Source organism: Nocardioides pini, assembly GCF_026712185.1.
GTDB lineage: Bacteria > Actinomycetota > Actinomycetes > Propionibacteriales > Nocardioidaceae > Nocardioides > Nocardioides pini.
In genome coordinates, this window is sequence record NZ_JAPPUX010000001.1 from 222,639 (window position 1) to 337,981 (window position 115,343).

General features: G+C 71.1%; 100 protein-coding genes, 4 tRNA genes and 1 pseudogene (2 of these 105 cut by a window edge). 79 read left to right on the forward strand and 26 right to left on the reverse strand.

All coding sequences use genetic code 11. The features are described 5' to 3' along the window. Positions 1-94 carry the 3' portion of a 2-succinyl-5-enolpyruvyl-6-hydroxy-3-cyclohexene-1-carboxylic-acid synthase gene (menD, locus tag NYO98_RS01110; RefSeq protein ID WP_268109675.1) on the forward strand. It extends 1,508 nt beyond the left edge of the window, so 94 of the gene's 1,602 nt are visible here — the last part of the coding sequence; the start codon falls outside the window, past its left edge; its stop codon occupies positions 92-94. 64 nt (positions 95-158) lie between these two features. Here the strand turns inward: menD and NYO98_RS01115 are convergent, their stop codons facing one another. Then, positions 159-1,358, reverse strand: coding sequence for a glycoside hydrolase family 16 protein (locus tag NYO98_RS01115; RefSeq protein ID WP_268109676.1), 1,200 nt, complete (start codon positions 1,356-1,358; stop codon positions 159-161). 137 nt (positions 1,359-1,495) lie between these two features. Between NYO98_RS01115 and NYO98_RS01120 the strand changes: the two genes are divergently transcribed. Continuing rightward, complete coding sequence (locus NYO98_RS01120; RefSeq protein ID WP_268109677.1) at positions 1,496-2,131, forward strand: MBL fold metallo-hydrolase; 636 nt, start codon at positions 1,496-1,498, stop codon at positions 2,129-2,131. Positions 2,132-2,144: 13 nt separating this feature from the next. On the opposite strand, the gene NYO98_RS01125 is transcribed toward NYO98_RS01120, so the two are convergent. After that, positions 2,145-3,386, reverse strand: coding sequence for an isochorismate synthase (locus NYO98_RS01125; RefSeq protein ID WP_268109678.1), 1,242 nt, complete (start codon positions 3,384-3,386; stop codon positions 2,145-2,147). 120 nt (positions 3,387-3,506) lie between these two features. On the opposite strand from NYO98_RS01125, the gene NYO98_RS01130 reads away from it, so the two are divergent. Then, complete coding sequence (locus NYO98_RS01130) at positions 3,507-4,694, forward strand: AMP-binding protein (RefSeq protein WP_268109679.1); 1,188 nt, start codon at positions 3,507-3,509, stop codon at positions 4,692-4,694. Positions 4,695-4,704: 10 nt separating this feature from the next. On the opposite strand, the gene NYO98_RS01135 is transcribed toward NYO98_RS01130, so the two are convergent. After that, the gene (locus NYO98_RS01135) at positions 4,705-5,709 is read right to left on the reverse strand and encodes a L,D-transpeptidase family protein (protein WP_268109680.1); all 1,005 of its coding nucleotides are present in this window, start codon (positions 5,707-5,709) and stop codon (positions 4,705-4,707) included. A gap of 101 nt (positions 5,710-5,810) precedes the next feature. Here NYO98_RS01135 and NYO98_RS01140 point away from each other — a divergent pair, with 101 nt between their 5' ends. The 16 genes and pseudogenes from NYO98_RS01140 (at position 5,811) to NYO98_RS01215 (ending at position 23,584) form a co-directional block, all read left to right on the forward strand. Next, complete coding sequence (locus NYO98_RS01140; RefSeq protein ID WP_268109682.1) at positions 5,811-6,500, forward strand: demethylmenaquinone methyltransferase; 690 nt, start codon at positions 5,811-5,813, stop codon at positions 6,498-6,500. A gap of 200 nt (positions 6,501-6,700) precedes the next feature. Further along, positions 6,701-7,060, forward strand: coding sequence for an NADH-quinone oxidoreductase subunit A (locus NYO98_RS01145; protein ID WP_191194416.1), 360 nt, complete (start codon positions 6,701-6,703; stop codon positions 7,058-7,060). An 86-nt stretch (positions 7,061-7,146) separates the two neighbouring features. Then, positions 7,147-7,701 carry a NuoB/complex I 20 kDa subunit family protein gene (locus NYO98_RS01150; protein WP_268109684.1) on the forward strand — a complete coding sequence of 185 codons (555 nt, stop codon included), beginning with the start codon at positions 7,147-7,149 and terminating at the stop codon, positions 7,699-7,701. Then, positions 7,698-8,549: an NADH-quinone oxidoreductase subunit C gene (locus NYO98_RS01155; RefSeq protein ID WP_268109685.1), complete on the forward strand. Its 852-nt coding sequence runs from the start codon at positions 7,698-7,700 to the stop codon at positions 8,547-8,549. Before NYO98_RS01150 ends, NYO98_RS01155 begins: the two co-directional genes overlap by 4 nt. An 85-nt stretch (positions 8,550-8,634) precedes the next feature. Continuing rightward, positions 8,635-9,975 carry an NADH-quinone oxidoreductase subunit D gene (locus NYO98_RS01160; protein ID WP_268109686.1) on the forward strand — a complete coding sequence of 447 codons (1,341 nt, stop codon included), beginning with the start codon at positions 8,635-8,637 and terminating at the stop codon, positions 9,973-9,975. Continuing rightward, positions 9,972-10,679, forward strand: coding sequence for an NADH-quinone oxidoreductase subunit NuoE (nuoE, locus tag NYO98_RS01165; protein ID WP_268109687.1), 708 nt, complete (start codon positions 9,972-9,974; stop codon positions 10,677-10,679). The genes NYO98_RS01160 and nuoE overlap by 4 nt, the downstream gene beginning before the upstream one ends. Beyond that, entirely contained in the window at positions 10,676-11,986 is a 1,311-nt protein-coding gene (gene nuoF, locus NYO98_RS01170; protein ID WP_268109688.1) for an NADH-quinone oxidoreductase subunit NuoF, read from the forward strand. The genes nuoE and nuoF overlap by 4 nt, the downstream gene beginning before the upstream one ends. After that, positions 11,983-14,424 carry an NADH-quinone oxidoreductase subunit G gene (locus NYO98_RS01175; RefSeq protein WP_268109689.1) on the forward strand — a complete coding sequence of 814 codons (2,442 nt, stop codon included), beginning with the start codon at positions 11,983-11,985 and terminating at the stop codon, positions 14,422-14,424. The genes nuoF and NYO98_RS01175 overlap by 4 nt, the downstream gene beginning before the upstream one ends. Then, the gene (gene nuoH / locus NYO98_RS01180) at positions 14,424-15,773 is read left to right on the forward strand and encodes an NADH-quinone oxidoreductase subunit NuoH (protein WP_268109690.1); all 1,350 of its coding nucleotides are present in this window, start codon (positions 14,424-14,426) and stop codon (positions 15,771-15,773) included. The genes NYO98_RS01175 and nuoH overlap by 1 nt, the downstream gene beginning before the upstream one ends. After that, positions 15,766-16,323, forward strand: a complete 558-nt coding sequence (gene nuoI, locus NYO98_RS01185; protein ID WP_268109691.1) for an NADH-quinone oxidoreductase subunit NuoI — start codon at positions 15,766-15,768, stop codon at positions 16,321-16,323. The genes nuoH and nuoI overlap by 8 nt, the downstream gene beginning before the upstream one ends. 67 nt (positions 16,324-16,390) lie before the next feature. Next, positions 16,391-17,221: pseudogene (locus NYO98_RS01190) on the forward strand (NADH-quinone oxidoreductase subunit J); the annotation flags it as partial. Then, positions 17,218-17,511 (forward strand): NADH-quinone oxidoreductase subunit NuoK, encoded by a 294-nt coding sequence (gene nuoK / locus NYO98_RS01195; protein WP_191194425.1) that lies wholly within the window; start codon positions 17,218-17,220, stop codon positions 17,509-17,511. The pseudogene NYO98_RS01190 and the gene nuoK, both read left to right, overlap by 4 nt. Positions 17,512-17,605: 94 nt before the next feature. Then, entirely contained in the window at positions 17,606-19,516 is a 1,911-nt protein-coding gene (gene nuoL, locus NYO98_RS01200; RefSeq protein ID WP_268110676.1) for an NADH-quinone oxidoreductase subunit L, read from the forward strand. Then, positions 19,513-21,000, forward strand: a complete 1,488-nt coding sequence (locus tag NYO98_RS01205; protein WP_268109692.1) for an NADH-quinone oxidoreductase subunit M — start codon at positions 19,513-19,515, stop codon at positions 20,998-21,000. The genes nuoL and NYO98_RS01205 overlap by 4 nt, the downstream gene beginning before the upstream one ends. Beyond that, positions 20,997-22,589: an NADH-quinone oxidoreductase subunit NuoN gene (gene nuoN / locus NYO98_RS01210; protein ID WP_268109693.1), complete on the forward strand. Its 1,593-nt coding sequence runs from the start codon at positions 20,997-20,999 to the stop codon at positions 22,587-22,589. The genes NYO98_RS01205 and nuoN overlap by 4 nt, the downstream gene beginning before the upstream one ends. A 17-nt stretch (positions 22,590-22,606) precedes the next feature. After that, on the forward strand, positions 22,607-23,584 hold the full coding sequence (locus NYO98_RS01215) for a polyprenyl synthetase family protein (RefSeq protein WP_407673856.1): 978 nt from the start codon (positions 22,607-22,609) through the stop codon (positions 23,582-23,584). A gap of 75 nt (positions 23,585-23,659) precedes the next feature. On the opposite strand, the gene rarD is transcribed toward NYO98_RS01215, so the two are convergent. Continuing rightward, complete coding sequence (gene rarD / locus NYO98_RS01220; protein WP_268109695.1) at positions 23,660-24,568, reverse strand: EamA family transporter RarD; 909 nt, start codon at positions 24,566-24,568, stop codon at positions 23,660-23,662. 100 nt (positions 24,569-24,668) lie between these two features. On the opposite strand from rarD, the gene NYO98_RS01225 reads away from it, so the two are divergent. Next, positions 24,669-25,079, forward strand: a complete 411-nt coding sequence (locus NYO98_RS01225; RefSeq protein ID WP_268109696.1) for a hypothetical protein — start codon at positions 24,669-24,671, stop codon at positions 25,077-25,079. 24 nt (positions 25,080-25,103) lie between these two features. Here the strand turns inward: NYO98_RS01225 and NYO98_RS01230 are convergent, their stop codons facing one another. Both NYO98_RS01230 and NYO98_RS01235 read right to left on the reverse strand, forming a co-directional pair. After that, entirely contained in the window at positions 25,104-26,222 is a 1,119-nt protein-coding gene (locus NYO98_RS01230; protein WP_407673858.1) for a 2-oxoacid:ferredoxin oxidoreductase subunit beta, read from the reverse strand. A gap of 14 nt (positions 26,223-26,236) precedes the next feature. Further along, a complete protein-coding gene (locus tag NYO98_RS01235; protein WP_268109698.1) occupies positions 26,237-28,162 on the reverse strand; it encodes a 2-oxoacid:acceptor oxidoreductase subunit alpha in 1,926 nt (641 codons plus the stop codon). 231 nt (positions 28,163-28,393) lie between these two features. Here NYO98_RS01235 and NYO98_RS01240 point away from each other — a divergent pair, with 231 nt between their 5' ends. The 5 genes from NYO98_RS01240 (at position 28,394) to NYO98_RS01260 (ending at position 32,935) form a co-directional block, all read left to right on the forward strand. Then, the gene (locus NYO98_RS01240) at positions 28,394-29,431 is read left to right on the forward strand and encodes a sulfate ABC transporter substrate-binding protein (protein WP_268109699.1); all 1,038 of its coding nucleotides are present in this window, start codon (positions 28,394-28,396) and stop codon (positions 29,429-29,431) included. A 27-nt stretch (positions 29,432-29,458) separates the two neighbouring features. Next, positions 29,459-30,307 (forward strand): sulfate ABC transporter permease subunit CysT, encoded by an 849-nt coding sequence (gene cysT / locus NYO98_RS01245; protein WP_268109701.1) that lies wholly within the window; start codon positions 29,459-29,461, stop codon positions 30,305-30,307. Continuing rightward, positions 30,300-31,175: a sulfate ABC transporter permease gene (locus NYO98_RS01250; RefSeq protein ID WP_268109702.1), complete on the forward strand. Its 876-nt coding sequence runs from the start codon at positions 30,300-30,302 to the stop codon at positions 31,173-31,175. The genes cysT and NYO98_RS01250 overlap by 8 nt, the downstream gene beginning before the upstream one ends. A gap of 69 nt (positions 31,176-31,244) precedes the next feature. Next, complete coding sequence (locus tag NYO98_RS01255) at positions 31,245-32,222, forward strand: sulfate/molybdate ABC transporter ATP-binding protein (protein ID WP_268109703.1); 978 nt, start codon at positions 31,245-31,247, stop codon at positions 32,220-32,222. 59 nt (positions 32,223-32,281) lie between these two features. Further along, a complete protein-coding gene (locus NYO98_RS01260) occupies positions 32,282-32,935 on the forward strand; it encodes a cobalamin B12-binding domain-containing protein (RefSeq protein ID WP_268109704.1) in 654 nt (217 codons plus the stop codon). 284 nt (positions 32,936-33,219) lie between these two features. Here NYO98_RS01260 and NYO98_RS01265 read toward each other — a convergent pair whose 3' ends face one another. Beyond that, a complete protein-coding gene (locus NYO98_RS01265; protein WP_230441655.1) occupies positions 33,220-33,711 on the reverse strand; it encodes a YajQ family cyclic di-GMP-binding protein in 492 nt (163 codons plus the stop codon). 96 nt (positions 33,712-33,807) lie between these two features. Between NYO98_RS01265 and NYO98_RS01270 the strand changes: the two genes are divergently transcribed. The 4 genes from NYO98_RS01270 (at position 33,808) to NYO98_RS01285 (ending at position 37,516) form a co-directional block, all read left to right on the forward strand. Next, positions 33,808-33,889, forward strand: a tRNA-Tyr gene (locus tag NYO98_RS01270). 81 nt (positions 33,890-33,970) lie between these two features. Continuing rightward, positions 33,971-35,215, forward strand: a complete 1,245-nt coding sequence (locus NYO98_RS01275) for an AGE family epimerase/isomerase (protein ID WP_268109705.1) — start codon at positions 33,971-33,973, stop codon at positions 35,213-35,215. 7 nt (positions 35,216-35,222) lie between these two features. Further along, on the forward strand, positions 35,223-36,179 hold the full coding sequence (locus NYO98_RS01280; protein WP_268109706.1) for a carbohydrate kinase family protein: 957 nt from the start codon (positions 35,223-35,225) through the stop codon (positions 36,177-36,179). Continuing rightward, on the forward strand, positions 36,176-37,516 hold the full coding sequence (locus NYO98_RS01285; RefSeq protein WP_268109707.1) for an MFS transporter: 1,341 nt from the start codon (positions 36,176-36,178) through the stop codon (positions 37,514-37,516). The genes NYO98_RS01280 and NYO98_RS01285 overlap by 4 nt, the downstream gene beginning before the upstream one ends. Here NYO98_RS01285 and NYO98_RS01290 read toward each other — a convergent pair. The 5 genes from NYO98_RS01290 to NYO98_RS01310 all read right to left on the reverse strand — a co-directional run bounded on the left by NYO98_RS01290 (position 37,513) and on the right by NYO98_RS01310 (position 41,541). Continuing rightward, positions 37,513-37,776 (reverse strand): hypothetical protein, encoded by a 264-nt coding sequence (locus NYO98_RS01290; RefSeq protein WP_268109708.1) that lies wholly within the window; start codon positions 37,774-37,776, stop codon positions 37,513-37,515. The two genes, NYO98_RS01285 and NYO98_RS01290, sit on opposite strands and share 4 nt — an antisense overlap. 69 nt (positions 37,777-37,845) lie before the next feature. Continuing rightward, the gene (locus NYO98_RS01295) at positions 37,846-38,538 is read right to left on the reverse strand and encodes a histidine phosphatase family protein (RefSeq protein ID WP_268109709.1); all 693 of its coding nucleotides are present in this window, start codon (positions 38,536-38,538) and stop codon (positions 37,846-37,848) included. Between the two features lie 30 nt (positions 38,539-38,568). Further along, on the reverse strand, positions 38,569-39,477 hold the full coding sequence (locus NYO98_RS01300) for a phosphodiesterase (protein WP_268109710.1): 909 nt from the start codon (positions 39,475-39,477) through the stop codon (positions 38,569-38,571). A 25-nt stretch (positions 39,478-39,502) separates the two neighbouring features. Next, entirely contained in the window at positions 39,503-40,723 is a 1,221-nt protein-coding gene (gene fahA / locus NYO98_RS01305) for a fumarylacetoacetase (RefSeq protein ID WP_268109711.1), read from the reverse strand. Continuing rightward, positions 40,720-41,541, reverse strand: a complete 822-nt coding sequence (locus NYO98_RS01310) for a hypothetical protein (protein ID WP_268109712.1) — start codon at positions 41,539-41,541, stop codon at positions 40,720-40,722. Before NYO98_RS01310 ends, fahA begins: the two co-directional genes overlap by 4 nt. A 65-nt stretch (positions 41,542-41,606) precedes the next feature. Here NYO98_RS01310 and NYO98_RS01315 point away from each other — a divergent pair, with 65 nt between their 5' ends. From NYO98_RS01315 to NYO98_RS01325, 3 genes are read left to right on the forward strand one after another with little or no spacing between them, the layout of a single operon-like run. Further along, positions 41,607-42,827 carry a homogentisate 1,2-dioxygenase gene (locus tag NYO98_RS01315; RefSeq protein WP_268109713.1) on the forward strand — a complete coding sequence of 407 codons (1,221 nt, stop codon included), beginning with the start codon at positions 41,607-41,609 and terminating at the stop codon, positions 42,825-42,827. A 53-nt stretch (positions 42,828-42,880) separates the two neighbouring features. Then, positions 42,881-44,296 carry a glucose-6-phosphate dehydrogenase gene (gene zwf / locus NYO98_RS01320; RefSeq protein WP_268109714.1) on the forward strand — a complete coding sequence of 472 codons (1,416 nt, stop codon included), beginning with the start codon at positions 42,881-42,883 and terminating at the stop codon, positions 44,294-44,296. After that, positions 44,286-46,139, forward strand: coding sequence for a glycoside hydrolase family 15 protein (locus tag NYO98_RS01325; protein ID WP_268109715.1), 1,854 nt, complete (start codon positions 44,286-44,288; stop codon positions 46,137-46,139). Before zwf ends, NYO98_RS01325 begins: the two co-directional genes overlap by 11 nt. 121 nt (positions 46,140-46,260) lie before the next feature. Here the strand turns inward: NYO98_RS01325 and NYO98_RS01330 are convergent, their stop codons facing one another. Genes NYO98_RS01330 through nemA form a run of 3 tightly spaced genes read right to left on the reverse strand, consistent with a single transcriptional unit; the run spans position 46,261 to position 51,218 of the window. Beyond that, a complete protein-coding gene (locus NYO98_RS01330; protein ID WP_268109716.1) occupies positions 46,261-48,186 on the reverse strand; it encodes an ABC transporter ATP-binding protein in 1,926 nt (641 codons plus the stop codon). Further along, on the reverse strand, positions 48,183-50,066 hold the full coding sequence (locus tag NYO98_RS01335) for an ABC transporter ATP-binding protein (protein WP_268109717.1): 1,884 nt from the start codon (positions 50,064-50,066) through the stop codon (positions 48,183-48,185). The genes NYO98_RS01330 and NYO98_RS01335 overlap by 4 nt, the downstream gene beginning before the upstream one ends. A 57-nt stretch (positions 50,067-50,123) precedes the next feature. Further along, positions 50,124-51,218, reverse strand: coding sequence for an N-ethylmaleimide reductase (gene nemA / locus NYO98_RS01340; RefSeq protein ID WP_268109718.1), 1,095 nt, complete (start codon positions 51,216-51,218; stop codon positions 50,124-50,126). Positions 51,219-51,350: 132 nt separating this feature from the next. On the opposite strand from nemA, the gene NYO98_RS01345 reads away from it, so the two are divergent. From NYO98_RS01345 to NYO98_RS01360, 4 genes are all read left to right on the forward strand, one after another. Then, positions 51,351-52,292, forward strand: coding sequence for a pirin family protein (locus NYO98_RS01345; RefSeq protein WP_268109720.1), 942 nt, complete (start codon positions 51,351-51,353; stop codon positions 52,290-52,292). An 87-nt stretch (positions 52,293-52,379) separates the two neighbouring features. Further along, positions 52,380-54,047 (forward strand): MFS transporter, encoded by a 1,668-nt coding sequence (locus NYO98_RS01350; protein WP_268109721.1) that lies wholly within the window; start codon positions 52,380-52,382, stop codon positions 54,045-54,047. 7 nt (positions 54,048-54,054) lie between these two features. Then, positions 54,055-54,774 (forward strand): DUF2652 domain-containing protein, encoded by a 720-nt coding sequence (locus tag NYO98_RS01355; protein WP_268109722.1) that lies wholly within the window; start codon positions 54,055-54,057, stop codon positions 54,772-54,774. Between the two features lie 49 nt (positions 54,775-54,823). Further along, the gene (locus NYO98_RS01360; protein ID WP_268109723.1) at positions 54,824-55,447 is read left to right on the forward strand and encodes a DNA-3-methyladenine glycosylase I; all 624 of its coding nucleotides are present in this window, start codon (positions 54,824-54,826) and stop codon (positions 55,445-55,447) included. Between the two features lie 10 nt (positions 55,448-55,457). Here NYO98_RS01360 and NYO98_RS01365 read toward each other — a convergent pair whose 3' ends face one another. Next, on the reverse strand, positions 55,458-56,189 hold the full coding sequence (locus tag NYO98_RS01365) for a methyltransferase domain-containing protein (protein ID WP_268109724.1): 732 nt from the start codon (positions 56,187-56,189) through the stop codon (positions 55,458-55,460). Between the two features lie 86 nt (positions 56,190-56,275). Here NYO98_RS01365 and NYO98_RS01370 point away from each other — a divergent pair, with 86 nt between their 5' ends. From NYO98_RS01370 to NYO98_RS01400, 7 genes are all read left to right on the forward strand, one after another. Beyond that, positions 56,276-57,682, forward strand: coding sequence for an amidase (locus tag NYO98_RS01370; RefSeq protein ID WP_268109725.1), 1,407 nt, complete (start codon positions 56,276-56,278; stop codon positions 57,680-57,682). Between the two features lie 70 nt (positions 57,683-57,752). Then, positions 57,753-57,825, forward strand: a tRNA-Thr gene (locus NYO98_RS01375). Positions 57,826-57,861: 36 nt separating this feature from the next. Further along, positions 57,862-57,938 (forward strand) — tRNA-Met (locus NYO98_RS01380). Positions 57,939-57,986: 48 nt separating this feature from the next. Next, positions 57,987-58,157 (forward strand): 50S ribosomal protein L33, encoded by a 171-nt coding sequence (gene rpmG / locus NYO98_RS01385; protein ID WP_056907127.1) that lies wholly within the window; start codon positions 57,987-57,989, stop codon positions 58,155-58,157. A gap of 69 nt (positions 58,158-58,226) precedes the next feature. Next, positions 58,227-58,634: an FAS1-like dehydratase domain-containing protein gene (locus tag NYO98_RS01390; protein ID WP_268109726.1), complete on the forward strand. Its 408-nt coding sequence runs from the start codon at positions 58,227-58,229 to the stop codon at positions 58,632-58,634. Continuing rightward, entirely contained in the window at positions 58,631-59,035 is a 405-nt protein-coding gene (locus tag NYO98_RS01395; protein ID WP_268109727.1) for a MaoC/PaaZ C-terminal domain-containing protein, read from the forward strand. Before NYO98_RS01390 ends, NYO98_RS01395 begins: the two co-directional genes overlap by 4 nt. Next, positions 59,028-60,086, forward strand: a complete 1,059-nt coding sequence (locus tag NYO98_RS01400; protein ID WP_268109728.1) for a UDP-N-acetylmuramate dehydrogenase — start codon at positions 59,028-59,030, stop codon at positions 60,084-60,086. Before NYO98_RS01395 ends, NYO98_RS01400 begins: the two co-directional genes overlap by 8 nt. Before the next feature lie 12 nt (positions 60,087-60,098). Here the strand turns inward: NYO98_RS01400 and NYO98_RS01405 are convergent, their stop codons facing one another. After that, entirely contained in the window at positions 60,099-61,142 is a 1,044-nt protein-coding gene (locus NYO98_RS01405; RefSeq protein ID WP_268109729.1) for an adenosine deaminase, read from the reverse strand. 148 nt (positions 61,143-61,290) lie between these two features. On the opposite strand from NYO98_RS01405, the gene NYO98_RS01410 reads away from it, so the two are divergent. The 6 genes from NYO98_RS01410 to NYO98_RS01435 all read left to right on the forward strand — a co-directional run bounded on the left by NYO98_RS01410 (position 61,291) and on the right by NYO98_RS01435 (position 64,969). Further along, positions 61,291-61,363, forward strand: a tRNA-Trp gene (locus NYO98_RS01410). Between the two features lie 39 nt (positions 61,364-61,402). Next, positions 61,403-61,660: a preprotein translocase subunit SecE gene (gene secE, locus NYO98_RS01415; protein ID WP_268109730.1), complete on the forward strand. Its 258-nt coding sequence runs from the start codon at positions 61,403-61,405 to the stop codon at positions 61,658-61,660. A gap of 51 nt (positions 61,661-61,711) precedes the next feature. Continuing rightward, positions 61,712-62,566 (forward strand): transcription termination/antitermination protein NusG, encoded by an 855-nt coding sequence (gene nusG, locus NYO98_RS01420; RefSeq protein WP_268109731.1) that lies wholly within the window; start codon positions 61,712-61,714, stop codon positions 62,564-62,566. Positions 62,567-62,683: 117 nt separating this feature from the next. After that, positions 62,684-63,115 carry a 50S ribosomal protein L11 gene (gene rplK, locus NYO98_RS01425; protein ID WP_268109732.1) on the forward strand — a complete coding sequence of 144 codons (432 nt, stop codon included), beginning with the start codon at positions 62,684-62,686 and terminating at the stop codon, positions 63,113-63,115. A 95-nt stretch (positions 63,116-63,210) separates the two neighbouring features. After that, a complete protein-coding gene (rplA, locus tag NYO98_RS01430) occupies positions 63,211-63,933 on the forward strand; it encodes a 50S ribosomal protein L1 (protein WP_268109733.1) in 723 nt (240 codons plus the stop codon). Between the two features lie 178 nt (positions 63,934-64,111). Further along, positions 64,112-64,969, forward strand: coding sequence for a hypothetical protein (locus NYO98_RS01435; protein WP_268109734.1), 858 nt, complete (start codon positions 64,112-64,114; stop codon positions 64,967-64,969). Between the two features lie 32 nt (positions 64,970-65,001). On the opposite strand, the gene NYO98_RS01440 is transcribed toward NYO98_RS01435, so the two are convergent. Next, positions 65,002-65,991 carry a DnaB-like helicase C-terminal domain-containing protein gene (locus NYO98_RS01440; protein ID WP_268109735.1) on the reverse strand — a complete coding sequence of 330 codons (990 nt, stop codon included), beginning with the start codon at positions 65,989-65,991 and terminating at the stop codon, positions 65,002-65,004. A gap of 288 nt (positions 65,992-66,279) precedes the next feature. Here NYO98_RS01440 and rplJ point away from each other — a divergent pair, with 288 nt between their 5' ends. From rplJ to NYO98_RS01455, 3 genes are all read left to right on the forward strand, one after another. Beyond that, positions 66,280-66,945: a 50S ribosomal protein L10 gene (gene rplJ / locus NYO98_RS01445; RefSeq protein ID WP_268109736.1), complete on the forward strand. Its 666-nt coding sequence runs from the start codon at positions 66,280-66,282 to the stop codon at positions 66,943-66,945. A gap of 77 nt (positions 66,946-67,022) precedes the next feature. After that, entirely contained in the window at positions 67,023-67,418 is a 396-nt protein-coding gene (gene rplL, locus NYO98_RS01450; protein ID WP_268109737.1) for a 50S ribosomal protein L7/L12, read from the forward strand. 167 nt (positions 67,419-67,585) lie between these two features. After that, on the forward strand, positions 67,586-68,434 hold the full coding sequence (locus NYO98_RS01455) for a methylenetetrahydrofolate reductase (protein WP_268109738.1): 849 nt from the start codon (positions 67,586-67,588) through the stop codon (positions 68,432-68,434). A gap of 46 nt (positions 68,435-68,480) precedes the next feature. Here the strand turns inward: NYO98_RS01455 and NYO98_RS01460 are convergent, their stop codons facing one another. From NYO98_RS01460 to NYO98_RS01480, 5 genes are read right to left on the reverse strand one after another with little or no spacing between them, the layout of a single operon-like run. Continuing rightward, positions 68,481-69,065 carry a DUF1638 domain-containing protein gene (locus NYO98_RS01460; RefSeq protein WP_268109740.1) on the reverse strand — a complete coding sequence of 195 codons (585 nt, stop codon included), beginning with the start codon at positions 69,063-69,065 and terminating at the stop codon, positions 68,481-68,483. Positions 69,066-69,072: 7 nt separating this feature from the next. After that, positions 69,073-71,061, reverse strand: coding sequence for an ASKHA domain-containing protein (locus NYO98_RS01465; protein ID WP_268109741.1), 1,989 nt, complete (start codon positions 71,059-71,061; stop codon positions 69,073-69,075). Between the two features lie 37 nt (positions 71,062-71,098). Then, the gene (locus NYO98_RS01470; RefSeq protein ID WP_268109742.1) at positions 71,099-71,980 is read right to left on the reverse strand and encodes a dihydropteroate synthase; all 882 of its coding nucleotides are present in this window, start codon (positions 71,978-71,980) and stop codon (positions 71,099-71,101) included. Continuing rightward, positions 71,977-72,642 carry a corrinoid protein gene (locus NYO98_RS01475; protein ID WP_268109744.1) on the reverse strand — a complete coding sequence of 222 codons (666 nt, stop codon included), beginning with the start codon at positions 72,640-72,642 and terminating at the stop codon, positions 71,977-71,979. The genes NYO98_RS01470 and NYO98_RS01475 overlap by 4 nt, the downstream gene beginning before the upstream one ends. Further along, positions 72,639-73,436 (reverse strand): IclR family transcriptional regulator, encoded by a 798-nt coding sequence (locus tag NYO98_RS01480; protein ID WP_268109745.1) that lies wholly within the window; start codon positions 73,434-73,436, stop codon positions 72,639-72,641. The genes NYO98_RS01475 and NYO98_RS01480 overlap by 4 nt, the downstream gene beginning before the upstream one ends. A gap of 188 nt (positions 73,437-73,624) precedes the next feature. Between NYO98_RS01480 and NYO98_RS01485 the strand changes: the two genes are divergently transcribed. Further along, complete coding sequence (locus NYO98_RS01485) at positions 73,625-75,064, forward strand: trimethylamine methyltransferase family protein (RefSeq protein ID WP_268109746.1); 1,440 nt, start codon at positions 73,625-73,627, stop codon at positions 75,062-75,064. A 371-nt stretch (positions 75,065-75,435) separates the two neighbouring features. Here the strand turns inward: NYO98_RS01485 and NYO98_RS01490 are convergent, their stop codons facing one another. Together NYO98_RS01490 and purU are read right to left on the reverse strand one after the other, a co-directional pair. Beyond that, positions 75,436-77,115 carry a formate--tetrahydrofolate ligase gene (locus tag NYO98_RS01490; protein WP_268109747.1) on the reverse strand — a complete coding sequence of 560 codons (1,680 nt, stop codon included), beginning with the start codon at positions 77,113-77,115 and terminating at the stop codon, positions 75,436-75,438. 23 nt (positions 77,116-77,138) lie between these two features. After that, positions 77,139-77,987 carry a formyltetrahydrofolate deformylase gene (purU, locus tag NYO98_RS01495; protein ID WP_268109749.1) on the reverse strand — a complete coding sequence of 283 codons (849 nt, stop codon included), beginning with the start codon at positions 77,985-77,987 and terminating at the stop codon, positions 77,139-77,141. 113 nt (positions 77,988-78,100) lie between these two features. Between purU and NYO98_RS01500 the strand changes: the two genes are divergently transcribed. From NYO98_RS01500 to NYO98_RS01625, 26 genes are all read left to right on the forward strand, one after another. Beyond that, on the forward strand, positions 78,101-78,883 hold the full coding sequence (locus tag NYO98_RS01500; protein WP_268109750.1) for an IclR family transcriptional regulator: 783 nt from the start codon (positions 78,101-78,103) through the stop codon (positions 78,881-78,883). A gap of 120 nt (positions 78,884-79,003) precedes the next feature. Continuing rightward, positions 79,004-80,473, forward strand: a complete 1,470-nt coding sequence (locus tag NYO98_RS01505) for an aldehyde dehydrogenase family protein (RefSeq protein ID WP_268109751.1) — start codon at positions 79,004-79,006, stop codon at positions 80,471-80,473. Positions 80,474-80,482: 9 nt separating this feature from the next. Then, the gene (betA, locus tag NYO98_RS01510; protein ID WP_268109752.1) at positions 80,483-82,237 is read left to right on the forward strand and encodes a choline dehydrogenase; all 1,755 of its coding nucleotides are present in this window, start codon (positions 80,483-80,485) and stop codon (positions 82,235-82,237) included. Further along, positions 82,234-83,262 carry a quaternary amine ABC transporter ATP-binding protein gene (locus NYO98_RS01515; RefSeq protein ID WP_268109753.1) on the forward strand — a complete coding sequence of 343 codons (1,029 nt, stop codon included), beginning with the start codon at positions 82,234-82,236 and terminating at the stop codon, positions 83,260-83,262. The genes betA and NYO98_RS01515 overlap by 4 nt, the downstream gene beginning before the upstream one ends. Next, on the forward strand, positions 83,259-85,337 hold the full coding sequence (locus NYO98_RS01520) for an ABC transporter permease (RefSeq protein WP_268109754.1): 2,079 nt from the start codon (positions 83,259-83,261) through the stop codon (positions 85,335-85,337). Before NYO98_RS01515 ends, NYO98_RS01520 begins: the two co-directional genes overlap by 4 nt. Before the next feature lie 64 nt (positions 85,338-85,401). After that, positions 85,402-86,391 (forward strand): ABC transporter substrate-binding protein, encoded by a 990-nt coding sequence (locus NYO98_RS01525; RefSeq protein WP_268109755.1) that lies wholly within the window; start codon positions 85,402-85,404, stop codon positions 86,389-86,391. Positions 86,392-86,510: 119 nt separating this feature from the next. Beyond that, on the forward strand, positions 86,511-88,244 hold the full coding sequence (locus NYO98_RS01530) for a BCCT family transporter (RefSeq protein WP_268109756.1): 1,734 nt from the start codon (positions 86,511-86,513) through the stop codon (positions 88,242-88,244). Between the two features lie 153 nt (positions 88,245-88,397). After that, on the forward strand, positions 88,398-90,923 hold the full coding sequence (locus NYO98_RS01535) for a GcvT family protein (RefSeq protein ID WP_268109757.1): 2,526 nt from the start codon (positions 88,398-88,400) through the stop codon (positions 90,921-90,923). Then, positions 90,923-91,696 (forward strand): electron transfer flavoprotein subunit beta/FixA family protein, encoded by a 774-nt coding sequence (locus NYO98_RS01540; RefSeq protein ID WP_268109758.1) that lies wholly within the window; start codon positions 90,923-90,925, stop codon positions 91,694-91,696. Before NYO98_RS01535 ends, NYO98_RS01540 begins: the two co-directional genes overlap by 1 nt. Next, complete coding sequence (locus tag NYO98_RS01545) at positions 91,693-92,673, forward strand: electron transfer flavoprotein subunit alpha/FixB family protein (protein ID WP_268109759.1); 981 nt, start codon at positions 91,693-91,695, stop codon at positions 92,671-92,673. Before NYO98_RS01540 ends, NYO98_RS01545 begins: the two co-directional genes overlap by 4 nt. Positions 92,674-92,817: 144 nt before the next feature. Next, positions 92,818-93,213, forward strand: coding sequence for an SHOCT domain-containing protein (locus tag NYO98_RS01550; RefSeq protein ID WP_268109760.1), 396 nt, complete (start codon positions 92,818-92,820; stop codon positions 93,211-93,213). Positions 93,214-93,524: 311 nt separating this feature from the next. Then, entirely contained in the window at positions 93,525-94,481 is a 957-nt protein-coding gene (locus tag NYO98_RS01555) for an ABC transporter ATP-binding protein (protein ID WP_268109761.1), read from the forward strand. A 6-nt stretch (positions 94,482-94,487) separates the two neighbouring features. Then, positions 94,488-95,273, forward strand: coding sequence for an MlaE family ABC transporter permease (locus NYO98_RS01560; RefSeq protein WP_268109762.1), 786 nt, complete (start codon positions 94,488-94,490; stop codon positions 95,271-95,273). Positions 95,274-95,275: 2 nt separating this feature from the next. After that, positions 95,276-96,100: an MlaE family ABC transporter permease gene (locus NYO98_RS01565; RefSeq protein WP_268109763.1), complete on the forward strand. Its 825-nt coding sequence runs from the start codon at positions 95,276-95,278 to the stop codon at positions 96,098-96,100. An 8-nt stretch (positions 96,101-96,108) separates the two neighbouring features. After that, entirely contained in the window at positions 96,109-97,383 is a 1,275-nt protein-coding gene (locus NYO98_RS01570; RefSeq protein ID WP_268109764.1) for an MCE family protein, read from the forward strand. Then, a complete protein-coding gene (locus NYO98_RS01575; protein WP_268109766.1) occupies positions 97,380-98,417 on the forward strand; it encodes an MCE family protein in 1,038 nt (345 codons plus the stop codon). The genes NYO98_RS01570 and NYO98_RS01575 overlap by 4 nt, the downstream gene beginning before the upstream one ends. Next, positions 98,414-99,376, forward strand: a complete 963-nt coding sequence (locus NYO98_RS01580) for an MCE family protein (RefSeq protein ID WP_268109767.1) — start codon at positions 98,414-98,416, stop codon at positions 99,374-99,376. The genes NYO98_RS01575 and NYO98_RS01580 overlap by 4 nt, the downstream gene beginning before the upstream one ends. Positions 99,377-99,379: 3 nt before the next feature. Further along, positions 99,380-100,540, forward strand: coding sequence for an MCE family protein (locus NYO98_RS01585; RefSeq protein WP_268109768.1), 1,161 nt, complete (start codon positions 99,380-99,382; stop codon positions 100,538-100,540). Continuing rightward, positions 100,537-101,979, forward strand: coding sequence for an MCE family protein (locus NYO98_RS01590; RefSeq protein ID WP_268109769.1), 1,443 nt, complete (start codon positions 100,537-100,539; stop codon positions 101,977-101,979). The genes NYO98_RS01585 and NYO98_RS01590 overlap by 4 nt, the downstream gene beginning before the upstream one ends. Further along, positions 101,976-103,289 carry an MCE family protein gene (locus NYO98_RS01595; RefSeq protein WP_268109770.1) on the forward strand — a complete coding sequence of 438 codons (1,314 nt, stop codon included), beginning with the start codon at positions 101,976-101,978 and terminating at the stop codon, positions 103,287-103,289. The genes NYO98_RS01590 and NYO98_RS01595 overlap by 4 nt, the downstream gene beginning before the upstream one ends. 58 nt (positions 103,290-103,347) lie before the next feature. Beyond that, on the forward strand, positions 103,348-104,034 hold the full coding sequence (locus tag NYO98_RS01600) for a hypothetical protein (protein ID WP_268109772.1): 687 nt from the start codon (positions 103,348-103,350) through the stop codon (positions 104,032-104,034). After that, positions 104,031-104,813, forward strand: a complete 783-nt coding sequence (locus tag NYO98_RS01605; RefSeq protein WP_268109774.1) for a J domain-containing protein — start codon at positions 104,031-104,033, stop codon at positions 104,811-104,813. The genes NYO98_RS01600 and NYO98_RS01605 overlap by 4 nt, the downstream gene beginning before the upstream one ends. A 242-nt stretch (positions 104,814-105,055) precedes the next feature. Then, positions 105,056-108,637, forward strand: a complete 3,582-nt coding sequence (gene rpoB, locus NYO98_RS01610; protein WP_268109775.1) for a DNA-directed RNA polymerase subunit beta — start codon at positions 105,056-105,058, stop codon at positions 108,635-108,637. Between the two features lie 86 nt (positions 108,638-108,723). Further along, positions 108,724-112,569, forward strand: coding sequence for a DNA-directed RNA polymerase subunit beta' (locus NYO98_RS01615; protein WP_268109776.1), 3,846 nt, complete (start codon positions 108,724-108,726; stop codon positions 112,567-112,569). Between the two features lie 177 nt (positions 112,570-112,746). Then, entirely contained in the window at positions 112,747-113,991 is a 1,245-nt protein-coding gene (locus NYO98_RS01620) for a geranylgeranyl reductase family protein (RefSeq protein WP_326494409.1), read from the forward strand. Continuing rightward, a complete protein-coding gene (locus NYO98_RS01625) occupies positions 113,988-114,821 on the forward strand; it encodes a lysophospholipid acyltransferase family protein (RefSeq protein WP_268109777.1) in 834 nt (277 codons plus the stop codon). Before NYO98_RS01620 ends, NYO98_RS01625 begins: the two co-directional genes overlap by 4 nt. Here NYO98_RS01625 and NYO98_RS01630 read toward each other — a convergent pair. Next, a protein-coding gene (locus NYO98_RS01630) for an acyltransferase family protein (RefSeq protein WP_268109778.1) crosses the window boundary here: on the reverse strand, positions 114,751-115,343 show its 3' portion. It continues 436 nt past the right edge of the window; only the last 593 of its 1,029 coding nucleotides appear in the window; its start codon lies off the right edge, out of view; it ends in the stop codon at positions 114,751-114,753. The two genes, NYO98_RS01625 and NYO98_RS01630, sit on opposite strands and share 71 nt — an antisense overlap.

Genomic DNA, 115,343 nt, shown 5'->3' on the forward strand with positions numbered 1-115,343 from the left:
GCCGAACGGCGGCATCGAGGTCGTCGAGGCCCGCGTGCGCCGCGACAACCGCGCGGAGCTGGACGCAAAGATCCGCGCCCTGGTCCTCCCCTGAGACAGGGGGAGCGGACCAGGGCGCGGATCGTCGTGCCGGGTGAGTCAGCGACTCACGACGTGACTCAGGGCTGCGGGGTCTCCCACACGCGGACCCAGTCGACGTACATGTGCTGCGGGAGCTTCTTGTCGGACATCTCCAGCGCCTCGTAGTCGGAGGCGAGCAGGCTCAGGATGAGGTACTGGCGGGCCTTCGAGACGCGGGCCGACGTGCGCCAGGTCTCCTTGCCGTCGATGCGGAAGATGATCGTCTTGGGCGTCCACTGGACCGAGAAGACGTGGTAGTTCTTCGACCAGCCGTCCTTCTTGTTCGCCAGGAACGACTTCGAGTCCTTGATCCACGAGCCGGTCTTGATCAGGCGCTTGCCCTTGTACCAGTGGATGAAGCTGGTGAGGCCACCCTGCGGGTGCTTGTCGCCGAAGTACTCGATGATGTCGATCTCGTGGCCGTCGCTGCCCGGGCCGTTGCCGCCGTTGGGCTGCGACCAGAAGCTGGCGTGCTGACCCTGGAGCTTCTGCATCTTGATGCGGGCGGCGGCGACGCCGTAGCGGAAGTCGAAGGTGTTCTCGGTGCCCACGTGGCCGTTGAGGCGGTAGGAGATCTTCTTCTTGAGCTTGCGCGAGGTGGCCTTGCACTTGCCCTTGGCGGACTTGTCCTTGATGACGCTCAGGCGCAGTGTGCCGCCGCCGACCTTGACGGCCTTCGGGGAGCCCTTCGAGCACTTGCGCTTGCTCTGCGGCTCGTACTTCTGGCCGCGCATGCCCCACACCTGGCTCAGCGAGCTGCCGGAGAACTCGTCGCTGAAGGTCGGGGTCAGCCACTGCGTGGTGTCGGCGGAGGTGCTGGAGACCTCCTTGAGGCCCTTGAACTTCTGGGCGGTGACGCGGTAGGTCACGGCGGCGCCTCCGCTGGAGACCGCGGCCTTGAAGTTGGCGTCGCCGGACTTCTCCTGCTTGGCGGTGCCGACCTTCTTCCAGGATGTCCCGTCGAGGCGCTCGAGGACCACCTTGCGGCCGACCTTGACCGGCTTGATGGTCGCGGTGACGGCGGCCTTGGCGGAGTCGGCGCTGGCGGTGCGCTTGCCCTGCTGGACGATCTGCGGGAGCACCTCCACCGAGATCTTCTGGCCGGCCTTCTTGGTCACCGACGAGGTCGCGGGGCGGGCCGCGGTGTCGGTGGCCGAGCCGGTCTCGACCGTCAGGAGCAGGGACGCGGGCAGGAGCAGCGCGGCGGCGCTGCCTGCGAGCACGCGGCGTGCAGACATGTAGGACTCTCTTCGTCTCGGGTGCGATTTGGTGATTCCCCCAGGGCACTCCACCCGTCGGAGGCTGCCCCACCCTAACCTTCTGCCCCACCCGTACGACGATTCCCCACCCGTGGGGCGCGCCTAGCATGGGGTCCATGCGGATCACGAAGTTCGGCCACGCGTGCGTCCGGGTCCAGGGCGACGGCGGTGTCGTCGTCATCGACCCGGGCGTCTTCACCGACCCGGGCGCGCTCGACGGCGCGGACGCGGTCCTGATCACCCACGAGCACGCCGACCACGTGCATCCCGACCACCTGCGCGGCAGCGGCGTGCCGATCTGGACCATCGCCGCCGTCGAGCGGCTCCTGCGCGAGCAGGCACCCGAGGTGGCCGACCGGGTCACGGTCGTGCGGCCCGGCGACCGGCTCGAGGTCGCGGGCACGGCCGTCGAGGTCGTGGGCGAGAAGCACGCGGTGATCCACCCCGACTACGACCGCTTCGACAACTCGGGCTACGTCCTGGAGTCCGGGGGCGCGAGCGTCTACCACCCCGGCGACGCGCTGACCCCGCCCGGCCGCGCGGTCGACGTGCTCCTCGCCCCGGTGAGCGCGCCGTGGCTCAAGGTCAGCGAGGCCATCGACTTCGTGCGCGAGGTCGGGGCGCCCCGGTCGATGGGCATCCACGACCGCGTCTACAGCGACATCGGCCTCGACATGGTCGCCACCCACATGGGCAACCTGCTGCCGGAGGGCCAGGCGTTCGAGCGGCGCGAGCCGGGCCAGGACCTCTAGGCGGACCTCGGTCTCAGCCGGCGCCCAGCGCGTCGCGCACGGGCACGAACTTCGCCTGCGACTCCGCCAGCTCCGCCTCGGGGTCCGAGCTCGCCACGATGCCGCAGCCCGCGAAGAGCCGGACGCCGCCCTCGGTGATCATCGCGGAGCGCAGCGCGATGCCCCACTCGCCGTCGCCGGAGGCGTCCATCCAGCCGACCGGGCCGGCGTAGCGCTCGCGCGGCATCCCCTCGATCTCGGCGATCAGCCGGGTCGCGTCGACGGTAGGGGTGCCCCCGACCGCTGCCGACGGGTGGAGCGACTCGGCCAGCTGCAGCGACGTCGCGTTGTCGTGGACGACGCCGTTGACGTCGGTGGCCAGGTGCATGACGTTGGGCAGGTGGAGGACGAACGGCGCCTCCGGCACGTTCATCGACGAGCAGTGGGGCTCCAGCGCGTCGGCGACCGAGCGCACGGCGTACTCGTGCTCCTCGAGGTCCTTCGACGAGCGGGCCAGGGTGGCGGCGAGGGCGAGGTCGCGCTCGTCGTCGCCGGTACGACGGATGGTGCCGGCGAGCACCCGGGACGTCACCAGGCCGCGCTCGCGGCGCACCAGCATCTCCGGGGTGGCTCCGAACAGGCCGTCGACGTGGAAGGTCCAGCACATCTCGTACTGCGCGGCGAGCCGGTGCAGCGGCCACCGGACGTCGAGCGGCTCGTCGGTGGTCGCGACGAGGTCGCGGGCGAGCACGACCTTCTCGAGGTCGCCGTCGGAGATCCGGCGGACGGCCTCGGCCACGACCGACATCCACTCCTCGCCGTTGCGGGCGCCGTCGGAGAAGACGAGGCCGACGGGCGGCTCGGGGGCGGGGGCAGGCACGAGCGCGGGCGCCTCGACGGAGACGGTGGTCAGCCAGGTCCGGTCGCCGCGGCGACCCACGACGACCTGCGGGATGACGAGCACGGACTCGCCCGGCTCGTCGGCGAACGCGAAGGCCCCGAAGCAGACCAGGCCCGTGCCGGGCTCGACGACCTGGTCCTCGACCTGGGCGCGGGCGACGGTCTCGGACCACCACTTCACGGCGTCGCTGAACCGCGTGGGTCCCGACGTCTCGAGGCGGGCGGCGACCCCCCAGCCCACCAGCCCCTCGCCGCGGCGCAGCCAGCTGACCGGCTCGTGCTGCGGCAGCAGGTCGAGGAGGGGGAGATCCGCCAGGTCCACCGGGACGGTGCGCACGACGAGCGGCGGGGTGGGGGCGGACGCGGGGGTCGTCACGAGGGGGGAGCCTACGCCGCCGCGTGGCGGGGGAGGAGGGGAGATCGGCCAAACGGCGAACACGAGAGGCGTACGTCACCTAGGTTGCGTCGGTAACCGTCACCCCCTAGGAGCCCGCCCGTGCCTGCCCACGAATCTCCTCTCGTCCGGCTGGAGCGACACGCGCGCAACCGGGCGCTCGAGGTCGCCGTGACGGAGGTGCGCGACGGGACGTGGACCTCGCTGACGTGGAACGAGCTCTACCGGCGGGTGATCGACGGAGCCGCCGGCATGATCGAGGCGGGGGTCAACCCCGGCCAGGTCGTCGTCATCCGGGTCGCGACCGGCATCCGCCAGCTGGAGCTCGAGCTCGCCACCCGGGTCGCGGGGGCAGTGCCGCTGCTGCTCCCCGAGCACCTGGACCCGGCCGAGGTCGGCCGGCTCCTCGACGAGGTCGAGGTGCGTCTCGTCGTCGTCGACGCCGAGAGCCGGCTGACGCTGCTGCGGCGGGCCGCCCTGGCCGACGCCCAGCTGTTCGAGTGCGACGACCGCTCGTGGGAGCGCCTGCGGGGCATGGGGCTGGAGCGGCGCAAGCGCCAGCCCGACCTGCTGTCCTGGGTCGCCACCGCCCGCGCCGGGGCCTCGTCGGCGCCGGTGCTCGGCCTGCCGCGGGAGAAGGCCCAGGCGTGGCTCTTCCGCCCCGACTGCTCCGGCGCCCTCTCCGACCTGACCGGCGACGACGTCGTCCTGCTGACCGGCGAGGCGACCGACCGCTTCACGACCGTCGCCCGCGACGCGCACCTCACGTCGGGCTGCACCCTCGCGTGGGTCGAGGACCCCGACCAGCTCGAGGGTGCCCTCGCCCACGTCCGTCCCACGCACGTGCTGCTCGACCGCAGGGCGGCCAGGGTGCTGGAGGACCTGCTCGAGGCCGCCACGGTCGACGGCGTGCCGTGGCACGCGACGCCGCGCGACGTCCTCGAGGCGATGTCGGCACAGGTCGCCGAGGCGCGGCTGGGCTCCAAGGCGCGCAAGCTCGCCGCCGAGGTGTCCGCGCTGGCCCCGTGGTGGGGCGGCCGGCTGCAGGTGCTCGTGATGGACGCGCGGGTCAACCGGACCGTCAGCGGCCTGGCGACGACCCACGGCTTCCGCATCCGCCGCGTCGCGCACCACCCGGCCGTCCGGCTCGAGCTGGCGCGCGAGCACGCCGTGGTCGCCGTGCCGGCGGCACTGCAGGTGGAGGCGGCGTCGGTGTCGCTCCCGCGTCGCGGCCGGGCGGGTGACGGGCTGGACTCCGCCTTCTCGCTGGCCGGCACCCCCGGCTCCTGAGCCGGACGGGTCAGGAGCGGTAGACGATCACCTTGTCGCCGAGCCTGACCCGGTCGAACAGCCATTCCACGACCGCGCGGTCGCGGACGTTGACACACCCGTGGGACGCGCCGTTGTAGCCGTTGGCGGCGAAGTCGGGGGAGTAGTGCACGGCCTGGCCGCCGGAGAAGAACATCGCGAACGGCATCGGGGTGTCGTAGAGGCTCGACACGTGGTCGCGCGACTTGCGGAACACCGTGAACGCCCCCTCGCGGGTGGGCAGCTCGTCGGAGCCGAAGCGCACCTCGACGGTCTTCAGGACGGCGCCGTCGACGACCCAGCGCAGCGAGCGCGACGTCTTGTCGACGCACATCGCCCGGCCGGTGAGGCAGCGCGGGTCGAGGGCCGGGCCGGTGGGCACGATGTTGAAGAGCTCGGCCTTCGTGGGCTCGCGGGTCATCTCCTTGAGCCGCGTGAGGGTGCGCCGGTCGACGGCACCTGTCACCGGGATCCGGCGCTTGGCCTGGAACCCCTCCACCGCCGTGACGGTCGCCTGCGTGTAGCGGCCGGTCACGCGGGCGTCGTACCACCGGACCTGCTTGAGCCGGGCCTGCACCTGACGCACCCACATGCCGGTGTCCCCGCGCTGCAGCAGCGGCTTGCCGGGCGTGTAGACGTTGTGCAGCGCCTCGGTCGTGGGCGTGGTCGTGAGGCCGACGATCCTGGTCCACGTGCGCTCGTCCACGACGCCGTCGGCGGTCCAGCCGCGCCGGCGCTGGAAGGTCGCGACGCCGTCGCGCGTCTCGCGGTCGAAGGTGTTGGTGACGACCTCGGAGTGCAGGTCGAGCTGGTGCAGCCGGCTCTGCAGCACCCGCACCCGCCACCCGGTGTCGCCCAGCTGCATCGGGGCGAAGGCGGCGCGCGAGGCGGACGGGACGCCCGCAGCGGACGCGGCGCCTGTCGCGGCGACGCCGGTGAGACCGGTCAGGGCGCAGAGCAGTGCCAGGACGAGAGCGAGTGCGCGGTGGCGTGACATGTGGGTCCTCCCCGGGAAGCCGGCGACGGTGGTGATCATAGGGACGTACGACGACACCCCCGCGTTGCACCTCCCGGGGTTCGGACGCCTACGCTCGCGACGTGGCCCGCGCTGACCTGGACAAGCAACCGACCGACGTACGTCGCATGTTCGACACCGTGGCCAAGCGCTACGACCTCACCAACGACCTCATGACGGCGGGCATCCAGCGCACCTGGCGCCGGGCGATGGTCGACGCCGTCGCCCCGCAGCGCGGCGACCTGGTCCTCGACCTGGCGGCCGGCACCGGGTGCTCCAGCGAGCCCTTCGGCGCCCACGGGGCCACCGCCGTGCCGTGCGACTTCTCCGTGGGGATGCTGCAGCAGGGCAAGAAGGACCGGCCCGCGCTGCCGTTCGTCGCCGGCGACGGGACCCGTCTGCCGTTCCTCGACGACACCTTCGACGCGGTCACGATCTCCTACGGCCTGCGCAACTTCGTCGACCCCGTCGCGGGGCTGCGGGAGATGCTCCGCGTCACCCGCCCGGGTGGCCGCCTCGTGGTGTGCGAATTCAGCACCCCGACCAACGGTGCGCTCCGCACCCTCTACCTCGACGGCTTCATGCAGGCCCTGCCGCGGATCGCCTCGCTCACCGCGAGCGCGGCCGACGCGTACGTCTACCTCGCCGAGTCGATCCGCGCGTGGCCCGACCAGGAGGGGCTCGCCGCGATGGTCGCCGAGGCCGGTTGGCAGCGGCCCGAGTGGCGCAACCTCACGGGCGGCATCGTCGCCCTCCACCGCGCCACCGCCTGACCCATCCGCTCCCTATTTAGGGAACGCCCGCGTCACCTAAATCCGCAGGCAGGGCGCCGTTGCGCGCTGGCGACACGGTCCGCACCCCGACGTGACGCACGCCGCACCGGCGTCCTAGACTGTGGCGCGCGCCACTCGTGAAGCCGTTCACAAAGTCACATGCCCAGCTGGGCGCGGCGCAGGCCACCGGAAGGGAAGCGATGGAGCTCTACACGCCGATCCTGGCGCTGGCACTCATCGCGACGGGCTTCGCGGTCTTCTCCGTGATCATGAGCGCCGTCGTGGGTCCCAAGCGCTACAACCGGGCCAAGCTCGACTCCTACGAGTGCGGCATCGAGCCGACGCCGCAGCCCGTCGGGGGCGGCAGGATCCCGGTGAAGTACTTCATCACGGCGATGCTGTTCATCGTCTTCGACATCGAGATCATCTTCCTCTACCCGTGGGCCGTCCACTTCGACCAGATGGCCCTCTTCGGCCTCGTCGAGATGGTCCTCTTCATCGCGACTGTGTTCGTGGCGTACGCGTACGTGTGGCGCCGCGGCGGACTGGACTGGGACTGACCAGCCATGAGTGAGCGAAGCGAGCGATCAATCCAGCACAGCTGCCGTCGGGCCCCGCGGCAGCCCGGAGCGAAGCGAGGACTGTCGTGGGCATAGAAGAAAAGCTGCCGAGCGGCGTCCTGCTGACGACCGTCGAGGGCGTCGCCGGCTACATGCGCAAGGCGTCGTTCTGGCCCGCCACCTTCGGCCTGGCCTGCTGCGCCATCGAGATGATGACCACCGGCGGGCCCAAGTACGACCTCGCGCGCTTCGGCATGGAGGTCTTCCGCGCCAGCCCGCGCCAGGCCGACCTGATGATCGTCGCCGGTCGGGTCAGCCAGAAGATGGCCCCCGTCCTGCGCCAGATCTACGACCAGATGCCCGAGCCCAAGTGGGTCCTCGCGATGGGTGTGTGCGCCTCGTCGGGCGGCATGTTCAACAACTACGCGATCGTCCAGGGCGTCGACCACGTCGTCCCCGTCGACATGTACCTCCCCGGCTGCCCGCCGCGCCCGGAGATGCTCATCGACGCGATCCTCAAGCTGCACGACCAAGTCCAGCAGACCAAGCTCGGTGCCAACCGTCGTGACGAGGTCGCCGAGCTCGAGACCGCCGCCCTGCGCGCGCTGCCCACCTCGGAGATGAAGGGCCTGCTCCGGTGACCGACAAGCCAGACGAGAAGCACGCCGGCAGGGCCGAGGACGAGTCCGACGACAAGACCGACAAGAACGAGGCGGCGCGTCCGGCCGAGGAGCGCAACCTCGAGAAGGCCAAGTCCGAGACCGGCACCGGCAGCGGCGTCGAGCAGCGGGCGCCCGAGCAGTCGCCGGAGAACCTCCCCGGCCCGACCGGCGAGGTGCACGCGGTCGGCGAGCGTCGCGGCATGTTCGGCGTCACCGGCACCGGCGACACCTCCGGCTACGGCGGCCTGGTCGCGGCGAAGGTCTTCCCGGCGCCGACCCAGAAGCCCTACGGCGGCTGGTTCGACGAGGTCGCGGGCGCGCTCGAGGCGCGGCTCGAGGCCACCGAGCTCACCTCCGCCATCGAGAGCGTCGTGGTGCACCGCGGCGAGATCACCTTCCACGTCCGCCGCGAGGACCTGCCCTTCGTGGCGCAGATGCTGCGCGACGACGAGGCGCTGCGCTTCGAGTTCTGCTCCGGTGTCAGCGGTGTCCACTACCCAGACGACACCGGTCGCGAGCTGCACGCGGTCTACCACCTGACGTCGATGACCCACAACCGACGCATCCGCGTCGAGGTCACCGCGCCGGACAGCGACCCCCACGTGCCGAGCCTGGTGAGCATCTACCCGACGCTCGACTGGCACGAGCGCGAGACGTACGACATGTTCGGGCTGATCTTCGACGGTCACCCCGCTCTGACCCGGGTGCTCATGCCGGACGACTGGCCGGGCCACCCGCAGCGCAAGGACTACCCGCTCGGCGGCATCCCCGTCGAGTACAAGGGCGGGTCCATCCCTCCGCCGGACCAGCGCAGGAGCTACAACTAATGCCACCCCACGACGTTCTTCTCCTCCGCTTCGCTCCCCCGAACAACGCCGCGGGGACCCCGGCTGCTCACAGGAGTGTGACGGTATGAGTACGGATCAGGACATCTTCGCAGCGCCCGGCGAGACCAGCCAGGGCCGCGTCTTCACCGTCACCGGCCAGGACTGGGACTCGATCACCGACAGCATCGGCGAGTCCGCCGAGGAGCGGGTCGTGGTCAACATGGGCCCGCAGCACCCCTCGACCCACGGCGTGCTCCGGTTGATCCTCGAGCTCGAGGGCGAGACGGTCACCGAGGCCCGCTGCGGCATCGGCTACCTCCACACCGGCATCGAGAAGAACATGGAGTACCGCTCCTGGGTGCAGGGCACGACCTTCTGCACCCGCATGGACTACCTCTCCCCGTTCTACAACGAGGCGACCTACGTGCTCGGCGTCGAGCGGCTGCTCGACATCGAGGACGACGTCCCGGAGAAGGCGCAAGTCATGCGAGTGCTCCTCATGGAGCTCAACCGCATGTCCTCCCACCTGGTCGCCATCGCGACCGGCGGGATGGAGATCGGCGCCCTGACGGTGATGACGATCGGCTTCCGCGAGCGCGAGCTCGTCCTCGACCTCTTCGAGCTCATCACCGGCCTGCGGATGAACCACGCGTTCATCCGCCCCGGTGGCGTCGCGCAGGACCTGCCACCCGGCGCGCTCGACGAGATCCGCGACTTCGTCACCCTGATGAAGAAGCGCCTGCCGGAGTACGCCGCCCTCTGCAACGCCAACCCGATCTTCAAGGGTCGCCTCGAGGGCGTCGGCCACCTCGACCTGGCGGGCTGCATCGCGCTCGGCATCACGGGTCCGGTGCTCCGCTCCACCGGCTACGCCTGGGACCTGCGCAAGACCCAGCCCTACTGCGGCTACGAGGACTACGACTTCGAGGTCCAGACCTGGGACACCGCCGACTCCTACGGCCGCTTCCGGATCCGCCTCAACGAGATGTGGGAGTCGCTCAAGATCGTCGAGCAGTGCGCCGACCGCCTCGCCGGCCTCGAGGGCGCGCCCGTGATGGTGGGCGACAAGAAGATCGCGTGGCCCAGCCAGCTGGCCATCGGCAGCGACGGCATGGGCAACAGCCTCGACCACATCCGCCACATCATGGGCGAGTCGATGGAGGCGCTGATCCACCACTTCAAGCTGGTCACCGAGGGCTTCCGCGTCCCGGCCGGCCAGGCCTACGTCCCGATCGAGTCGCCTCGCGGCGAGCTGGGCGCCCACGTCGTCTCCGACGGCGGTACGCGTCCCTTCCGCGCCCACTTCCGCGACCCGTCGTTCACCAACCTGCAGGCGACGAGCGTGATGAGCGAGGGCGGCATGGTCGCCGACGTCATCGTCGCCATCGCCTCGATCGACCCGGTCATGGGAGGAGTCGACCGATGACCTCTGACATCAACGGGGCCGAGAGCCTCGAGCGCGCCGGCCTGGACGAGACCACGTGGGCCGAGCTGCGCGAGATCGCGGACCGCTACCCGGAGAAGCGCTCGGGCCTGCTGCCGATGCTGCACCTCGTGCAGTCGGTCGAGGGCCGGGTCACCCCCGAGGGCATCGAGGCCTGCGCCGAGATCCTCGGCATCAGCGCCGCCGAGGTCAACGGCGTCGCGACGTTCTACACGATGTACAAGCGCAAGCCGGTCGGCGACTACCACGTCGGCGTCTGCACCAACACGCTGTGCGCGGTCATGGGCGGCGACCTGATCTTCGAGCGGCTCAAGGACCACCTCGACGTCGGCAACGACGAGACCACCGAGGACGGCAAGATCACCCTCGAGCACGTCGAGTGCAACGCGGCCTGTGACTACGCCCCGGTGATGATGGTCAACTGGGAGTTCATGGACAACCAGACCCCCGAGTCGGCCGTCCAGGTCGTCGACGACCTGCGCGCCGGCCGGGAGGTCCACTCCACCCGCGGGCCGCGGCTGTGCACCTGGCGCGAGGCCGAGCGCGTGCTCGCCGGCTTCCCCGACGACCGCGCCGACGAGGGCCCGGCCGCCGGTCCCGCCTCGCTGGCCGGACTGTCGATCGCCCGCGAGAGGGGCTGGACGGCCGGCGCCGCCTCCGACCGAGCCGAGGGAGAGAGCAAGTGACCGACACCCTGACCCCGGTCCTCACCGACAACTGGGACGCCGACCGCGCGTGGACGCTGGCGTCGTACGAGGAGCGTGGTGGCTACGCCGCCCTCGACAAGGCGTTCGCGATGACGCCCGACGACGTGATCAGCACCGTCAAGGACTCCGGTCTCCGCGGTCGCGGTGGCGCCGGCTTCCCGACGGGCATGAAGTGGGGCTTCATCCCGCAGGACAACCCGCGGCCGAAGTACCTCGTCGTCAACGCCGACGAGTCCGAGCCGGGCACCTGCAAGGACATCCCGCTGATGATGGCCAGCCCCCACACGCTGGTCGAGGGCGTCATCGTCAGCTCCTATGCCATCCGCGCCAACACCGCCTTCATCTACGTGCGCGGTGAGGTCCTCCACGTCATCCGCCGCCTGCAGCGCGCGGTGCAGGAGGCCTACCTGGCCGGCCACCTCGGCAAGAACATCCACGGCTCGGGCTACGACCTCGACCTCATCGTGCACGCCGGTGCCGGCGCCTACATCTGCGGTGAGGAGACGGCCCTGCTCGAGGGCCTCGAGGGTCGTCGCGGCCAGCCGCGCCTGCGGCCCCCGTTCCCGGCCGTCGCCGGCCTCTACGCCAGCCCGACCGTGATCAACAACGTCGAGTCGATCGCCTCGGTGCCGAGCATCATCACCAACGGCGCCGGCTGGTTCGCCGGCATGGGCACCGAGAAGTCCAACGGCTTCGGCATCTTCAGCCTCTCGGGGCACGTGACCCGGCCGGGCCAGTACGAGGCCCCGCTCGGCATCACGCTCCGCGAGCTCATCGACCTCGCCGGTGGCATGCGCGAGGGACACGAGCTCAAGTTCTGGACGCCCGGCGGATCGAGCACCCCGCTCCTCACGCCGGAGCACCTCGACGTGCCCCTCGACTTCGAGTCCGTCGGCGCCGCCGGTTCCATGCTCGGCACCCGCGCGCTGCAGCTCTTCGACGAGACCACCTGCGTGGTGCGTGCGGTGCTGCGCTGGACCGAGTTCTACAAGCACGAGTCCTGCGGCAAGTGCACCCCGTGCCGCGAGGGCACGTGGTGGCTGACGCAGACGCTCGCCCGGCTGGAGAAGGGCCAGGGCGACGAGGCCGACCTCGACCTGCTGCTCGACCAGTGCGACAACATCCTGGGCCGCTCGTTCTGCGCGCTCGGCGACGGCGCGACGAGCCCCATCTCGAGCTCGATCCAGCACTTCCGCGACGAGTACCTCGCGCACCTGACCCACGGCGGCTGCCCGTTCGACCCGGCCGCCTCGACCGCCTTCGCACCCGTTGGAGCCAGTGCATGACGACCACCCCCGAGCGCACGGAGGTCGAGACCGTCACCCTGACGATCGACGGCGTCCAGGTCAGCGTCCCCAAGGACACGCTGGTCATCCGCGCCGCCGAGCAGGTCGGCGTGCAGATCCCGCGCTTCTGCGACCACCCGCTGCTCGACCCGGTCGGGGCGTGCCGCCAGTGCCTGGTCGACATCCCCGACGCCGGCAACGGCCGCGGCTTCCCCAAGCCGCAGGCCTCGTGCACCCTGCCGGTCGCCGAGGGCATGGTCGTCAACACGCAGGCGACCAGCGAGGTGGCCGACAAGGCCCAGCAGGGCGTCATGGAGTTCCTGCTCATCAACCACCCGCTCGACTGCCCGGTCTGCGACAAGGGCGGCGAGTGCCCCCTGCAGAACCAGGCGATGAGCAACGGCCGCGGGGAGAGCCGGTTCGCCGAGCGCGGCGGCATCAAGCGCACGTTCCCCAAGCCGATCAACATCTCCGCCCAGGTGCTCCTCGACCGCGAGCGATGCGTGCTGTGCGCGCGCTGCACCCGCTTCTCCGAGCAGGTCGCCGGCGACCCCTTCATCGCCCTCGCCGAGCGCGGCGCGCTGCAGCAGGTCGCGATCTACGAGCGCGAGCCCTACGAGAGCTACTTCTCCGGCAACGCGATCCAGATCTGCCCGGTCGGCGCGCTCACCTCGGCCGACTACCGCTTCCGCTCGCGTCCCTTCGACCTCGTCTCCACGCCCGGTGTCGCCGAGCACGACGCGTGCGGTGCCGCGATCCGCATCGACCACCGTCGCGGCAAGGTCATGCGGCGCCTCGCCGGCAACGACCCCGAGGTCAACGAGGAGTGGATCAGCGACAAGGACCGCTTCGCGTTCCGCTACGCCCAGACCGCCGACCGGATCACCTACCCGCAGGTCCGCGAGGACGGCGAGCTGCGTCCCGCGTCGTGGACCGAGGCGTTCGCCGTCGCCGCCCGGGGCCTGCGCGACGCCGGCGCAGCGGCCGTGCTGACCGGCGGCCGGCTCACCGCCGAGGACGCCTACGCCTACGCCAAGTTCGCCCGCGTCTCCCTCGGCACCAACGACATCGACTTCCGGGCCCGCCCGCACAGCGCGGAGGAGGCGAGCTTCCTCGCGTCCCACGTCGCGCTGTCCGGTGACGTCACCTACGCCGACCTCGAGGCGGCGCCCGTCGTGGTGCTGCTCGGCCTCGAGCCGGAGGACGAGGCGGCGACGCTCTTCCTGCGGCTGCGCAAGGCCGCCCGGCGCGGTCGTACGCAGGTCGTGTCCGTCGCGCCCTACGCGTCGCGCGGCCTGACCAAGATGAACGGCCGGCTCGTGCCCGCGGCGCCCGGCGCCGAGGTCGAGGTGATCGGCTCGCTCAAGGACGCCGAGCACGGCGTGTCCAAGGACGCCGTGATCCTGGTCGGCGAGCGCCTCGCCCAGACGCACGGCGCGCTCAGCGCCGCCGCCGAGCTCGCCGCCGGCACGGGCGCCCGCATCGCGTGGGTGCCGCGCCGTGCCGGCGACCGCGGTGCGGTCGAGGCCGGCGCCCTGCCCAACCTCCTGCCCGGTGGCCGTCCGCTCACCGAGGCGTCCGCGCGCGTCGACGTGGGAGCCGCCTGGGGCGTCGAGTCGCTGCCCGCCAAGGTCGGCCGCGACGGCAACGCCATCGTCGCCGCGCTGGTCAAGGGCGACCTCGGTGGCCTCGTCGTCGGCGGGGTGGACCCCGACGACACCGCCGACCCGGCCGCGTTCCGCGCCGCCCTCGACGCGGCCGGCTTCGTGGTCAGCCTCGAGCTGCGCGAGACCGACGTGACGCGCGTCGCCGACGTCGTCCTGCCCGTGGCCCCGGTCACCGACAAGGCCGGCACCTTCGTCACGTGGGACGGGCGGACGCGGTCCTTCGACGCGGTGTTCGCCAACCCGTCCTCGCTGCCCGACCTGCGGGTCCTCTCCGGCATCGCCGACGAGATCGCCGCGATCGGTCACGGCCGTCCGCTCGGCTTCCGCACGGTCGCCGAGGTGCGCGACGAGATGCAGTCGCTCGGCCCCTGGGACGGTGCCCGTCCGGCGCTCGACGCCGGCAAGCCGCCCAAGCCCGCCAAGGCCCGCAAGTCGGGCGGGACCGCCTTCGCCCTCGCCACCTGGAAGCAGCTCGTCGACCTCGGCTCGATGCAGGACGGCGAGGAGCACCTCCGCGCCACCGCCCGCCGGCCGGTCGCCCGCCTCAGCCGTGCGTCGTACGAGTCGGTGCTCGGGATGCTCGAGGCCCAGCCCGGCAGCGAGCAGCTGGTCACCGTCACCGGCGACCGGGGGAGCGTGACGCTGCCCGTCGTCGTCGCCGACATGCCCGACGGTGTCGTCTGGGTCCCGGCCCGGTCCTTCGGTCGCGGCGTCCTCGCCGAGCTCGCCTCGCCCGGCAGCACGGTCACCCTGAAGGGAGCAGCGCAGTGATGCACCTCGCCCCGCTGGCAGCGGACCTGCCCGACCCGGGCCTGGCCGCCTTCGGCCAGGACCCCTGGTGGGTGATCCTGCTCAAGGCCGTGCTCATCTTCCTGGTCCTGGTCCTGCTGACGCTCTTCAACATCTGGTTCGAGCGCCGCGTCGTGGCCCGGATGCAGCACCGCGTCGGTCCCAACGTGCACGGACCGTTCGGCCTCCTGCAGTCGCTCGCCGACGGCGTGAAGCTCGCGCTGAAGGAGGACATCATCCCGAAGTCGGCCGACAAGGTCGTCTTCCTGCTGGCGCCGATCATCGCGACCGTGCCGGCGTTCATCACGTGGGCGGTGATCCCGTTCGGGCCGGTCGTCAACTTCTTCGGCCACGAGACCCCGCTGCAGCTGACCGACATGCCGGTGGCGGTGCTCTTCATGCTCGCCATCGCCTCGATCGGCATCTACGGCATCGTGCTCGGTGGCTGGTCCTCCGGCTCCACCTACTCGCTGCTCGGCGGCCTGCGCTCGAGCGCCCAGATGATCTCCTATGAGGTCGCGATGGGCCTCGCGCTCGTCGCGGTATTCCTCTACGCCGGGTCGATGTCGACGTCGGAGATCGTCGCCGCCCAGGACCGGCTGTGGTTCGGCCTGATCCTGCTGCCGTCGTTCGTCATCTACATGATCTCGATGGTCGGCGAGACCAACCGCGCACCCTTCGACCTCCCCGAGGCCGAGGGCGAGCTCGTCGGCGGCTTCCACACCGAGTACTCCAGCCTGAAGTTCGCCCTGTTCTTCCTGGCCGAGTACATCAACCTCGCCACCGTGTCGGCGATCGCCACGACGCTGTTCCTCGGCGGCTGGGCGGCGCCATGGGGCATCGAGAACGTCTGGGAGGGCGCCAACAGCGGCTACTGGCCCCTGCTGTGGTTCTTCGGAAAGCTGTTCTGCTTCATCTTCCTGTTCGTCTGGCTGCGCGGCTCGCTGCCCCGCATGCGCTACGACCAGTTCATGGCGCTGGGCTGGAAGATCCTGATCCCGGTCTCGCTGGCCTGGATCGTGGCCGTCGCGACCATCCGCGTCATCTCGCTCGAGGGCAACATCAACCGCACCTACCTGGTGGCCGCGATCGCCGTCCTCCTCGTCCTCACCGTCGTGCTGATGTTCGTGGGCGACAAGGGCGAGAAGTCCGGCGCCGCGACCGGCGAGGGCGCCCCGGCCGAGGCCGACGAGCCGCACGACGCGTACGCCGGTGGCTTCCCCGTGCCGCCGATGCCCGCAGGCGGTGCCGTGCGCGGAGGCGCCGCCCCGCTGACGTTCGCCCAGAGCCGCACCACCGTCACCGCTGCAGCGGAGGAGAACCATGAGTGAGTCCCCTCAGTCCGAGCAGGGGTCCAAGGGCATCAAGGAGAGCCTCTGGGACCCGATCGCCGGGTTCGGCGTCACCTTCCGGACCATGTTCAAGAAGGTCGTCACCGAGCAGTACCCGTTCGAGAAGCTGCCGACGGCACCGCGCTTCCACGGCCGCCACCAGCTCAACCGCTGGCCCGACGGCCTCGAGAAGTGCATCGGTTGCGAGCTGTGCGCCTGGGCCTGCCCGGCCGACGCCATCTACGTGGAGGGCGCGTCCAACGTCGACCTCCCCGACGGCTCGGGGCGCTTCAGCCCCGGCGAGCGCTACGGGCGCGTCTACCAGATCAACTACCTGCGCTGCATCCTGTGCGGCCTCTGCATCGAGGCGTGCCCGACCCGCGCGCTCACGATGACCAACGAGTACGAGCTGGCCGACGACAACCGGGCCGACCTGATCTACGAGAAGTCCGACCTGCTCGCGCCGCTGCTGCCGGGCATGGAGGAGCCGCCGCACGCGATGCGGCTCGGCGACGACGAGGGCGACTACTACCGGGGGGCCACGAGATGAGCCACCCCACGACGTACTCGGCCTCCTCCGCCTCGCTCCCGCGTCCGACGACTTCGAGGGGACCCCGACCATGACCTTCTGGATCCTGGCCCCGATCATGGTGGCCGCCGCGCTGGGCATCCTCTTCGTCCGCAAGGCCGTGCACGCCGCGCTGCTCCTCGCCGTGGTGATGATCAGCCTGGCGTTCCTCTACGCCGTGCTCGACGCCCCGTTCCTCTTCGCGGTGCAGATCATCGTCTACACCGGCGCGATCCTCATGCTGTTCCTGTTCGTGATGATGCTGATCGGCGTCGACGCGACCGACTCGGTCGTCGAGACGATCCGCGGCCAGCGCGTGATGGCGGTCGTCCTCGGCCTGCTCTTCGGCGTCGTACTAGTCCTCGGCATCAGCCAGGTCACCCTCGGTGCGGTCGTCGGGCTCGACGAGGCCAACGCGGGCGGCAACGTGCCGGCCATCGCCAACATCCTGTTCTCGCGCTACGTCTTCGCCTTCGAGGCGACCAGCGCCCTGCTCATCACCGCCGCCCTCGGCGCGATGGTGCTCGCCCACCGCGAGCGCCTCACCCCGAGGTCGACGCAGGCCGACCTGGCCGCGCAGCGTCTCCGCGACTACGCCGAGCACGGCAAGCACCTCGGCCCGCTGCCGTCGCCGGGCGTCTACGCGCGCCACAACGCCGTGGACACCCCGGCCCTGCTGCCCGACGGCACCGCCGCCGAGTCGTCGGTCTCGCGGGTGCTCGCCGCCCGTGGCACGGTCCGTTCGGCCCCCGCGCTCGCCGACGACATCGACGACGTACGCCGCCAGATCGGTGACCCCGCCACCATGCCCGAGACCTCGGGCAAGGCCGGCGCACCCGCCACCACGGAAGAGGACGTCGAGAAGGGCGTGGACAAGTGACCCAGTACATCGTCCTCTCGGCGATCCTCTTCACGATCGGCTGCGTGGGTGTCCTCACGCGCCGCAACGCCATCGTGGTGTTCATGTGCATCGAGCTGATGCTGAACGCCTGCAACCTGGCGTTCGTGGCCTTCGCCCGTCAGCACGGCAACCTCGACGGCCAGATCACCGCCTTCTTCGTGATGGTGGTGGCGGCGGCCGAGGTCGTGATCGGGCTCGCGATCATCATGACCATCTTCCGCACCCGACGCTCGGCCTCGGTCGACGACGCCAGCCTGCTGAAGTACTGAGGGAGAGCTCGTGAACCTGTTGTCCCACTCGGTCCTCGCTGCCGGCCTGCCGATGGCCGAGGAGGGCGGCCACGCGCCCGTGGTCGCGCCCGACATGGGCGCGGGCGGCGTGTTCGACCTGCTCTGGCTGGTCATCGCGCTCCCGGCGCTCGGCGCCGTCCTGCTGCTCGGCGTCGCACCGTTCCTGCCGACCTCGCTGAGGGCCGCCGCCGACAAGCACGGCCACCTCCTCGGCACCGCGATGGCGGCGCTGTCCTTCGTGCTCAGCCTCGTGCTGTTCTTCGCGCTGCTGGGTCGTGACGCCGAGTCGCGCCAGGTCGGCCAGCACCTGTGGACCTGGTTCGAGACCGGCTCGCTGACGGTCGGCATGGACCTGCTCTACGACCAGCTGTCCGCTCTGTTCCTGCTGCTGATCACCGGCGTCGGGTCCCTGATCCATCTCTACGCCATCGGCTACATGGAGCACGACCCCCGTCGCCGCCGCTTCTTCGGCTACCTCAACCTGTTCGTCGCGGCGATGCTCGTGCTCGTCATGTCGGCCAACTTCGTGGGCCTGTTCCTGGGCTGGGAGGGCGTCGGCCTGGCGTCGTACCTCCTCATCGGGTTCTGGCAGCACAAGCCGTCGGCCGCTGCCGCCGCCAAGAAGGCGTTCGTCATCAACCGGGTCGGCGACATCGGCCTGTCGCTGGCGATCGCCCTCATGTTCGCCACCTTCGGCACCGCCGACTTCGGTGGCGTCAGCGAGCTGGCGGGCGAGGCGAGCCAGAGCACCCTCAACGCGCTCGGCCTGCTGCTCCTGCTCGGCGCGTGCGGCAAGTCCGCGCAGGTGCCGCTGCAGGCGTGGCTGCTCGACGCCATGGAGGGCCCGACCCCGGTCTCGGCCCTCATCCACGCGGCGACCATGGTCACCGCCGGCGTCTACCTCGTCGTGCGCTCCAACTTCATCTACGACCTCACGCCGGTTGCCCAGACCGCGGTCGTCGTCGTCGCCACCGTCACGCTCCTGTGGGGTGCGATCCTCGGTTGCGCCAAGGACGACATCAAGAAGGCCCTGGCCGGGTCGACGATGAGCCAGATCGGCTACATGATGCTCGCCGCGGGCCTCGGCCCCGTGGGCTACCCGTTCGCGATCTTCCACCTGCTCACGCACGGCTTCTTCAAGGCCAACATGTTCCTCGGTGCCGGGTCGGTCATGCACGGGATGAACGACGACGTCGACATGCGCCACTACGGCGCGCTCCGCAAGGCGATGCCGGTCACCTTCCTGACCTTCGCGATGGGCTACCTCGCCATCATCGGCTTCCCGGGCTTCTCCGGGTTCTGGTCCAAGGACCGGATCATCGAGACCGCGCTCGCCGACAACCTCCTCGTCGGCGTCCTCGCCCTCGTCGGTGCCGGCATCACCGGCTTCTACATGACCCGCCTCATGCTGATGACCTTCTTCACCAGCAAGCGGTGGGAGCCTGACGTCCACCCGCACGAGTCGCCCAAGGTGATGACGGTCCCGCTGATCGTGCTGGCCGCGCTGTCGGTCCTCGGCGGCATCCTGCTGTTCAACGACTGGATCGTCACCTGGCTCGAGCCGGTGACCGGTCAGGTCGAGCACCACGAGCCGCCGTTGCCGGCGCTCGTGATCACGCTGATCATCACCGCCGTCGTCGCGCTCGGCGTGGCCGCCGCCTGGTTCCTGGTGGGCAGGCGCGAGGTCCCGCGCGAGGCCCCCCAGGACGTGTCGTTCGCGACCCGGGCCGCCCGCGCCGACCTCTACGGCGACGCGATCAACGACGCGGTCGTCGTACGACCCGGAGCCGAGCTCGTCGGTGGCCTGACCACCTTCGACCGCGTCGGCGTCGACGGTGCGGTCGAGGGCGGCTCGGCCGCCGTCGCCGGCCTGTCCACGACGATGCGCCGCGTCCAGAACGGCTTCGTCCGCTCCTACGCCCTGTCCCTCCTCGGTGGCGCCCTGCTGGTCGTCCTCGCTCTGCTGGCGGTGAACCTCGGATGATCCTGACTGTCCTGATCCTGCTGCCGCTCGTCGGCGCCCTCGTCACGGCCGTCGTGCCGGCCGCGGTCGCGCGGCTGGTCGGCCTCGGCTTCGCCGCCGCGACCCTCGTCGCCGGCATCGTGGCCGCCACGCAGTACCACGTCGGCGACGGCATGCAGCTCACCGAGACCTACACGTGGATCGACTCGCTGGGCGTCCACTACGCGCTCGGCGTCGACGGCCTCGGCCTGCTGATGGTCCTGCTCACGGTCGTCCTCGTGCCGATCGTGATGCTCGCCGGCTGGCACGAGGCGGACGCCCCGGGCAACAACGGCGCCAAGGCGTTCTTCGCCTGGACCCTGGGCCTCGAGGCCATGTCGCTGGCCGTCTTCACCGCCACCGACGTGCTGCTCTTCTACGTCGTGTTCGAGGCGACGCTCATCCCGGCCTACTTCCTCATCGGCGGCTTCGGCCGCGCCGGACGGGGACGTGCCGCGACCAAGTTCCTCATCTACCAGCTCGCCGGCGGGCTCATCATGCTCGCCTCGGTGATCGGGCTCTACGTGGTCTCCGCCGACGCGGGCAACCCGAGCTTCCTCATCAGCGACCTCGCCGCGCTCGACATCGACGAGACCACGCAGCGCTGGCTGTTCGTCGGCTTCTTCATCGCCTTCGCCATCAAGGCGCCGATGTTCCCGGTCCACACGTGGCTGGCCGACACGACGGAGAAGGCGACCACCGGCACCTCGGTGCTGCTGGTCTGCATCCTCGACAAGATCGGAACGTTCGGCATGCTGCGCTTCTGCCTCGGGCTGCTGCCCGACGCCTCGCAGTGGGCGACGCCGGTCGTGATCGTGCTCGCGCTGATCTCGATCATCTACGGCGCGCTGGTGGCCATCGGCCAGGACGACGTCCTGCGCCTGATCGGCCTCACGTCGCTCTCGCACTTCGGCTTCATCGTGCTGGGCATCTTCGTGTTCAGCTCGAACGGCAGCTCCGGTGCGATCCTCTACATGGTCAACCACGGCATCGCGACGGCGCTGATGTTCCTCGTCGCCGGGTTCCTCATCCGCCGGACCGGCACCGCCTCGATCCGCGAGATGGGCGGTGTCGAGAAGGCAGCCCCGGTGCTCGCCGGCTTCTTCCTGGTCGGGGGCCTCGCCGCGGCCGGCCTCCCCGGCCTGTCGCCGTTCGTCTCCGAGATGCTCGTCATCATCGCCGCGTTCGACCACCACTGGGTGGTCGGCTCGGTCGCCGTCCTCGCCATCGTCCTGGCCGCGTTCTACGCGCTCTGGATGTACCAGCGGACGATGACCGGTCCCGACCGTGTCGGCGCGGCGCCGGTGGTCGACCTCGACCGGCGTGAGGTCGGCATCCTCGCCCCGCTGCTGCTCGCGCTCCTGCTGTTCGGCTTCTACCCGATGCCGCTGCTCGACGTCATCAACCCGTTCGTCCACGACTCGCTCGCGAGCGTGGGCATCGGCCAGGAGGGTGGTCCCCAGTGACCGAGTTCGTGAAGCCCAGCATCGAGTACTTCGAGCTCTGGCCGCTGCTGGTCGTCTTCGGCGCCGCCTGCCTCGGCGTCGTCGTCGAGGCGTTCCTCCCGCGCTCGGTCCGCTACACCGCCCAGGTCGTGCTGGCCCTCGGTGGCCTCGTGCTCGCGCTGGTCGGCGTCGTGCTCGTCGGCCAGGACGTTCCGGAGTACGACGACGGCGCCGCGCGCGGCGTGCTCGCCGTCGGCGGGACGATCGCGGTCGACGGGCCCAGCCTCTTCATCTGGGGCCTCGTCCTCGCGCTGGCCATCGCCGGCGTGCTGCTCTTCGCCGAGCGGCAGCTCGACGGCGGGGTGTCGGCGTTCGCCGGCCAGGCCGCCGCCGTACCGGGCACCGACGCGGAGGCGGCGTCGATCGCGGCCAACCGCGAGCACACCGAGGTCTACCCGCTGCTGATGTTCGCGGTCTTCGGCATGATGCTCTTCCCGGCGGCCAACGACCTGCTGACGATGTTCGTCGGCCTCGAGGTGCTGTCGCTGCCGCTCTACCTGCTGAGCGGCCTCGCGCGCCGCCGCCGCCTGCTCAGCCAGGAGGCCGCGCTCAAGTACTTCCTGCTCGGCGCCTTCTCGTCCGGCTTCTTCCTCTACGGCGCGGCGCTGGTCTACGGCTTCGCCGGCTCGCTCGACTTCGCCTCGATCAACGAGGCCGTCCGCAACGACGTCGGCAGCCAGTCCCTGCTCCTCATCGGCACCGGCCTGCTCTCGGTCGGCCTGCTCTTCAAGGTCGGCGCCGTGCCGTTCCAGGCCTGGACGCCCGACGTCTACCAGGGCGCCCCGACCCCCGTCACCGCCTTCATGGCGGCCGGCACCAAGGTCGCGGCCTTCGGCGCGATCATGCGCCTGTTCTACGTCGCCCTCGGCGCGGACCGGTGGTCGTGGCAGCCGATGCTGTGGATCATCGCGGTCCTGTCGATGTTCGTGGGCGCCGCGCTGGCCATCACGCAGACCGACATCAAGCGGCTGCTGGCGTACTCGTCCGTCGCCCACACCGGCTTCATCCTCACCGGTGTCCTCGGCCTCCAGGCATCCGACCAGCTCGCCGTCGGCGAGATCAGCTCGGTGCAGGCCGTGCTCTTCTACCTCGCCACCTACGGCTTCGCGACGATCGGCGCCTTCGCCGTGGTCAGCCTGGTGCGCGACAGCGGCGGCGAGACCACCGCCATCGACCGCTGGGCCGGCCTCGGCAAGGAGTCGCCGGTGGTGGCGGCGGTGTTCGCCTTCTTCCTGCTGGCGATGGCGGGCATCCCGCTCACGTCCGGCTTCGTGGGCAAGCTCGCGGTCTTCTCGGTGGCCCTGGCGGCCGGCGCCTGGCCGGTCGTCGTGGCGGCCGTCCTCGCCAGCATCATCGCGGCGTTCCTCTACGTCCGGGTCATCAAGGTCATGTACTTCGACAAGCCCGTCGGCGACGGTCCGAGCGTGGCGTACCCGTCGGTGCTGACCGCGACGACCATCGCCGTCGGTGCCGCGATCACCCTCGTGCTCGGCGTGCTGCCGGGCCCGGTGCTGGATCTGGCGGCGGTTGCGGGAGAATTCATCAGGTGACCGACTCGCCCCTCGCAATGCCCGTCGTCGACGCCGCTCTCCAGGAGCGGCTGGTCGAGCGGATGGCGCGCATCGAGACGATGCTCGCCGACCACTGCCGGGGGCGCGCCCAGTTCGTCACGGAGGCCGCGACGCACCTGATGATGGCCGGCGGCAAGCGCTTCCGGCCGCTGCTGGTGCTGCTCGCGGCCGAGACCGGCCCGGACCCCGACGCGGAGGCGGTCGACACCGCCGCCTGCGTCGTCGAGCTCACCCACGTCGCCTCGCTCTACCACGACGACGTGATGGACGAGGCGGCCCTGCGCCGCGGCGCCCGCACGGCCAACGCGCGGTGGGACAACAACGTCGCCATCCTCACCGGCGACTTCCTCTTCGGACGCTCCTCGGAGCTCACCGCCGAGCTGGGGCCGGAGGCGGTCCTCATCCAGGCCCGCACCTTCACCCGGCTCGTCGAGGGCCAGATCATGGAGACCGTCCCGCCGGGCCCGGGCGAGGACCCGCTGGCGCACTACCTCGACGTCGTCGCCGGCAAGACCGGCTCCCTGATCGCCACGTCCGCCCGCTACGGCGCGATGTTCAGCGGCGCTCGCCCCGAGGTGGTGGAGGCCCTGAGCTCCTACGGCGAGATCGTCGGCTCGGCCTTCCAGCTCACCGACGACATCCTCGACATCGCCTCCGAGTCCGACGCCTCCGGCAAGACGCCCGGCACGGACCTGCGCGAGGGCGTACCCACCCTCCCCGTGCTCATGGCGCAGGCCTCCACCGACCCCGCCGACGCCCGCCTGCTGTCGCTCCTCGGCCGTCCGCTGACCGACGACGCCGAGCACGCCGAGGCCCTCGAACTGATGCGCCGCCACCCGGCCATGGAGCAGGCGCGCGACCACGTGCTGGCCGAGGCCGCCCGCGCCAAGAAGCTCCTCGAGGCCCTCGACCCCGGCCCCGTCCGCACGGCCCTGGAGTCCTTCGCCGACATCGTCGCGACCCGCTCCTCCTGATCACCGGTGGGCGGTGGCTGAGCCACCTTCCGGGCCGCCGGTTTGTGGGTGGCGCACCGCTCGACCGCGCGGGGCTCAGACGGCGCTGGCCTGCGCGACGAGCCGCAGCTGGCGGCGGCGGTGGTTGAGCGCCTCCACGGTGAAGATCGCCAGCGCGACCCAGACCAGGCCGAAGCCGATCCAGCGGCTGGCGGGCATGGCCTCCTCGAAGACCAGGATGCCGAGGGCGAACTGGATGGTGGGCGCGAGGTACTGCAGCAGCCCGAGCGAGACCATCGAGACCCGGATCGCGGCGGCGCCGAAGAGCATCAGCGGGACCGCGGTGATGACGCCGGTCGTGGTGAAGAGGAGCGCGTGCCCGGCACCGTGGCTGCCGAAGCTCGACTCGCCGGTGGCGACCAGCCACACGACGTACGACGCCGCGAACGGCGCGATGATCAAGGTCTCCAGCGTGATGCTCTCCACGGCTCCGACACCCGCCTGCTTCTTGAGCAGGCCGTAGGTGCCGAAGGAGAACGCGAGGACCAGCGCCACCCAGGGCGGGCGCCCGTAGTCGACGGTGAGGACGACGACCGCGACGAACGCGATGGCCATCGCGATCCACTGCAACCGCCGCAGGTGCTCGCCGAGGACGACCACGCCCATCAGCACGGTCACGAGCGGGTTGATGAAATAGCCCAGCGAGGTCTCGACGACGCGGCCGTTGTTGACCCCCCAGATGTAGCCGCCCCAGTTGACCGTGATGACGACCGCCGCGCCGCTGATGAGGAGCAGCCGGCGGCGGTCGCGCAGCAGCGCGCGGAAGTGCCCCGTGCGGCGCGCCAGCACGAGGATGACGAGCATCGTGAGCACCGACCAGACGATGCGGTGGGCGAGGATCTCGAGCGCCCCGGCAGGCTGGAGCAGCGTCCAGTAGAGGGGGAAGGTGCCCCAGAGGATGTAGGCCAGCGCGCCGAAGATCAGTCCGCGTCGGCTATCTGGCACTCCCGGAGTCTAGGGGCGGCCGGTCGCCTACCATGGAGCGGCCTCGGGGTGCGGACCCCGCAGGCCGGAGAAGTCATCATCACTCGAGGGGGAACTCACCATGCGGACTGTCCGCACCGTCCTGGCGGCCCTGGTCGCCGCACTGCTCCTGGTCGGCGGGCTCAGCACGAGCGCCGGCGCCGGGTCGCTTCCGAAGCGGATCATCGACGAGGTGCCGCCGAAGACCAAGCAGGTCTCCTACAACGCGTTCAAGCTCAAGGGCACGGTGATGGAGCCGCAGGTCGACGGCACCCTGCTGCCCTACGCCAACCAGAAGGTGAAGATCCTCAAGAAGGCGTGCGGCTCCTGCAAGTGGAAGACCGTGAAGAAGGTCAAGACCAACGACAGCGGCGTCTTCAAGACCCGCATCTACGCCCCGGACAGGGGTCGCTGGAAGTGGCGCTCGAAGGTCGACCACTCCGACGGCTTCGGCAACACCAAGGGCAAGGTCTGGACGCTCTACTTCGACTGAGCCCCGGTCACCCCGCCCCGACGATCAGAGGATCGTCCAGGTGTCGCCGCCGCCGATCAGCGCCGCCAGACGGGCGGAGCGGTCGGCGGTGGCGTCATTTCCGGCCGCGTCGGCGGCCGTGGCGAGCTGCTCGCGGGCCTGGTCGTCGTACGTCGGTCGCTGCACCTGGCGGAACACGCCGATCGGCGAGGTGTTGAGGTAGCCGGAGTCGGTGAGCCGCGAGATCGCGAAGGCCATCGTCGGGTCGTCGTTGTGGGCGTCGTGGACCAGGATGTCCGCGGCGTCCACGTCAGCGGTCGCGACCACCGCGACGCCACCGGTCGCGGCGTCGCGCACGAGGGCCTTCGCGCCCTTGCCCGCCATCGGCCCGTCCTCGAGCGTGGAGCCGAAGGTGATCTGCTCGCCGTGGACGAGCGGGATGATCGCGTCGGCCTTGGTCTCCGGCGACTTGATCGCGTCGAAGGCGCCGTCGTTGAAGATCGGGCAGTTCTGGTAGATCTCGACCAGCGACGTGCCGCGGTGCGCGGCCGCGGCGGCGAGCACCGAGGTGAGGTGCTTGCGGTCGGAGTCGATGGTGCGCGCGACGAACGACGCCTCGGCGCCGAGGGCCAGCGACACCGGGTTGAACGGGTGGTCGAGCGAGCCCATCGGGGTCGACTTGGTGATCTTGCCGGTCTCCGAGGTGGGGGAGTACTGGCCCTTGGTCAGGCCGTAGATGCGGTTGTTGAAGAGCAGGATCGTCATGTTGACGTTGCGTCGCAGCGCGTGGATCAGGTGGTTGCCGCCGATCGACAGCGCGTCGCCGTCTCCCGTGACGACCCACACCGACAGGTCCTCGCGCGCCGTGGCGATGCCCGTCGCGATCGACGGCGCCCGGCCGTGGATCGAGTGCATGCCGTAGGTGTCGAGGTAGTAAGGGAAGCGCGAGGAGCAGCCGATGCCGGAGACGAACACGATGTTCTCGCGGCGCAGGCCGAGGTCGGGCAGGAAGGACTGGACGGCCTTGAGCACGGCGTAGTCGCCGCACCCGGGGCACCAGCGCACCTCCTGGTCGGAGGTGAAGTCCTTGCCGGTCTGCGGGCCGTCGGCAGCCGGCACCTGCTCGGTCCCGGAGCGCAGGCCGGGGAGGCCGAGGTCGGTCAGCGGAGAGGTGGTCATCAGACGTGCTCCTTCTGGGTCGGCTCGCCCCACACGCCGAGCTCGACGTCGATGCCCTCGGCCTGCCCGACCAGCTCACCGATCGCGTGGGCGAGCTCGGTGGCCTTGAGGGGCAGTCCGCGGACGTGGTTGTAGCCCACGGCGTCGACGAGGTACTTCGCGCGCAGCAGCAGCGACAGCTGGCCGAGGTTCATCTCGGGCACGAGGACCTTGTCGTAGCCGGCGAGGACCTCGCCGAGGTTGCTGGGGAACGGGTTGAGGTGGCGCAGGTGCGCCTGGGCGACGTGGTAGCCGGCCTTGCGCACGCGGCGTACGCCGGCGCCGATGGGGCCGTAGGTCGACCCCCAGCCGAGGACGAGCACCTTGGCCTCGCCGGACGGGTCGTCGACCTCGACCAGCGGGATCGTGTCGGCGATCCGGTCGACCTTGGCCTGGCGGGTGCGGACCATGAAGTCGTGGTTGGCCGGGTCGTAGGAGATGTTGCCGTGCCCGTCGCCCTTCTCGAGGCCGCCGATGCGGTGCTCGAGGCCGGCGGTGCCGGGGATCGCCCACGGTCGCGCGAGCGTCTTCTCGTCGCGCAGGTAGGGCCAGAACTCGGCGTCGTCGCCGCTGCCGTGGTTCTTCTCCGTCGCGAAGCCCGGGTCGATCACGGGCAGCTCGTCGACGGCCGGGACTCGCCACGGCTCGGACCCGTTGGCGAGGTAGCCGTCGGAGAGCAGCAGGACCGGCGTGCGGTAGGTGACGGCGATCCGGGTGGCCTCCACGGCCGCGGCGAAGCAGTCGCCGGGGGACTGGGGCGCCACGATCGGCACCGGCGCCTCGCCGTTGCGGCCGAACATCGCCTGGAGCAGGTCGGCCTGCTCGGTCTTGGTCGGCAGACCCGTCGAGGGGCCGCCGCGCTGCACGTCGACGACGACCAGCGGGAGCTCGGTCATCACGGCGAGGCCGATCGCCTCGGACTTCAGCGCCACGCCGGGGCCCGAGGTGGAGGTCACGCCGAGGTGACCGGCGTACGACGCACCGATGGCGGCGCCGACGCCGGCGATCTCGTCCTCAGCCTGGAACGTGGTGACGCCGAACGACTTGTGCTTCGACAGCTCGTGGAGGATGTCGGAGGCCGGGGTGATCGGGTAGGTGCCGAGGAACACCGGGAGGCCGGACTGCACGCCGCCGGCGACGAGGCCGTAGGCGAGCGCGAGGTTGCCGGTGATGTTGCGGTAGGTGCCGGGCGGCAGCGTCGCCGGCTTGATCTCGTACTGGACGGCGAAGGCCTCGGTCGTCTCGCCGAAGTTCCAGCCGGCCTTGAACGCCGCCAGGTTGGCGTCGCGGATGTCGGGGACCTTGGCGAAGCGCTTGGTGAGGAACGTCGTCGTCGGGTCCGTGGGACGGCCGTACATCCACGACAGCAGCCCGAGCGCGAACATGTTCTTCGCACGCGACGCGTCCTTGCGGGAGAGACCGAAGTCCTTGACCGCCTCGATCGTCATGCCGGTCAGGTCGACGGTGTGCACGGCGTACGCGTCGAGGGTGTCGCCGTCGAGCGGGTTGTCGGTGTAGCCCGCCTTGGCGAGGTTGCGCGCGGTGAAGTCGTGGGTGTCGACGATGATCGTGGCGCCCTTGTGGAGGTCGCCGAGGTTGGCGCGCAGCGCGGCCGGGTTCATCGCGACGAGCACGTCGGGGGCGTCGCCCGCGGTGAGGATGTCGTGGTCGGCGAAGTGCACCTGGAACGACGACACTCCGGGCAGGGTGCCCTGGGGCGCCCGGATCTCGGCGGGGAAGTTCGGCAGGGTGACCAGGTCGTTGCCGAAGGCGGCGGTCTCCTGGGTGAACCGGTCACCGGTCAGCTGCATGCCGTCACCGGAGTCTCCCGCGAACCGGATGATGACGCGGTCGAGCTGCTTGACCTGCTTGTCGGTGTGGGTCACCTGCTGCCCTGCTTCCTACGTGTGACGAGAGTCGTCTCCCAACTGCCCACGATAGTCGCGGCGCCTGCGGTTTCCCGCCGCTCCCCACGTGATGGACGCCTCTCCGGTACCCCGTCCGCGCCGAGGGTGACCCACGACACGCGCCCGAAGTCCGGGCAATGTCACCGCGGTCAATAAAGTCATGTATCTTTCTCGACATTGCACACCGATCGAGAAAGTCGAGCATCCCCCATGCAGATCCGTTCACGTGCCGCGCTTGCGGCCGCACTTGTCGGGGCACTGGCCCTGTCCGCGTGCGCCCCCGGTGGCGCCAGCAGCAGCGACGAGGATGACTCCAACACCATCCACATCGTCGGCTTCGCGGTGCCCGAGGCCGCCAACAAGAACATCGCCACGGAGTTCACCAAGACGCCCGAGGGTGAGGGCGTCAAGTTCCAGACCTCCTACGGTCCTTCGGGGGACCAGAGCCGCGCGGTCGCCGCGGGGCTCAAGGCCGACTACGTCCACTTCTCGGTCCCGACCGACGTCACCCGCCTGGTCGACGAGGGCCTCGTGGCCGACGACTGGGACGCCGGTGAGAACAAGGGCGTCGTCTCGCGCTCGGTCGTGGTGTTCGGCGTCCGCGACGGCAACCCCAAGAACATCAAGGACTGGGACGACCTCATCAAGCCGGGCGTGGAGATCGTCACCCCCAACCCGGCGTCCTCGGGTGCCGCGCGCTGGAACGCCCTCGCCGCCTACGGCCAGGTGATCAGCGACGGTGGCACCGAGAAGGAGGCGAAGGAGTACGTCGACAAGTTCTTCAAGAACGTCGTCTCGCTGCCGAGCAGCGGCCGCGACGCCACCACCGCCTTCCTCGGCGGCACCGGCGACGTGCTGATGGCCTACGAGAACGAGGCGATCCTCGCCGCCCAGAACGACGAGGGCTTCGAGTACGTCATCCCCGACACCAGCCTCCTGATCGAGAACGCGGGCGCGATCCTCGAGGACGCCTCCGAGCCGTCGCAGGCCTGGCTGGACTTCGTCCTCTCCGACGAGGGCCAGAAGCAGTTCGCGCTCACCGGGTTCCGACCGATCCGCGACGACGTCGACTACGGCGGCACCGTCGAGGGCGCGGCCGACCCGTCCAACCCGTTCCCCGAGGTCCCGACGCTGCTCACGGTCGACGACGACTTCGGTGGCTGGGACGAGGTCTCGACGAAGTTCTTCGACGAGGAGAACGGGCTCATCTTCGAGGCCATCCTCGGCGCCGGCCTGTCGCTCGAGTGACCTGCGGCGCCTCACTCCCTCTTCACCATGACCTCAATTGAGATCGCAGCGGTCCGACCGGCGAGGACTCCTCGCCGGTCGGGGCCGCGCTCCACGCTCACGCGGTCGTCGGGGCTCGGGCTCGGCATCGCCATGATCTGGTTCAGCGCGCTGGTCCTGATCCCCCTGGCGGCCGTCGTCGTCACCGCCATCGACGGTGGCTGGGACGTCTTCTGGGCGACCATCACCAACGGCCAGACCGCGGCCGCCATCAGGCTCACCGTGTTCACCGCCGCCGGCGTCACCGCGGTCAACGTCGTGATGGGCCCGCTCATCGCCTGGGTCCTGGTCCGCGACCGCTTCTGGGGCAAGTCGGTGCTCGAGGTGCTCATCGACATCCCGTTCGCTCTCCCGACCATCGTCGCGGGCCTGGTGCTGCTCTCGCTCTACGGCACCGGCAGCCCGATCGGCATCGACATCGCCAACCAGCGCCCGGCCGTGTTCCTGGCGTTCCTGTTCGTGACGCTGCCGTTCGTGGTCCGCATGGTCCAGCCCGTGCTCGAGGAGCTCGACCGCGACGTGGAGGAGGCCGCGGCCTCGCTCGGCGCCAGCCGGTTCACCACCTTCCGCCGCATCATCCTGCCCAGCCTCACGCCGGCCATCACCGCCGGCGCGGCCCTGTCCTTCGCCCGCGGCGTCAGCGAGTACGGCTCGCTGGTCCTGCTCTCGGGCAACCTCCCGTTCAAGACCGAGGTCACCTCCGTGCGCATCCTCAGCAGCATCGAGAACGACAACGTGGCCGCGGCCGCGGCCGTCGCGACCGTGCTGCTGGCCATCTCGCTCGCGGTGATCGTGGTCCTGGACCTGATCCAGAGGCGGGTGGCCGCTCGTGGCTGACACCCTGATCGCCCCGGTCGCCGACGAGGCGCCTCCCGTCGAGGAGCGTCGCCGGTCCCCGCGGGTGCGCAAGACCCCCGTCACCTACCTGCTCCGGTTCATCGTCACCGCCTACCTGTTCTTCCTGGTGGCGTGGCCGGTGTCCCTGGTCGTGACCAACACCTTCGACAACGGCTGGGAGTCCATCCGCTCGCTCCTCGAGGACCCCGACATGGTCGTGGCGCTCCAGCTCAGCGCGTACGTCGCCGTGTGGTCGGTGCTCATCAACACCGTCTTCGGGGTCGGCATGTCGCTGCTGCTGGTCCGCTACGAGTTCCCGGGCAAGCGGGCGCTCAACGCCCTGCTCGACCTGCCGCTGTCCGTCTCGCCGATCGTCGTCGGCCTCGCGCTCGTGCTCGTCTACGGCGGTCGCAACGGCTGGTTCGGCCCGACGCTCGCCGGCTGGGGCATCGACGTCATCTTCTCGACGCCCGGGATCATCATGGCCACCACCTTCGTGGCGCTGCCCCTGATGATCCGCGAGCTCGTGCCGGTGCTCGAGGAGATCGGCATCGAGCAGGAGCAGGCCGCCGAGAGCCTCGGCGCCAACGGGCTCCAGCGCTTCTGGCGCATCACCCTGCCCTCCATCAAGTGGGGCATCACGTACGGCGTCGTGCTGACGCTGGCGCGCTCGCTCGGCGAGTTCGGGGCGGTCAAGGTCGTCTCCGGCAACGTGCTCGGCCAGACCCGCACCGCGACCCTGGCGGTCGAGGAGAAGTACCTCAACTTCGACCAGCAGGGCGCCTACGCCACCGCGTTCCTGCTCGCGATGGTCTCGGTCGCCTGCATCGTCATCGTCGGGATCATCCGGCCCAAGAACCACAACTGACCTCCCGACCCACACCCCCTGCCCGCACACCCCTGACCTCACACCCTGATCGACCAGAGAGGCACCACCATGAGCATCGAAGTGTCCGGCCTGAACAAGAAGTTCGGCGACTTCGTGGCGCTCGACGACGTCAACGTCACGATCCCGACCGGCCAGCTCACCGCCCTGCTCGGGCCCAGCGGCGGCGGCAAGTCGACGCTCCTGCGCATCATCGCCGGCCTCGAGAAGGCCGACACCGGATCGGTCTCCATCGAGGGTGTCGAGGCCACCCACCTGCCCGCGCAGAAGCGCAACGTCGGCTTCGTCTTCCAGCACTACGCCGTGTTCAAGCACATGACCGTGGCCAAGAACGTCGCCTTCGGCCTGGAGATCCGCAAGCGCCCCAAGGACGAGATCGAGCACCGCGTCCAGGAGCTGCTCAAGCTCGTGCACCTCTCGCAGTTCGCCCACCGGCTCCCCTCCCAGCTCTCCGGCGGCCAGCGCCAGCGCATGGCGCTCGCCCGTGCCCTCGCGGTGGAGCCGTCGGTGCTCCTGCTCGACGAGCCGTTCGGCGCCCTCGACGCCAAGGTCCGCAAGGAGCTGCGCGACTGGCTGCGCCGCCTCCACGACGACGTGCACGTCACGACCGTCTTCGTCACCCACGACCAGGAGGAGGCCATGGAGGTCGCCGACGAGATCGTCGTGATCAACGAGGGCCGCGTCGAGCAGGTCGGCAGCCCCGACCAGCTCTACGACGAGCCCGCCAACGACTTCGTGATGTCGTTCCTCGGCGAGGTCACCCACCTCGGCGGCATCTCGCTGCGGCCCCACGACATCGAGCTCGAGGCGTCGCCCCAGCTCGCGGGCAGCGTCGAGGGCACGGTCTCGCGCATGGTGCGGATCGGCTTCGAGGTGCGCCTCACGGTCCTCACCGTCGACGGCGACGAGGTCTCCGTGGTCGTGACCCGAGCCCACGCGCGCTCCCACGGGCTCCAGGAGGGCAGCACCGTCTGGCTCACCCCTGCGGCTGGTGCCACCGTGGTGCCGCGGATGGCGGCGGCCGTCTGACCACCCCGGGCTCCCACCGCAACACCACGCAGGGTTGCGGCGAGGGCTAGCGTGCGCCTGTGACCATCACGACGACCTCCGACGAGCTCTGGGCCGCCGTCGAGACCTTCGACGCCGAGGCCGCGGAGATCGCCATCGCCAGGCTGCTGTGGGACGTGCCGCTGTCCGGCGCCGTGACCGGCGTGGTGCTGCCCTTCCTGCAGGAGGTCGGTGACCGGTGGGAGGCAGGCACGATCTCGGTCGCCCACGAGCACTTCGTCAGCGACATGCTCCGGCGCACGCTGACGGCGCTCGCCGCGGTGCCCCCGGCCCCGCTCCTCCGGGACGCCACGGCGGTCGCGCCCGTCGTCCTCCTCGCGTGCCCGCCGGGGGAGCGGCACGACATGGTGCTGCTGTGCGTGGCGCTGATGCTGCGCGAACGTGGCGTGCGGGCGCGCTTCCTCGGCGCCGACACCCCTGTCCCGGCCATCCTCACCGCCGCGCGCGGCACCGGGGCGGACGCGGTCGTGCTCGCGGCGACGCGACCCACGATGTTCACGTCCCACGCCTCGGCGCTGCGCAAGCTGGCGGCCGACCACCCGCTGTACGCCGCCGGGCGGGGCGCCGACGAGCAGACCCTCACCGAGATCGGGGCGCTGCCGCTGCCCGCCGATCCGGTCCGGGCGGTCGTCGAGCTCGTCGGCGCGCTGAGCGCGCGTAGCCGCGACTGGTGAGTCGCTGAGCCCCGCCAGCCCCCCAGGCCTGACGGGGCTCGGACCCCATCCCCACGTCCTGCCATGACGGTACGCCTGCAACCGGCGTCCGGTAAGGGCAGGCGCACGACTCCACCGCTGAGGGTGGGAGCGGTCTGGACCGCCGGCGGCGATGTGAAGCGAGTCACAAAGACTTTGCCTTCGGTGGGTCCGGTCCTCGTGCCTACACTCGTCCCTGACCCCGGTCGCTCAACCCCCGTGAGCGATCGGGGTCGCTCATTCCCCGGCTGCGCCGGGATCGCGCGTCAGCGGTAGTTGGTGAACTGCACCGCGAAGTCGTAGTCCTGGGACTTCACCAGCTGCTGGACGGCCTGCAGGTCGTCGCGCTTCTTCGACGACACCCGCAGCTCCTCGCCCTGCACCTGCGCCTTGACGCCCTTGGGGCCCTCGTCGCGGATGAGCTTGGAGATCTTCTTGGCGTCCTCGGAGGTGATGCCCTCCTTGAGCGCGATGTCGATCTTGGACACCTGGCCGGACTGGCGCGGCTCGGACGCGTCGAGGATCTTGAGGCTCTGGTTGCGCTTGATCAGCTTGTCCTGGAAGACACTGAGCACGGCGCTGGCCCGGTCGTCGGCGGAGGCGGTGATCTCGATCGCCTTCTCACCCTTCCACTCGATGGACGCCCCGGTGCCCTTGAAGTCGAAGCGGGTGGCGATCTCGCGAGCCGCCTGGCTGAGCGCGTTGTCGACCTCCTGGCGGTCCAGCTTGCTCACGATGTCGAAGCTCGAGTCAGCCATGGTTGTGCCTCCTGAGGGGCTGGTCGGGGGGCCTGCAGGAGCGTGCCCCGGCGATTCGTGGTGAGGTGCGTGCCTTGCTATTGTTCCGCACGGCCCGGCAGGTTGCCCGAGCGGCCAAAGGGAGCTGACTGTAAATCAGCCGGCATTGCCTACAGAGGTTCGAATCCTCTACCTGCCACTGGACGCAGTCCAGTCACGAGACCCCCGCCCTGCGCGGGGGTCTCGTGCGTTCGTGGGCCGTCGCTGCTTGACTGCCGAGGTGACCACGCCTGCGCCCCCGACCGACGACTGGCTCGACGGCGAGTGCCGTCGCCTGCTCACCTTCGGCCGCCGGATCATCCACCCGGCCGGCGGTGCCGCGTGGCTCGACGACGACGGCACGCCGGACCTCGCCCGTCCGGTCCACACGTGGATCACCTGCCGCACCGTCCACGTCTTCGGCATCGGTGCCCTCCTCGGCCACGAGGGCGCCGCGTCGATCGCGACGGCTGCGCTGCACGGTCTGCGCACCACGTTGCACGACGACGAGGACGGCGGCTGGTTCACCGCGGTCGCAGGAGACGGGGCGCCCGTCGGCACCGTGAAGTCCTGCTACGACCACGCCTTCGTGATGCTCGCCGGCTCGACCGCCGTCGCGGCCGGGCTCCCGGGCGCGGACGCGTTCCTCTCGGACGCGACCGACGTCTTCGCCCACCGCTTCTGGGACGAGGAGCGCGGGCGCGTCGTCGACGAGTGGGACCGGGCATGGACGGCGCCCGCTCCCTACCGCGGGCTCAACTCCACGATGCACTCGCTCGAGGCGATGCTCGCCGTCGGCGACGTGACCGGTGACGTCGTGTGGCACGCCAGGGCTGCCCGGCTGGCCGGGCTGGTGCTCGAGCTCGCGCCGTCGTACGACGGCCGGCTGCCCGAGCACTTCGGCCCGGACTGGTCGGTCGACCTCGAGCTCAACCGCGACCGGCCCGACGACCCCTTCAAGCCCTACGGCGCGACCGTCGGCCACGGCCTGGAGTGGTCGCGCCTGCTGCTGCACCTCGAGGCCACCCTCGGCGAGGCGGCGCCGGCCGGGCTGCTCGACACCTCGCGCCTGCTGTTCGAGCGCGCCGTCGCCGACGGCTGGCACGCCGACGGCGCGCCCGGCTTCGTCTACACGACCGACTGGGAGGGCCGGCCCGTCGTGCGCCAGCGGATGCACTGGGTGGTCGCCGAGGCCATCGCGGCCGCCGCTGCGCTGCACCGCCGCACCGGCGAGGAGGCCTACGCCGAGCAGTACGCCGAGTGGTGGGCCTACGCCCGTGACCACCTGGTCGACCGCGAACGGGGGTCGTGGCACCACGAGCTCGACGCCGCCAACCGCCCGCAGGCCAGCGTCTGGGCCGGCAAGCCCGACCTCTACCACGCGGTGCAGGCGACCCTCCTCCCGCGCCTGCCCCTCGCACCCAGCCTGGCCTCTTGTCTCGCCCGTCCGGCCGCGATGCCGGACGGTCCCGGGGCACCGGCATGATGGGGGCATGACCGACGCGCAGCCCCTGATCCTCGTCGTCGGCGAGGCGCTCGTCGACGTGGTGCCCGGCCCCGACGGCACGACCCGCGACCACCCGGGCGGCAGCCCGGCCAACGTCGCGATCACCCTCGGCCGCCTCGGGCGCGACGTACGCCTCGTGACGCTGCTCGGCGACGACGAGCGCGGGGCCGCCGTGCGCGCGTGGCTCGAGGCGAGCGAGGTCGCCGTGCTCGCGGGTCCCACCGCCTCGGGACGTACGTCGACCGCGGCGGTGACGCTCGACGACGCGGGCGCCGCCACCTACGACTTCGACCTCGACTGGCACCTCGACTCGGTGCCCGAGGGCCCGTGCGACGTGCTCCACGTGGGCTCGATCGCCACCGTGCTCGACCCGGGCGCCGACACGGTGCTCGAGACGTTCCGCGCCCACCGGGGACGGGCGCTGCTCTCGCTCGACCCCAACGCGCGCCCGGCGATCACCCCGGACCGCACCGGCCCCGTCGCGCGCGTCGAGGAGCTCGTCGCGCTCGCCGACGTGGTCAAGGTGAGCGACGAGGACCTCGCGTGGCTCCACCCCGACGACGACCCCGTCGCGACCGCCACCCGGTGGGCCGACGCCGGACCGGGCCTGGTCGTGGTCACGCGTGGCGGCGCCGGCGCGGTCGCCGTACGCCCCGGTGGGACCGTGCTCGACGTGCCCGGCGTGCCGGTCACCGTGGCCGACACCGTCGGTGCGGGCGACACCTTCAGCGGCGTCCTGGTCGACGCCCTGCTCGCACACGGCGTGCACGGTGCGGCAGCCGCCGACACCCTCCGCGCGCTGACCGACCGCGCCCTGCTCGGGGTCGTCACCACCGCCGCCGTGGGCGCGGCGATCAACGTCTCCCGTCCCGGCGCCGACCCGCCGACGCGGGCCGAGCTCTCCGCAGCGCTCGGCGTGGACCACGAAGCCGGGCAGGAGTGATCGCGGAGCAGATCCACGACATCGGCAAGCGGCGGGCCTGGGTCATCTGGCTGGTCTCGCTGTCCGTCTACGTGCTGGCCGTCTTCAACCGCAGCTCGCTCGGTGTCGCGGGGATCATCGCGTCTGAGCGCTTCCACATCAGCGCCACCAGCCTGGCGACGTTCACGGTGCTCCAGCTCGTCGTCTACGCCGGCATGCAGGTGCCGGTGGGGGTCCTGCTGGACCGCTACGGGTCGCGAGCCATGCTGCTCGCCGGTCTGGTGCTGATGAGCGCGGGCCAGCTGGCCTTCGCCTTCACGACCTCCTTCGGCGGGGCCGTCGCGGCCCGCGCGGTCGTGGGCGCGGGCGACGCGATGATCTTCGTGAGCGTGATCCGGCTCGTCACCATCTGGTTCCTGGTGCGGCAGGCGCCGATGGTCACCCAGCTCACCGGCCTGACCGGGCAGCTCGGCGCGATCGCCGCGGCCGGCCCGCTGTCGTACCTCCTCCACGAGCTGGGCTGGACGCGCACCTTCGCGCTGGCCTCCAGCATCGGCGTCGTGCTGCTGGTCGCCGTCGTCGCGCTCGTCAAGGACTCGCCCTACCGCCGCGACACGGTGGTCGCGATCAAGCTCCGGGCGCTCGCCCAGTCGGTGCGCACGGTGTGGGGCAACCCCGGCACGCGGCTGGGGATGTGGTCCCACTTCTCCTCCCAGTTCTCCGTCACGGTCTTCACGCTGCTGTGGGGCTACCCCTTCCTCGTGCAGGGCCTCGGGTGGTCCTCCGCCGAGGCGAGCACGCTGCTGATGGCGATGACCGCGTGGGCGGTGGTGAGCGGGCTGGTGCTGGCGCGACTTGTGGGCCGGCTGCCCTACTACCGCTCCTGGATCGTGGTCGGCGTCGTGCTGACGATGGTGGTGCCCTGGACCGGGGTGCTGCTGTGGCCGGGCGCCGCCCCGACGTGGCTGGTGGTCGTCATGGCGTTCGCGACGGCCAGCGGCGGGCCGGCGTCGATGGTCGGCTTCGACCTCGCCCGCTCGTTCACGCCCCCGCACGAGACGGGCCGTGCCAACGGGCTGGTCAACATCGGCGGCTTCACCGCCTCGCTGCTGACGATGGCCCTGATCGGCGTCGTCCTCGACCTGTCGTCCACGGGCGGCATGGAGTCCTACACGCTCGGCGACTTCAAGCTCGCGATGTCCGTGCAGTACGTCTTCTGGACGCTCGGGGTCGTGCAGACCCTGCGTTACCGACGCCGCGGGCTGGCCCACCTCGCCCGGGTCCACCCCGGCTCGGTCGAGCAGATGCGGGCCGGCCACCCGTTCGTGCACCCCGGCATCGGCACGGAGGGCGTCTAGCTCGTCGGCGCCAGCGGGTCGTCCGGGAGGTCCTCGGGCTTCACGACCGCGGGATCGACGAACTGGTGCCCGTCGCCCATGAAGGTGTGGACGAAGCCGCACCGGATGCAGATCACGCCGTCGGCCGAGCGGTTCATCCAGTCGAGGTCGAAGAACGTCATCCCCGTCGTCGTCATCTTCACCTCGCGCCGCGCGAACATCAGGCCGCCACACACGTGGCAGGCGAGGAAGGACTGGGTCGGGCGGATGTAGACGTGCACGGGACCTCCGGTCGTGGGTGGGGCCCGAGCCTAGGGCGCGACGGCGGGTGGGCGCCGGAGGAGCCGCCCTCAGCCGATCTCGCCGTCCCCGTCGGGGTCGAGGTCGCCGGTGGGGTCCTCGGCGGTGGGGTCCTCGAGGCTGAGCCCGTCGGTGGCGCCGCCGACCGGGTGGCCCTGCCACGACACCATCTCCCAGCCGGACTCGTGGTCGCCCTCCAGCACGATGAGCGCGGTGTTGTGCAGCGGCTGGGTCGCGGGCGGGGCGTCGGGGTGCGGGGCCATGCGGGTCGAGACCCAGGTGCGGAGCGCGGCGCCGTGGCTGACGACCAGCGCGGCATCGTGGCCGGCCTCGACGATGGTGCGCACGGCCGCGTCGTAGCGGGCGAGGAACTCCTCACCGGTCTCGCCGCCCGGCATCCGGTGGGTGAGGTCGCCCTCGAGCCAGGTCGCGACGGCCCCGATGTAGCCGGCGACCGCGTCGTGGTCGCTGCGCATCTCGAAGTCGCCCGCGTCGATCTCCTGCAGCCCGTCGAGCTGGACCGGCTCGAGGCCGCGGTGCTCGGCGGTGGGGGCCGCGGTCTGGTGGGTGCGCACCCGGCTGGAGACGTAGATGGCGTCGAGGTGCTCGTCGGCGATCGCCCTCGCCGCCGCCGCGGCCTGGGCGCGACCGAGGTCGGTGAGGTCGAGGCCGGGGTGGGCGGTGTCGAGCTCGCCCGAGACGTTGGCGTGGGTCTGGCCGTGGCGCATGAGCAGGAGTCGCAAGGGAGGGTCCTCTGTGCGGGCTGGTCGGGGCTAGTCGTTGAAGGGCGAGGTCTTGCTGGAGGCGAGCTCGCGGGCCTGCTCCAGCGGGACGTCCTCCAGTGCCTCGGCGATGTCGGAGCCGACGTGGCTGACCTCGGTGCCGCGCTCGAGCAGCACCTGGGTGTGGACGAGGCGGTCGTCGTAGGCGTGGACCATCGTGAAGCCCTGGCCGGCGTCGACGCCCGAGACGAAACGGTCGACCGGCGCGGGGTCGATGGTGTAGCAGCTGGCCGCGGTCACCGAGACCGGTACGCCGGCGAACGTCGACCACGTCGGCAGGTGGAGGTGCCCGGCCAGGATGCCGCGCACGTCGGTGCCGGTGATGACCTCGGCGAGCGCCTGCTGGTCGTGCAGCTCGATCAGCTCGGCGGCGCGGATCATCGGGAGGGGGAGCGGCGGGTGGTGCATCGCCAGGAGCGTGCCGTGCTCGGCGGGGGTGGCGAGGACGTCGGCCAGCCAGGCCAGCTGCTCGGGGAGCAGCTCGCCGTGGTGGTAGCCCGGCACGCTGGTGTCGAGGGCGACGATCCGCAGGCCGTCGACCTCGTGGACGCGGTCCTGGCAACCGGCGTCGTCGGAGTCGAAGAGGGCCTTGGCGAAGGGCGCGCGCTCGTCGTGGTTGCCCATCGTCCAGACGACCGTCGCGCCGATGCCGGCGGCGAAGGGCTCCACGATCGAGCGGAGCGTGTCGTACGCGTCGGGCTCGGCGCGGTCGGCCAGGTCGCCCGTGAAGACGATCGCCTGCGGGGCCGGGCGCACCGCCGCCAGCCGGTCGAGCGTGCGGCGGAGGTTGGCGTCGTTGTCGATGACGCCGTAGTGGAGGCCACCGCCCCCGATCAGGTGCGGGTCGCTGAGGTGGGCGACGACGTGCCGCGGTGCGGCGTACTGGCCGAGCTGCTTCACGGGGAGCAGCCTAGGACCCGCACGGTCAGCGGGCCGGCAGGATCCGGCCGGTGACCTCGCCGAGGGTGAGGCGGCCCCCGCCGGTGCCGGGCGCGGAGTAGCGCAGCGTCACCTCGTCGCCGTCCTCGAGGAACGTGCGCTCACGCCCGCCCGCGGTGAACGGCTCCTTGCCGCCCCAGCTGAGCTCGAGCAGCGACCCGCGCTGGTCCGGCTCGGCGCCCGAGATCGTGCCGGAGGCCCACAGGTCGCCGGTGCGCAGGCTGGCGCCGTTGACGGTGGTGTGGGCCAGCATCTGGGCCGGCGACCAGTACATGGTGCGGTAGGGCGGACGAGCCACCACCTCGCCGTCGAGCACCACCTCCACCTCGATGTCGATGCCAGCGGGTCCGTCGACGCGCAGGTAGTCGAGCACCGGCGGGTCGTCCTGGCCGGGCAGGTCGGTCCAGGCTGCCTGCAGGGCCGCCAGCGGGGTGACCCACGCGCTGATCGAGGTCGCGAACGACTTGCCGAGGAACGGGCCGAGCGGGACGTACTCCCACGCCTGGATGTCGCGCGCCGACCAGTCGTTGAGCCCTACGACGCCGAACGTGTGCCGCGCGAAGTCGGCCGTGGCGACCCGCTCGCCCATCGCGGACGGGACTCCGACGACGAAGCCGAGCTCGGCCTCGATGTCGAGGCGCTGCGAGGGGCCGTAGGTGGGGAGCTCGTCGGTCGGCGCCTTGCGCTGGCCGCACGGACGCACGACGTCGGTGCCGGACACGACGACCGTGCCGGAGCGTCCGTGGTAACCGACGGGGAGGTTCTTCCAGTTGGGCAGCAGCGGCTCGGAGTCCGGCCGGAACATCCGGCCGACGTTGGAGGCGTGGTGCTCGGAGGCGTAGAAGTCGACGTAGTCGCCGACCGTGAACGGCAGCAGCATCGTCACCGAGTCGAGGGGCGCGAGTGCGGGCTCGACGAGGTCGCGCTCGGTCTGGTCGGTGAGCAGGCCCGTCACCCACGCCCGGGTGGACTCCCACACGGCCGGACCCGCCGCCATGAACGGGTTGAGGGTGGGCTGGTCGAACAGCTCGTGGGTGTCGACCATGTCGGCGGCCGCGACGATGCTCAGGTCGAGCACCTGGTCACCGATGCGCACCGCCACGCGGGGGCGCTCGCCGGAGCGCGCGAACACGCCGTAGGGCAGGTGGTCGACGTCGAAGCCGGAGCCCGCGGCTCCCTCGACCCAGCTCGAGGTGGTGGGGGTCATGGCTTCTCCAGGAGTCCGAGGGCGAGCAGGTCGTCGAGGGGCTCGGTCACCGAGCACGAGCCGAAGGAGGTGAACCAGCGTCGCGCGCCGGCGACGTCGGTGCGGGCCAGCGCCGCGCCGTCGCGCTCCTCGAGCACGGTGGTCGCGTCGGCGACGGAGCCGCCGTCCCAGAGCGACTGGGTGGCGGCCAGCACGTTGAGGAACCCGTGGGCGCCGCCGCCCTCGGGGTCGTGGCGCACCGCCCGGTGCAGGCCGGCGGTGGCCTTGAAGCGGCACTCGCGGTCGAGCGCCGCGTCGATCCAGGTCGCCACGGTCGCGGCGTCCGGAACGAGGTCGTGGTCCACGTGGCCGAGCCGCAGCTTGAGCCGGTGGTCGCAGGCGGCGACCTCGTCAGCGGCGGCCAGCCAGGCCGGGGTCGCCGGTCCGGGGACCTCGATGTGGACCGGGACGCGGAGGTCGGCCGCGCGCACGGCCGCGTCGATCCGGCGCACGTTGCCCACCGGGTCGTCGGCGTCGCGCACCGCCACCTCGAGCCCGGCGAGCCGGAGGCCCTTGCGCGCGGCGAGCCCGGCCACCCCCTCGACGGCCCCGGCGCCGCTGGTCAGCACGACCGAGACCGGCACGTCGGCGGGCACCGACCCGAGGGCCGTGTCCGGGACGACGAACGAGCCGACCAGGCCGGCCCACCACTCCCCGGACCGGTCGGCGTACGCGCCGAAGGCGTCGGCGAGGTCGGCGTCGCCGGGCGGGAAGACGGCCGCGTCGTCGACGAGACCGCGCCAGTCGGTGGGAATCGTGGGTGCAGGAGTCGGAGCCACGGGTCTACTCTAGCCACCAGATAGCGGACGCCAGCGTCCGATAATCGAATGATTGGATCGCACCGATGGCCTACTACCGAGCACTCGGCCGCCTGCCGCGCCAGCGCCACACCCAGCTGCGGGACGGCGACGGCCACCTCTTCCGCGAGGAGCTGATGGGCGAGGAGGGCTTCTCGTCCGACTCCTCGCTGCTCTACCGCCGGGGGGTGCCGAGCGCCATCACCGACAGCCGGGTCTGGGAGCTGGCCGACCAGTCGCGCACGCCCAACCACCCGCTCAAGCCGCGCCACCTCAAGCTTCACGACCTGGAGACCGGCACCTGCCCGGTCGAGGGCCGCCGCCTGGTACTCGGCAACAACGACGTCCGCATCGCGTACGTCGTGACCGGCACCGACCCCTCGCCGCTCTACCGCAACGCCATCGGCGACGAGTGCGTCTTCGTCGAGTCCGGCAGCGGCACGGTCGAGACCGTCTTCGGCGTCGTCCCCTACCGCGCCGGCGACTACGTCGTGATCCCGCGCGCGACCGACCACCGCTGGGTTCCGGCCGAGCCGTCGAGGCTCTACGCGATCGAGGCCAACAGCCACATCCACCCGCCCAAGCGCTACCTGTCGCGCTTCGGCCAGCTGCTGGAGCACGCGCCCTACTGCGAGCGCGACCTCCACGGCCCTGCCGAGACGTTCCAGGTCGAGGGCACGGACGTCGAGGTGCTGGTCAAGCACCGCGCTGCCGGTCGGGTCGTCGGCTCCCGGCTGACCTACGCGACCCACCCGTTCGACGTGGTCGGCTGGGACGGCTGCCTCTACCCCTACACGTTCAACATCGAGGACTACATGCCGATCACCGGCAAGGTCCACCAGCCGCCGCCGGTGCACCAGGTCTTCGAGGGCTGGAACTTCGTGATCTGCAACTTCCTGCCCCGCAAGGTCGACTACCACGACCTCGCCATCCCGGTGCCCTATTACCACTCCAACGTCGACTCCGACGAGGTCATGTTCTACGTCGGCGGCGACTACGAGGCCCGCAAGGGGTCGGGGATCGGCATCGGCTCGATCAGCCTGCACCCCGGCGGCCACGCGCACGGCCCGCAGCCCAGCGCGATCGAGGCCAGCCTGGGCGTCCAGTACTTCGACGAGTCCGCCGTCATGGTCGACACGTTCGCCCCGCTCGAGCTGGGTGAGGGAGGGCTCGCGGTGGAGGACCCGGCGTACGCCTGGACCTGGGCCGGTCGCGGCCCGGGCACCGACGGGGACGACGGCGGGCCGGCGGTGTACAGCAACAGCTGAGGCCGGCGTCGGGCTCGCGACCACTCCTTCGGGTGGTCGTTAGCGTGGCCGGCATGACCACCGCTGACCTGCCCGCCTGTGTCTTCCTGCTGTTCGGCGCCCGCGGCGACCTCGCAGCGCGCAAGCTGTTCCCGGGGCTCTACCGCCTCGCGGCGGCGGGCAGGCTGCCCCAGGACTACGCGGTCATCGGCAGCGGTCGCCACTCGCCCGGCTCCGACGACGACTTCCGCGACGAGGTGCGCAAGGGGCTGCGCGACGCGGTCGACGACCTCGACGAGGACGTCGCGCGCGACCTCCTCGACCGGCTGTCGTTCCAGACGTCCGACGCCGACGACGGCGCCGACCTCGCGGCCCGGGTGCGGGAGGTGGAGGAGCGGCTCGGCGACGACGTGCTGAGGCTCGTCTACCTGTCGGTGCCGCCGACCGCGATGGCGGGGATGATCGCCATGCTCGGGCGCGAGGGGCTGAGCGAGCGGGCCCGCCTGGTGATCGAGAAGCCGTTCGGCCTCGACCTCCCGTCGTTCGAGGAGCTCGACCGCGACGTGCACGAGGTCTTCGACGAGGAGCAGGTCTTCCGCATCGACCATTTCATCGGCAAGGAGGCCGTGCAGAACGTCTTCGCCCTGCGCTTCGCCAACGCCCTCTTCGAGCCGGCGTGGAACCGGCACAGCATCTCCTCTGTGCAGGTCGACGTCCCCGAGACGCTGGCGATGGAGGGCCGCGGCTCGTTCTACGAGTCGACCGGCGCGCTGCGTGACATGGTCTCGACGCACCTCTTCCAGATCCTCGGCGCGGTCGCGCTGGAGGACCCGGGGGAGTGGTCCGCCCACGCCGTACGACGGGCGCGGGCCGCGGTGTTCGCCGACGTCCGCCCGCTCGACCCGGCGCGCGTGGTGCTGGGGCAGTACGACGGCTACCGCGACGAGGAGGACGTGGCCGAGGACTCCGACGTCGAGACCTTCGTGGCGCTCGAGGCCTGGGTCGACAACGACCGCTGGCGCGGCGTGCCGTTCCACCTCCGCACCGGCAAGGCGATGGCCGCGACCCGGCGCACCGTCACCCTCCGCTTCCGCGCCCCCGACTCGACGGTCTTCGGCGACGGCCTGGCGCGCGACGAGCTCGTCCTCGAGCTCACCGACGAGGCGAAGATCCACGTCGACCTCCTCGGCAAGCGACCGGGTCCGGAGATGGGGCTCGCGCCGGCCACGATGCGCCTCGACCTGGGCGAGGAGCTGCCGCACGACGAGCCGCTGGAGGCCTACGAGCGCCTGCTCCTCGACGTGCTCCACGACGACCACACGCTGTTCGCCCACGCCGACGAGACCCGGCGCCTGTGGGAGGTGTGCCAGCCGGTGCTCGACGACCGGCCGGCGCCCCTGCCGTACGACCGGGAGTCGTGGGGGCCGGCCGAGGCGCTCGACCTGCCCGCGGGCGGCTGGCGGCTCGGGAGCGGCGCGGATGGCGAGTGAGCCCGCGGGCGGCCCGGCCGCGCCCATCGCCGACCACGGCCTGATCGGCGACCTGCGCACGGCGGCCCTCGTCGCCACCGACGGCACCATCGACTGGTTCTGCCCCGGCCGCTTCGACGCCCCGAGCGTGTTCGCCTCGATCCTCGACCCCGACGGCGGGGCCTGGCGGTTGGGCCCGGACGACCCCGACGCCCGCAGCCAGCAGTACTACCACCCCGAGACCAACATCCTCGTCACCCGCTTCATGACCGATCACGGCGTGGTGGAGGTGCAGGACTTCATGCCCGTGCTGCGGGCCCACGACCCCGACCACCGCCAGCGCCTCGTACGCCGCGTGGTGGGCCTGCGCGGCTCGGTGGACCTCACCATGCACATGGCGCCCCGGCCCGACTACGGCGCCACCGACCCGGACCTCAGCGTCGAGGACGGCATCGTCCGCTTCGCCGACGGCGACGTCCACCTCGCCCTGTCCAGCACCGTCGACCTCGACGTGGCCGACCGCTCCGCGACGTCGCGGCTCGCGCTGCGGACGGGCGAGTCGGCGCTGTTCGTGCTGGAGGTCCTCGCGCCCGGAGAGCCCGCACTGGGGTGCGAGCGGTCGGACGTGAGGGAGCTGTTCGAGGCGACCGCCGCGTTCTGGCGCGGCTGGCTGGCGCAGTCGACGTACACCGGCCGGTGGCGCGAGTGGGTGGACCGCTCGGCGCTCACCCTCAAGCTGCTGTGCCACGAGCCCACCGGCGGCATCGTCGCCGCGCCGACCACGAGCCTGCCCGAGAGCATCGGCGGCAGCCGCAACTGGGACTACCGCTACGTGTGGGTCCGCGACGCCGCATTCAGCGTCTACGCCCTGCTCCGCCTCGGCTTCACCGACGAGGCGGCGGCGTTCGTCCGCTTCCTGTCCGAGCGGCTCGGCGAGGCGGCCGACGGTGCCGACGACGAGCTGGGTCCGCTGCGCGTGCTGTACGACCTCGACGGCGGGCTTCCGCACGAGCGCGAGCTCGACCACCTCGCCGGCTACCGCGGCTCCCGCCCCGTGCGGGTCGGCAACGGCGCGGTCGACCAGCTCCAGCTCGACGTCTACGGCGAAATCGTCGACTCGGTCTACCTCTTCGACAAGCACGGGCGCGGCATCAGCCACGACGCCTGGGGCGACCTGCGACGCATCGTGTCGTGGCTGATGGACAACTGGCAGCGACCCGACGCGGGCATGTGGGAGATCCGGTCCGAGCCACGCACCCACACGACCTCGCTGGTGATGAGCTGGGTGGCCGTCGAGCGGATGATGCGCGTGGCGCGCCGCCGCGGCCTGCCCGGCGACCTGACCGAGCTGGCCGCCACGCGCGACGAGATCTACGAGCGTGTGATGACCGCGTGCTGGAACGACGACCTGCGTGCGTTCACCGCCTTCGCGGACAGCGACGTGCTCGACGCCGGCGCGCTGCTGATGCCGATGGTGAAGATGCTCGCCCCCGACGACCCGCGCTTCCTCTCCACCCTCACCGCGATCGAGGAGCGGCTCGTCACCGACAGCCTCGTGCTGCGCTACGACCCCTGCGCGTTCGGCGACGGCGTGTCCACCGACGCCGGCGAGGACGGCGAGCCGGTGGAGGAGGGCACCTTCTCCCTCTGCTCGTTCTGGTACGTCGAGGCCCTGACGCGCGCGGGACGCCTCGCCGACGCCCGCCTGGCGCTGGAGAAGATGTTCACCTACGCCAACCACCTCGGCCAGTACGCCGAGCAGGTCGGGCTCAACGGCGAGCAGCTCGGCAACTTCCCCCAGGGCTTCACCCACCTCAGCCTGATCAGCGCCGTGATCAACCTCGACCGGAGCCTCGACGCCTGAGCGCCACGCAGGCGTCCGGACCTTCGCACCCGAGTTGCGTGCTTCTAGGTCGAGATCTGTACCTCGAAGCAGGGCGGTCACCGGATATCCGGTGACTCACGGGTCCCGGACCGCGTCGGGCTCAGGAGGTCCAGGCGTGCCAGAGGTCGGCGTACTCCCCGTCGAGGTCGAGCAGCTCGTCGTGGCTGCCGAGCTCGACGATGCGGCCGTCGAGGACCACGGCGATGCGGTCGGCGTCGTGGGCGGTGTGGAGGCGGTGGGCGATCGCGACGACGGTGCGGCCCTGCAGGAGGTTGTTCATCGATCCCTCGAGCGTGCGCGCGGTGCGCGGGTCGATGAGCGACGTCGCCTCGTCGAGCACCAGTGTGTGCGGGTCGGCGATGATCAGGCGGGCCAGCGCGACCTGCTGCGCCTGGGCGGGAGTGAGCGAGAAGCGTCCCGAGCCGATCATCGTGTCGAGACCTTCCGGCAGGCGCTCGATCCAGGACAGCCCGCCGACCGCGGCGAGCGCCTCGCGCACGGCGTCGTCGCTGGAGTCCTCGCGCGCCAGCACGACGTTGTCGCGCACGGTGCCGATGAACACGTGGTGCTCCTGGGTGACCAGCGCGACCTCGGTGCGCAGCACCTCCAGCGGCAGGTCGACGAGGTCCACGCCGCCGACGCGCGCCGAGCCGGTGCGGGGTCGGTTGATGCCCGACAGCAGCCGGCCGAGCGTCGACTTGCCCGAGCCGCTGGGCCCGACGACCGCCAGCCGCTCGCCGGTGCGCAGCCTCAGGTCGACGCCGTGCAGCACGTCGTGGCCCTCCCGGTAGGCGAAGCGGAGGTCGTCGGCCACCAGCTCGACGCCGTCCGGCAGCCGGTCGCCGGGCTCGCGGTCGGGCGGCACCTCGGCGATGCCGAGCAGGCGGCTGGTCGAGGCCGCGCCGACCTGCAGGCGGTCGACCTCGCCGATCACGGCGTCGAGCGGCTCGGCCAGCGCGACGACGTACAGCAGCGCGGCGGTGATCTGGCCCAGGTCCACCCACCCCTGGCTGTAGCCGTAGGCGCCCACGACCAGCGTGACGACCTGCGGCACCTGGAAGGCGCCGTTGAGCGCCGCGAAGAGCACGTTGCGCAGCGTCATGCCGTAGCGCTCGGCCTGCGCCGAGACGGCGATGTCGTCGGAGCCCGCCTGTACCCGGGCACGGGAGAGGCCGAGCGCCTCGACGGTGCGCGAGCCCTCGACGGTCTCGGTGAGGGTGGTGTTGATCCGGGAGTACGTGGCGCCCTCGGTGATGTACGCCTTCGGCGCGCGCCGCAGGTAGGTGCGGACCGCCGGCGTGCACAGCGCGAAGACCACGAGGGCCGGCACGGCCAGCACGAGCGAGTTGAGCATCATCGCCACGACCGACAGCACGACCGTCATCAGCGAGATCAGCAGGCGCGGCACGCCCCACTGCACCGAGCGCGCCATCGTGCCGACGTCGCGGGTGACGCGGGTGACGAGGTCGCCGGTGCTCGCTCCCTCGACGCGGCCCACGGGCAGCCGCAGGATCGTGCTCACCACGTGCTCGCGCGCGGAGGCCAGCAGGTCCTGCCCGAAGTACGTCGACGTCCGCTGGGCGCCGAAGGTGAACAGCGCCTGCAGCACGACGACGCCGACCACGGCCAGGGCGAGCGTCTGCAGACCGGTGGCCGCCGCACCCTCGGTGTCGACCCGGTTGACCAGTGCCCCGAGCAGGCGGGGGACGACCAGCGCGGAGCCGGCGGCGAGCGCGTTGAGGAGGACCAGCACCGCGAAGGAGCGCTTGCGGGTGCGCACCAGGTCGCCGAAGAAGGTGAGCACGGCCCGGTTGCCGGACACCGGCCAGCCGCGCACCGGGTTGCGGGAGGCGGCGTACACGTCCTCGGCCCGCTGCCGGCGCAGGTCGTGGCGCCGCCAGAGGGCACGGTTGCGCTCGCGCAGCCCGACGTGGCCCGGAGGCTCCAGCTCGGGCGGGACGACCGGCGGGTCGCCGGCGCGGTCGCGCCAGGTGTCGGCGGAGGTGGCGAGGAGGTCGGTTGTCATCGGGCCGGCTCCTGCTCGTCGAGCTCGCGGGTGACGACGCGCCGGTAGGTCTCGTCGCCGGCCAGCAGGTCGGCGTGGCGGCCCTCGGCGACCACGCTGCCGTCGTGGAGCAGCACGACGCGGTCGGCGTGGTGCAGCCAGAGGGGCGACACGGTCGTGACCACGGTCGTACGACCGCGGCGGGCGTCGGCGACGCGGGCCGCGATGCGGGCCTCGGTGTGCGCGTCGACCGCGGAGGTCGGCTCGACCAGGACGAGCACGGGTGCGTCGAAGGCGAGGGCGCGGGCGAGCACCACCCGCTGGCGCTGGCCGCCGGACAGTCCGCGTCCGCGCTCGTCGAGCTGGCCCTGCCATCCCTCGGGCAGCGCGTCGTAGACGTCCTCGGCGCTGGCGATGCGCAGCGCCTCCTCGGCTTGCTCGCGGGTCAGCCGGGCGTGCGGGTCGACGGCGTCCTGCAGGGTGCCGGCGAAGAGCTGGCTCGTCGCGTCGCTGACCAGCACCTGGCGGCGCACGTCGTCGAGGCGGGCGTGCGAGAGGTCGACGCCGCCGAGCGTGACGCCCCACTCGCGGCGCGCCCGCTCCTCGTCGACGGCCGCGATCCGGGCGCGCTCCTGCGCCCGCTCGGCCCTCGAGCGCCGGGCAGCGCGGCCCTTGGTGCCGGTCTCCTCGACCGAGGGAACCGGCTCGGTGTCGGCGGGCAGGTAGCGGCCGAGCCGGTCCGCGAGGGCCGCGCTCTGCTCCGGCACCGCGCTGACGACGACGGTGAGGATCCCGGGCTCCACGGTGAGACCGCTCGCCGCGTCGTGGAGCGGCGCGCTGCCGTCGAGGGAGACCGGGGCGGCCGGGTCACGCCACGGGGGGTGCTCCTCGAAGAGCGCGATCGCCCGGCGCGCGCTGACCAGCGACCGCACGGACTTCTGGGCGAACTCGAAGAACGTGCGGATCGGGCCGACCATGAACAGGCCGTAGCCGAGGAAGGTGATGAGCTGGCCGACGCTGAGCGTGCCGTCCTGCACCTGCTGGGTGCCGAGCCACACCAGGGCCACGAGGAAGATGCCCGAGAGCAGCACCCCGACGGCCTCGACGACGGCCTGCCAGATGCCGGCCGCGACGCCGGCCTCGCGGGCCGACTGCGACTGGCGGGCGTAGTTCGTGCCGAAGGTCTGCTCGCCGCCGATGCCGCGCAGGATGCGCAGGCCGGCCACGATGTCGGTGGCCAGCGAGGTGAGGTCGGACGTGCGCGCCCGCTCGAGCTGCTGCCGGCGGTGCAGCGGGCGCAGCAGCGGGAGCGCCGAGCCGACGAGGACCGGGGCCGCCAGGAGCGTCAGCAGGCCGAGCTGCCACGACATCGTCAGCACGATGAAGGCGACGGTGAGGTACGACGCCAGCTGGCCCAGCGCGCGCGCCAGGATCTCGCTGAGCGCGCCGAACTCGTCGGAGTCGCTCGAGGCCACGCTGAGCACCTCGCCGGTGGGCGATCGGCGCGGCAGGACGTGGCCCATCTGCGCCACCTTGCGGGTGACCATCTCGAGGGCGCCGTAGAGCGCCACCAGCCAGCTGCGCACCACGAGCGTGTGCGACACGACGCCGAAGACGCCGCCGATCACCACCACGAGGAGCAGCAGCGCCGCCCAGCCGACCAGCGCGGACTCGGAGCCGCCGACGATCCCCTCGTCGACCGCCCGGCCGAAGATCCACGGCCCCAGCGTCATCGGCAGGAACCACAGGGCGTAGCAGAGGGACGAGAGGGCGATCAGGCCCTTCTGGCGCCCGAGGATCCACCGCAGGAACGCCAGCGGCGACCGGGTGTCGGGATCCGGCGAGGGAGCGGCGTCCGTGCCCGTGAAGAACGTCGCGATCCGCGGTGGGTAGTCCTGCATGTCGTGTCGAACCCTAGGCGTCCGTGCCACGCCGGCACGAACCGATGGCGGGACGACTCAGGCGGCGCCGTACGCCGGGTAGTCGGTGTAGCCCTCCGCGTCGCCGCCGTAGAAGGTCTCGGGCCGTGGCGGGTTGAGGGGCAGGCCCTCGGCGAGACGGCGCGGCAGGTCGGGGTTCGCGATGAAGGAGCGACCGAAGGCCGCGGCGTCGATGAGCCCCGCGTCGAGCAGCCGCTCGGCCTTGGCCAGGTCGTAGCTCCCGGCCCCGACGATCGGACCGGAGTGGGCCGCGCGCAGGGCGCGACGGTAGTCGTCGTCGAGCGCCGGGCCGCCGGCCCAGTCCGGCTCGGACAGGTGCAGGAAGGCGAGGTCGCGGCGGCCGAGCTCGCCGGCGACGTACAGACCGGCCTCGGCGCCCTCGGGGTCCTCGGTCCCGTTGAACGAGCCGATCGGCGAGATCCGGATGGCGACGCGGTCGGCGGACCAGGCGTCGACGACGGCGTCCGTCACCTCGAGCATCAGGCGGGCGCGGTTGGCCAGCGAGCCGCCGTACTCGTCGGTGCGCAGGTTGCTGTCGGCCGCGAGGAACTGGTGCAGCAGGTAGCCGTGGGCGCCGTGGATCTCGACGAGGTCGAAGCCGGCCTCGCGGGCGTTCACGGTCGCGCGCCGGTAGTCCTCGAGGACCCGGGGGACCTCCTCGAGGCGGAGCGGTCGCGGGACCGGGCAGCTGACCCGGGTCGGACGGCCGTCCGCCCCCCGCACCGTCGTGCGGTTGCGGTACGGGCCGTCGCTGGCCGACACGGGGAGGTCACCCCCGTGGAACGACTCGTGGGAGACCCGGCCGACGTGCCACAGCTGGGCGGCGATCAGCCCACCGGCCTCGTGCACCGCGTCGGTGATGCGGCGCCAGCCGGCGACCTGCTCGTCGTCGTGGATGCCGGGGGTGTCCATGTAGCCCTTGCCCTCCGGGCTGATCTGCGTGCCCTCGGAGATGAGCAGGCCGGCACCCGCGCGCTGCACGTAGTACTCCCGCATCAGGTCGTTGGGCACGTCGCCCGGCGCCGTGGCACGCATCCGGGTGAGGGGAGCCATCAGCACGCGGTTGTCGGCGCGGACCGCGCCGAGGGACAGGGGGTCGAAGAGGGAGGGCACGACAGCCGCCAACCGCCACCGACCGTCCGTTGTTCCGGCATCCCGCCCGGAGGTGACCCGGGTCACCTCCGGGCCGTGCCCTGCGCGGCGACGCGGCTGCGCGCATTCACCCCTGCGGGTAGCGTGGCGGTGATGACCGACGTCGAGGTGCTCGCCCCGCGTGACGTCCCACTGGGAGGTCCGCGGGCCATGCGCGTACGACGGACCCTGCCGCAGCGCCACCGCTCGCTGATCGGCGCCTGGTGCTTCGTCGACCACTACGGACCCGACGAGGTCGACCGCACCGGCGGGATGGTCCTGCCGGCCCACCCGCACACCGGGCTGCAGACCGCCAGCTGGCTCTTCGGCGGCGAGCTCGAGCACCGCGACTCCGTCGGCAGCCTCGCCACCGTGCGTCCCGGCGAGCTCAACCTCATGACCGCCGGTCGCGGGATCAGCCACACCGAGGTCTCCACGCCGGGGACCACCCTGCTCCACGGCGCCCAGCTCTGGATCGCGCTGCCCGACGACAGCCGCCACGTCGAGCCCCGCTTCGAGCACTTCGCCCCCGACCCGGTCCGCGGACCGGGGTGGGAGGCCCGGGTCTTCATCGGCTCGCTCCTCGGTGCGTCCTCGCCCGTCGACGTGCACACGCCGCTGCTCGGCGCCGAGATCATGCTCGCCCCGGGCAAGAGCCTCGAGGTCGAGGTCGACCCGACCTTCGAGCACGGCGTGCTGCTCGACGTGGGCGCCCTCGACGTCGACGGCCAGGAGCTGGCGCCCAGCGACCTCGGCCACGTCCCGCACGGCAGGCCCACGATCACGCTGACCGCCCTGGAGGAGGCCCGGCTGCTGCTCCTCGGCGGCCCGCCCTTCGGCGAGCCGATCGTGATGTGGTGGAACTTCATCGGCCGCAGCCACGAGGAGATCGCCGGCTACCGCCGGGAGTGGCAGGACCAGATCACGGTGGAGGACGGGGACGTCGTCGCCGACGGCCGCGAGGTCGCCGAGGGGCGCTTCGGGACGGTCGACCTCGAGCTGCAGCCCATCCCCGCACCCGTCCTGCCCAACGTACGGCTCAAGGAACGGCACTGATCCTGCGGCCGATCTTCGGTCGTTCTTGACCGGAGTGCCCGATCTTCCCCCTCCCCTGCACGGACGTGGCGGACCTACAGTCGCGGAATGGGGGAGACCGTGCGGGCGCACCGCCTCTCCGACGCCGTCTCCGCCTTCACCAGCAACGCGCGCAACCACGACCTGCGCCGCGCCCAGCTGAGCTTCCTGGGCGCCTGGACCGCCGAGTGGGCGTTCACCGTGGCGCTCGGCATCGTGGCCTACCGCGACGGCGGGGCTGCCGCCGTGGGCCTGGTCGGGCTGGTCCGCATGCTGCCGTCCGCGATATGTGCGCCGCTGCTGTCGCCGTTCGCCGACCGGGGCCGCCGCGAGAAGGTGCTGGTCGTCGTGTCCACGGCGCGCGGGGTGGTGACCGCCGCGGCTGCCGTCGTCGCCGCCGCGGGTGGTGCGCCCGCGCTCATCTACGCGCTGGCGGTCCTGTCGACCGTCGCGGCCACGCTCTTCCGACCGGCACACTCCGCGCTGCTGCCGTCGCTGTGCCACACAGGTCACGAGCTCGCCAGCGCGAACGTCGTGCGCGGCATGCTCGACTCCGCCGCCACCCTCGTCGGGCCGCTGCTGGCCGCCGTGCTCCTGGAGGTCGCGGACGTCGACGTCGTGTTCGGGGTCGCGGCGGCCGCGTCGCTGTGGTCGGCGGCGCTGCTCCTCCGCCTCGACTACGACGCGCCGCCCCGTCCGCCCGCCACCGGCCGGCACCTCACCCGCGAGGTGGCCGAGGGGGTGCTCGCGGTGGCCCGCAACCGTGACGTCGCGCTGGTCCTGGGCCTGGCGTCGGCGCAGTCCTTCACGCGCGGGGCGCTCACCGTGTTCTCCGTCGTGGTGTCGATCGAGCTGCTGGGCCGCGGCGAGCCGGGGGCCGGGACCCTGATGACAGCCGTGGGCGTCGGCGCCGTCGTCGGCTCGCTCGCCGCGTCGCTCCTCGTGGGCACCCGACGGCTCGGAGCCTGGTTCGCCCTCGGCGTCACCCTGTGGGGCCTCCCGCTCGTGCTCCTCGGCCTCGTCCCCCGCGACCTGGCGGCGCTGTTCCTCATGGCCCTCATCGGCGGGGGCAACGCGCTCATCGACGTCGCCGGCTTCACGCTGCTCGGCCGGATGGCACCCGACGCGGTGCTGGCCCGCGTGTTCGGCGTCCTGGAGAGCCTCGTGGCGGTCTCGATCGGGGTCGGGGCGCTGGCGACGTCGTTCGCCGTGGACGCCTGGGGCGTGCGCCCGGCGCTCGTGGTGGTCGGGCTGGTCTGCCCCGTCCTGGCGGCCGCGTCGTGGTGGCGGCTCCGCGCGCTCGACCGCACCGTCGGCGTCCACGACGAGGAGGTGGCCCTGCTGCAACAGGTCCCGATGCTCCGCACGCTGCCGCTGCCGTCGGTCGAGCAGCTCGCCCGCGGGCTCCAGCCCCGGGAGGTGACGGCCGGCTCCCCGGTCTTCGAGCAGGGCGACGTCGGCGACCGCTACTACGTCGTGGAGTCGGGCGAGGTCGACGTGGTGGGCGACGGCCGGCTGCTGGCCACGCTCGGCGCCGGGGAGGGGTTCGGCGAGATAGCCCTGCTCCGGCACACCCCGCGCACCGCGTCGGTCGCCGCGCGCACCGACGTACGACTCCGCAGCCTCGACGCCGACTGCTTCCTGACCGCCGTCCTCGGCTACACCCCCAGCGCCAGGGAGGCGGCCATCGGCGTGGACCGGCTGCTCGAGCGCTACGACCCCGACCGCAGGAAGTGAGAGAGCCATGGCCTCAGCGCAGGGACTCCTGCTGATCGCCGACATAGGTGGCTACACCACCTACATGAGCACCCACCGGATGAGCCTCGCGCACGCCGAGGTCAACACCGGCCGGCTCCTCGGCACCATCGTCGACGCCGTGCCCGGCCTCGAGCTCGTCGAGATCGAGGGCGACGCGGCGTTCCTCTACCGCGAGGTCGGCTCGTCCGACCCGGGCGAGCTGCTCGAGGAGGTCGCGCGCTCCGCGAGCGCCATGCACCGCGCGTTCCACGTCGAGCGCGAGTACGTCGCGCGCAACCTCTGCCCGTGCGCGGGGTGCAAGGAGGCCGCGGCGCTGACCCTGAAGTTCGTGGCCCACGTCGGCGAGGTCGCCACCCAGACCATCCGCGACCGGCTCAAGCTGGTCGGCATCGACGTGATCCTGCTGCACCGGCTGCTCAAGAACGACGTCCCGCTGCGCGAGTACGTCCTGATGACCGAGGACCTCTACGGCACCGGCTCGGCGGCCCTCCCGCCGGCCGTGGGCCGGGTCGACCCGGACATCGACGGCTTCGGTCGCGTCACCGCTTTCTACGTCGACGTGCACGAGCTCGACCCGGCAGCCGACCCGCTGCCGGCGCCCACGTGGCGCGGCCGGCTGTCCCGGACGGTGTACGCCGCCGGGGCCGGGCTGCCCTACATGCTCGGGCGTCGCGGGCGCGGGCGCCCGACGGCCACCACCGGGTGACGCCGGCGACTGAGGGGTGAGTGTCACCGGCGTGGGCGAGGATGCGTCCATGCAGACGCCCACCGAGACCCCTGCGACGCCCGGGCCGGCCGGCGTCGGCCCCGTCGTCGGCGCCGACGGGATCGCCCGCTGCCCCTGGGGCGCGGGCGACGCAGTCAACCTCGCCTACCACGACACCGAGTGGGGGCTGCGCGTCGACGGCGAGTCGGCCCACCTCGAGCGGCTCACCCTCGAGGCCTTCCAGTCGGGGCTGTCGTGGCGCACGATCCTCGACAAGCGGGACAACTTCCGCGCGGCGTTCGCCGGCTTCGACGCCGACGTGGTGGCGGCCTACGACGACCGCGACGTGGAGCGGCTGATGGGCGACGCCGGCATCGTCCGCAACCGCCGCAAGGTCGGCGCGGCGATCACCAACGCCCGTGCGACGGTCGCGCTGCGCGAGCAGGGCGGGCTCGAGGCGTTCGTCTGGTCCTTCCGGCCCGAGCCGGGGCCGGCGCCGCGCACCACCGCCGACGTGCCCACCACCTCGGCGGAGTCGGTCGCGCTGTCCAAGGCGCTCAAGAAGGCGGGCTTCGCCTTCGTGGGGCCGACGACGATGTACGCCCTGATGGAGGCCATCGGCCTGGTCGACGACCACCTCGAGGGCTGCCACCGCCGCGGGTGCGCCGGCTGACGGTCCGGGGTCAGGCGGGCTTGCCCCACACCGAGACGTGGCTCTCGCTGTCGTTCGTGAAGGGCGCGCCGTGCCAGTCCGCGACCCGTCGCTCCAGCTCCATCCCGGCGAGCTGGGCCATCAGGTCGCACTCGGACGGCCAGATGTAGCGGAAGTTGCTCTCGCCGTAGGTGACCGTGCCGTCGTCGTGGCGACGGTAGTGGTGGGACGTGCCCTGCTGCGTGGTCAGGTCGTAGGTGTCGAAGCCGACGTGACGGCGCCCGACGTGGAACGGCACCGCAGCCTGGCCGGGCGGGAGGCGTCGGATGCCGGGCACCCAGAGCTCCACCACGAAGCGACCACCCGGCGCGAGGTGGAGCGCGGCGTTGCGGAAGCAGGCGACCTGCTCGGCCTGCGTCCGCACGTTGCCGATGCTGTTCCAGACCACGTAGACGAGCGCGAACTCGCCGTCGACGCGGGCCGTCGCCATGTCGCCCACCACGACGGGGACGTCGGCCCGCTTGCGGTGGAGCTCGTCCGTCATCGGCTGCGAGAGCTCGATCCCGGAGACCGGGACGCCACGCTCGGCCAGGGGGATCGCGACCCGTCCGGTGCCGATGGCCAGCTCGAGCGCGGCGCCGTCGCCGGCGAGCGCGGCCAGGAAGTCCACCGCCGGATCCAGGACCTCGGGGGCGAACATGAACGCCGAGCTCTCGTCGTACGTCGCCGCGGTGTCGGCGTCCCAGTAGTCGCTGGTCGTCATGCCGACCACGCTGCCCCACGCCGGTGATCGGGGCCAGCGGATTTGCCCCTGCCGCGCCGCGCGGGGGGTCCGTAGGCTCCGCATCCATGACCCGCGTGCACGCCTTCTCAGCCGACGACGCCCTGGCCGAGCTCGACGCGACGGGCCTCGTCGAGGCCCTCCGCTCCGGGCGCGTGTCCGCGCCGGAGGTCGTCGAGGCCGCCATCGCCCGCACCGAGCAGGTCGACGCCACCCTCGGCGCCGTGGCGTACGCCGCCTACGACCGCGCCCGCGCGGAGGCCGAGCACCCGCGCGACGGTTGGTTCTCGGGGGTGCCGACGTTCGTCAAGGACAACGTCGACGTCGCCGGCATGCCGACCCAGCACGGCGCCGACGCGTTCACCGCGGAGCCGCAGGCCGTGGACGGCGACTTCGCCCGGATGTACCTCGCCACCGGGTTGGTCCCGCTCGGCAAGACGCAGCTCTCGGAGTTCGGCTTCTCGGGGGCCGCGGACCACGTGCGCCTCGGGCCGGTCCGCTCGCCGTGGAGCCCCGACCACTACGCCGGCGCCTCGTCGGCCGGCTCCGCCGCGCTCGTCGCGGCCGGGGCGGTGCCGATCGCGCACGCCAACGACGGCGGCGGGTCCATCCGGATCCCCGCCTCGGTCAACGGGCTCGTGGGGCTCAAGCCCACCCGCGGTCGCCTCGCGCAGGACCGGATGATGCGCGAGATGCCGGTGCGGATCGTCTCCGACGGCGTCCTCACCCGCAGCGTGCGCGACACCGCCGCGTTCTACCGCGAGGCCGAGAAGATCTGGCGCAACCCGCTGCTCGCCCCCGTGGGCGACGTCACCCGGCCCAGCCGGGCCCGGCTCCGCGTCGCGGTCATCACCGAGGGGATCGGTCGGTCCTGCAGCCCCGAGGTGCGTGAGCTGACGCTGCGCACCGCCGCGCTCCTCGAGGAGCTCGGCCACCACGTGGAGGAGGTCGACAACCCGGTCCCGGCCAGCTTCCCCGACCACTTCGTGCGGTTCTGGTCGATGCTCGCGCTGGTCATCACCCGCCGGGGCAGGAAGGACTTCGGGTCGACCTGGGACCCCGCCAGGCTCGACAACCTGACCCTCGGCCTGGCCCGGCACGCCGCGCGGAACCTGCACAAGCAGCCGTGGTCGATCGCCGTGCTGCGCCGCTCCCAGCGCCTCGCCGCCCAGCACCGGGCGTCGTACGACGTCACGCTCACGCCGACCCTCGCGACCGAGACGCCGCGCGTGGGCCACCTCCGCCCCGACCAGGACTACGACGAGATCATGAGCAGGCTGATGGACTGGGTGGCGTTCACGCCGCTGCAGAACGCGACCGGCGAGCCGGCCGTCTCGCTGCCGCTCGCCACCACGGCCGCGGGGCTGCCGCAGGGCATGATGCTCGGCGCCGGAGCGGGCCGCGAGGCACGCCTGCTGGGACTGTCCTACGAGCTCGAGGAGGCCGTCGGCTGGCCCCTGATCCAGGCGTCCTGAACGCCCGGACGAGACCGGGACGGAGCCGATTTCTCAACCCGGCGGGGCGTGTGTATCGTTCTCCGTCGTTGCCCCTTTAGCTCAGTCGGCAGAGCGTCTCCATGGTAAGGAGAAGGTCTACGGTTCGATTCCGTAAAGGGGCTCTGGGTCGGACCTCCTCCGGGGAGTCCTTCCTCCGCGGCGGGGTAGCTCAGGTGGTTAGAGCACACGGCTCATAATCGTGGTGTCGCGGGTTCGAGTCCCGCCCCCGCTACCACCAGATCGCAGCAGCCTCCGCACCGCCCGCAACGTAAAGGTTCTCCTCATGGCCAGCAAGTCTTCTGACGTCCGCCCCAAGATCACGCTCGCGTGCACGGAGTGCAAGGAGCGCAACTACATCACCAAGAAGAACCGGCGCAACGACCCCGACCGGATCGAGCTGAAGAAGTTCTGCCCGCGCGACCGCCGGCACACGATCCACCGCGAGACCCGCTGACGCTGTTCGTCGTCGCACCCGACCCGTCCGAGCACTCGGACGGGTTGTCGTGTTTGTAGGCTCGGGTCCATGCCCGTCGACCCCTCGCTGGTGGGGCGCGAGTTCCCCGCGCCGGCACCCCTGTCCGTGACCCCCGAGCGCGTCACCGCCTTCGCCGACGCCGTGGGCCACCCCGGCTCCGGCGCCGAGGCGGTCCCGCCGACCTTCCCGATCGTGCTGGCGTTCGACGCGATGCAGGCCTTCCTCGACGCCGAGGCGATCGACCTGCACCGCATCGTCCACGGCGAGCAGCGCTTCGCCTACGTGCGCCCCCTGGTGGTCGGCGACGAGCTCAGCGCCACCCTGACCGTCACCGGCCTGCGCCAGATCGGCGGCGCCGACATCATCGCCACGACCAGCGAGATCACCGACGCGACCGGCGCGGTCGTCTGCACCGGCAAGGCCACCCTCGTCCACTCCGCCGGAGGTGCGGCATGAACGCCGGCGACGTCCTCGGGACGAGGACCTACACGATCACCCGGGCCGACCTCGTGGCCTACGCCGACGCCAGCGGCGACCACAACCCGATCCACCAGGACGAGGACGTCGCCCGCAGCGTCGGCCTGCCCGGCGTCATCGCCCACGGCATGTACACCCTCGCGCTCGTCGGCCGTGCGGTCGCCGAGTGGACCGGCGGCGCCGAGGTCGTCGACCTGGGGGCGAAGTTCACCAGCCCCGTCGTCGTACCCGCCGAGGGCGGCGCGGAGGTGGTCGTCGGCGGCACCGTGAAGTCGGTCGCCGACGGACTCGTGACCCTCGCGCTCGAGGTGACGTGCGAGGGCCAGAAGGTGCTCGGGATGCCCAGGGCCGTGGTGCGCGAGGCCACCGTCCGTGCCTGACCTGCGCGACCACACCACCCTGCGCCTGGGTGGCCCCGGCCGCGAGTGGGTGCGCGCGACGACCGAGGCCGAGCTCGTCGGCGCGGTCGCGGATGCCGACGCAGCCGGTACGCCGGTTCTGCTCCTCGCGGGCGGCTCCAACCTCGTCGTCGCCGACGCGGGCTTCGACGGGCGGGTCGTGCAGGTCGCGACGACCGGCGTCAACGCCGACACCGACACCTGCGACGTCGACGCCCTCGCCCAGTGCGGGGGCGTGGTGCTCACGGTCGCGGCCGGCGAGGACTGGGACGAGCTGGTCGCCCACGCCGTCGCCCGGGGGTGGGCCGGCATCGAGGCCCTGTCCGGGATCCCCGGTGCCGTCGGGTCGACCCCCATCCAGAACGTCGGCGCCTACGGCCAGGACGTCTCGCAGACGATCGCCCGCGTCCGCACGTGGGACCGGGTCGACCGCACCCAGCGCACTTTCGCGGCCGCCGACTGCGGCTTCGGCTACCGCCACAGCCGCTTCAAGGCCGAGCCCGGCCGCTACGTCGTGCTGGAGGTGACCTTCCAGCTGCGGCAGGGCGACCTGTCCGAGCCCGTGGCCTACGCCGAGCTCGCTCGCGCGCTGGGGGTCCGGTCCGGTGAGCGGGCCCCGCTGGCGGCCGTGCGCGACGCGGTGCTGGCGCTGCGCGCCGGCAAGGGCATGGTGCTCGACGCCGACGACCACGACACGTGGAGCGCCGGGTCGTTCTTCACCAACCCGCTGCTGACGCCCGAGCAGGCCGCGGCGCTGCCCGACGACGCCCCGCGCTGGGAGCAGCCCGACGGCACCGTGAAGTCGAGCGCGGCGTGGCTCATCGAGCGCGCCGGCTTCGGCAAGGGCTACGTCAGCGCGGCCGCGGGGGAGCGGGTACGCCTGTCCACCAAGCACACCCTCGCCCTCACCAACCGGGGCGACGCCACCACCGAGGAGCTGCTCACGCTCGCCCGCGAGGTGCGAGACGGGGTGCGCGAGCGCTTCGGCGTCACGCTCGTCAACGAGCCCGTGACGGTCGGCTGCTCCCTCTGACGGCAGCGCGGCTCAGCCGAGCCAGGCGGCGATGTCCCGCCTCGCCGCCGCGACGACGTCGGACGGCGCCCGGGAGGCCTCGAACGACATCTCCGCCAGCCGGGCGAGCGTGGCGTCGTCGAGGTCGTGCGCGGCCCGCATCGTGGCGTACTGGCCGGCGAGCCGGGAGCCGAAGAGCAGCGGGTCGTCGGCACCGAGGGCGACGGTCGCGCCGGCGGCGAGGAGCTGGGGCAGCGGGACCGACGTGAGGTCGCTGTAGACCCCGAGCGAGACGTTGGAGACCGGGCACACCTCGAGCGCGATGCCGGAGGCCACGAGCCGGTCGAGCAGGGCGGGGTCCTCGGCGCTGCGCACGCCGTGCCCGAGCCGGTGGGCACCGAGGCGGTCGAGGCACTGCCGGACGTGGTCGGGCCCGCGCAGCTCCCCGCCGTGCGGCACGAGCAGCAGGCCGGCGCGCTCCGCGATCCGGAACGCGCCCTCGAAGTCCTCGGTGCGGCCGCGGCGCTCGTCGTTGGACAGCCCGAAGCCGACGACCCCCCGGCCGGCGTACTGGGCGGCCAGGCGGGCCAGCGTGCGCGCGTCGAGCGGGTGGCGGGTGCGGTTGGCCGCGACCACCACGGCGATGCCGAGCCCGGTGCGCTCGGACGCGTCGCGCACGCAGTCGAGGACGAGGTCGGTGAACGCGGTGATGCCGCCGAAGCGGGCGGCGTACCCGCTCGGGTCGACCTGGATCTCCAGCCAGCGCCCGCCGTCGCGCACGTCGTCCTCGGCCGCCTCGAGCACCAGGCGGCGTACGTCGTCGGGCGTGCGCAGCACCGAGCGGGCCACGTCGTAGAGGCGCTGGAAGCGGAACCAGCCCTTCTCGTCGGCCGCACTCAGGCGCGGCGGCCAGTCCTCGACGAGCGAGTCCGGCAGGGCGACTCCGTCGCGCTCGGCCAGCTCGAGGAGCGTGCCGTGGCGCATCGACCCCGTGAAGTGGAGGTGGAGGTGCGCCTTGGGCAGCCGGGACACCTCGCGGCGCGGCTCCGCACCCGCTGCCGCCCCCGCACCTGCCATGCCCGCATCGTAGGGGGACGCCGTGCCCGCCCCCGAGCCCGGTGGGGTGCCTCGGTTCGACGGGGACTGGGGCCGCCCCGTATGCTTCCGGTTTGGTGGTTTCGCCACATGCTTCGGCATGCCCCAGCGATGGGGACGAGACCACCGGAGGGCACTAGCTCAACTGGCAGAGCATCGGTCTCCAAAACCGAAGGTTGGGGGTTCAAGTCCCTCGTGCCCTGCGAGGAACACTGCACAGCAACAACGAGAAGGTGGATGACGTGGCCGACGGCAACGCGGTTCAGGACCGGCGCGACTCGCGCGGCGACGACCGTGGGCGCACCAGCCCCGCCACGTTCCTGCGCCAGGTGGTGGCCGAGCTCCGCAAGGTGGTGTGGCCCACCCAGCAGCAGCTGATCACCTACTTCTTCGTCGTGCTGGTCTTCGTCGTCGTGGTGATGGCGCTCGTGACGGTCCTGGACCTGGCTTTCGGAAAGCTGGTCTTCGAGATCTTCGCCGGCGGCAGCAGCGTCCAGTGACGACGGGGGAGACGGTTCCCCGCCCCCCAGCTACGAACTACGGAGTGAGACGTGTCTGAGAACAATGACGTGGACCAGGTCGACGACCAGGTCGAGTCCGTCGACGAGGCGACCCCGGAGGACGCCGTCGAGGACGTCGTCGAGGACACCCCCGCCGACGAGGCCTCCGACCTGGGTGACGCCGAGGTGACCGACGAGGTCGACGAGGAGTCCGCTGACGAGGTTGGCGGGTCCGAGGACGCCGAGGCCGAGGCCGAGGACGCCGCCGAGGACTCCCCCGAGGAGAGCGACCCGCTCGAGGCGTTCCGTCGCGAGCTGTGGGCCAAGCCCGGCGACTGGTTCGTCGTGCACACCTACTCGGGCATGGAGAAGCGGGTCAAGCACAACCTCGAGAACCGCATCATCTCCCTCAACATGGAGGACTACATCCACGAGATCGTGGTCCCCACCGAGGAGGTCGCGGAGATCAAGAACGGCCAGCGCAAGATGGTCACCCGCACCGTCCTGCCCGGCTACGTCCTGGTCCGGATGGACCTCACCGACGAGTCCTGGTCCGCCGTGCGCCACACGCCGTCGGTCACCGGCTTCGTGGGCCACAGCCACCAGCCCGTGCCGCTGAGCATGAGCGAGGTCGAGGACATGCTCGCCCCGGCCGTCGTGGCCGTCGCCGAGGCCGAGGCCGCCGCGTCGGGCGAGAAGGGTGCCGCGACCACGCCGCGCAAGCCGGTCGAGGTCGCCGACTTCGACGTCTCCGACTCGGTCATGGTCGTCGACGGCCCGTTCGCCACGCTCCACGCGACGATCACCGAGATCAACGCCGAGTCCCAGCGCGTCAAGGCGCTCGTCGAGATCTTCGGTCGCGAGACGCCGGTCGAGCTCAGCTTCAGCCAGATCCAGAAGGTCTGACGCCAGAGTCCGACGATTTGGCGTCCGCCCGTTCTCCGGGCCGACAATGCAGTAGCGACAACCCGTGGCAGGGGGCAGGTGCCCTCGTCATGACCACACGAGAGAAAGAAGAAGGCAATGCCTCCCAAGAAGAAGATCGCCGCACTCGTCAAGGTGCAGCTGCAGGCCGGTTCGGCCACCCCGGCTCCGCCGGTCGGTACGGCGCTCGGCCCGCACGGCGTCAACATCATGGACTTCTGCAAGGCCTACAACGCCCAGACCGAGTCCATGCGCGGCAACGTGATCCCCGTCGAGATCACCATCTACGAGGACCGCTCGTTCGACTTCATCACCAAGACCCCGCCGGCCGCCGAGCTCATCAAGAAGGCTGCCGGCCTGTCCAAGGGCTCCGGCGTCCCGCACAAGGACAAGGTCGGCAAGCTGACCAAGGACCAGGTGCGCGAGATCGCGACCACCAAGCTGCCCGACCTCAACGCCAACGACGTCGAGGCCGCCATGAAGATCGTCGAGGGCACCGCCCGCTCGATGGGCGTCACGACCGACAGCTGAGCGAGCTCGTGAGCTCAGCAACTCAGTTCTGACCGTGGGAGAGCCGCGCTGGCTCGCCTAAACCACATCCTTCGCACCACAGAAACGAGAAGACAATGCAGCGCAGCAAGACCTACCGCGCGGCCGCAGAGACGTTCGACAAGGACGAGCTCTACGCGCCGCTGGCCGCCATCAAGATCGCCAAGGGTGGCTCCAAGAAGAAGTTCGACGAGACCCTCGACGTCGTCATGCGCCTGGGTGTCGACCCGCGCAAGGCCGACCAGATGGTCCGCGGCACCGTCAACCTCCCGCACGGCACCGGCAAGACCGCCCGTGTCCTCGTGTTCGCCAACGCCGACAAGGCCGAGGCCGCCCGCGAGGCCGGCGCCGAGTTCGTCGGTGGCGACGAGCTGATCGAGAAGGTCGCCGGCGGCTGGCTCGACTTCGACGCCGTCGTCGCGACGCCCGACATGATGGGCAAGGTCGGTCGCCTCGGCCGCGTCCTCGGCCCGCGCTCGCTCATGCCCAACCCGAAGACCGGCACGGTGACCCCCGACGTCGCCAAGGCCGTCACGGACATCAAGGGCGGCAAGATCGAGTTCCGCGTGGACCGCCACGCCAATCTGCACTTCATCATCGGCAAGGCCTCCTTCTCCGAGGTGCAGCTCGCGGAGAACTACGCCGCCGCCCTCGAGGAGGTGCTGCGTCTCAAGCCGGCCAGCTCCAAGGGCCGCTACATCAAGAAGGTCACCGTCTCCACGACGATGGGTCCCGGCATCCAGGTCGACCCCAACCGCGTGAAGAACGTCGCGTCGGAGGACGAGGCCGTCCAGGCCTGATCCAGGCCAGATCCACCGCGTGCTGCACGGCCCGGTCGCCCCGCGTGGGCGGCCGGGCCGTCCTGCGTCCCACGCGCCTCGCGCCGTTTGCGTGCGGGGCCATCGGGTAGAACGTCAGTGACAGCCGCCGGCACCGTCCCGGCACCCCATCGCCGTACCACTCGTCCCAGGAGCCACCATGCGCGTCCCGTCCCTCACCCGCCGCCTCGGCTCCGCCGCCCTGGTGCTGACCCTGGGAGTCGGGCTCGCCGCGTGCAGCGACGACTCCGGCTCCACCGACTCCACGAGCTCGGCCACCGACGAGAGCACCGACGAGAGCACGACCACCGACGAGGGTGCCGGCGAGAGCGAGGAGCCCGCCGAGGCGTCGCTCACCGAGCTCTCCGCCGACGAGTTCTACCCGGCGGTCATGGACGCCATGCGCGAGGCGGAGACGTTCTCCTTCGAGACCACCTCCGGCTCCGCGGGCCAGGCGCAGACCATGACGGGCCAGGCCCGGTTCGGCGGCGACGGCGTCGAGATGAAGGCGTCCGGCAGCGGGGCGCAGGCCATGGAGATGATCCTCATCGACAAGGCGATGTACATGAAGTCGCCGGACCTCGGCATGGGCGACAAGTGGTTGAAGATCGACCTGAGTGACCCGAGCTCGCTGTTCGGGATGATCGGCAAGGCCACCGACCCCGAGGTCATGTTCAAGGCCATGGAGGCGCCGAAGGAGCTCGAGCTCGTCGGGGCCGAGGACGTCGACGGGGTCGAGGCCAACCACTACCGGATCACCCTCGACCCGACGCAGTACCTCAAGGCCATGGAGTTCCCGGCCGCGATGGCCGACATGATGCCCGACGAGCTCGTCACCGAGATGTGGGTCGACGCCGACAACCTGCCGCGCAAGTTCACCCAGACCATGGAGATCCCGGCCGCCGGCGGCGGCAAGCCGACCACCACGACGACCGAGGGCACCTACTCCGACTTCGGCACCGACGTGGAGATCGAGGCGCCCCCGAGCAGCGAGGTCACCGAGCAACCCGGGATGTGAGCCGCGGCCGTCTCAGCGCATGCGGCTTCGCCTCACTCCCGGAAGACCCGCTCGTCGATCAGCTGCTCCTTGACCTCGGTGCCCTCGGGCTCGTAGCGGCCCTGGTCGAACCGCGTGCGGAACTGGAGCACCGCGCCGTCGCGGCCGAACCGGTTCTTCTCGATGGTCAGGACGGCGTAGTCGCGGAACCGCTCCGCGTTGCCGAGGTCGTAGGTCAGGTGGTGGCGCGCGACGATGTCGAACTTGTTGTTCAGCACCATCACGACGTCGGCCTCGTAGGCCAGGGCGCTCGAACCGCGCAGGTCGTTCGCGCGCATCCGCCGACCCGACCGGAGCGCCTCCTTCTCGGCCGCGGAGATCGCAAGGACGGGCGCGCTGATGTCGATGGCGAGGTCCTTGAGGCCCTCGACGATCTCGGTGGTGCTTCCCTCCTCGTCGTCCTGGCTCGACTTCACCTTCTGCAGGTAGTCGACGACCACGAGCGGTGTCGACCCGGACAGCTCGCGCACCGCCTCGATGGCGTTCTGGATCGCGGCGAGGTCGGTGCGGGTGCCGGTCGAGCGGTGGACGAAGAGCATCTCGGAGTACTGGGCGACCCGGCCCAGCGCCTCGACGCCGGCCGGGACCGACTCGAGGCGGTGCTCGAGCGAGCTCACCCAGAGGTCGTCGAAGATCGACCTGATGCTGGTCACGCGCACCTGGTCGGAGTCGTCGAGCTCGCCGGCCTCCATCGCGATGAGCTTCTGCGTCAGGTCCTCGGCGTCGTGCTCGTAGGAGAAGTAGAGCACCGGGCGCCCGGTCGCGGCGTTGTTGCGGGCGACCTGCAGCGCGAACGTCGACTTGCCGAGGCCCTGCGGCCCGGCGAGCAGCACCAGCGAGCCGGCCCGCATCCCGCCGCCGATCAGCGGGTCGAGCCCGACGAAGCCGGTCTTCCAGAGGCGCCCGGCGGCGTTGCGTCCGGTGAGCATGCGTTCGTCGCTGCGGGCCAGGGAGGCCCCGACGGTCATGAGCTGGTGATCCACGGGGCCATTGGACCAGTGATGGGCCCCCGGCGTGGGAGGATTGGACGGTTTGCACGTCGGCTCCGCCGATTTGTCTGGTCCGCGGCCCGACGCGTACTGTTCCATCTCGAAACCAGAGACCGCAGGTTGTCACGAGCTCCTCGCCCGTGACCGAAGGTCCGCAGCAGCGGGCGGCCGGCGCAGGATTCAGAGCAAGCGGCCCGCGCCGCAACCCACGCCCTGAGCCTGTGCTCAGGGCGTTCGTCGTCTGTGGGCCCGACGCCGGTGGTCAACCCCGGAAGGAGACCCATGGCGCGGCCAGAAAAGACTGCCGCCGTCGCAGAGATCGTTGAGTCCTTCAACGACTCCGCCGGCGCTGTGCTGACCGAGTACCGCGGGCTCACCGTGAAGCAGCTGCAGGACCTGCGGCGCTCCCTCGGCGAGAACGCCAACTACGCCGTGGTCAAGAACACGCTGGCCAAGATCGCCGCCACCGAGGCTGGCATCGAAGGCTTCGACGACCTGCTGACCGGCCCCACCGCCATCGCCTTCATCAATGGAGACGTGGTCGAGGCCGCCAAGGGTCTGCGTGACTTTGCCAAGGCAAACCCCGCCCTTGTCATCAAGGGTGGAGTTCTGGACGGCAAGCCGCTCGACGCTGCCGAGGTCGCCAAGCTGGCTGACCTCGAGTCGCGCGAGGTGCTGCTGGGCAAGCTGGCGGGCGCGATGCTCGCCTCGCTCTCCCAGGCCGTCTACCTGCTCAACGCGCCGATCGCCCAGGCCGCCCGTCTCGCGGGTGCGCTGCAGGCCAAGGCCGAGCAGGACCCCTCGATCCTCGCAGGTGGTGCCGGTACGCCGGATGCTCCCGCTGCCGAGGACGCCCCGGCGGAGGAGGCCACCTCTTCAGAGGAGGCCGCCGAGCCCGAGGCGACCGACGAGTCGGCCGACACGGCCGCCGAGTCCACCGACGCCTGACAAGGCCGACGTACACCACCTGAAACCCCGGCGCAGCCGCACCAGCGACCGCGCCACACAAGGAAAGGTTTGCCATCATGGCGAAGCTCAGCACCGACGAGCTCCTTGACGCCTTCAAGGAGATGACCCTGATCGAGCTCTCCGAGTTCGTGAAGCAGTTCGAGGACACCTTCGGCGTGACCGCCGCTGCCCCCGTTGCCGTGGCCGCTGCCCCGGCTGCCGGTGGTGCCGCCGGTGGCGACGCCGCCGCCGCCGAGGACAAGGACGACTTCGAGGTCGTCCTCGAGGCCGCCGGCGACAAGAAGATCAACGTCATCAAGGAGGTGCGCGCCCTGACCTCCCTCGGTCTGAAGGAGGCCAAGGACCTCGTCGAGGCCGCCCCCAAGACGATCCTCGAGAACGCCACCAAGGAGGCCGCGGACAAGGCCAAGGAGGCCCTCGAGGCCGCCGGCGCCACCGTCACCGTCAAGTGACGATCCGCTAGCACCTCGCTGCACCGCAGCAACCGTCGAAGGGCGGTCACCCCGGTCGGGGTGGCCGCCCTTCGTCATGCCCGGGTCGTCCTCGAGGTCCCTTCACCTGCGGTGCCCGAGCCACTACAGTGAGCACGTCTGATGCGTATCACGAGATGAGTTGCTCCATGCGCAACAAGAAGTCGGCCGCGACGCTCATCCGGCTACTCGAGCAGGCACGCTACGAGGTGCTCCCGACGGCTGCCACCGAGGACAAGGTGCTCGAGCACCTGCCCCGCGACCGCGTGGTGACGGTGACCGCGTCCCCGAGCAAGGGACTGGCGGCGACCCTCGACCTCGCTGAGCGCCTGACGGGGCACGGCTACGTCACGGTGCCCCACCTCGCGGCCCGGATGGTGACCGGCCGGAGCGAGCTCGAGGAGATCGCGGACCGGCTCGTCGGCAAGGGCATCAGTCGCGTCTTCGTGCCGGGCGGCGACGCCGAGCCGGCCGGCGACTACCCCGACGCCCTCGCACTGCTGCAGGACCTCCGGGACCTCGGGTCGCCCTTCTCGCACGTCGGCATCACCGGCTATCCCGAGTCGCACCCGACGATCCACGACGACCTCACCGTCCAGTCGATGTGGGACAAGCGCCACTACGCCACCCACATCGTCAGCAACCTGACCTTCGACCCCGCCCTGGTCCGCGACTGGATCCGCCGGCTCCGCAACCGCGGGGTGACGATGCCGCTGCTGCTCGGGCTCCCGGGGCCGGTCGAGCGCGCCAAGCTGCTCGGCATGGCCACCCGCATCGGGGTGGGGGAGTCGACGAAGTTCCTCGCCAAGAACAAGGGCCTGTTCGCGCGGCTGGCGGCCCCGGGCGGCTTCACCGGGGAGAGCTTCCTCGAGAAGTGCGCACCGGCGCTGGGCGAGGACGGGGCGCTGGTCGAGGGCCTCCACGTCTTCACGTTCAACCAGATCGGCGAGACCGAGGCCTGGCGCACCGACCTGCTGGCTCGGCTCCGCCGTACTTAGGGACGATCTGGCAGCCGATCCACCCCCGGGACCTACCGGTTCGTCCCTAGACGGCCGGACGGACGAGGTCGGCGAGGGCCTGCTCGAGCCCGTGGTCACCGGTCTCCACGACGGTGAGCGGGAGCCCGAGCCCCTCCGCCGCGTCGGCGGCCAGGGCCCGCAGCTCCTCGTCGGGCTCCTGGGCGAGCCAGACGACGCGCGTGTAGTGGCCGAAGTAGGTGTCACGGAGCTCGGGGTACCGGTCCAGGCCCAGCTCCCGGACCACGGTGCGGTCGAAGGACCGGACGAGGAAGTCGGTCAGCAGGTAGGTGCCCGGCTGCTCGTCGAAGAACCGCTCGAGGCGCGACCGGCCGGCGTAGACGTCGTAGCAGTGCAGCCCCGGGAGCCGCTGGAGCCCGAGGTCGTCGCAGACGCTGTCGAGTGCGCCGTACGTGCCGCAGTCCGCGTAGCCGACGACGACGCGTCCGTAGGACCGGCCCAGCCGCTCCGCGAGCGCGCGCACCTGGTCGGCGATCCGGTCGGGGTGGTTGTGCAGCAGCGGGGGCAGGGGATGCACGTCGACGGGCCAGCCGTTCCGGTCGACGACAGCGGCCGCCGGCTGCGCGATCGCGCCGCACGCGATCAGCGCCACCCGCTCCTCAGGGCGCGAACGAGAGCTGGTCGACGAAGGCGTCGTTGAACCCTGGACGGTCGGAGAGCTCGACATAAGTCACCTCCTCCAGCAGCGCCTGCGCCCCGGCCCGCTCGCGCACCGAGAGCAGGGCCATCTTGGCGCCCTCGCCGGCGACGTTGCCGGCCGCGACGATCCTCAGGACCGGCAGGCGGGGGACCAGGCCGATGCGGACGGCCGACGCGGGGGAGAGGTAGCTGCCGAACGAGCCCGCGAGGAGCACCTGCTGCACGTCGCGTTGCTCGAGGCCGAGCTGCTCGAGGAGCAGCGACCAGCCCGTCGAGATGGCCGCCTTGGCGAACTGCAGCTCTCGCACGTCGCGCTGGGAGAGGTAGACGCACTCGGCAGGCTCGGCGTCGGGCGTGGGCCGGTGCAGGACGAACACCCGCTCCTCGCCGATCCGCGTGAGCCGGTCTGCCAGCGCGGGAGCGATGTCCTTGGCGTCGTCCTCGGGCACGAGGCGGCCCGAGGCGTCGAGGAGTCCGACGCGGACGAGCTCGGCGACCGCGTCGACCAGGCCCGAGCCGCACAGGCCCCGGGGCTCGACGTCGCCGATGACCTGCAGGGTGACGGCGGGGTCCTCGCCCTCGGCGTGGGGGTCGACCTTGATCACCTCGATCGCGCCGTCGGCGGCCCGCATGCCGCAGCGGATGGCTCCTCCCTCGAACGCCGGCCCGGCGGGCGCGGCGGTCGACAGGATGGTCTCCCCGTCGCTGAGCACGATCTCGCAGTTGGTGCCGACGTCGATGAAGAGCCGGGTGCGCTTGTCGCGGTCCATCCCGCTGGCGAGCATGCCCGCCACGATGTCGCCGCCGACGTAGGCGCCGAGCGCGGGGAACAGGAACGCGCGCGCCCGGGGGTGCAGGCTCAGGCCCAGCTCGGAGGCGAGGACCGACGGCGGCTGCGCGGCCGACATCACGAACGGCGCGACGCCGAGCGGCTCGGGGTCGATGCCGAGCGCGAGGGCCGTCATCGTCGCGTTGCCGGCGACGGCCACCTCGTAGACGTGGCCCGGGTCGACCCGGGCCTCGCGGCACACCTCCTTGGCGAGCGAGGAGAGCGTCGCGCCGGCGGCCTGCTGCAGCCGCCCGAGGGCGTCGGGGTCCATCATCGTGGCGCTGATGCGGGTGATGACGTCGCCGCCGAAGGGCTGCTGGGCGTTGAGCGTCGAGGCGACGGCCAGCGGGGTGCCGGTGCCGACGTCGAGCAGCGTGCCGACGACCGTGGTGGTGCCGAGGTCGAACGCGATGGCGTAGCGGGCGCCCGTGGTGTCGCCGGGCTCGATGTCGACGAGCGCCTCGTCGATGATGACCGCGGTGACCTTGAAGTCGGCCGCGCGCAGCACCGTCGACAGCCGTCGCAGCACGTGGAGGTCGGCGGTGAGCTCGAGGTCGTCGATCGCGTCGGTGAGACGCACGAGGTCGGTGCGCTGGTCGGCGAGCGTGGCCTCGTCGAGCTCGACGTACCTCTTCTGCAGGGCCGGACGCAGGATCACCTGACGCCCGATCCCGACGGTGGCGGCCTTGGGCCGGGTGGTGAGCGGGGGGACCTCGACGGCCAGGTCGCGGGTCGCGTGGAGCAGGCAGCCGAGCCGCCACCCCTCGGCGAGCTGGGCGGGGGTGAAGGTGCGCACGTCGTGGCGGGTCACCGGCGTCGGGCCGTCGGTGGTGATGCGGATGCGGCACTTGTGGCAGGTGCCGTGGCCCCCGCAGGTGGAGTCGATCGCGATGCCGTTCCACGACGCGGCGTCGAAGACCGTGACGCCGGGAGGCACGCGCACGTCGCGGACCGCCGGCGGGGCCTCCGCCCCGTCCTCGGCGGCGGTCCGGACCGTGAAGGCGAGCCCGACGCGACCCGTCCCGTCGTGGGTGGCGGGCTCGGCGCCCGGCCGCTCGAGCAGGCCCTCGCGGGCGACGTCGGCGAGCGAGAAGTCCGGGCCCTCGGGAGGTCCGCTCACGACGCGGCCCCGGGACGGAGGACGTCGTGGGGTGTCCTCACGTCTGGCTCGCCTCCTGCTTCGCGCGGTGCGCGGCGATCCAGGCCATGCCCCAGTCGTCGTGGCCGAGGAACACGTCGGCCGCCTTGACCGCCTCGACCACGTGGGGCGTGCGGGTGTCCATGATCGCGCTCGTCAGCCCGGACGTCATGGCCATCGGGAGCCACGTGCCGTTGAGGGTGTGCCGTCCCGGCATCCCGAAGGAGACGTTGGACGCGCCGCACGTCATGTTGACGCCGAAGTCGTCGCGGATGCGCCGCATCACCTCGAACGTCACGAGGCTGGTGCTGGTGTCGGCGCCGATCGGCATGGCGAGGGGGTCGATGACGATGTCGGCCTGGGCGATGCCGTACTCCTGCGTGGCGACCCGGACGATCTTGCCGGTGAGCTCGACGCGCTTGTCGGCCTCCATCGGGATCTCGTCGTGGTCGTTGGGCAGGGCGATGATCGCGGCGTCGTGCTTCTTCACCAGCGGCAGGATCAGCTCGAGGCGGTCGTCCTCAGCCGTCACGGAGTTGACCAGCGCCCGGCCCCGGTAGACCGACAGTCCCGCCTCCAGCGCCTCGACCACCGAGGAGTCGATGCAGATGGGGAGGTCGCAGAGCTCCTGGACCAGTGTGATGGCCTTGGCCAGCAGCTCGGGCTCGTCGGTCAGCGGCACGCCCATGTTGACGTCGAGGACGTCGGCACCGCCCTCGACCTGGGACTTGACGTCGCGCTCGATGGCCGAGAGGTCACCGTCGCGGAGCTGCTGCTGGAAGATGCGGCGCCCGGTGGGGTTGATCCGCTCGCCGATGAGCGTGAACCGGGTGTCGTGCCCGATGACCACCTCGCGGGTGGCCGACCGCAGGACCGTGCGCAGCGGCTCGGCGGGGCTCATGCAGGGACCTTCGTCCGCTTGGCCTCGATGAGGCTCTTGGCGCGCTTGACGGTCTGCGAGGCGTCGGCCGCGTAGCCGTCCGCGCCGACCGCGTCGGCGTACTCCTGCGTGACGGGTGCGCCACCGACCATGACGATCACCTCGTCGCGGATGCCGGCCTTCTCGAGGGCGTTCATGTTGGCCTTGAACATCGGCATGGTGGTGGTGAGGAAGGCCGAGAAGCCGACGATGTCGGGCTGGTGCTCCTCGATCGCCGCCACGAACTTCTCGGGGGCCACCTGCACGCCGAGGTCGATCACCTCGAAGCCCGCGCCCTCGAGCATGATGTTGACGAGGTTCTTGCCGATGTCGTGGACGTCGCCCTTGACCGTGCCCATGAGGAACTTGCCGATGGTCTCCACGCCGGTCTCGGCGAGCAACGGCCGCAGCCGCTCCATCGCGCCGGCCATCGCACGTCCGGCGATGAGCATCTCGGGGACGAAGAAGTCGCCGCGCTCGAAGCGGGCGCCGACCTCCTCCAGCGAGGGGATGAGGGCGTCGAAGAGCAGCGTCTGCGGCTCCATCGAGAGGCCGAGCCCCTCCTCGGTCAGCTCGAGCACGCGAGGGGCGTTGCCCACGAGCGTCTCGTCGTAGAGGGCCTTGAGGATGTCGTCGGGGGTCATGCGACCACCTCCTGGGTGCGAGCGTCTCTGCGGGCAGGGTCGGTGCGGGCGGGACCGCGCAGCAGCGAGGACAGCGCGGTGGACCGGTCGAGCAGCTGGCGGCCGAGCTCGTCGACGCGATCGGCCAGCCGGGCCGAGGGGCCCGAGATCCCGAGCGCGGCGACCACGTCGCCACGGAGGCCGAAGACGGGTACGGCGATGCCGGTGAGGCCGATCTCGAGCTCGTCCTCGGTGACGGCCCACCCGCGGTCGCGGGCACGTCGGCCGTCACGACGGACGGCGTCGGCGTCGGGCAGCGTTGCCGGCGTGGGCCGCTCCAGCACACCCGACGGGAGCTCGAGCGCGTCCCACGCGAGGAGCACCTTGCCCAGCGCGGAGCAGTGGGCGGGGACCTCGATCTCGGTCCAGTCGCGCGTGCCGAGGAGGTAGGTCGCGTCGACCTGGGCGACCTGCACCACGCGGTCACCGCGGGCCACGCTGAGGTGGACCGTCTCACCCGTGTCGGCGCCGATGCGCTCCATGGCCGGACGGGCCAGCCGGACCAGCTCGTCCCACGGGTCGTGGCGCGCGGCGTAGAGCCAGAAGAGCCGGCCGGCGACGTAGGACCCGGACTCGACGCGCTCGACCAGCCCCGAGCGCTCGAGGGCGGCGAGCAGCCGCGACGTCGTCGACTTCGCCAGCCCGCTCGCGTCCTGAAGCTCGGCGAACGAGATCGGCTCGTCGGCGTGGACGACCGTCGCGACGAGGTCGGCGGCGCGGTCCAGCGCCCGCGTGCCGGTGGCGGCCTCGCTCACGGGCGGCTCCTTCGGTCGAGGGGTTCCCACGGGTTCCATGATGTGGAACCGTGGTTCCACATCATGAGGCTAAGAGCCGTCGGGAGCCGCGGTCAAGGGGCCCGGCCGGCGTCGAGGCCGACGTCCTGACCACGTGACCGACCCAGCCCGACCCAGCCCTGACCCCAGCCCTGACCCCAGGAGGACCCGTGTTCCGCAACGCCATGCCGCGCTACGAGGTTTTGTCCCAGGAGGCGATGGCCACCCTCGACCAGGGATGGCGGCGGCTGATGACCGAGATCGGGGTCGAGTTCATGGACGAGCGCGCCCTCGAGCTGTTCCGCAGGGCCGGGCAGCGGGTCGAGGACAACACCGTCTTCCTCGACCCCGACTTCGTCCTCGAGCAGGTCGCCAAGGCACCGCGCGAGTTCGACGTGCAGGCACGCAACCACGACCACGACATCCACATCGGTGGGGACTCGATGGCGTTCGGGGCGGTCTACGGGCCGCCCTTCGTGCGGCAGGGCGACGTACGACGCGACGCCACCATGGAGGACTTCCGCAGCTTCACCAAGCTCGCGCAGTCGTTCGCCGTGCTCGACTCCGCGGGCGGCGTCATCTGCGAGCCCAACGACACCCCGCTCGACAGCCGGCACCTCGACATGACCTACGCGCTGCAGACGCTGACCGACAAGGTCTACATGGGCAACGTCGTGTCCGGGGTCAACGCCGCGGACACCATCGCGATGACCTCGATCCTCTTCGGGTCGCGGGAGGCCATCGAGGAGACCCCGGCCACCATCTCGCTGATCAACTGCAACTCGCCGCTGCGCTGGGACGACCGCATGCTCGAGGCGCAGTTCGAGTACTCCGGAGCCGGTCAGCCGGTCGTGCTGACGCCCTTCATCCTGATGGGCGCGATGTCGCCGGTGACGATCCCGGCCGCCCTGGTGCAGCAGATCGTGGAGGCCCTGTCGGGCATCGCCCTCTCGCAGCTGATCCGCCCCGGGACGCCGGTGATCTTCGGGTCGTTCCTGTCCAACATCGACATGCAGTCCGGCTCGCCGACCTTCGGCACCCCGGAGTCCGGGCTCGGCCTGCTGTGCACCGGCCAGATCGCGCGCCACTTCGGCCTGCCGTTCCGCACCGGCGGCGGGCTGACGTCCTCACAGGTCGCCGACGCCCAGGCGGGCTACGAGGCGCTCATGACGCTGCTGCCGACCTTCCTCGCCGGCGCCAACTGGGTGATGCACTCGGCCGGCTGGCTCGAGGGTGGCCTGGTCGCGGGCTACGAGAAGTTCATCGTCGACGTCGAGCTGCTCCAGATGCTGCGCCACGAGTTCACCCCGCTCGAGATCGACGAGGCGTCGATGGCCTTCGACGCACACCAGGAGGTCGGCCACGGCGGCCACTTCCTCGGCGCGATGCACACGATGGAGCGCTTCCGCACCTGCTTCTACCGCCCGCTCCTCTCGTCGTCGGAGAACTACGAGCGGTGGATGCGCAACGGCGGCCACGACGCCAACGACCGCGCCCAGGTCGCCTACCAGAAGACGCTCGAGGACTACGAGCAGCCGCCGCTCGACGACGCCGTCCGCGAGGAGCTCGAGGACTACGTCATCCGCCGGCGCGCGGAGCTCGGCGACTGACCGCGCGTCCCAGTGCCGGCGCGTCGGACGACCACAAGTCCAACGCTCACGACGGGCGTACGCGTTGGTGGGGCCGACGGCAGCCACTTCTGGTCGTCCGACGCGCCGCGGCCCTAGCCGGACCGACGCCCGGGGTGGCGGCACATCACACGGATCGAGGGTCCGGCGCCGTGATCTGCCGCCACCACCACAGGCGAGCCGGCACGACCCCCGGTCTCGTGACGTGGCTCAGCCCCTTCTCCCTGCGCTGGCCGATCCGGCGCGTCGGACGACCACAAGTCCAACGCTCACGACGGGCGAACCCGTTGGTCGGGTCGACGGCAGCCACTTCTGGTCGTCCGACGCGCGCGAACGTCACCTCGAGCGAACGGTCAGCTGAGGCCGAGGATCGTCCCGTCGTCGGCGAGGTCGATGCGCGCGGCGGACGGGTCGCGCGGCAGGCCGGGCATGGTCATCATGTCGCCGCAGACCACGACCACGAAGCCTGCGCCCGCGGAGAGGCGTACCTCGCGCACGTGCAGCTCGTGGCCCGACGGCGCACCGAGGGACTTCGGGTCGGTGGAGAAGGAGTACTGGGTCTTGGCGACGCAGACCGGGAGTCCGCCGTAGCCGTCGCTCTCGATGCGCTGGAGGCGGCGCCGGGCCTTGGCCTCCCACGTCACCAGGCCGGCGCCGTAGAGGCGCGTGGCGATCGCCTCCACCTTCGCGGTGAGCGACAGGTCGTCGTCGTAGGTGAAGGAGAACTCGTACGGCGACGGCTCGGCCAGGGTCGCGAGGACGCCCTGGGCGAGGTCCTTCGCACCGTTGCCGCCGTCGGCGAAGTGCGTGGCCGGGAAGGCCTGGACGCCCTCGTCCGCGACCAGCTCGACGACCCGCGCCACCTCCCGGTCGGTGTCGGTGGGGAAGCGGTTGACCGCGACGACGGCGGGGATGCCGTAGACGTCGCGGATGTTGTCGAGGTGGCGGCGGAGGTTGACCATGCCCGCCTCGACCGCGGCGACGTCCTCGGTGCCGAGGTCCGCCAGGGCCACGCCGCCGTGGTACTTCAGCGCCCGGACGGTCGCCACCACGACCGCCACGTCGGGCCGCAGGCCGGACTTGCGGCACTTGATGTCCACGAACTTCTCCGCCCCCAGGTCGGCGCCGAAGCCGGCCTCGGTGACCACGATGTCGGCCAGGCGCAGCCCCGCGCGGGTCGCCATGACCGAGCTGCAGCCGTGGGCGATGTTGGCGAACGGACCGCCGTGCACGAAGGCCGGGGCCCCCTCGAGCGTCTGCACGAGGTTGGGCGCGAGGGCGTCGCGCAGCAGCGCCGCCATCGCCCCGTGGGCACCCAGGTCGCGCGCGGTCACCGGCGACATGGCGCGGGTGTAGCCGATGACGATGTCGCCGATGCGGCGCTTGAGGTCGGCCCAGGACTCGGTGAGGCAGAAGATCGCCATCAGCTCGGAGGCCACGACGATGTCGAACCCGTCCTCGCGAGGGAAGCCGTTGACGTGCCCGCCGAGGGCCACGACCACCTCGCGCAGCGCCCGGTCGTTCGTGTCGAGGACGCGCTTCCAGGTCACGCTGCGCACGTCGATGTCGAGCTCGTTGCCGTGGTGCACGTGGTTGTCGATGAGGGCGGCGAGGAGGTTGTTCGCGGCGGCGATCGCCGCGAAGTCGCCGGTGAAGTGCAGGTTGATGTCGGTCATCGGCACCACCTGGCTCCAGCCGCCACCGGCGGCGCCGCCCTTCATGCCGAAGACCGGTCCCATCGACGGCTCGCGCAGGCACGCCACCGTCCGGTGGCCGAGGCCGTGGAGGGCGTCGGTGAGCCCCACCGTCGTGGTGGTCTTGCCCTCGCCCGGCGGGGTCGGGGAGAGCGCGGTGACCAGGACCAGCCGGCCGAGGGGGCGGTCGGCGAGGGACGCCAGGTAGCCGACGTCCACCTTGGCCTTGTGGTGCCCGTAGGGCACCAGGTGCTCCTCGTCGATGCCGAGGGTCTCCCGGGCGATGTCCCGGATGGGCCGCAGCACGGCGGCGTTGGCGATCTCGATGTCGGACAGCATGGTGCTCCTTCGGTTGCCTGGCGTCAGCGGAAGACGACCGTGCGGTCGCCGTTGAGCAGGACGCGCGACTGGGCGTGCCAGCGCACGGCCCGGGACAGGACCTGGGCCTCCACGTCGCGCCCGGCCGCGACGAGCTGGTCCTGGTCGTAGCCGTGGTCGACGCGCAGGACGTCCTGCTCGATGATCGGTCCCTCGTCGAGGTCGGCGGTGACGTAGTGCGCCGTCGCGCCCACCAGCTTCACACCCCGGTCGAAGGCCTGGTGGTAGGGCCGGGCTCCCTTGAAGCTCGGCAGGAACGAGTGGTGGATGTTGATCGCGCGCCCGGACAGCCGCCGGCACAGGTCGTCGGACAGGACCTGCATGTAGCGGGCCAGCACGACCAGGTGGCTGCCCGTCGCCTCGACGATCTCCATGAGCCGGTCCTCGGCGTCGGACTTGGTCGCCGAGGTCACGGGGACGTGGTGGAAGTCGATGCCGTACGACCGGACCAGCGGGCCGGCGTCCGCGTGGTTCGAGACGACGGCCGGCACGTCGATCTGGACGGCGCCCGTGCTGGCGCGGAAGAGCAGGTCGTTGAGGCAGTGCAGGTGCTTCGACACCATGATGAGCGTGCGGTAGGGGGCGTCCGCCGCCCACAGCTCGAAGTGCATGCCGAACCGCTCGGCGGTGGCGGCGAACGCCTCGCGCAGGGCGCCGGGCTCGGTCGAGCTCGCGGTGGCGAAGGCGATCCGCATGAAGAACCGCTGGGTGAGGCGGTCGCCGAACTGCTGGCTCTCGACGATGTTGGCGCCCTGCTCGACGAGGTAGCCGCTGACGGCGTGCACGATGCCCGGGCGGTCCGGGCAGGAGAGGGTCAGGACGAAGTCGCTCACAAGTCGCCCACTCGGCTGCTCACTCGGCCTCCCGCGATCGTTGCTGTGTCGCACGTTGCGCTTGACGAAACAGAGTTTGCGATACGCAACAGCCGCTGCGCTAGTGTCGCGCCATGCGCAACAGCGAGGAGACCGGCGCCGGCGGCGGTGGCGTCCAGTCCGTCGACCGGGCCCTGAGCATCCTCGAGGTGCTCGCGCGCACCGGCGAGGCAGGCGTCACCGAGATCGCGGGCGAGCTCGGCGTCCACAAGAGCACGGCGTTCCGCCTGGTCGCGACCCTGGAGTCGCACCGGCTCGTCGAGCAGACCGGCGACCGGGGCCGCTACCGGCTCGGCGTCGGCGTCCTCCGCCTCGCCGGTGCCACCACGGCCCGCCTCGACCTGGTCCAGGAGGCGCGGCCGATCTGCCGCCAGCTCGCGGCCGACACCGGTGAGACCGTCAACGTCGCGGTGCTCGCCGACGGCTCCGCGCTCTACCTCGACCAGGTGGCCGGCTCCTCGGCGCTGCAGCCGCACAACTGGGTCGGGCAGCACATCCCGCTGCACGCCACCAGCAACGGCAAGGTCCTGCTGAGCGGCCTCGACGAGGCCGAGCTGGAGCAGGCACTCGGCGCGCTGACGACGTACACCGCCCAGACGATCACCCGCCTCCCGGAGCTGCGCGACGAGCTCGCCAGGGTCAGGGAGCAGGGGTACGCCGTCGCGATCGACGAGCTCGAGGTCGGGCTGACCGCGGTGGCCGCGCCGGTCCGCAACGCCCACGGCGACGTGGTCGCCTCGATGAGCGTCTCCGGCCCGTCGTTCCGGCTCGACGCGGAGCGGCTCGACGACGTGATCGCGCTGCTGGCCGAGGCGGCCGGCGAGGTCTCCCACCGCCTCGGCTGGGGTCATCGATAGTCGGCACGTCCGCGCCCCAGCCCTTGACGACGGGGGGTCTCCGCTGGATCCTGCGAACGTGGCTGGTTGCGCTCGGAGCACCCGGTTGCGACATGCGCAACAAGTGTCGAGGTGGTCCGGATGCCAGAGCTGTACGTCGACGGGGCGTGGGCGAGCCCTGCCGCGGGTGGTCGGCGCGAGGTGCGCTGCCCGGCGGACGGCTCGCTGGTCGGGGCGGTCGACGAGGCCGGCGCCGAGGACACGGCTCGCGCGATCGAGGCGGCGCACCGGGCGTTCCACGCGAGCGACTGGCCGACCACGTCCGGCCGTGAGCGCGGGGACCTGCTCCTGCGCGTGGCCGACCTGCTCGAGCGCGACGCCGACGACGTGGCCCGCATGGAGTCGCTCGACACCGGCAAGCGCCTCGTGGAGAGCCGGTACGACGTCGCGGACGTGGTCTCGGTCTTCCGCCACTACGGGCGGGTGGCCGCCGAGGACGCCGGGCGCGTGGTCGACACCGGCAACCCCGACGTGGTCAGCCGCATCGTGCACGAGCCCATCGGCGTGTGCGGGCTCATCACGCCCTGGAACTACCCGCTCCTGCAGGTCTCGTGGAAGGTCGCGCCGTGCCTGGCGGCGGGCAACACCTTCGTGCTCAAGCCGAGCGAGCTGACGCCCCACTCGGCCGTGCACCTGATGCGCCTGCTGGAGGAGGCCGGGCTGCCCGCGGGCGTCGGCAACCTCGTGCTGGGGGCCGGCGCGAGCGCCGGTGCCCCGCTCTCCTCGGACCCGCGGGTCGACCTCGTGTCGTTCACCGGCGGGCTGGAGACGGGCCGGGCGATCATGGCCACCGCCGCCGCCACGGTGAAGAAGGTGGCTCTCGAGCTGGGCGGCAAGAACCCGAACATCGTCTTCGCGGACGCCGACCTCGACGTGGCCCTCGACTTCGCCCTCACCGCGGTCTTCCTGCACTCCGGCCAGGTGTGCTCCGCCGGCGCGCGGCTGCTCGTCGAGGAGTCGATCCACGACTCCTTCGTCGACGCGCTCGTCGAACGAGCGGGCGCGATCCGCCTCGGCGGCCCCTTCGACGACAAGGCCGAGACCGGTCCGCTCACCAGTGCCGCGCACCGCGACAAGGTGGAGGCGTACGTCGCCCGCGGGCTCGCCGAGGGAGCGGTGCTCCGGTGCGGTGGCGCGCGTCCCGACGACCCGGCCCTCGCCGAGGGCTTCTACTACCTGCCGACGATCCTCGACCGCTGCACCAGCGGCATGTCGGTGACGCAGGACGAGTCCTTCGGGCCGGTGCTCACCGTCGAGACCTTCCGTGACGAGGACGAGGCGGTGCGCATCGCCAACGACTCGATCTACGGCCTGGCCGGGGCCGTGTGGACCCAGGACGCGGGCCGGGCCCAGCGGGTGGCGGGCCGGCTCCGGATGGGAACGGTCTGGATCAACGACTACCACCCCTACGTGCCCCAGGCCGAGTGGGGCGGCTACAAGCAGTCCGGCACCGGCCGGGAGCTGGGTCAGGCAGGGCTCGACGAGTACCGCGAGACCAAGCACGTGTGGCACAACATCCGCCCGGTGCCCCAGCGCTGGTTCGGCGGGTAGGCGGCGACCATGGGTGCGGACCGGTACGACGTCGTCATCGTGGGAGGTGGCTCGGCCGGGTGCGCGCTCGCGAACCGCCTGTCCGCGGACGCCTCCACCTCGGTGCTGGTGCTGGAGGCGGGGCGCACCGACCGGTTCGACCCGTTGATCCATGCCCCGGCGGCGCTCCCGTTCCCGATCGGCAACCCGCTCTACGACTGGCGGTACGAGACCGAGCCGGAGCCGGCGATGGGGGGGCGTCGCGTCTACCACGCACGCGGCAAGGTGCTCGGCGGGTCGTCGTCGATCAACGGGATGATCTTCCAGCGGGGCAACCCGATGGACTACGAGCGGTGGGCCCGCGAGCCCGGCATGGAGACCTGGGACTACCGCCACTGCCTGCCCTACTTCAAGCGGATGGAGTCCCTGGTCCTGCCCGACGGGCAGGTCGGCGCGGACGCCTGGCGGGGCGGCTCCGGCCCGCTCGTCCTCGAGCGCAGCCCCGCCACGAACCCGCTCTTCAGCGCCTTCTTCGAGGCCGCGCAGCAGGCGGGCTACCTCCTGACCGACGACGTCAACGGCTATCGCCAGGAGGGCTTCGGGCGCTTCGACCGCAACATCGTCAACGGCGTGCGGATGTCGGCCGCCCGGGCGTACCTCCACCCGGTGATGAAGCGCAAGAACCTCACCGTCGAGACCTTCGCCCACGCCACCCGGATCCGCTTCGAGGGCCGTCGGGCCGTCGGCGTCGACTACCTCCGTGCCGGCCGCAGGCACCAGCAGGTCCGGGCGGGCGAGGTCATCCTCTGCGGCGGCGCCATCAACTCACCGCAGCTGCTGCAGCTCTCGGGGGTCGGCAACCCCGAGCACCTGCGACCGCTGGGCGTGGAGATGGTCCAGGACCTGCCGGGCGTCGGCGAGAACCTGCAGGACCACCTCGAGGTCTACATCCAGTACGCCTCGCTCCAGCCGGTCTCCATCGTGGAGGGCCTCAAGTGGCGCAACCGCCCCCGGGTCGGCCTCGAGTGGCTGCTCCGGCGCACCGGCACCGCGGCCTCCAACCACTTCGAGGGCGGCGGGTTCTGCCGGTCCAACGAGGACGTCGACTGGCCCAACCTGATGTTCCACTTCCTGCCGATCGCGATCCGCTACGACGGGTCGGCGCCGGCGGGACAGGATCGCTACGCCCACGGCTACCAGGTCCACATCGGCCCCATGTACGCCGACACCCGCGGGTGGGTGCGCATCGCCTCGACCGACCCGCGCCAGAAGCCGAGGATGCTCTTCAACTACCTGTCCACCGACAACGACCGCCGGGAGTGGGTCGAGGCGGTCCGCGTCGCGCGCGACATCCTCAACCAGCCCGCCTTCGCGCCGTTCAACGGCGGTGAGCTGTCGCCCGGACCGGGGGTGAGCACGGACGAGGAGGTCCTCGACTGGGTGCGCCGGGACGCGGAGACCGCGCTGCACCCCTCGTGCACCGCGAAGATGGGCACCGACGACCTGTCCGTCACCGACCCCACCAGCATGCGCGTGCACGGCACCGAGGGCCTGCGGGTCGTCGACGCGTCGGTCTTCCCCTACGTCACCAACGGCAACATCTACGCCCCCGTGATGATGGTCGCCGAGAAGGCGGCCGACCTGATCGCCGGCAACACGCCGCTCGCGCCCGCGGACGTCCCGTTCTACCGCCACCGCGGCGGCGTGCCGCCCTACCCGCCCGGCGACCCGCGCAACCAGGCCGCCGGCGGACCCGCCCACCAGCTGATGGAGGAGCACCCATGACGACGGCAGCACTGTCGGTCGACGGCCTGTGGAAGATCTTCGGTCCCCGCTCCGACCGGGTGATCGGCACACCGGACGCCGAGCTCTCCCGCGCCGACCTCAAGGCCAAGACCGGCAACGTCGTCGGCGTGAAGGACGTCTCCTTCGACGTCGCGCCCGGCGAGGTCTTCGTCGTCATGGGCCTCTCCGGCTCGGGCAAGTCCACGCTGGTCCGCCTCCTCACCCGCCTGATCGAGCCGACGTCCGGCTCGGTGACGCTGAACGGCGAGGAGATCACCGCGGCGTCGGAGTCGAAGCTGCGCGAGATCCGCCGCCACCAGGTGTCGATGGTGTTCCAGCACTTCGGCCTGCTGCCGCACCGCCAGGTGATCGACAACGTGGCCTACGGCCTCGAGGTCCGCGGCGTGGGCAAGAAGGAACGCCGGGCGAAGGCGGGCGAGATCGTCGACCTGGTCGGCCTCACGGGCTACGAGAAGTCCTACCCCGACCAGCTCTCCGGCGGCATGCAGCAGCGCGTCGGGCTGGCCCGGGCGCTCGCCGGCGACCCGGAGATGCTGCTCTTCGACGAGCCGTTCTCGGCCCTCGACCCGCTGATCCGGCGCGACATGCAGAACGAGGTGATCCGGCTGCACCGCGAGCTGGGCAAGACGATGGTCTTCATCACCCACGACCTCAGCGAGGCCCTCAAGCTCGGTGACCGGATCCTCATCATGCGTGACGGTGCGATCGTCCAGATCGGCTCGCCCGACGAGGTCGTCGCCCGGCCGGCCGACGACTACGTCAAGGACTTCGTCTCCGAGGTGCCCAAGTCGCACGTGCTGACCCTGAAGTGGGTGATGCGCGAGCCGAGGCCCGGCGAGTCGCTGGAGGGCCCCGCGCTGCCGGTCACCACGATCGTGCGCCAGGCCGCCCGGGCGGCGATCGCGTCGGAGCACCCGATCCGGGTCGTGGACGGCGACGAGCTGCTGGGTGTCGTCGACGAGGAGGACATCATGCGCGTGGTGGTGGCCGAGGAGGAGTCGTGACCACCACCGCCCCCGCCCCCGCTGTCCGCAAGCCGGTCGAGCCCGGCGCCGAGCCACCGCCTCCCGAGCGGAGCTCCGTCAGCCGGTGGATCCCGGCCGCGGTGGTCATCGGCGTCTGGATCGTCGCCTACCTCCTCCTCGAGGGCACCGACACCCTCGCCCTGCCGGGCGTCGCGCGGACCGACCTCCACGACCGGCTCACCGAGTTCAACAACGACCTCCTCGCCAGCCGCGACACCAACCCGGTCATGCAGTTCACCAACTCCATCTCCGACCTGCTGCGCAGCCTCTTCGAGTGGGTGCAGCGCATGATCGTCGTGCCGAACCCGCCCCGCCCCGTGCCGGAGATCGGCTGGCTGGGGGTCGTCGCGATCGCGACCTACATCGGCCTGGCGATCGCCAACTGGCGCATCGCGGTCCTGGTCTGCCTCTCCTTCCTCTCCTTCGGCGTGCTGGGCTACTGGCAGGACTCGCTCGACCTGCTGATCGTCACCGGCATCTCGGTGGCGATCGTGATCGTGCTGGGGATGCCGCTGGCGGTCCTCGTCGGCACGAGCACGCGGGCCAACAGGGCCATCACGGTCGTCCTCGACCTGATGCAGACGATGCCGACGTTCGTCTACCTCCTGCCGGTGGTGCTGTTCTTCGGGATCGGCGTCAGCGCCGCCGTCGTGAGCACGATGATCTACGCCCTCCCGCCGCTCGTCCGGATCGCCGGCTTCGGGATCCGCGAGGTCCCGACGGCCACCATCGAGGCCACCGACTCGGCCGGCCAGACCTACTGGCAGCGGCTGTTCAAGGTGCAGCTCCCGATGGCGCGCAAGACCATCATCGTGGGGCTCAACCAGACCACGCTCGCCGCGCTCTCGATGGCCACGCTGGCGGCGTTCGTCAACGGGCCCGGCCTCGGCAAGCCCGTCCTGGCCGGCCTGCGGATCAACGACGTCGGCGCCGCGTTCGTGCCCGGCGTGCTGATCGTGGTCATGGCCGTCATGCTCGACCGCACCACGACGGCCGCCAGTGAGCGCTCGGAGAAGGTGGCGCGCGGCGGTGGCGGCAACGTCCGGCAGCGACGCGTCCTCCTCGCCGTCGGCGGGGTCGGCACGCTCGTGGCCGTCTACCTCTCCCGCACCTACATCGGGCTCGCGGAGTTCCCCGTCTACACGATCGGCGACCGCATCGCCACGTGGGTGAACGACGTCATGGACTGGGTCACGAGCACCTTCGGCGGCATCACCGGCGCCTTCAAGGACCTCGTGACCACCTGGCTGCTCAACCCGATGCAGTCACTGATCGCCGACTCGCCGTGGTACGTCTCCTTCGTCGCGATCGCCGCCCTCGCGTTCGTCTTCGGCGGCGCCCGCGCCCTCGTGTCCTCCCTCGTCTGCCTGACCGGCATCTGGTTCTTCGACCTGTGGCACGACGCCATGATCACGCTCACGATGACGCTCGTCGCCACCGTGCTCGTGATGGTGCTGGCACTGGTTTTCGGGGTCTGGATGGCCCGGGACCGCAAGGTCGACCTCGGCATCAGGCCGCTGCTCGACGCGGGCCAGACGATCCCGCCGTTCGTCTACCTGATCCCGGTGCTCGCCCTCTTCGGCCCCTCCCGCTTCACCGCGATCGTGGCAGGCGTCGTCTACGCCGCCCCCGCTGCCATCAAGCTGGTGGCCGACGGCGTCAAGGGCGTCTCGCCCACGACCATCGAGGCGGGCCGCTCGACGGGTCAGACGACGTGGCAGGAGATCACCAAGGTGCAGCTGCCGATGGCGAAGGGCTCGCTCGTGCTCGCCACCAACCAGGGCCTGCTCTACGTGCTGTCCATGACCGTGATCGGCGGCCTCGTCGGCGCGGGCGCCCTCGGCTACGACGTCGTCTACGGCTTCTCGCGCAGCGAGGCGTGGGGCAAGGGCCTGGCCGCGGGCATCACCATCGTGCTCCTCGGCGTGATGCTGGACCGGATCACCCGCGCGGCCGCCGACGTGCGCCGTGACGACGGACCCGGCCCGCGCCGGGCCTTCCACACGCGGCTGCCGATCGGCTTCCCGGGCGACCGGAAGGTCGTCGAGACGTGACCCGCCGGGGTCCCGGAGACCCACCAACGGCATGTGCGACCAACCACCAGATGAGGAGACCCACATGAGAACTCCCCGCAGCCGGGGTGCGCGAATCGGGGCAGTAGCCGCGGTCGCCACGTTGGCCCTGTCCGCCTGTGGCGGCGGATCGATCGACGAGCAGACGCAAGCCAACGAGGAGCAGGCCGCCGAGTCCGGTGGCGAGTGCGGTGACCTCAACATGGCGGTGAACCCGTGGGTCGGGTACGAGGCGAGCGCCTACGTGGTCGGGACGGTCGCCGAGCAGGAGCTCGGCTGCAACGTCGAGTACAAGGAGCTCAAGGAGGACGTCTCCTGGCAGGGCTTCGGCACCGGCGAGGTCGACGTCGTCATCGAGGACTGGGGCCACCCCGACCTCGAGAAGAAGTTCTTCGCCGAGCAGGGCGACGGCACCGCGACGGACTTCGGTCCGCAGGGCAACGTCGGCATCATCGGCTGGTTCGTGCCGCCGTGGCTGGCCGAGGAGCACCCGGACATCCTCGACTGGGAGAACCTGAACAAGTACGCCGACGAGTTCGCGACCTCCGAGTCCGGCGGCCAGGGCCAGTTCCTCGGGGCCGACCCGTCCTACGTGCAGTTCGACGAGGCGATCGTGAGCAACCTCGACCTGGACTTCAAGGTCGTCTTCTCCGGTTCGGAGGCCGCCTCCATCGAGGCCTTCCGCAAGGCCGAGGAGAACAAGGAGTGGGTCATCGGCTACTGGTACGAGCCGCAGTACTTCAACGCCGAGGTGCCGATGCAGCGCGTCGCCCTGCCGCCGTACGAGGAGGGCTGCCAGGACGACCCGGAGACGGTGGCCTGCGACTACCCGGAGACCGAGCTGAAGAAGATCGTCAGCACCGAGTGGTCCGAGGGCGACTCGACCGCGGTCGACCTGGTCCAGAACTTCACGTGGACCAACGAGGACCAGAACGTCGTGGCGGGCTACATCGCGTCCGACGGCATGTCCCCGGAGGACGCCGCGGCCAAGTGGATCGACGAGAACCAGGACAAGGTCGACGCCTGGCTCGGCTGACGACCGTCGATGCCTGTCTCCCGGGCGACCCTTGACACCCGCCCGGGAGAGGGACATCGTACGGTCGTTGCAAGTCACGCACTAGGTTGCGCACGACGCAACCGGATGGGCAGGCCGGCATGGCGATCAAGGAACCCGTCGGTGAATCTCTGATCCCACCGCACCGCGAGGGCCAGGACCTGTCGCTCGACAAGGTGACCTTCGGCGTGGCCGCCGCGCTCGCGATCGCCTTCCTCCTCTGGGGGACCCTCGACTCCGATGGGATGGGCACGACCACGGGCGACCTCCTCGGCTGGCTGGAGACCACCTTTGGGTGGCTGTTCATCCTGGTCAGCGCGTCGTTCCTGCTGTTCTCCGGCTACCTCGCGGTGACCCGCTACGGCAACATCAAGCTGGGTCCCGACGACTCCGAGCCGGAGTTCACGACCTTCTCGTGGGTCTCGATGATGTTCGCGACGGGCATGGGCATCGGCCTGATGTTCTGGGGTGTCGCCGAGCCGCTCACCTACCTCACGGCGACCGACGCCTCGAGCATCCCGCCAGGTCGGGGTGACCCGTCGACCCCCGACAGCGCACGGGTCGCGATGGAGTACGCGTTCTTCCACTGGGGCTTCCACCCGTGGGCGATGTACGCCGTGATCGGACTCGCCATCGGGTACTTCGCCTACCGCAAGAACACCGGCAACCTGGTCTCGGGCGCGTTCGGGCCGCTGCTGGGGCGCCGTGCGACGGAGGGCCCCGGCAAGGCCATCGACGTGATCGCGATCTTCGCGACGCTGTTCGGCTCGGCGACCTCCCTCGGCCTGGGCGCCCTGCAGATCACCGGCGGCCTCGACGACGTCTTCTCGACCGGTGAGTCCAAGTGGCTGACGGTGGTCGTGATCGCGGTCCTGACCACCTGCTTCGTGGCCTCCGCCGTGACCGGCATCGAGAAGGGCGTGCAGTACCTCTCCAACGCGAACGCGATCGCGGCCCTGCTGCTGGTGTTCTTCCTCTTCGTCGTCGGGCCGACGGTCTTCATCCTCAGCACCTTCACCGAGTCCCTGGGCGGCTACCTGACGCACCTGCCGACGATGTCGTTCCGGACCGGCGCCTTCGGCGGCAGCGAGTTCCTCGACGCCTGGACGATCTTCTACTGGGCGTGGTGGATCTCGTGGACGCCCTTCGTGGGCATGTTCATCGCCCGCATCTCCAAGGGCCGCACGATCCGGCAGTTCGTCGTCTACGTGATCCTGGTGCCGAGCGTGGTGTCGTTCGTCTGGTTCTCCATCCTGGCCGGCTCGGCGTTCGACCTGCAGCTGTCGGGCGCGAAGGACCTCGGCGCCGTGCTCGCGGACGAAGGCACGGAGAGCGCGCTGTTCGCCACGCTGCGGGAGTACCCGCTCTCCAGCATCACGGTCGTGCTGGCGGTGTTCCTCGTCGCCATCTTCTTCATCACCGGCGCCGACTCGGCCTCGATCGTCATGGGCATGCTCAGCCAGCACGGCGAGGAGCACCCGATGCGCTGGCTGGTGATCTTCTGGGGCGTCGCCCAGGGGGCGGTGGCCGCCGTGCTGCTGTTCTCCGGCGGCCTCGGCGCGCTGCAGACCCTGGTGATCATCGTGGCCGGACCGTTCATGCTGGTCATCTGCGCGATGTGCGTGTCGCTCATGAAGGCGCTGCGCGAGGAGCCGTACGAGTCGACGCTGCCCTCGCGGGTGCGCAAGGCCGTGCTGCACGCCCAGAGGTACGACTCGGTGGAGAACCACTCGGTCGCCCTGACCGCGCTCGGGGCCGACCCGGAGGAGGTCATCAGCACGCCCGACGAGGACGAGAGGTCCTCGGGCGCCCGCCGCCGGCCCGAGGGCCCGTAGCCCGACCGTCCGCCGTCGCCCCGAGCACCTTGACAGTGCTCCGGGGCGACGGCGTACATTTCTGGAATCGCGCATAGCGCAACTCGTTGCACGATGCGCAACCCGCGAGACGCACCACCGAGACGCACCACCCGAGCTCCCAGGAGATCCGTCATGGCAGACGTCCCCACGACCGCACGTGTCGTCGTGATCGGTGCCGGCATCGTCGGCAACAGCCTCGTGCACCACCTGACGCGGCTCGGGTGGACCGACGTCGTGCAGATCGACAAGGGCCCCCTGCCCAACCCCGGCGGTTCGACGGGCCACGCCTCCAACTTCATCTTCACCGTTGACCACTCCCGCGAGATCACCGACCTGACGCTCGACTCGGTCGCGCAGTACAAGGAGATGGGTGTCTTCACGCAGTCGGGCGGCTTCGAGATCGCCCGCACCGAGGAGCGCATGGAGGAGCTGCGGCGACGCATGTCGAGCGCCCGTGCCTGGGGGATCGAGGCCGAGCTGGTCAGCCCGTCCTTCGTGAAGGAGAAGGTGCCCTTCATCGAGGAGGACCAGTTCATCGGCGCGTTCTGGACGCCCGGGGTCGGGGTGGTCGACTCGCTGCGCGCCGGCACCATCATGCGCGAGCGCGCCCTCGCCACCGGCGAGCTGACCGTCGTGCCGACCGTCGAGGTGACCGGCCTCGACACGACCGAGGGCCCCCACGGCCGCCGCCGGATCACCCGGGTGCGGACGACCGGCGGCGACATCGAGGCCGACGTGGTGGTCATCGCCGCCGGTGTGTGGAGCCCGAAGCTCGGCGACATGGCCGGCATCAGCATCCCGCTGACGCCGGCCGTGCACCAGATGATCAGCGTCGGCCCCTGCCCGCAGCTGGCGGAGAGGGAGGGAGAGATCTCCTTCCCGATCGTCCGCGACATGGACACCTTCTGCTACGAGCGCCAGCACGGCGCCGACATGGAGGTCGGCTCCTACGCCCACCGCGCGATCCTCCACGAGCCGGAGGACATCCCCTCGATCGAGCAGGCCAAGCTGTCGCCGACCGAGATGCCCTTCACCTCCGACGACTTCGACCCCCAGCTCGAGCAGGCCTACGAGCTCATGCCCGAGCTGCTCGGGGCCGAGGGCGCCGAGATGCGCTACGCCATCAACGGCCTGCTCTCGCTGACCTGCGACGGCAACCCGATCCTGGGCGAGAGCGACGTCGCCGGACTCTGGACGGCCGCCGCGGTGTGGATCAAGGAGGGTCCCGGGGTCGGCCGCGCGGTCGCGGAGTGGATGACCGACGGACACTCCGAGATCGACCTGCACCACAGCGACATCGCCCGCTTCCACGACCACCAGAAGCGCCGCGAGCACACCCGGCTGCGCACCACCGAGTCGTTCATCAAGACCTACGGCATCGTGCACCCGGGCGAGCAGTACGAGTCCGACCGCGACCAGCGGCTCTCCCCGATGCACGACTCCCAGGAGAAGCTGGGCGCCGTCTTCTTCGAGACCGCCGGGTGGGAGCGCCCGTTCTGGTACGAGACCAACGCTTCCCTGCTCGAGGCGTACGGCGACGCGGTCATGCCGCGCGAGCACGAGTGGGACTCCCGCTGGTGGAGCCCGATCATCAACGCCGAGCACCTCCGCATGCGCGAGGCCGCCGCGGTCATCGACCTGTCGGCGTTCTGCATCTTCGACATCGTCGGCCCCGAGGCCCTCGACGTGGTGCAGACGACCTGCGTCGCGCAGTGCGACGTCGCCGTGGGCAAGGTCGTCTACACGCCCGTCCTGGACGCGAAGGGTGGCTTCCGCTCCGACCTCACCGTGATGCGCCTGGGCGAGGACCACTTCCGGGTCGTCACCGGCGGTGCGCACGGCATGGCCGACCGCGCGTGGTTCGCGGGGCACCTGCCCGAGGCGGGCGCCACGACGCTCACCGACCTCACCGACGACGTGTCCACCATCGGCATCTGGGGCCCGCGGGCCCGCGACATCGTGTCGTCGCTGACCGCCGACGACGTCTCGGACGCCGGGTTCGGCTTCCTGACCTGCCGCGAGATCGACCTCGCCGGCACGTCCGTGCTCGCCTCCCGCATCTCCTACGTCGGCGAGCTCGGCTGGGAGCTCTACGTCCCGATGGAGCACGCCGCCGGGCTGTGGGAGGCGCTCCTCGAGGCGGGCGCCCCGCACGGTGCGGTGCCCGCCGGCATCGGCGTCTACGGCACGACGGGCCGCATCGAGAAGGGCTACCGCGCCTACGGCGCCGAGCTCGACAGCGAGCGCACCATCGTCGAGGCCGGGATGCAGCGTCCCAAGGTCAAGGCCGCCGACTTCGTCGGCAAGGAGGCCTACCTCGCCCAGCGGGAGGAGGCACCCCGGGCGGTCCTCTGCACGCTGACGGTCGACGACCACACGTCGGCCTCCGGGACGAAGCGCTACATGCTCGGCGGGGAGCCGATCCTCACCCGTGACGGCGGCACGCTCACCGACGGCCACGGGCACCACCCGTACGTCACCAGCGCCGGCTCGGCCCCGTCGCTCGGCAAGCACGTGCTGCTCGCCTACCTGCCACCCGACGAGGCCGTCATCGGCAACCAGCTCGCCGTGTCCTACATGGAGGAGCTCTACCCGGTCACGGTCGGCTCGATCGATGCGACGCCCCTCCTCGACCCGACCAACGAGCGCATCCGCTGATGGTCGATCCACTGGTCTGCGTCAAGCGCGTGGTCGACGCGACGAGCGAGGTCGTCCTCACCGACGACGAGCAGGGCGTCGACGGGCGCTACGCCGGCTTCACCACGAGCGCCCACGAGGAGTGCGCGGTCGAGCTCGCCGTCCGCATCGCCGCCGACGCCGGCGGCACCGCAACCGTCATGACCCTCGGTGACGACGACGCCGTGGAGCAGCTGCGGGCCGCGCTCGCCGTCGGCTGCGCCGCGGCCACCCACGTGGTGGCCGACGCGCAGGCGTTCGGCCCCGCCGACGTCGCCCGGGAGATCGCCGCCGTGGTCCGCGACCACGAGGCAGCGGGCACGCCCCACGAGCTGGTGCTGCTGGGCAACGACGCCGCCGACACGGGCGACTTCCAGGTCGGCATCCGCCTCGCCTACGAGCTCGGCTGGCCCGTCGTGAACGGCGTCAGCACCGTCACGGTCGCCGACGGCGAGGTGACGGCGAGCGGGTCGGGACCCGACGGCCACGAGACCTTCCGCCTCCCGCTCCCCGCGGTGGTCACGGTCCTCGAGGGCGGCGTGGAGCCGCGCTACCCGAGCGTCCCCGGACGGATGAAGGCCAAGAAGGTGCCCATCGAGGAGCGCCGGCCCACGGCGGACCCGGTCGGGCCGTCCCGCGTGCGGCTGGTGCTGCCCCCTCCCTCCCCGTCGACCGTCCAGGTCCTCGGCACGGGGCCCGAGGCCGCACCCGCGGTCGTCGACCTCTTCGAGCAGCTGGGGGTGCTGGCGCGATGATCGTCGTCCTGGTCGAGGTCACGCCGGCAGGAGAGGTCGTGGAGACCTCGCTCGAGGCCATGACGTTCGCGCGCGACCTCGCCGCCGCCGGGGGCGGGGTGCCGATCGACGCGGTCGTCGTCGGCCAGCCCGACGAGGCGCTCGTCGGCACCCTGGCGTCGTACGGCGCCCGCCGCGTGCACGCGCTCACCGGTCCGGCGTACGACTCGTTCTCCGGCGCCGCGTGGGCGGCCGGGCTGATGGCGGTGCGCGAGCGCGCGGGGGCGGTCGTCGTCACCGCTGCCGGAACCCCGCGCGGCAACGAGGTCCTGGCCCACGTCGCCGCCCGGTCCGGGGTGCCGATGGCCGCCAACGTGGTGTCCTTCGGCAGCCTGTCGCCCTTCACGGTCACCCGCCAGGTGGTGGGCGGGGCCGCGCTGGAGGAGATGAGCCTGGCCCAGCGCCCGGCGGTCTTCAGCCTCGCCGGCCACGCGGTGGAGGCCACCCCGGCCCCGGCCGCGGGTGTAGGCGAGCTGGTCGCGGAGACACCGGAGGTCGCCGACGCCGACCTCGTCGCCCGCGTGGTGTCCACCGAGGAGCCCGAGCCCGACCTGTCGGGCACGCTCAAGTCGGCGCGCGTCGTCGTCGGCGCCGGTCGCGGCGCCGGCTCGGCGGAGGGGTTCGACGACCTCCTCGAGCTCGCCGAGCTGCTCGACGCCCCGCTGGGGGTCTCCCGCGTGGTGACCTCCCTGGGGTGGCGGCCGCACCACGAGCAGGTGGGCCAGACCGGCAGCCGCATCTCGCCCGACCTCTACATCCCCTGCGGGATCAGCGGGGCGATCCAGCACTGGGCGGGATGCAGCAGTGCCAGGACGATCCTCGCGATCAACACCGACCCCGACGCCCCGATGGTCACCAAGGCGACCCACGCGGTCATCGGCGACCTCCACGAGATCATCCCGGCGGTCAACGCCGAGATCCGTCGTCGCCGCGCCTAGGGGAGCGGACGTCCCCGCGCCGGGCGACGTCCGGTCGACGTGCGGCGGTTGCTCACCCTCTGCGGGTGAGCGGCGACCACCCTCGACGGTGCCACACTGCGGCAGACCGGTCGACCGGGACCGGACCTGCGAGAGGGGCCTGCCATGGACGCGATGACCAACGACTTCGGGGACGTACTCCTGTGGTCCTTCTGGTTCTTCATCTGGATCGCCGCACTCATGGTCTGGTTCCGGTGCCTGTTCGACCTGTTCGGTGACCACACCCTCAGCGGCTGGGGCAAGGCCGGCTGGGCGCTGCTGCTCATCCTCGTGCCCTGGGTGGGCGCCCTGATCTACCTGATCGCCCGCGGCCGCAGCATGACCGAACGGCAGCTCAGCAGGGCCAAGGAGATGCAGGCCGCGCAGGAGCAGTACATCCAGCAGGTCGCCGGCACGTCGACCACCCCTGCCGACCAGATCGCCAACGCCAAGGCGCTGCTCGACTCGGGCACCATCGACCAGAGCGAGTTCGACGCGCTGAAGGCCAAGGCTCTCGCCTGATCGCGGCGGCTCGACGCGGCACTCGACAGGTCCGCACGTCCGTACGGCAAGACCGACACCGGTTGCGTGAGGCACGGCGCCGTCCGGGGCTCGACGCGTGACACCCGCGCCTGCGGCGCGCTACGACGACCACCTGCTCGTGCTCGACCATCCCGGCATCGCCGTGCGTCTCCTCTGGGACGAGCGCGGGTCGTGACGACCGTCTCCTTCCGACCGTAACCTCCCGCGACCTCCCGCGTTGTCCACCCGAGAGCAGCGCTGGGCGGCAGTCGCCCGGCCCAGTGGCGAGCCAGACGGCAGGGAGGGTGGACATGGGTGTCGAGATCCAGGTCAACGACCTCACCAAGTCCTTCGGCAAGCAGCTCATCTGGGGCGACGTCACGCTCACCGTGCCGGCCGGCGAGATCTGCGTGATGCTCGGGCCGTCGGGCACCGGCAAGTCGGTGTTCCTCAAGACCCTGATCGGCCTGCTCAAGCCCGACAAGGGCTCGATCATCATCGAGGGCACCGACATCGCGAGCTGCTCCGAGCGCGAGCTCTACGAGATCCGCAAGCTGTTCGGCGTGCTGTTCCAGGACGGCGCCATGTTCGGCTCGATGAACCTCTACGACAACGTCGCCTTCCCGTTGCGCGAGCACACGAGGAAGTCGGAGTCGGAGGTCCGCGACATCGTCATGGAGAAGATGGACCTCGTCGGCCTCCTCGGGGCCGAGGACAAGCTGCCCGGCGAGATCTCCGGCGGCATGCGCAAGCGCGCGGGGCTGGCCCGCGCCCTGGTCCTCGACCCGGAGATCGTCCTGTTCGACGAGCCCGACTCCGGCCTCGACCCGGTGCGCACGGCCTTCCTCAACCAGCTGATCGTCGACCTCAACGCGCAGATCGACGCCACCTTCCTGATCGTCACCCACGACATCAACACCGCCCGCACGGTGCCCGACAACATCGGGCTGCTCTACCACCGGCACCTGGCGATGTTCGGCCCGCGCGAGCAGCTCCTCAGCTCCGAGGAGCCGGTCGTGCGCCAGTTCCTCAACGCCCAGCGGGTGGGCCCGATCGGCATGTCGGAGGAGAAGGACGCCGACGAGCTGGCCGCGGAGGCCGGGCAGGAGCTGCCGCCGCTGCCGCCGATCCCGCTCCAGCTCGACCCGTCCAACGGCACTCCGCGCCGCAGCCAGCGCCCGGCGGGGGAGTGGTGCCGGGAGAACGGCGTGACGCCGCCGCCCGGGTCGTTCGAGTCCAGCAACGCCGGCCTGGCGCCGGGGGTCTGAGCCGCCATGTCCACATCGCTGTCCTCGCGCGCCCTCGCGCCGATCGGGATCGCCGGCAACCTGTTCGCCTTCGCCCTCGACGTCTTCCGGGGGCTGTTCCGGCGACCGTTCCAGCTGCGCGAGTTCATCCAGCAGGCGTGGTTCATCGCCTCGGTCACCATCATCCCGACCGCGCTGGTCGCGATCCCCTTCGGTGCGGTCATCGCGCTGCAGGTGGGCGGCCTGATCAAGCAGTTCGGCGCGCAGTCGTTCACCGGCTCGGCGTCGGTGCTCGCGGTGATCCAGCAGGCGGCCCCCATCGGCACCGCCCTGCTGATCGCCGGGGCCGGCGGCTCGGCGATCGCGGCCGACCTCGGCGCGCGCAAGATCCGCGAGGAGCTCGACGCGATGATGGTGCTGGGCATCGACCCGATCCAGCGCCTCGTCGTGCCCCGCGTGCTCGCGTGCATGCTCGTGGCGTTCTTCCTCAACGGCATGGTGAGCGTCGTCGGCGTGAGCGGCGGCTACGTCTTCAACGTCATCCTCCAGGACGGCACCCCCGGCGCGTACCTCGCGAGCTTCACCGCGCTGGCGCAGCTGCCCGACCTGTGGATCGGACTGCTGAAGGCGCTCGTCTTCGGCCTGATCGCCGCCGTCGTGGCGTCCTACAAGGGGATGAACGCCAAGGGTGGGCCCAAGGGCGTCGGCGACGCCGTCAACGAGTCCGTGGTCATCACCTTCCTGCTGCTCTTCGTGGCCAACTTCGTCCTCAGCATGATCTACCTGCAGGTCGTGCCCCCGAAGGGCGGATGACCATGGCCCTCCGTGACGTCTACGCCAAGCCGCTCGCCTCCCTCGACGACCTGGGTGGCCAGCTCGCCTTCCACCTCGCCGTGCTCAGGGCGGTGCCGCGCTCGGTCACCCGCTACCCGCGCGAGATCATGCGGATCCTCGCCGAGGTCACCCTCGGCTCGGGTGCGCTCGCCGTGATCGGCGGCACCGTGGGCGTGATCATCGGCATGACGTTCTTCACCGGCGCCCAGGTCGGGCTGTCGGGCTACGCAGCCCTCGACCAGCTCGGAACCGCGGCGTTCTCCGGCTTCGTCTCGGCCTACTTCAACACACGCGAGATCGCCCCGCTCGTCGCGGGCATCGCCCTCGCCGCGACGGTCGGCTGCGGCTTCACCGCGCAGCTGGGCGCCATGCGGATCTCCGAGGAGGTCGACGCCCTCGAGGTGATGGCGATCCCGTCCATGCCGTTCCTCGTCGCCACCCGCGTCGTGGGCGGGCTGATCGCGATCATCCCGCTCTACGTCGTGGGGCTGCTGTCGTCGTACTTCGCGAGCCGGCTCGTCGTGACCCAGATCTACGGCCAGTCCGCGGGCACCTACGACCACTACTTCAACGCGTTCCTGCCGCCCGGCGACGTGCTGTGGTCCTTCGGCAAGGTGCTCGTCTTCGCGGTCACCGTCATCCTCATCCACTGCTACCACGGCTACACCGCGTCCGGCGGTCCCGCCGGGGTGGGCGTCGCCGTGGGGCGCGCCGTGCGGACCAGCATCGTCGCCATCAACGTGCTCGACCTCCTGCTGTCCATGGCCATCTGGGGCGCGGCCACGACCGTGCGGCTGGCGGGGTGACGAGGACGATGAAGACGAAGTCCCTGGGCGTGCTGTTCCTCGTCCTCATGCTCGCCGCGGTGTGGGTGACGTACGGCGTGTTCACCCAGAAGTTCAGCGACTACGACGAGGTCACGGTCAAGGCGTCCAAGATCGGGCTCCAGCTGCCCCACCGCGCCGACGTCAAGATCAAGGGCGTCATCGTGGGCGAGGTGCTCGACTTCGAGCCCACCGCCGACGGTGCCGACATCACGCTCGGCCTCTACCGGGACCGCACCACCGACATCCCGCGCGACGTCACTGCCTCGATCCTGCCCAAGACGCTCTTCGGCGAGAAGTTCGTCTCCCTGGTCGTCCCCGACGGCGGCTCGTCCGCCGAGCCGATCGCCGACGGCGACGTCATCCAGCGCACGGACCTGTCCATCGAGGTCGAGCAGGTGCTCAGCGACCTCTACCCCCTCCTGCGCGCGGTGCAGCCGGCCGACCTCAACACCACCCTCAACGCGGTCGCGACCGCCCTCGAGGGCAGGGGCGAGCAGCTGGGGGAGACGCTCGAGACACTCGACGACTACCTGACCCGGTTCAACCCCGAGCTCCCCGCCCTCGTCGAGGACCTGCGGCTGACGGCGCGGGTCTCCGACACGTACGCCGACGTGCTGCCGGAGGTCGCGACGATCCTCCGCAACACGATCACCACCACCTCCACGCTCGAGGACCGCGAGGACAAGCTCCAGGCGCTCTTCAACGACGTGTCGAGCCTGGCAACCGTCACCGAGCGCTTCACCCGCGCCAACGGCGACAACCTCGTCCGCCTCGCCGACCTCGGCGCGGCGCAGCTCGAGGTGTTCGCCCGGTACGCCCCGGGCTACCCCTGCCTCCTCGGCGGCATCGTCGGGGCCGGCAAGCTCCAGGCCGAGGCCTTCCGCGGCTTCACCCTCCACATCGTGCTGGAGACGCTGCCCAACCAGCCGCGCGGCTACGGCCCGCAGGACGCCCCGGTCTACGGCGACAAGCGCGGCTACCACTGCGGCACGCTGCCCTCCCCGCCGTGGTCCCAGAGCAACCCGCTGACCTCCCAGCCCGACTTCGTCGACGGTGTCGACGAGCCCACCGGCAAGGGCACCAGCCGGGTCGGTCCCGGCTGGTCCGGCACCGCTGCCGGCTTCGCCGGCGGCCGCGACGAGTCGGCGCTGCTCAAGTCGCTGCTCGCGCCCGGGCTCGGCGTCAGCACCGACGACGTACCCGATCTCGGTGTCCTCCTGGTCGGGCCGATGGCGCGCGGGGCGGAGGTGTCGCTGCGATGAGCCGGATCCTCGATGCCAGGACCTCGGTCGACCTGGTCAAGCTGCTCGTCTTCGTCGTCGTGACCTCCCTCGCCACGGCGGTGCTGGTGGTGACGATCGGCAACCTCGACTTCGGGTCGTCGCGGGAGTACAAGGCGGAGTTCACCGACGCCACCGGCGTCAACAAGGGCGACGACATCCGCGTGGCCGGGGTCCGCGTCGGCACGGTCAGCGAGGTCGAGGTCGTCGACCGCACGCGTGCGCTCATCACCTTCTCGGTCGACCGCGACACCTCGGTCAACGGTGGCACCAACGCGGCGATCCGCTACCGCAACCTCGTCGGGCAGCGCTACATCTCGCTCACCCAGGAGGTGGGCGACACCCGTCGGCTGCCGGCCGGCTCGACCATCCCGGTCTCGCGCACCACCCCCGCGCTCGACCTCACCGTGCTCTTCAACGGCTTCAAGCCGCTGTTCGAGGCGCTCTCGCCCGACGACGTCAACCAGCTGTCCTACGAGCTCGTCCAGGTGTTCCAGGGCGAGGGCGGAACCCTCGAGGGCCTGCTCGCGCACACCGCCTCGGTCACCTCGACGCTCGCCGACCGCGACGAGGTCATCGGCGAGCTGATCGACAACCTGTCACTGGTGCTCGACCACGTCGCCGACCGCGACAAGCAGCTCACCCGGCTGATCCAGTCGTTCCGCACGCTCGTCGGGGGGCTCAAGAAGGACCGCAACGCGATCCTCGGATCGCTGGAGGAGGTCTCCACCCTGTCGGTCGAGACCGCCTCCCTCATCGACGGCATCCGCGAGCCCTTCGTGAAGGACATCAAGGAGCTGCGCGCCGTCGCCGGCAACATCGACAAGAACAAGGCCGAGCTCGACCGGGCCATCCAGGTGCTGCCGATCAAGCTCACCAAGATCGGGCGCACCGCGATCTACGGCTCGTTCTTCAACTTCTACCTCTGCGAGTTCCAGGGGCGCGTGAACCTGCCCCGCGACGTCTCCGTCCCGGTGAAGTACAGCACCGGCTCCGACAGGTGTGATCTCGGATGAAACCGTTCCGTGAGCAGAACCCCGTCGTCGTCGGGGCGATCAGCCTCGTCGTCCTCGCCGTGACGCTGGTCGCCGCGCTGCGTGCCGACGACCTGCCGATCATCGGCGGCGGCGACACCTACCACGCGATGTTCACCGAGGCCGGTGGGCTCAAGGTCGACGACGAGGTGCGCATCGCCGGCGTGCGCGTGGGCAAGGTCGACGAGGTCGAGCTGGCGGGCGACGAGGTGCGCGTCAGCTTCAAGGTCGATGACGCGGCCGACTTCGGCAGCGAGACCCGCGCGGCCATCAAGGTGAAGACGATCCTGGGCTCGATGTTCCTGGCGCTCGAGCCTGCTGGCGGCGGGCAGCTCCGCGAGGGGGCCACCATCCCCGCGGCGCGCACCTCCTCGCCGTTCGACGTGGTCGAGGCCTTCGAGGGCCTTGCCTCGACCTCCGACCAGATCGACACCGACCAGCTCGCCGAGTCGCTCACCACGCTCGCCGACCTCACCCGCAACACCCCCGAGGAGTTCCGCGGCGCCCTCGACGGCCTGAGCCGGCTGTCGTCCAACATCGCGGCCAAGGACGAGGAGCTCAACACCCTGCTGGTCAACCTCCAGCGCGTCTCGACGGTCCTCGACGAGCGCGACCAGGACATCATCGCGCTGATGGAGGACAGCGACGTGCTGTTCCGGGCCCTCGTCGCGCGCCGCGAGGCCGTGCACGACCTGCTGGTGTCCAGCACCACGCTGTCCAAGGAGCTCACCCGGCTCATCGAGCAGTCGCGCGAGGACCTCAGGCCGGCGCTCGCCCACCTCGAGAACGTCGTCGCGGTCCTCAACAAGAACGAGGACAACCTCGACAGCAGCCTGCGGCTGATGGCGCCGTTCTACCGCGTCTTCGCCAACACGCTCGGCACCGGTCCGTGGTTCGACACCTGGATCTCCAACTTCCCGCCCGTCCCGCAGGTGGGCTGACCCATGGACCTCGTCAAGCGCCTCCTCGTCCCGCTCGTCGTGCTGGGCTTCGTCGTCGCGGCGGCCGTCACCGTCCTCGGCGGTGACAGCTCCAAGACCCTCGTCGCACACTTCCCGCGCGCCATCTCCGTCTACGAGGGCAGCGACGTGCGCGTGCTCGGCGTGCCCGTCGGCACGGTCACCCGCGTCGAGCCCACCGGCACGGACGTGGCCGTGACGATGACGTACGACGACGAGGTGAGGCTGCCGGCCGACGCCCGCGCCGTGATCATCGCGCCGTCCGTGGTCGGCGACCGCTACGTCCAGCTCACCCCCGCCTACCCGGGCACCGGCGAGGTCCTCACCGACGGCGCCGAGCTGTCCGTCGAGAGGACGGCGCAGCCCCTCGAGCTCGACCAGATCTACGACAGCCTCGACCGGCTCAACGTCGCCCTCGGACCCCGCGGCGCCAACAAGTCCGGCGCCCTCTCGGACCTGCTCTCCGTCACGGCCGACAACTTCGGCGGCCAGGGCACGACCTTCCGCCAGACCATCAAGGACTACTCGCGCCTCAGCTCCACCCTCGCCGGCAACTCCGACGAGCTGTTCGGCTCGGTCAAGGCGCTCGAGGGGTTCATGGAGACCCTCGCCGACAACGACCAGACGGTGCGCCAGTTCAACCAGTCGCTCGCCGACGTCTCCACGATGCTGGCGGGGGAGCGCGAGGAGCTGGTCGCGGCGACGCAGAACCTCTCGGTGGCCCTCACCGCGGTCAAGGAGTTCGTGCAGGAGAACAAGGGCTCGCTGAGCCGCAACATCGCCGGGGTCAACCGGGTCGCGAAGGTGCTGGTGCGCCAGCGTGCGGCCCTCGACGAGATCCTCCACGTCGCTCCCGGCGCGCTCAACAACCTCGCGCTGACCTACAACCCGCAGGCCGGCACGCTCGACACCCGCGCCAACTTCGGGGAGTCCGTCAACCAGCTCCAGATCGACCCGGCCGCGTTCCTGTGCGGCTTCGTCGGCCAGGTCGAGCGCTCGGGACAGGTCTGTGACCGGATCACCGAGCTGCTCGCCCGCCCCCGTGCCGGCGCCCTCGGCCGGACGCCGGCCCCGCTGCCGGCCCAGGACGTCTTCGACCCGACCCTCGGCGGCCTCGTCGCGCCGGACACGGAGGTGGAGCGGTGACCCGGCTCAAGGTGCTCGTCCTCGGCGTGCTCGCCACGCTCTTCCTGTCCGCGTGCGACGCCAGCGTCTACTCGTTGCCGCTGCCGGGCGGACCCGACGTGGGCGAGGACCCGATGACGATCACGGTGGAGTTCGCCGACGTCCTCGACCTCGTCCCCCAGTCGACGGTGAAGGTCAACGACGTGAGCGTCGGCAAGGTGGCCGCGATCGACCTCGACGGCTACCAGGCGCTCGTCACCCTCGAGGTGCGGCGCGACGTGGACCTCCCCGGCAACGCGGTCGCCGAGCTGCGCCAGACCAGCCTGCTGGGGGAGAAGTTCGTCGAGCTCAGCGCCCCCGACGAGGGTGCGATCGCCTCCCGGTTGAAGGACGGGGCCGTCATCCCGCTGGAGCGGGCCGGCCGCAACCCGGAGGTCGAGGAGGTGCTGGGCGCCCTGAGCCTGCTCCTCAACGGCGGCGGCGTGGCGCAGCTGAAGACGATCACGCAGGAGCTCAACCGGGCCCTCGAGGGTCGGGAGGAGTCGGCGCGCTCCGTGCTGCGCAACCTGCGCACCTTCACCGGCCAGCTCGACGAGAACAAGACCGACATCCTCGGCGCCATCGAGTCGCTGAACCGGCTCGCGCTGGCAGCGGAGAAGCAGCTGCCCACCATCGACAGGGCGCTGGACGAGCTGCCCAGCGCCCTGGACTCCATCGACCGCCAGCGCGACGACCTGGTCCAGATGCTCGCGGCCCTCGACCGGCTGTCGTCGGTCGCGGTGGACGTGATCACCCGGTCCAAGGACGCGACCATCACCTCGCTCGAGCGCCTCGACCCCGTGCTGACCCAGCTCGCGGCGTCCGGTGACGACTTCACCAACGCCTTCCACGTCTTCCTCACCTACCCGTTCGTCGACGAGGTCGTCGGCCGGGACCCCCAGGTGGCGCGCAACCTGCACATGGGCGACTACACCAACCTGTCGATCACCCTCGACGTCGACCTGACCGGGATCCCCACGACCATCCCGACCACGGTGCCCACCGAGGCCTGCATCCCGCTGAGCGCCCTGCCGCAGGACGGTCCGCTCCCCGACACCAGCCGGTTGTGCCAGGACGCGATCGAGGCGATCAACACCTGCCTCGAGGGACTGCGTCGCGGTGACGTGACGGCGTGCATCGGCCTGCCGGGCTCGGTCATCAGCGTGGTGTGCAAGCAGTACCCCGTGCCCGGGCTCTGCGGAGGATCGGGCGACCCCACCGCGCCGCTGCCGACGCCCACGCTGCCCAGCGTCCCGGTCCCGTCGCTGCCGACGATCACCCTCCCCGGCCTGCCCCGTCCCGGTGCGTTGCCCACCGGCGCGCCACCCGACCGTCGACGCGGGCCGACCATGGGCGAGCTGTCCGAGGTGTACGACCCCGCGCTGGTGAGCCTCCTCGTCCCCGGGATGGTGACGCGATGATCACCCGCCGGACCAAGCTGCAGCTGCTCGTCTTCGCCATCATCACGCTGGTGGGCGTCAGCTTCGTCGGCGCCCGCTACGCGCGGCTCGACCGCCTCGTCCTCGACCAGAGCTACACCGTGGTGGCGCACTTCGCCGACTCGGGCGGCGCCTTCGCCGGGGCCGAGGTGTCCTACCGCGGGGTGCGCGTGGGCGAGGTCGACGAGCTCGTCCTCACCGACGACGGCGTCGACCTCGTGCTCGACATCGACGACGCGCACGACGACATCCCCGCCGACGCGCACGCGCTGGTCGGCAACCGGTCGGCGGTCGGCGAGCAGTACGTCGAGCTGCAGCCGCAGAGCGACGACGGCCCCTTCCTGCAGGACGGCTCGGAGATCGCGCGCGAGCTGACGACGACGCCGATCCAGACCGACACCCTCCTCACGCACCTCGACGAGACGGTCCGCAGCGTCGGCCAGGACGACCTGCGCACCGTGACCTCGGAGCTCGGCCTGGCGTTCAACGGCGCCGGGGCGGACCTGCAGACCATCCTCGACAGCAGCAGCGAGTTCATCACCGCGGCGGAGCAGAACTTCGACGTCACGGTCGACCTCATCCGCGACAGCAACACCGTGCTCAACGGCCAGATCGACTCCGAGCCCGCCTTCCGGCGCTTCGCCCGGGACCTGTCGACGTTCTCCACCACCGTGGCCGACCACGACCGCGACCTGCGCCGCCTGATCGAGGACGGCTCGCTCGGGGCCAACGAGCTCCGCGTCTTCCTCGAGGACAACGAGGTCGAGCTCGGCGACCTCATCAACAACCTGGTGACCACCGGCGAGGTCGTGGTCAAGCACCTCGACGGCATCGAGCAGCTGCTCGTCATCTACCCCTACGTCGTCGAGGGCGGCTACACCGTGGTGTCGAGGTCGCCCGGCACCGGCCTGTACGACGCCCACTTCGGCATGGTGCTGACCTCCGACCCGCACGTGTGCCTCGGCGGCTACGAGGGCACCGACCGCCGCTCACCCCTCGACGGCAGCGACGCCGCCATGAACGAGGGCGCCGGCTGCACCGAGCCCGCCTCGCAGTCCAACGCCCGCGGTGCGCAGAACATCCAGGCGCCCCGCGCGGCCACCGGATGGGGTGCTGCGGACCTCGCCTACGACCCGGAGACGGGCACGGTGACGTCCGACCCCGCCGAGATCGAGCGGCTCACCGGCTCGCGTGCGCCGGCGCCGCGGACCCTGGGCGAGGACGGCTGGAAGTGGCTCTACCTCGAGCCGCTGCTCGGCGAGGGCGTGACGTCCGGCGCCCGGCGTCGTTGACCCTCCAGACCCCCTGGAGGCGGGGTCGCAGCTCCACACGCAGGAACAGGGAGGGAACATGTCCGTGCTGACCGAGCTCGCCCGACCGGGCGGGTCCGTCGAGACCGGGGCCGACGCGACCGGCTCCACCACTCGTGACCCGGCACCGCCGCCGCGGTGGAGGAGCGTCCTCGCCGTCGTGCTGACGCTCGTCGTCGTGGCCTGCCTCGCCGTCCTCGTCTGGCTGACCGCCGGCGCTCGCGCCACCTCGGGCGGCGGGCTCGACCACACCGAGGAGCGCGAGCAGGTGATGAGCCTGACCGACCAGTTCGTGAAGCGGCTCGGCACCTACAGCCCCGACATGCTCGACGACTCCGGGCAGATGCCCGACTACCGCGACCAGGTCCGGGAGGTGATCACGCCCAAGTTCGCCGCCGACTTCGACAAGGAGGTGGCCACCGCCGAGCAGCTCGTCGCGCAGGGCGGCATCACCCGCACCGCCGACGTCTTCGCCACGGCCGTCTCCTCCGTCGACGACGACTCCGCGCGGGTCCTGGTGGCCGGTGCCTTCACCGACAGCTACTCGCAGGGCGCGGGCAAGCAGGGCTCTGGGAAGGCGCGGACCGTCGACCAGGAGCCGCTGCCGTTCCGCTTCACCGTCGACCTGGTGATGATCGAGGGCGAGTGGCTCGTCGACGACTTCACCCCCGTCAGCGCGCCGGCCGAGCCCGGCGCCGACGGCAGCACCGAGGGGAGCGCCCCGTGAGCACCGCACCCACCTGGTACGACGTCCTCGACGTGCCGCACGACGCCCCCACCGAGGACGTCCGCGCCGCCTGGAAGGACCGGATCGCCGACCTCGAGCCGGGCGACCGCCGCTTCGACACCCTCAACCGGGCCGCGAAGGTGCTCCTCGACCCGCCCGCGCGCGCGGCGTACGACGAGAGCATCCGGCTGGTCGAGGAGGACCGCCGGGCCCGTCACGAGATCGAGGTCGCCGAGCAGCCGGGTCCCGTGACACGGCTGCGCCGCTCCTCGACCACCGGCACCGGCGCGCGAGGGGTCCCCTCCTGGCTCCTCGCCGGGCTGGGCGTGCTCGCGGCCGGTCTCGTCCTCGCGACCGCGTGGACGTGGCGCAGCGGCGCGGCCGCCGGTGACGACACCGCCGTCCGGGACGCCCAGGTCGCGGCCGAGCGCGCCGTCGTACCCGTCCTGTCCTACGACTACGAGTCGCTCGAGGCCGACCAGCGCGAGGCGCAGGCGCTGATGACCGGCGGCTACCGCGAGGAGTACGACAAGCTCTTCACGGTCCTGGAGGAGAACGCACCGCGGACGAGGACGAGGGTCAGCGCGTCGGTGGTCGCCTCCGGGGTGGTGCGGGCGAGCGACGACCGGGTGCAGGTGCTGGTCTTCGTGGACCGGCCGACGACCAACAAGCTCCACGCCGAGCCGGTCGTCTACAAGGACCAGGTGACCGTATCGATGCAGCGCGTCGACGGCGAGTGGCTGGTCGACGACCTGATCACCTCGCCCACCCAGGGGTAGGGGGAGCGGCACGCCGAGGGGAGGGAATCGGCGCGTTCTGCTTGACCCGGGGCGAGCTGGCGTTCATAGTCGTGGCCAACGCGTGGAGCTGACCCTCTGGGAAATCGACCCCGCGTTTGTGGCGTGTCCTGAGTTGCGCTATCGTGTCTCCTTGCGCCTGCCCTCAGATGCCCGACGCCTTCCGGACGGCCGTCGTGGTGGTCGGCAAGCGCCGATCACTCGCTCATCTGTGAGGACACCTCTTGGCCGTGCGCAGCTCTGCTGGTAACCACCGTCGCACCTCTTTCGCAAAGATCACCGAACCTCTCGAGGTTCCCCCCCTCATCTCGCTCCAGACGAGCAGCTTCGACTGGCTGGTCGGCGGCGAGCGCTGGGAGGCGGAGGTGGCCGCCCGCCGGGCTGCCGGTGAGGACGTCTCCGAGAAGACCGGTCTGCAGGAGATCTTCGAGGAGATCTCCCCGATCGAGGACTTCTCCGAGACGATGATGCTCTCCTTCGACAACCCCGTCTTCCTCGACGAGAAGTACACCGAGGAGGAGTGCAAGGAGAAGGACTTCACCTACTCCCGCCCGCTCTACGTCTCCGCCGAGTTCATGAACCACGAGACCGGTGAGATCAAGGGCCAGACGGTCTTCATGGGCGACTTCCCCATGATGACCCGCAAGGGCACCTTCATCATCAACGGCACCGAGCGCGTCGTCGTCTCGCAGCTCGTGCGCTCGCCCGGCGTCTACTTCGAGTCGAGCCCCGACAAGACGTCCGACAAGGACATCTTCACCGCCAAGCTCATCCCGAGCCGCGGTGCCTGGCTCGAGTTCGAGATCGACAAGCGCGACCTGGTGGGCGTGCGCCTCGACCGCAAGCGCAAGCAGAACGTCACCGTCCTGCTCAAGGCGCTCGGCTGGACCACGGACCAGATCCGCGAGGAGTTCGGCCAGTACGAGTCGATGATGCTGACCCTCGAGAAGGACAGCGTCCGCTACGAGGTCGTCTACGAGGAGCTGCAGAAGAAGGCGCGGGGCGAGGCCCCGACCGCCGAGCAGGTCAACGACGAGGTCACCCGCCTCGCGCTGCTCGACATCTACCGCAAGCTCCGCCCGGGCGAGCCGCCGACGGCCGAGGCCGCGCAGACGCTCCTCAACAACTACTACTTCAACCCCAAGCGCTACGACCTGGCGAAGGTCGGCCGCTACAAGATCAACAAGAAGCTCGGCCTCCACGAGGCCTTCGACCAGCAGACGCTGACCATCGACGACGTCGTGGCCGCCATCCGCTACGTCGTGCAGCTGCACGCCGCGGGTGTCCAGGCCGACGCGCCCGACCTGGTCGACGCCGAGGGCAACGTCGTCGAGGGTCCCGACGGTGCTCCCGTCAAGGTCCAGGCCGACGACATCGACCACTTCGGCAACCGCCGCATGCGCACCGTGGGCGAGCTCATCCAGAACCAGCTCCGCACGGGCCTGGCCCGCATGGAGCGCGTGGTCCGCGAGCGGATGACGACCCAGGACGTCGAGGCCATCACGCCGCAGTCCCTGATCAACATCCGTCCCGTGGTCGCGGCGCTGAAGGAGTTCTTCGGCACCTCGCAGCTCTCGCAGTTCATGGACCAGACCAACCCGATCGCCGGCCTGACGCACAAGCGTCGCCTCTCGGCGCTCGGTCCCGGTGGTCTGTCCCGCGACCGCGCCGGCATGGAGGTCCGCGACGTCCACCCGTCGCACTACGGCCGCATGTGTCCCATCGAGACCCCTGAGGGCCCGAACATCGGCCTGATCGGCTCGCTGGCCTCCTACGGTCGGATCAACCCGTTCGGCTTCGTCGAGACCCCCTACCGCCGCGTGGTCAAGGGTGTCGTCACCGACGAGATCGACTACCTGACCGCCGACGACGAGGACCGCTACGTCATCGCGCAGGCCAACGCGCCGCTCGACGCGAAGATGAAGTTCGTCGAGGAGCGCGTCCTGGTCCGCCAGAAGAACGGCGAGGTCGACGCGATCCTGGCCGAAGAGGTCGACTACATGGACGTCTCGCCGCGCCAGATGGTGTCGGTCGCGACGGCCCTGATCCCGTTCCTCGAGCACGACGACGCCAACCGCGCGCTCATGGGCGCCAACATGCAGCGCCAGGCCGTCCCGCTGATCACCAGCGACAGCCCGCTGGTCGGCACCGGCATGGAGTACCGCGCCGCCGTCGACGCCGGTGACGTGGTCGTCGCCGACAACGCCGGTGTGGTGAAGGAGGTGTCCGCCGACGCCATCGAGACGATGAACGACGACGGCACCTACCAGACCTACCGCCTGGCCAAGTTCCGTCGCTCCAACCAGGGCACCTGCATCAACCAGCGCCCGCTGGTCAAGGCCGGTGACCGCCTCGAGGTCGGCACGCCGATCGCCGACGGCCCCTGCACCGACGACGCCGAGATGGCGCTGGGCACCAACCTGCTCGTCGCCTTCATGCCGTGGCAGGGCCACAACTACGAGGACGCGATCATCCTCAGCCAGCGCCTGGTGCAGGAGGACATCCTCACCTCGATCCACATCGAGGAGCACGAGGTCGACGCCCGCGACACCAAGCTCGGCCCCGAGGAGATCACGCGGGACATCCCGAACGTCTCCGAGGAGGGCCTGGCCGACCTCGACGAGCGCGGCATCATCCGCATCGGCGCCGAGGTCACCACCGGTGACATCCTGGTCGGCAAGGTCACGCCCAAGGGCGAGACCGAGCTCACCCCCGAGGAGCGCCTGCTCCGCGCGATCTTCGGCGAGAAGGCGCGCGAGGTGCGTGACACCTCGATGAAGGTGCCCCACGGTGAGTCCGGCACGGTCATCGGCGTGCGCGTCTTCGACCGCGAGGACGGCGACGACCTGCCCCCGGGCGTCAACCAGCTGGTGCGCGTCTACGTCGCGCAGAAGCGCAAGATCTCGGTCGGCGACAAGCTCGCCGGACGCCACGGCAACAAGGGTGTCATCGCCAAGATCCTGCCGATCGAGGACATGCCGTTCATGGAGGACGGAACGCCGGTCGACGTCGTGCTCAACCCGCTGGGTGTGCCGCGTCGTATGAACATCGGCCAGATCCTCGAGCTGCACCTCGGCTGGCTCGCCAAGCAGGGCTGGGACCTCAACCTCTCCGGCGAGAAGGGCGAGTCCGACTGGAAGAAGCGCCTCATCTCGATCGGCGCCGACAAGGCCGACCCCGACACCAAGGTCGCCACCCCGGTGTTCGACGGTGCCCGCGAGGACGAGATCACCGGCCTGCTCGGCTCCACGCTGCCCAACCGCGACGGTGACCGGATGGTCAAGGAGGACGGCAAGGCCAACCTCTTCGACGGCCGTTCTGGCGAGCCGTTCCCGCAGCCGGTGGCGGTCGGCTACATGTACATCCTCAAGCTGCACCACCTCGTCGACGACAAGATCCACGCTCGCTCGACCGGCCCCTACTCGATGATCACGCAGCAGCCGCTGGGCGGTAAGGCCCAGTTCGGTGGCCAGCGGTTCGGTGAGATGGAGGTCTGGGCGATGGAGGCCTACGGCGCCGCCTACGCCCTCCAGGAGCTGCTGACGATCAAGTCCGACGACGTGCCGGGCCGCGTGAAGGTCTACGAGGCCATCGTGAAGGGCGAGAACATCCCCGACTCCGGCATCCCCGAGTCGTTCAAGGTGCTCGTCAAGGAGATGCAGTCGCTCTGCCTCAACGTGGAGGTGCTGTCGCAGGACGGCTCCACCATCGAGATGAAGGACGCCGAGGAAGACGTCTTCCGGGCGGCCGAGGAGCTCGGCATCGACCTGTCCCGCCGCGAGCCCAGCTCCGTCGAAGAAGTCTGAGTGCGTCGGTACGCCGGCTCCGGCCGGCGTACCGCCCTCAGTCCCCAGCTCCACTTTCCACGTACTAACGAAGGACTGCAGCCATCGTGCTCGACGTTAACTTCTTCGACCAGCTTCAGATCGGCCTGGCCACCGCGGACGACATCCGCACGTGGAGCCACGGTGAGGTCAAGAAGCCGGAGACCATCAACTACCGCACGCTCAAGCCCGAGCGTGACGGCCTCTTCTGCGAGAAGATCTTCGGTCCCACCCGGGACTGGGAGTGCTACTGCGGCAAGTACAAGCGCGTGCGCTTCAAGGGCATCATCTGCGAGCGCTGTGGCGTCGAGGTCACCCGCTCCAAGGTGCGCCGCGAGCGCATGGGCCACATCGAGCTCGCCGCCCCCGTGACCCACATCTGGTACTTCAAGGGCGTCCCGTCGCGCCTGGGCTACCTCCTCGACCTGGCGCCGAAGGACCTCGAGAAGGTCATCTACTTCGCCGCCTACATGATCACCTCGGTCGACGAGGACGCGCGCCACCGCGACATGGACTCCCTGGAGAACAAGGTCGGCCTGGAGCGCGAGCGCCTCGAGAAGCGCCGCGACACCTCCGTGGAGGACCGCGCCAAGAAGCTCGAGGAGGACCTCGCCACCCTCGAGGCCGAGGGTGCCAAGGCCGACGCCAAGCGCAAGGTGCGCGACGGTGCCGACCGCGAGATGAACCAGCTCCGCGACCGCGCGAACCGTGAGATCGCGCGCCTCGAGGAGGTCTGGGACACCTTCAAGAGCCTCAAGGTCCAGGACCTGCTCGGCGACGAGCTGCTCTACCGCGAGATGAAGACCTGGTTCGGCAAGTACTTCGAGGGCCACATGGGCGCCACGGCGATCCAGAAGCGCCTCCAGGACTTCGACATCGAGGCCGAGGTCGAGGCGCTGCGCGACACGATCGCCAACGGCAAGGGCCAGCGCAAGGTCCGCGCCCTCAAGCGCCTCAAGGTCGTCGACGCGTTCCGCAAGACCGGCAACCAGCCGATCGGCATGGTGCTCGACGCCGTCCCGGTGATCCCGCCGGACCTGCGCCCGATGGTCCAGCTCGACGGTGGCCGCTTCGCCACCTCCGACCTGAACGACCTCTACCGCCGCGTCATCAACCGCAACAACCGCCTCAAGCGACTGCTCGACCTCGGCGCGCCCGAGATCATCGTCAACAACGAGAAGCGGATGCTGCAGGAGGCCGTGGACAGCCTCTTCGACAACGGTCGTCGCGGTCGTCCCGTCACCGGCCCGGGCAACCGGCCGCTGAAGTCGCTCTCCGACATGCTCAAGGGCAAGCAGGGTCGCTTCCGCCAGAACCTGCTCGGCAAGCGCGTGGACTACTCCGGCCGTTCGGTCATCGTGTCCGGTCCGCAGCTCAAGCTGCACCAGTGCGGCCTGCCCAAGCAGATGGCGCTCGAGCTGTTCAAGCCGTTCGTCATGAAGCGCCTGGTCGACCTGTCGCACGCGCAGAACATCAAGTCCGCCAAGCGGATGGTCGAGCGCGCCCGCCCGGTCGTGTGGGACGTCCTCGAAGAGGTCATCACCGAGCACCCCGTGCTGCTCAACCGTGCGCCCACCCTGCACCGCCTCGGCATCCAGGCCTTCGAGCCGCAGCTGATCGAGGGCAAGGCCATCCAGATCCACCCGCTCGTGTGCGGCGCGTTCAACGCCGACTTCGACGGTGACCAGATGGCCGTGCACCTGCCGCTGTCCGCGGAGGCGCAGGCCGAGGCCCGCATCCTGATGCTCTCGACCAACAACATCCTCAAGCCGTCGGACGGCCGTCCGGTGACCATGCCCTCGCAGGACATGATCATCGGCCTGTTCTGGCTGACCGCCGACCGCGACGGTGAGCCCGGCGAGGGTCGCGTCTTCTCGAGCCCGGCCGAGGCGATCATGGCCTTCGACCGCCGCGAGATCACGCTGCAGAGCAAGATCAGCATCCGCCTCACCGACGTGGTGCCGCCGCTCGACCTCGAGCTCGGCGCCGACTGGGAGGAGCGGACCGCCGTCCAGCTCGACACCACCCTCGGCCGTGTCTACTTCAACGACACGCTCCCGGCGGACTACCCGTTCGTCAACGAGGAGGTCGGCAAGAAGCGCCTCGGCGCGATCGTCAACGACCTTGCCGAGCGCTACACCAAGGTGCAGGTCGCTGCCTCGCTCGACGCCCTCAAGGACGCCGGCTTCCACTGGGCCACGCGCTCGGGTGTGACCGTCTCGATCGACGACGTCACCACGCCCGACAGCAAGGGCGAGATCCTGGCCCGCTACGAGGCGCAGGCCGAGAAGGTCCAGAAGAACTACGAGCGCGGTGTGATGACCGACGACGAGCGTCGTCAGGAGCTCATCGAGCTGTGGACCCAGGCCGCTGCCGAGGTCGGTCGCGCGATGGAGGCCAACTTCGACCGCGCGAACCCGATCTACATGATGGTCGACTCGGGCGCCTCCGGAAACATGAACCAGATCCGGCAGGTCGCGGCCATGCGTGGTCTGGTGGCCAACCCGAAGGGCGAGATCATCCCGCGCCCGATCAAGGCCAACTTCCGCGAGGGCCTGACGGTGCTCGAGTACTTCATCGCCACCCACGGTGCCCGCAAGGGTCTCGCCGACACCGCGCTGCGCACCGCCGACTCGGGCTACCTGACCCGTCGTCTGGTGGACGTGTCGCAGGACGTCATCATCCGTGAGGACGACTGCGGCACCGAGCGTGGCCTGCCCAAGCGGATCGACGACGAGCACGTGGAGACCTCGGCCTACGCCCGCTCCTCGGCGGTCGACATCCTCCACCCGGAGACGGGTGAGGTGCTCGCCACCGCGGGCGAGGACCTGGGTGACGTCAAGATCGGTGAGCTCGTGGCCGCCGGCGTCACCGAGGTGAAGGTCCGCTCGGTCCTGACCTGCGACGCCCGCACCGGCACCTGCGCCAAGTGCTACGGCCGCTCGCTGGCCACCGGCAAGCTGGTCGACATCGGTGAGGCGGTCGGCATCATCGCCGCCCAGTCCATCGGTGAGCCCGGCACGCAGCTGACCATGCGCACCTTCCACACCGGTGGTGTGGCCTCCGCCGACGACATCACGCAGGGTCTGCCCCGTGTGGTCGAGCTCTTCGAGGCCCGCTCGCCCAAGGGTCGTACGCCGATCTCGGAGTCCGCCGGTCGCGTGAAGATCGAGGAGACCGACAAGGCCCGCGTCGTCGTGGTCACCCCCGACGACGGCTCCGAGGTCCAGGAGATCCCGGTGTCGAAGCGCTCGCGCCTCAACGTCGAGGACGGCGACCACATCAACGTCGGTCACCACATCACGTCCGGTACCCCCGACCCGCAGGACGTCCTGCGCATCCTCGGCGTCCGCAAGGCCCAGGAGCACCTCGTGGACGAGGTCCAGGAGGTCTACCGGTCCCAGGGCGTGGCGATCCACGACAAGCACATCGAGATCATCGTGCGGCAGATGCTGCGCCGCGTGACGGTCATCGAGTCCGGTGACACCAACCTGCTCCCGTCCGACCTGGTCGACCGGGTGCGGTTCGAGGAGGAGAACCGTCGCGTGGTCTCCGAGGGCGGCAAGCCGGCCTCGGGTCGCCCGGTCCTCATGGGCATCACCAAGGCCTCGCTCGCGACCGAGTCGTGGCTCTCGGCGGCCTCCTTCCAGGAGACCACCCGCGTGCTCACGGACGCCGCGATCAACGGTCGCTCCGACAGCCTCCGCGGCCTGAAGGAGAACGTGATCATCGGAAAGCTCATCCCGGCCGGCACCGGCCTCGAGCGCTACCGCAACATCCGGGTGGAGCCCACCGAGGAGGCGCGCGCCGCGGCCTACTCGGTCACCGGCTACGACTCCTACGACTACGACTTCGGTCCGTCGTCGCAGGCCGTCGCGCTCGACGACTTCGACTTCGGTTCCTACCAGAACTGAGCGACGTCACGCAGGCCCCGGCTCCTCCACGGAGCCGGGGCCTGCGCCCATTTCCTTGACCTTTCCCTTGGCCTTTTCCGTGGACTCCGCCCTTCCAGCGATCCCCGGCTGACCGGGGATCGCGTTCGGGGACCAGCGATGCCGGGTCGCTGGGGGCGCTCTGAGAGGATTCCCGCCGTGACGACCTCCTCGCGCCCCACCTCCGCCGACGTGCTCGTCGTCGGGGCGGGCCCTGCCGGCTCCGCCGCCGCGGCCTGGGCCGCCCGCGCCGGGCTGGACGTGGTGCTGGCCGACGCGGCGACCTTCCCGCGCGACAAGACCTGCGGCGATGGCCTGACCCCCCGTGCGATCGGGGAGATGCAGAAGCTCGGCCTCGAGGACTGGCTGCGCGCCCACACCGTCAACGAGGGGCTGCGCGCCCACGGCTTCGGCCAGACGCTGCTGCTGCCCTGGCCGGGCGGCTCGCTGCCCGACTGGGGCTCGGCGGTCGCCCGCACCGAGCTCGACGACCACCTGCGCACGGTGGCGATCAAGAGCGGGGCGCGTGCTGTCGACGGTGCCCGCGCGGTCGGCGTACGACGTGAGGGGGAGCAGGTCGCCGCGGTCGAGCTGCGCGACGCCGAGGGCTCCTACGAGGTCGCGTGCCGGTGGCTGGTCGTGGCCGACGGCGTGCGCTCGCCGCTGGGCAAGATGCTCGGCCGCGAGTGGCACCGCGACACCGTCTACGCCGTGGCGGGTCGCTCCTACGTCGACTCCGAGCTGAGCGACGACCCGTGGATCAGCTCGCACCTCGAGCTGCGCGACGAGCAGGGCGAGCTGGTGACCGGCTACGGCTGGATCTTCCCCCTGGGCGACGGCACCGTGAACCTCGGTGCCGGCACGCTCGCGACCAGCAGGCGACCCGCCGAGGTCGCCATCAAGCCGCTCATGCAGACCTACGCCGACACCATCGGCGCGGACTTCGGGCTCTCGGGCGAGCTGCGGATGCCCACCTCGGCGCTGCTGCCGATGGGCGGAGCGGTCAGCAACGTCGCCGGCCCCAACTGGGCCCTCATCGGTGACGCCGCCGCCTGCGTGAACCCGCTCAACGGCGAGGGCATCGACTACGGCCTCGAGACCGGCCGCCTCGTCGCCGAGCACATCGCCAGCGGCACCGGCCTCGGTGAGGCCTGGCGCACGACGCTGGTGGAGCACTACGGCGAGGCGTTCTCCATCGCCCGCCGCCTCGCCGGGATCGCCACCCAGCCCAAGGTGGTGGCGGCGCTCGGGCCGGCCGGGATGCGCTCGGACTGGCTGATGACGCTGGCGCTGCGCTGGATGGGCAACCTCGTCGACGACGCCGACCGCGACCGCGCGGCACGGGTCTGGCGCTGGGCGGGTCGCCGGTCGATGGCGCGCGACGCCCGGCCACCGTTCGCGTGAGCCGGGAGCGCACCTACCGGGCGGCCGTCGCGCTCGGTCGCACCGGCATGCGTGCCCTCGGGATGCAGGTCACCTGGCTGGGGGCCGAGCACGTGCCGACCGAGGGGCCCGTGCTGCTCGCGGCCACGCACGTGTCCTACCCGGACTTCGTCTTCGTGCAGGACGCCGCCCGCTCGTCGGGTCGCTACCTCCGGTTCATGACCCGCCACGACGTGTGGCACGTGCCCGGCGTGGCCCGGGCGATGACCGCGATGCGCCACGTCCCGGTCGACCGCGAGGCCCCCGCGGGGGCGTACGTCGTCGCGCGCCGGCTGCTGCGCGACGGCGAGGCGGTGTGCGCCTTCCCCGAGGCGGGGATCAGCTACTCCTACACCGTCCGCTCGCTCATGCGCGGGGTGGCGAGCCTGGCCCGCGAGACCGGCGCGCCCGTGGTCCCCGTGGCGCTGTGGGGCTCCCAGCGCGTGTGGTCCGTCGGCGTGCCCGACGACCTCGGGCGCGAGCCGCGTCCCGACCTCACGCGCGGGCGCCGCATCGACGTCAGCTTCGGCCGGCCGCTCGCCATCGGCCCCGACGAGGACCTCACGGCCTGGACGTGCCGGCTCGGCGGGGTGCTGACCGAGCAGCTCGAGGAGCTCCAGCAGCAGCCGCACCACCGCCCGCCGCCCGGCGAGCACGCGCCGTGGTACCCCGCGCACCTCGGCGGGCACGCGCCCACGCGCGCCGAGGCCGCGCACCTCGACGTGGTGCCGCGCGCCGCGGTCAGACCGACGTGGGGGCCGCTCCAGCCCGGGTCCGGCGTCGCGCCTCCAGCCAGCCGAGCGGGTTGGTGAACGGCTCGAGCACCCGCCGCACGGGAGGGCACGCGAGGAAGAACGTGAGGCCGATCGCCCCGAGGACGGTCAGGACCAGGCCCAGCGTCGGGTAGGCGGCGGTGAAGTCGGGCCAGCCGAGCGCCAGGAACGTCTTGATGGCGAAGCCGTGGAAGAGGTAGACGACCATCGTGGCGGTGCCCATCGTGGTGAACCAGCCCAGGTTGCGCCGCGGCACCAGCGCCATCACGGCGAACGAGCCGAGCAGGCCGACCATCATCACCGTGAGCCGGGTCTGGAAGACGATCTCGTTGTCGATCGGGATCTCGGAGTAGCCGGTGTCGTACCAGAGCAGCGCCGACTCCGCCCACGTGTCGGTGTAGAGCGCCATGACCCCGATGCCGACGAGCATCGGCACAGCCGCGACCTTCACCCACACGTCGTCGAGGTGAGCGAGGTGGCGGGGCTTGAGGTGCAGCCCCAGCACGAAGAACGGCAGCAGACCGAGGAACCGGGGGATCATCAGCGCCTCGGTGTCCCAGA

What these genes read in the sequence shown, in the direction of transcription:
- NYO98_RS01115 (WP_268109676.1), bottom strand. Translation starts at nt 1,358, where the DNA reads ATGTCTGCACGCCGCGTGCTCGCAGGCAGCGCCGCCGCGCTGCTCCTG.
- NYO98_RS01120 (WP_268109677.1), top strand. Translation starts at nt 1,496, where the DNA reads ATGCGGATCACGAAGTTCGGCCACGCGTGCGTCCGGGTCCAGGGCGAC.
- NYO98_RS01135 (WP_268109680.1), bottom strand. Translation starts at nt 5,709, where the DNA reads ATGTCACGCCACCGCGCACTCGCTCTCGTCCTGGCACTGCTCTGCGCC.
- NYO98_RS01145 (WP_191194416.1), top strand. Translation starts at nt 6,701, where the DNA reads ATGGAGCTCTACACGCCGATCCTGGCGCTGGCACTCATCGCGACGGGC.
- NYO98_RS01160 (WP_268109686.1), top strand. Translation starts at nt 8,635, where the DNA reads ATGAGTACGGATCAGGACATCTTCGCAGCGCCCGGCGAGACCAGCCAG.
- nuoE (WP_268109687.1), top strand. Translation starts at nt 9,972, where the DNA reads ATGACCTCTGACATCAACGGGGCCGAGAGCCTCGAGCGCGCCGGCCTG.
- NYO98_RS01175 (WP_268109689.1), top strand. Translation starts at nt 11,983, where the DNA reads ATGACGACCACCCCCGAGCGCACGGAGGTCGAGACCGTCACCCTGACG.
- nuoH (WP_268109690.1), top strand. Translation starts at nt 14,424, where the DNA reads ATGCACCTCGCCCCGCTGGCAGCGGACCTGCCCGACCCGGGCCTGGCC.
- nuoI (WP_268109691.1), top strand. Translation starts at nt 15,766, where the DNA reads ATGAGTGAGTCCCCTCAGTCCGAGCAGGGGTCCAAGGGCATCAAGGAG.
- nuoL (WP_268110676.1), top strand. Translation starts at nt 17,606, where the DNA reads ATGGGCGCGGGCGGCGTGTTCGACCTGCTCTGGCTGGTCATCGCGCTC.
- NYO98_RS01205 (WP_268109692.1), top strand. Translation starts at nt 19,513, where the DNA reads ATGATCCTGACTGTCCTGATCCTGCTGCCGCTCGTCGGCGCCCTCGTC.
- NYO98_RS01215 (WP_407673856.1), top strand. Translation starts at nt 22,607, where the DNA reads ATGCCCGTCGTCGACGCCGCTCTCCAGGAGCGGCTGGTCGAGCGGATG.
- NYO98_RS01225 (WP_268109696.1), top strand. Translation starts at nt 24,669, where the DNA reads ATGCGGACTGTCCGCACCGTCCTGGCGGCCCTGGTCGCCGCACTGCTC.
- NYO98_RS01240 (WP_268109699.1), top strand. Translation starts at nt 28,394, where the DNA reads ATGCAGATCCGTTCACGTGCCGCGCTTGCGGCCGCACTTGTCGGGGCA.
- cysT (WP_268109701.1), top strand. Translation starts at nt 29,459, where the DNA reads ATGACCTCAATTGAGATCGCAGCGGTCCGACCGGCGAGGACTCCTCGC.
- NYO98_RS01255 (WP_268109703.1), top strand. Translation starts at nt 31,245, where the DNA reads ATGAGCATCGAAGTGTCCGGCCTGAACAAGAAGTTCGGCGACTTCGTG.
- NYO98_RS01265 (WP_230441655.1), bottom strand. Translation starts at nt 33,711, where the DNA reads ATGGCTGACTCGAGCTTCGACATCGTGAGCAAGCTGGACCGCCAGGAG.
- NYO98_RS01280 (WP_268109706.1), top strand. Translation starts at nt 35,223, where the DNA reads ATGACCGACGCGCAGCCCCTGATCCTCGTCGTCGGCGAGGCGCTCGTC.
- fahA (WP_268109711.1), bottom strand. Translation starts at nt 40,723, where the DNA reads ATGACCCCCACCACCTCGAGCTGGGTCGAGGGAGCCGCGGGCTCCGGC.
- NYO98_RS01315 (WP_268109713.1), top strand. Translation starts at nt 41,607, where the DNA reads ATGGCCTACTACCGAGCACTCGGCCGCCTGCCGCGCCAGCGCCACACC.
- zwf (WP_268109714.1), top strand. Translation starts at nt 42,881, where the DNA reads ATGACCACCGCTGACCTGCCCGCCTGTGTCTTCCTGCTGTTCGGCGCC.
- NYO98_RS01325 (WP_268109715.1), top strand. Translation starts at nt 44,286, where the DNA reads ATGGCGAGTGAGCCCGCGGGCGGCCCGGCCGCGCCCATCGCCGACCAC.
- NYO98_RS01330 (WP_268109716.1), bottom strand. Translation starts at nt 48,186, where the DNA reads ATGACAACCGACCTCCTCGCCACCTCCGCCGACACCTGGCGCGACCGC.
- NYO98_RS01335 (WP_268109717.1), bottom strand. Translation starts at nt 50,066, where the DNA reads ATGCAGGACTACCCACCGCGGATCGCGACGTTCTTCACGGGCACGGAC.
- NYO98_RS01345 (WP_268109720.1), top strand. Translation starts at nt 51,351, where the DNA reads ATGACCGACGTCGAGGTGCTCGCCCCGCGTGACGTCCCACTGGGAGGT.
- NYO98_RS01350 (WP_268109721.1), top strand. Translation starts at nt 52,380, where the DNA reads ATGGGGGAGACCGTGCGGGCGCACCGCCTCTCCGACGCCGTCTCCGCC.
- NYO98_RS01355 (WP_268109722.1), top strand. Translation starts at nt 54,055, where the DNA reads ATGGCCTCAGCGCAGGGACTCCTGCTGATCGCCGACATAGGTGGCTAC.
- NYO98_RS01360 (WP_268109723.1), top strand. Translation starts at nt 54,824, where the DNA reads ATGCAGACGCCCACCGAGACCCCTGCGACGCCCGGGCCGGCCGGCGTC.
- NYO98_RS01365 (WP_268109724.1), bottom strand. Translation starts at nt 56,189, where the DNA reads ATGACGACCAGCGACTACTGGGACGCCGACACCGCGGCGACGTACGAC.
- NYO98_RS01370 (WP_268109725.1), top strand. Translation starts at nt 56,276, where the DNA reads ATGACCCGCGTGCACGCCTTCTCAGCCGACGACGCCCTGGCCGAGCTC.
- rpmG (WP_056907127.1), top strand. Translation starts at nt 57,987, where the DNA reads ATGGCCAGCAAGTCTTCTGACGTCCGCCCCAAGATCACGCTCGCGTGC.
- NYO98_RS01390 (WP_268109726.1), top strand. Translation starts at nt 58,227, where the DNA reads ATGCCCGTCGACCCCTCGCTGGTGGGGCGCGAGTTCCCCGCGCCGGCA.
- NYO98_RS01395 (WP_268109727.1), top strand. Translation starts at nt 58,631, where the DNA reads ATGAACGCCGGCGACGTCCTCGGGACGAGGACCTACACGATCACCCGG.
- NYO98_RS01405 (WP_268109729.1), bottom strand. Translation starts at nt 61,142, where the DNA reads ATGGCAGGTGCGGGGGCGGCAGCGGGTGCGGAGCCGCGCCGCGAGGTG.
- rplK (WP_268109732.1), top strand. Translation starts at nt 62,684, where the DNA reads ATGCCTCCCAAGAAGAAGATCGCCGCACTCGTCAAGGTGCAGCTGCAG.
- rplA (WP_268109733.1), top strand. Translation starts at nt 63,211, where the DNA reads ATGCAGCGCAGCAAGACCTACCGCGCGGCCGCAGAGACGTTCGACAAG.
- NYO98_RS01435 (WP_268109734.1), top strand. Translation starts at nt 64,112, where the DNA reads ATGCGCGTCCCGTCCCTCACCCGCCGCCTCGGCTCCGCCGCCCTGGTG.
- rplJ (WP_268109736.1), top strand. Translation starts at nt 66,280, where the DNA reads ATGGCGCGGCCAGAAAAGACTGCCGCCGTCGCAGAGATCGTTGAGTCC.
- rplL (WP_268109737.1), top strand. Translation starts at nt 67,023, where the DNA reads ATGGCGAAGCTCAGCACCGACGAGCTCCTTGACGCCTTCAAGGAGATG.
- NYO98_RS01455 (WP_268109738.1), top strand. Translation starts at nt 67,586, where the DNA reads ATGCGCAACAAGAAGTCGGCCGCGACGCTCATCCGGCTACTCGAGCAG.
- NYO98_RS01470 (WP_268109742.1), bottom strand. Translation starts at nt 71,980, where the DNA reads ATGAGCCCCGCCGAGCCGCTGCGCACGGTCCTGCGGTCGGCCACCCGC.
- NYO98_RS01475 (WP_268109744.1), bottom strand. Translation starts at nt 72,642, where the DNA reads ATGACCCCCGACGACATCCTCAAGGCCCTCTACGACGAGACGCTCGTG.
- NYO98_RS01490 (WP_268109747.1), bottom strand. Translation starts at nt 77,115, where the DNA reads ATGCTGTCCGACATCGAGATCGCCAACGCCGCCGTGCTGCGGCCCATC.
- NYO98_RS01500 (WP_268109750.1), top strand. Translation starts at nt 78,101, where the DNA reads ATGCGCAACAGCGAGGAGACCGGCGCCGGCGGCGGTGGCGTCCAGTCC.
- NYO98_RS01505 (WP_268109751.1), top strand. Translation starts at nt 79,004, where the DNA reads ATGCCAGAGCTGTACGTCGACGGGGCGTGGGCGAGCCCTGCCGCGGGT.
- betA (WP_268109752.1), top strand. Translation starts at nt 80,483, where the DNA reads ATGGGTGCGGACCGGTACGACGTCGTCATCGTGGGAGGTGGCTCGGCC.
- NYO98_RS01515 (WP_268109753.1), top strand. Translation starts at nt 82,234, where the DNA reads ATGACGACGGCAGCACTGTCGGTCGACGGCCTGTGGAAGATCTTCGGT.
- NYO98_RS01525 (WP_268109755.1), top strand. Translation starts at nt 85,402, where the DNA reads ATGAGAACTCCCCGCAGCCGGGGTGCGCGAATCGGGGCAGTAGCCGCG.
- NYO98_RS01530 (WP_268109756.1), top strand. Translation starts at nt 86,511, where the DNA reads ATGGCGATCAAGGAACCCGTCGGTGAATCTCTGATCCCACCGCACCGC.
- NYO98_RS01535 (WP_268109757.1), top strand. Translation starts at nt 88,398, where the DNA reads ATGGCAGACGTCCCCACGACCGCACGTGTCGTCGTGATCGGTGCCGGC.
- NYO98_RS01540 (WP_268109758.1), top strand. Translation starts at nt 90,923, where the DNA reads ATGGTCGATCCACTGGTCTGCGTCAAGCGCGTGGTCGACGCGACGAGC.
- NYO98_RS01545 (WP_268109759.1), top strand. Translation starts at nt 91,693, where the DNA reads ATGATCGTCGTCCTGGTCGAGGTCACGCCGGCAGGAGAGGTCGTGGAG.
- NYO98_RS01550 (WP_268109760.1), top strand. Translation starts at nt 92,818, where the DNA reads ATGGACGCGATGACCAACGACTTCGGGGACGTACTCCTGTGGTCCTTC.
- NYO98_RS01555 (WP_268109761.1), top strand. Translation starts at nt 93,525, where the DNA reads ATGGGTGTCGAGATCCAGGTCAACGACCTCACCAAGTCCTTCGGCAAG.
- NYO98_RS01560 (WP_268109762.1), top strand. Translation starts at nt 94,488, where the DNA reads ATGTCCACATCGCTGTCCTCGCGCGCCCTCGCGCCGATCGGGATCGCC.
- NYO98_RS01565 (WP_268109763.1), top strand. Translation starts at nt 95,276, where the DNA reads ATGGCCCTCCGTGACGTCTACGCCAAGCCGCTCGCCTCCCTCGACGAC.
- NYO98_RS01570 (WP_268109764.1), top strand. Translation starts at nt 96,109, where the DNA reads ATGAAGACGAAGTCCCTGGGCGTGCTGTTCCTCGTCCTCATGCTCGCC.
- NYO98_RS01575 (WP_268109766.1), top strand. Translation starts at nt 97,380, where the DNA reads ATGAGCCGGATCCTCGATGCCAGGACCTCGGTCGACCTGGTCAAGCTG.
- NYO98_RS01580 (WP_268109767.1), top strand. Translation starts at nt 98,414, where the DNA reads ATGAAACCGTTCCGTGAGCAGAACCCCGTCGTCGTCGGGGCGATCAGC.
- NYO98_RS01585 (WP_268109768.1), top strand. Translation starts at nt 99,380, where the DNA reads ATGGACCTCGTCAAGCGCCTCCTCGTCCCGCTCGTCGTGCTGGGCTTC.
- NYO98_RS01595 (WP_268109770.1), top strand. Translation starts at nt 101,976, where the DNA reads ATGATCACCCGCCGGACCAAGCTGCAGCTGCTCGTCTTCGCCATCATC.
- NYO98_RS01600 (WP_268109772.1), top strand. Translation starts at nt 103,348, where the DNA reads ATGTCCGTGCTGACCGAGCTCGCCCGACCGGGCGGGTCCGTCGAGACC.